Source organism: Sneathiella sp. HT1-7 (assembly GCF_020731145.1).
GTDB lineage: Bacteria > Pseudomonadota > Alphaproteobacteria > Sneathiellales > Sneathiellaceae > Sneathiella.
Genome location: NZ_JAJFZN010000006.1, coordinates 1 through 114,762, shown reverse-complemented (window position 1 = coordinate 114,762; position 114,762 = coordinate 1). Strand labels below are relative to the sequence as shown.

Annotated in this window: 113 protein-coding genes, 1 tRNA gene and 1 other RNA gene (1 of these 115 only partly in view); 47 read left to right on the top strand and 68 right to left on the bottom strand. The window is 51.2% G+C overall.

The features are described from left to right. The 4 genes from msrP to LKE13_RS17975 all read right to left on the bottom strand — a co-directional run. On the bottom strand, positions 1-188 hold the 5' portion of the coding sequence (gene msrP, locus LKE13_RS17990) for a protein-methionine-sulfoxide reductase catalytic subunit MsrP (protein ID WP_227953129.1). Its footprint begins 787 nt before the window's first position; 188 of the gene's 975 nt are visible here — the first part of the coding sequence; the start codon lies at positions 186-188; its stop codon lies beyond the left edge, outside the window. Positions 189-287: 99 nt separating this feature from the next. Continuing rightward, a complete protein-coding gene (locus tag LKE13_RS17985; protein ID WP_227953127.1) occupies positions 288-2,303 on the bottom strand; it encodes an elongation factor G in 2,016 nt (671 codons plus the stop codon). Between the two features lie 191 nt (positions 2,304-2,494). Next, a complete protein-coding gene (locus LKE13_RS17980; RefSeq protein ID WP_227953125.1) occupies positions 2,495-3,697 on the bottom strand; it encodes a pyridoxal phosphate-dependent aminotransferase in 1,203 nt (400 codons plus the stop codon). A gap of 186 nt (positions 3,698-3,883) precedes the next feature. Further along, the gene (locus LKE13_RS17975) at positions 3,884-4,819 is read right to left on the bottom strand and encodes a transcriptional regulator GcvA (RefSeq protein ID WP_227953123.1); all 936 of its coding nucleotides are present in this window, start codon (positions 4,817-4,819) and stop codon (positions 3,884-3,886) included. Positions 4,820-4,969: 150 nt separating this feature from the next. Here LKE13_RS17975 and LKE13_RS17970 point away from each other — a divergent pair, with 150 nt between their 5' ends. After that, positions 4,970-5,200, top strand: a complete 231-nt coding sequence (locus LKE13_RS17970; RefSeq protein WP_227953121.1) for a DUF1127 domain-containing protein — start codon at positions 4,970-4,972, stop codon at positions 5,198-5,200. A 162-nt stretch (positions 5,201-5,362) separates the two neighbouring features. Continuing rightward, positions 5,363-7,537, top strand: coding sequence for an excinuclease ABC subunit UvrB (uvrB, locus tag LKE13_RS17965; protein ID WP_321576154.1), 2,175 nt, complete (start codon positions 5,363-5,365; stop codon positions 7,535-7,537). Here the strand turns inward: uvrB and modA are convergent. Beyond that, the gene (gene modA, locus LKE13_RS17960; RefSeq protein WP_227953119.1) at positions 7,534-8,325 is read right to left on the bottom strand and encodes a molybdate ABC transporter substrate-binding protein; all 792 of its coding nucleotides are present in this window, start codon (positions 8,323-8,325) and stop codon (positions 7,534-7,536) included. The genes uvrB and modA overlap by 4 nt on opposite strands. Before the next feature lie 94 nt (positions 8,326-8,419). Between modA and LKE13_RS17955 the strand changes: the two genes are divergently transcribed. The 10 genes from LKE13_RS17955 (at position 8,420) to LKE13_RS17910 (ending at position 17,183) form a co-directional block, all read left to right on the top strand. After that, entirely contained in the window at positions 8,420-9,349 is a 930-nt protein-coding gene (locus LKE13_RS17955; RefSeq protein WP_227953117.1) for a TraB/GumN family protein, read from the top strand. A gap of 200 nt (positions 9,350-9,549) precedes the next feature. Then, a complete protein-coding gene (locus tag LKE13_RS17950) occupies positions 9,550-10,524 on the top strand; it encodes a calcium/sodium antiporter (RefSeq protein WP_227953115.1) in 975 nt (324 codons plus the stop codon). Between the two features lie 26 nt (positions 10,525-10,550). Further along, positions 10,551-11,309, top strand: a complete 759-nt coding sequence (locus LKE13_RS17945) for an SDR family oxidoreductase (protein WP_227953113.1) — start codon at positions 10,551-10,553, stop codon at positions 11,307-11,309. Further along, positions 11,302-11,715 (top strand): dihydroneopterin aldolase, encoded by a 414-nt coding sequence (folB, locus tag LKE13_RS17940; protein ID WP_227953111.1) that lies wholly within the window; start codon positions 11,302-11,304, stop codon positions 11,713-11,715. The genes LKE13_RS17945 and folB overlap by 8 nt, the downstream gene beginning before the upstream one ends. 423 nt (positions 11,716-12,138) lie before the next feature. Beyond that, positions 12,139-14,052, top strand: a complete 1,914-nt coding sequence (gene uvrC, locus LKE13_RS17935) for an excinuclease ABC subunit UvrC (protein ID WP_227953109.1) — start codon at positions 12,139-12,141, stop codon at positions 14,050-14,052. Positions 14,053-14,124: 72 nt separating this feature from the next. Then, the gene (pgsA, locus tag LKE13_RS17930) at positions 14,125-14,688 is read left to right on the top strand and encodes a CDP-diacylglycerol--glycerol-3-phosphate 3-phosphatidyltransferase (RefSeq protein ID WP_227953108.1); all 564 of its coding nucleotides are present in this window, start codon (positions 14,125-14,127) and stop codon (positions 14,686-14,688) included. Between the two features lie 25 nt (positions 14,689-14,713). Further along, positions 14,714-15,235, top strand: coding sequence for a molybdopterin-guanine dinucleotide biosynthesis protein B (gene mobB / locus LKE13_RS17925; protein WP_227953106.1), 522 nt, complete (start codon positions 14,714-14,716; stop codon positions 15,233-15,235). Further along, positions 15,219-16,475, top strand: a complete 1,257-nt coding sequence (gene glp / locus LKE13_RS17920; RefSeq protein WP_227953104.1) for a gephyrin-like molybdotransferase Glp — start codon at positions 15,219-15,221, stop codon at positions 16,473-16,475. Before mobB ends, glp begins: the two co-directional genes overlap by 17 nt. Beyond that, on the top strand, positions 16,472-16,723 hold the full coding sequence (gene moaD / locus LKE13_RS17915) for a molybdopterin converting factor subunit 1 (RefSeq protein WP_227953102.1): 252 nt from the start codon (positions 16,472-16,474) through the stop codon (positions 16,721-16,723). Before glp ends, moaD begins: the two co-directional genes overlap by 4 nt. Position 16,724: 1 nt before the next feature. After that, positions 16,725-17,183 carry a molybdenum cofactor biosynthesis protein MoaE gene (locus LKE13_RS17910; protein WP_227953101.1) on the top strand — a complete coding sequence of 153 codons (459 nt, stop codon included), beginning with the start codon at positions 16,725-16,727 and terminating at the stop codon, positions 17,181-17,183. 27 nt (positions 17,184-17,210) lie between these two features. Here the strand turns inward: LKE13_RS17910 and LKE13_RS17905 are convergent, their stop codons facing one another. Then, entirely contained in the window at positions 17,211-18,515 is a 1,305-nt protein-coding gene (locus tag LKE13_RS17905) for a hypothetical protein (RefSeq protein WP_227953099.1), read from the bottom strand. A 143-nt stretch (positions 18,516-18,658) separates the two neighbouring features. Further along, positions 18,659-19,543, bottom strand: a complete 885-nt coding sequence (locus tag LKE13_RS17900; protein ID WP_227953097.1) for a branched-chain amino acid aminotransferase — start codon at positions 19,541-19,543, stop codon at positions 18,659-18,661. Positions 19,544-19,648: 105 nt separating this feature from the next. On the opposite strand from LKE13_RS17900, the gene LKE13_RS17895 reads away from it, so the two are divergent. Genes LKE13_RS17895 through LKE13_RS17885 form a run of 3 tightly spaced genes read left to right on the top strand, consistent with a single transcriptional unit; the run spans position 19,649 to position 22,208 of the window. Next, positions 19,649-20,143 (top strand): MarR family winged helix-turn-helix transcriptional regulator, encoded by a 495-nt coding sequence (locus LKE13_RS17895; protein ID WP_227953095.1) that lies wholly within the window; start codon positions 19,649-19,651, stop codon positions 20,141-20,143. A gap of 23 nt (positions 20,144-20,166) precedes the next feature. Further along, positions 20,167-20,853, top strand: coding sequence for a response regulator (locus LKE13_RS17890; protein ID WP_227953093.1), 687 nt, complete (start codon positions 20,167-20,169; stop codon positions 20,851-20,853). Continuing rightward, on the top strand, positions 20,841-22,208 hold the full coding sequence (locus LKE13_RS17885; RefSeq protein WP_227953090.1) for an ATP-binding protein: 1,368 nt from the start codon (positions 20,841-20,843) through the stop codon (positions 22,206-22,208). Before LKE13_RS17890 ends, LKE13_RS17885 begins: the two co-directional genes overlap by 13 nt. 7 nt (positions 22,209-22,215) lie before the next feature. Here the strand turns inward: LKE13_RS17885 and LKE13_RS17880 are convergent, their stop codons facing one another. The 6 genes from LKE13_RS17880 to LKE13_RS17855 form a co-directional block, all read right to left on the bottom strand. Next, complete coding sequence (locus LKE13_RS17880; protein WP_227953088.1) at positions 22,216-22,569, bottom strand: hypothetical protein; 354 nt, start codon at positions 22,567-22,569, stop codon at positions 22,216-22,218. A gap of 21 nt (positions 22,570-22,590) precedes the next feature. Beyond that, positions 22,591-22,932, bottom strand: a complete 342-nt coding sequence (locus LKE13_RS17875) for a tRNA-binding protein (protein WP_227953086.1) — start codon at positions 22,930-22,932, stop codon at positions 22,591-22,593. 52 nt (positions 22,933-22,984) lie between these two features. Next, complete coding sequence (locus LKE13_RS17870; protein ID WP_227953084.1) at positions 22,985-23,470, bottom strand: hypothetical protein; 486 nt, start codon at positions 23,468-23,470, stop codon at positions 22,985-22,987. Positions 23,471-23,551: 81 nt separating this feature from the next. Beyond that, positions 23,552-24,364, bottom strand: a complete 813-nt coding sequence (gene proC / locus LKE13_RS17865) for a pyrroline-5-carboxylate reductase (protein WP_227953082.1) — start codon at positions 24,362-24,364, stop codon at positions 23,552-23,554. Between the two features lie 2 nt (positions 24,365-24,366). After that, positions 24,367-24,873 carry a YbjN domain-containing protein gene (locus LKE13_RS17860; RefSeq protein WP_227953080.1) on the bottom strand — a complete coding sequence of 169 codons (507 nt, stop codon included), beginning with the start codon at positions 24,871-24,873 and terminating at the stop codon, positions 24,367-24,369. Between the two features lie 227 nt (positions 24,874-25,100). Continuing rightward, positions 25,101-25,415, bottom strand: coding sequence for an accessory factor UbiK family protein (locus LKE13_RS17855; protein WP_227953078.1), 315 nt, complete (start codon positions 25,413-25,415; stop codon positions 25,101-25,103). Between the two features lie 112 nt (positions 25,416-25,527). Here LKE13_RS17855 and lgt point away from each other — a divergent pair, with 112 nt between their 5' ends. From lgt to LKE13_RS17790, 13 genes are all read left to right on the top strand, one after another. Further along, complete coding sequence (gene lgt, locus LKE13_RS17850; protein ID WP_227953076.1) at positions 25,528-26,337, top strand: prolipoprotein diacylglyceryl transferase; 810 nt, start codon at positions 25,528-25,530, stop codon at positions 26,335-26,337. After that, entirely contained in the window at positions 26,334-27,398 is a 1,065-nt protein-coding gene (locus LKE13_RS17845) for a class I SAM-dependent methyltransferase (protein WP_227953074.1), read from the top strand. The genes lgt and LKE13_RS17845 overlap by 4 nt, the downstream gene beginning before the upstream one ends. A 1-nt stretch (position 27,399) precedes the next feature. Next, positions 27,400-28,164: a peptidoglycan editing factor PgeF gene (gene pgeF, locus LKE13_RS17840; RefSeq protein WP_227953072.1), complete on the top strand. Its 765-nt coding sequence runs from the start codon at positions 27,400-27,402 to the stop codon at positions 28,162-28,164. A 108-nt stretch (positions 28,165-28,272) separates the two neighbouring features. After that, a complete protein-coding gene (locus tag LKE13_RS17835; RefSeq protein WP_227953070.1) occupies positions 28,273-29,094 on the top strand; it encodes a hypothetical protein in 822 nt (273 codons plus the stop codon). A gap of 158 nt (positions 29,095-29,252) precedes the next feature. Beyond that, positions 29,253-30,188, top strand: a complete 936-nt coding sequence (locus LKE13_RS17830) for a ribose-phosphate pyrophosphokinase (protein WP_227953068.1) — start codon at positions 29,253-29,255, stop codon at positions 30,186-30,188. Positions 30,189-30,284: 96 nt separating this feature from the next. Continuing rightward, positions 30,285-30,944, top strand: a complete 660-nt coding sequence (locus LKE13_RS17825) for a 50S ribosomal protein L25/general stress protein Ctc (protein ID WP_227953066.1) — start codon at positions 30,285-30,287, stop codon at positions 30,942-30,944. 13 nt (positions 30,945-30,957) lie between these two features. Continuing rightward, positions 30,958-31,563, top strand: a complete 606-nt coding sequence (gene pth, locus LKE13_RS17820) for an aminoacyl-tRNA hydrolase (protein ID WP_227953064.1) — start codon at positions 30,958-30,960, stop codon at positions 31,561-31,563. 2 nt (positions 31,564-31,565) lie between these two features. Next, positions 31,566-32,663, top strand: a complete 1,098-nt coding sequence (gene ychF / locus LKE13_RS17815; RefSeq protein ID WP_227953062.1) for a redox-regulated ATPase YchF — start codon at positions 31,566-31,568, stop codon at positions 32,661-32,663. Between the two features lie 70 nt (positions 32,664-32,733). After that, positions 32,734-33,201, top strand: coding sequence for a MaoC family dehydratase (locus LKE13_RS17810; protein WP_227953060.1), 468 nt, complete (start codon positions 32,734-32,736; stop codon positions 33,199-33,201). Beyond that, on the top strand, positions 33,198-33,647 hold the full coding sequence (locus LKE13_RS17805) for a MaoC family dehydratase (protein WP_227953058.1): 450 nt from the start codon (positions 33,198-33,200) through the stop codon (positions 33,645-33,647). The genes LKE13_RS17810 and LKE13_RS17805 overlap by 4 nt, the downstream gene beginning before the upstream one ends. Before the next feature lie 108 nt (positions 33,648-33,755). Beyond that, complete coding sequence (locus tag LKE13_RS17800; RefSeq protein ID WP_227953056.1) at positions 33,756-34,727, top strand: SPFH domain-containing protein; 972 nt, start codon at positions 33,756-33,758, stop codon at positions 34,725-34,727. A gap of 5 nt (positions 34,728-34,732) precedes the next feature. After that, positions 34,733-35,200, top strand: coding sequence for an NfeD family protein (locus tag LKE13_RS17795; protein WP_227953055.1), 468 nt, complete (start codon positions 34,733-34,735; stop codon positions 35,198-35,200). 11 nt (positions 35,201-35,211) lie between these two features. Beyond that, on the top strand, positions 35,212-35,868 hold the full coding sequence (locus LKE13_RS17790) for a dienelactone hydrolase family protein (RefSeq protein ID WP_227953053.1): 657 nt from the start codon (positions 35,212-35,214) through the stop codon (positions 35,866-35,868). Here LKE13_RS17790 and LKE13_RS17785 read toward each other — a convergent pair whose 3' ends face one another. From LKE13_RS17785 to petA, 7 genes are all read right to left on the bottom strand, one after another. Then, complete coding sequence (locus LKE13_RS17785) at positions 35,869-36,729, bottom strand: VOC family protein (protein ID WP_227953051.1); 861 nt, start codon at positions 36,727-36,729, stop codon at positions 35,869-35,871. It abuts the gene before it with no gap. A 41-nt stretch (positions 36,730-36,770) separates the two neighbouring features. Beyond that, positions 36,771-37,394 (bottom strand): LysE family translocator, encoded by a 624-nt coding sequence (locus LKE13_RS17780; protein WP_227953049.1) that lies wholly within the window; start codon positions 37,392-37,394, stop codon positions 36,771-36,773. 91 nt (positions 37,395-37,485) lie between these two features. After that, positions 37,486-38,013, bottom strand: a complete 528-nt coding sequence (locus LKE13_RS17775) for an adenine phosphoribosyltransferase (protein ID WP_227953047.1) — start codon at positions 38,011-38,013, stop codon at positions 37,486-37,488. Between the two features lie 12 nt (positions 38,014-38,025). Then, entirely contained in the window at positions 38,026-38,907 is an 882-nt protein-coding gene (locus LKE13_RS17770; RefSeq protein ID WP_227953045.1) for an S-methyl-5'-thioadenosine phosphorylase, read from the bottom strand. Between the two features lie 105 nt (positions 38,908-39,012). Continuing rightward, complete coding sequence (locus LKE13_RS17765) at positions 39,013-39,780, bottom strand: cytochrome c1 (RefSeq protein WP_227953043.1); 768 nt, start codon at positions 39,778-39,780, stop codon at positions 39,013-39,015. Next, positions 39,773-41,011 carry a cytochrome b gene (locus tag LKE13_RS17760; protein ID WP_227953041.1) on the bottom strand — a complete coding sequence of 413 codons (1,239 nt, stop codon included), beginning with the start codon at positions 41,009-41,011 and terminating at the stop codon, positions 39,773-39,775. Before LKE13_RS17760 ends, LKE13_RS17765 begins: the two co-directional genes overlap by 8 nt. Before the next feature lie 11 nt (positions 41,012-41,022). Next, positions 41,023-41,550: a ubiquinol-cytochrome c reductase iron-sulfur subunit gene (gene petA, locus LKE13_RS17755; protein WP_227953039.1), complete on the bottom strand. Its 528-nt coding sequence runs from the start codon at positions 41,548-41,550 to the stop codon at positions 41,023-41,025. A gap of 148 nt (positions 41,551-41,698) precedes the next feature. On the opposite strand from petA, the gene LKE13_RS17750 reads away from it, so the two are divergent. Both LKE13_RS17750 and hemF read left to right on the top strand, forming a co-directional pair. Beyond that, on the top strand, positions 41,699-42,175 hold the full coding sequence (locus LKE13_RS17750) for a tRNA (cytidine(34)-2'-O)-methyltransferase (RefSeq protein ID WP_227953176.1): 477 nt from the start codon (positions 41,699-41,701) through the stop codon (positions 42,173-42,175). Between the two features lie 4 nt (positions 42,176-42,179). After that, a complete protein-coding gene (gene hemF / locus LKE13_RS17745) occupies positions 42,180-43,031 on the top strand; it encodes an oxygen-dependent coproporphyrinogen oxidase (RefSeq protein ID WP_227953037.1) in 852 nt (283 codons plus the stop codon). Between the two features lie 371 nt (positions 43,032-43,402). On the opposite strand, the gene ftsZ is transcribed toward hemF, so the two are convergent. The 33 genes from ftsZ to LKE13_RS17580 all read right to left on the bottom strand — a co-directional run bounded on the left by ftsZ (position 43,403) and on the right by LKE13_RS17580 (position 81,430). After that, a complete protein-coding gene (ftsZ, locus tag LKE13_RS17740) occupies positions 43,403-45,103 on the bottom strand; it encodes a cell division protein FtsZ (RefSeq protein ID WP_227953035.1) in 1,701 nt (566 codons plus the stop codon). A gap of 108 nt (positions 45,104-45,211) precedes the next feature. Beyond that, complete coding sequence (ftsA, locus tag LKE13_RS17735) at positions 45,212-46,453, bottom strand: cell division protein FtsA (RefSeq protein ID WP_227953033.1); 1,242 nt, start codon at positions 46,451-46,453, stop codon at positions 45,212-45,214. 52 nt (positions 46,454-46,505) lie between these two features. After that, entirely contained in the window at positions 46,506-47,561 is a 1,056-nt protein-coding gene (locus LKE13_RS17730) for a cell division protein FtsQ/DivIB (protein WP_227953031.1), read from the bottom strand. After that, on the bottom strand, positions 47,549-48,460 hold the full coding sequence (locus tag LKE13_RS17725) for a D-alanine--D-alanine ligase (protein WP_415776558.1): 912 nt from the start codon (positions 48,458-48,460) through the stop codon (positions 47,549-47,551). Before LKE13_RS17725 ends, LKE13_RS17730 begins: the two co-directional genes overlap by 13 nt. Beyond that, positions 48,454-49,416, bottom strand: coding sequence for a UDP-N-acetylmuramate dehydrogenase (murB, locus tag LKE13_RS17720; RefSeq protein ID WP_227953027.1), 963 nt, complete (start codon positions 49,414-49,416; stop codon positions 48,454-48,456). The genes LKE13_RS17725 and murB overlap by 7 nt, the downstream gene beginning before the upstream one ends. Further along, positions 49,413-50,837 (bottom strand): UDP-N-acetylmuramate--L-alanine ligase, encoded by a 1,425-nt coding sequence (gene murC, locus LKE13_RS17715; RefSeq protein WP_227953026.1) that lies wholly within the window; start codon positions 50,835-50,837, stop codon positions 49,413-49,415. Before murC ends, murB begins: the two co-directional genes overlap by 4 nt. After that, positions 50,834-51,973: an undecaprenyldiphospho-muramoylpentapeptide beta-N-acetylglucosaminyltransferase gene (gene murG, locus LKE13_RS17710; RefSeq protein ID WP_227953024.1), complete on the bottom strand. Its 1,140-nt coding sequence runs from the start codon at positions 51,971-51,973 to the stop codon at positions 50,834-50,836. Before murG ends, murC begins: the two co-directional genes overlap by 4 nt. Beyond that, complete coding sequence (gene ftsW, locus LKE13_RS17705) at positions 51,970-53,094, bottom strand: putative lipid II flippase FtsW (RefSeq protein WP_227953022.1); 1,125 nt, start codon at positions 53,092-53,094, stop codon at positions 51,970-51,972. Before ftsW ends, murG begins: the two co-directional genes overlap by 4 nt. Further along, positions 53,091-54,479 (bottom strand): UDP-N-acetylmuramoyl-L-alanine--D-glutamate ligase, encoded by a 1,389-nt coding sequence (murD, locus tag LKE13_RS17700; RefSeq protein ID WP_227953020.1) that lies wholly within the window; start codon positions 54,477-54,479, stop codon positions 53,091-53,093. Before murD ends, ftsW begins: the two co-directional genes overlap by 4 nt. Before the next feature lie 4 nt (positions 54,480-54,483). Then, entirely contained in the window at positions 54,484-55,572 is a 1,089-nt protein-coding gene (gene mraY, locus LKE13_RS17695; RefSeq protein ID WP_227953018.1) for a phospho-N-acetylmuramoyl-pentapeptide-transferase, read from the bottom strand. Beyond that, positions 55,572-57,008 carry a UDP-N-acetylmuramoylalanyl-D-glutamyl-2,6-diaminopimelate--D-alanyl-D-alanine ligase gene (locus LKE13_RS17690; protein WP_227953017.1) on the bottom strand — a complete coding sequence of 479 codons (1,437 nt, stop codon included), beginning with the start codon at positions 57,006-57,008 and terminating at the stop codon, positions 55,572-55,574. Before LKE13_RS17690 ends, mraY begins: the two co-directional genes overlap by 1 nt. Further along, the gene (locus tag LKE13_RS17685) at positions 57,001-58,458 is read right to left on the bottom strand and encodes a UDP-N-acetylmuramoyl-L-alanyl-D-glutamate--2,6-diaminopimelate ligase (protein WP_227953015.1); all 1,458 of its coding nucleotides are present in this window, start codon (positions 58,456-58,458) and stop codon (positions 57,001-57,003) included. Before LKE13_RS17685 ends, LKE13_RS17690 begins: the two co-directional genes overlap by 8 nt. Beyond that, positions 58,445-60,241, bottom strand: a complete 1,797-nt coding sequence (locus tag LKE13_RS17680) for a peptidoglycan D,D-transpeptidase FtsI family protein (RefSeq protein WP_227953013.1) — start codon at positions 60,239-60,241, stop codon at positions 58,445-58,447. Before LKE13_RS17680 ends, LKE13_RS17685 begins: the two co-directional genes overlap by 14 nt. Then, complete coding sequence (locus LKE13_RS17675) at positions 60,238-60,642, bottom strand: hypothetical protein (RefSeq protein WP_227953011.1); 405 nt, start codon at positions 60,640-60,642, stop codon at positions 60,238-60,240. The genes LKE13_RS17680 and LKE13_RS17675 overlap by 4 nt, the downstream gene beginning before the upstream one ends. After that, complete coding sequence (gene rsmH / locus LKE13_RS17670; RefSeq protein ID WP_227953009.1) at positions 60,639-61,598, bottom strand: 16S rRNA (cytosine(1402)-N(4))-methyltransferase RsmH; 960 nt, start codon at positions 61,596-61,598, stop codon at positions 60,639-60,641. Before rsmH ends, LKE13_RS17675 begins: the two co-directional genes overlap by 4 nt. Beyond that, positions 61,591-62,055 (bottom strand): division/cell wall cluster transcriptional repressor MraZ, encoded by a 465-nt coding sequence (locus LKE13_RS17665; protein ID WP_227953007.1) that lies wholly within the window; start codon positions 62,053-62,055, stop codon positions 61,591-61,593. The genes rsmH and LKE13_RS17665 overlap by 8 nt, the downstream gene beginning before the upstream one ends. 503 nt (positions 62,056-62,558) lie before the next feature. Then, positions 62,559-64,415 carry a cation:proton antiporter gene (locus tag LKE13_RS17660; RefSeq protein ID WP_227953005.1) on the bottom strand — a complete coding sequence of 619 codons (1,857 nt, stop codon included), beginning with the start codon at positions 64,413-64,415 and terminating at the stop codon, positions 62,559-62,561. A 66-nt stretch (positions 64,416-64,481) separates the two neighbouring features. Continuing rightward, an RNA gene (gene rnpB / locus LKE13_RS17655) (RNase P RNA component class A) lies at positions 64,482-64,860 on the bottom strand. A 27-nt stretch (positions 64,861-64,887) separates the two neighbouring features. Next, a complete protein-coding gene (locus tag LKE13_RS17650) occupies positions 64,888-65,646 on the bottom strand; it encodes an N-acetylmuramoyl-L-alanine amidase (RefSeq protein ID WP_227953003.1) in 759 nt (252 codons plus the stop codon). Beyond that, the gene (locus tag LKE13_RS17645) at positions 65,639-66,511 is read right to left on the bottom strand and encodes a DMT family transporter (RefSeq protein ID WP_227953002.1); all 873 of its coding nucleotides are present in this window, start codon (positions 66,509-66,511) and stop codon (positions 65,639-65,641) included. The genes LKE13_RS17650 and LKE13_RS17645 overlap by 8 nt, the downstream gene beginning before the upstream one ends. A 14-nt stretch (positions 66,512-66,525) precedes the next feature. Next, positions 66,526-67,263, bottom strand: coding sequence for a TerB family tellurite resistance protein (locus tag LKE13_RS17640; protein ID WP_227953000.1), 738 nt, complete (start codon positions 67,261-67,263; stop codon positions 66,526-66,528). 96 nt (positions 67,264-67,359) lie between these two features. After that, positions 67,360-67,515 carry a cbb3-type cytochrome oxidase assembly protein CcoS gene (gene ccoS, locus LKE13_RS17635; RefSeq protein WP_227952998.1) on the bottom strand — a complete coding sequence of 52 codons (156 nt, stop codon included), beginning with the start codon at positions 67,513-67,515 and terminating at the stop codon, positions 67,360-67,362. Then, positions 67,512-69,833: a heavy metal translocating P-type ATPase gene (locus LKE13_RS17630; protein ID WP_227952996.1), complete on the bottom strand. Its 2,322-nt coding sequence runs from the start codon at positions 69,831-69,833 to the stop codon at positions 67,512-67,514. Before LKE13_RS17630 ends, ccoS begins: the two co-directional genes overlap by 4 nt. Further along, positions 69,821-70,318 carry a FixH family protein gene (locus tag LKE13_RS17625; RefSeq protein WP_227952994.1) on the bottom strand — a complete coding sequence of 166 codons (498 nt, stop codon included), beginning with the start codon at positions 70,316-70,318 and terminating at the stop codon, positions 69,821-69,823. Before LKE13_RS17625 ends, LKE13_RS17630 begins: the two co-directional genes overlap by 13 nt. Continuing rightward, a complete protein-coding gene (gene ccoG / locus LKE13_RS17620; protein ID WP_227952993.1) occupies positions 70,315-71,775 on the bottom strand; it encodes a cytochrome c oxidase accessory protein CcoG in 1,461 nt (486 codons plus the stop codon). The genes LKE13_RS17625 and ccoG overlap by 4 nt, the downstream gene beginning before the upstream one ends. A 32-nt stretch (positions 71,776-71,807) precedes the next feature. After that, on the bottom strand, positions 71,808-72,677 hold the full coding sequence (ccoP, locus tag LKE13_RS17615; RefSeq protein ID WP_227952992.1) for a cytochrome-c oxidase, cbb3-type subunit III: 870 nt from the start codon (positions 72,675-72,677) through the stop codon (positions 71,808-71,810). A gap of 1 nt (position 72,678) precedes the next feature. After that, entirely contained in the window at positions 72,679-72,828 is a 150-nt protein-coding gene (locus LKE13_RS17610) for a cbb3-type cytochrome oxidase subunit 3 (RefSeq protein ID WP_227952991.1), read from the bottom strand. Between the two features lie 10 nt (positions 72,829-72,838). Then, positions 72,839-73,564 (bottom strand): cytochrome-c oxidase, cbb3-type subunit II, encoded by a 726-nt coding sequence (gene ccoO, locus LKE13_RS17605; RefSeq protein WP_227952990.1) that lies wholly within the window; start codon positions 73,562-73,564, stop codon positions 72,839-72,841. Between the two features lie 5 nt (positions 73,565-73,569). Then, on the bottom strand, positions 73,570-75,198 hold the full coding sequence (gene ccoN, locus LKE13_RS17600) for a cytochrome-c oxidase, cbb3-type subunit I (RefSeq protein ID WP_227952989.1): 1,629 nt from the start codon (positions 75,196-75,198) through the stop codon (positions 73,570-73,572). A 191-nt stretch (positions 75,199-75,389) separates the two neighbouring features. Further along, complete coding sequence (hemN, locus tag LKE13_RS17595) at positions 75,390-76,739, bottom strand: oxygen-independent coproporphyrinogen III oxidase (protein WP_227952987.1); 1,350 nt, start codon at positions 76,737-76,739, stop codon at positions 75,390-75,392. Beyond that, positions 76,736-77,533, bottom strand: coding sequence for a helix-turn-helix domain-containing protein (locus LKE13_RS17590; protein ID WP_227952986.1), 798 nt, complete (start codon positions 77,531-77,533; stop codon positions 76,736-76,738). The genes hemN and LKE13_RS17590 overlap by 4 nt, the downstream gene beginning before the upstream one ends. Before the next feature lie 275 nt (positions 77,534-77,808). Beyond that, a complete protein-coding gene (locus LKE13_RS17585; RefSeq protein ID WP_227952984.1) occupies positions 77,809-79,596 on the bottom strand; it encodes an acyl-CoA dehydrogenase family protein in 1,788 nt (595 codons plus the stop codon). Positions 79,597-79,642: 46 nt separating this feature from the next. Continuing rightward, positions 79,643-81,430: an acyl-CoA dehydrogenase family protein gene (locus tag LKE13_RS17580; protein WP_227952982.1), complete on the bottom strand. Its 1,788-nt coding sequence runs from the start codon at positions 81,428-81,430 to the stop codon at positions 79,643-79,645. A gap of 134 nt (positions 81,431-81,564) precedes the next feature. Here LKE13_RS17580 and LKE13_RS17575 point away from each other — a divergent pair, with 134 nt between their 5' ends. The 3 genes from LKE13_RS17575 to LKE13_RS17565 all read left to right on the top strand — a co-directional run bounded on the left by LKE13_RS17575 (position 81,565) and on the right by LKE13_RS17565 (position 84,707). Next, the gene (locus tag LKE13_RS17575; RefSeq protein WP_227952980.1) at positions 81,565-82,452 is read left to right on the top strand and encodes a LysR substrate-binding domain-containing protein; all 888 of its coding nucleotides are present in this window, start codon (positions 81,565-81,567) and stop codon (positions 82,450-82,452) included. Positions 82,453-82,514: 62 nt separating this feature from the next. Next, on the top strand, positions 82,515-84,014 hold the full coding sequence (locus LKE13_RS17570) for a helicase HerA-like domain-containing protein (protein ID WP_227952979.1): 1,500 nt from the start codon (positions 82,515-82,517) through the stop codon (positions 84,012-84,014). 48 nt (positions 84,015-84,062) lie between these two features. Next, the gene (locus LKE13_RS17565; protein ID WP_227952977.1) at positions 84,063-84,707 is read left to right on the top strand and encodes an MBL fold metallo-hydrolase; all 645 of its coding nucleotides are present in this window, start codon (positions 84,063-84,065) and stop codon (positions 84,705-84,707) included. Between the two features lies 1 nt (position 84,708). Here LKE13_RS17565 and LKE13_RS17560 read toward each other — a convergent pair whose 3' ends face one another. Further along, complete coding sequence (locus tag LKE13_RS17560) at positions 84,709-85,902, bottom strand: mandelate racemase/muconate lactonizing enzyme family protein (RefSeq protein ID WP_227952975.1); 1,194 nt, start codon at positions 85,900-85,902, stop codon at positions 84,709-84,711. Positions 85,903-85,907: 5 nt separating this feature from the next. After that, entirely contained in the window at positions 85,908-86,990 is a 1,083-nt protein-coding gene (locus LKE13_RS17555) for a Zn-dependent alcohol dehydrogenase (RefSeq protein WP_227952973.1), read from the bottom strand. Between the two features lie 247 nt (positions 86,991-87,237). Here LKE13_RS17555 and LKE13_RS17550 point away from each other — a divergent pair, with 247 nt between their 5' ends. The 3 genes from LKE13_RS17550 to LKE13_RS17540 are packed head-to-tail and all read left to right on the top strand — an operon-like array spanning position 87,238 to position 90,179. Next, the gene (locus LKE13_RS17550) at positions 87,238-88,266 is read left to right on the top strand and encodes a TRAP transporter substrate-binding protein (protein WP_227952971.1); all 1,029 of its coding nucleotides are present in this window, start codon (positions 87,238-87,240) and stop codon (positions 88,264-88,266) included. A gap of 33 nt (positions 88,267-88,299) precedes the next feature. Further along, positions 88,300-88,797 (top strand): TRAP transporter small permease, encoded by a 498-nt coding sequence (locus tag LKE13_RS17545; RefSeq protein ID WP_227952969.1) that lies wholly within the window; start codon positions 88,300-88,302, stop codon positions 88,795-88,797. Next, complete coding sequence (locus tag LKE13_RS17540; protein WP_227952967.1) at positions 88,794-90,179, top strand: TRAP transporter large permease; 1,386 nt, start codon at positions 88,794-88,796, stop codon at positions 90,177-90,179. Before LKE13_RS17545 ends, LKE13_RS17540 begins: the two co-directional genes overlap by 4 nt. Here the strand turns inward: LKE13_RS17540 and LKE13_RS17535 are convergent. The 3 genes from LKE13_RS17535 to LKE13_RS17525 all read right to left on the bottom strand — a co-directional run bounded on the left by LKE13_RS17535 (position 90,176) and on the right by LKE13_RS17525 (position 93,462). Beyond that, positions 90,176-91,570: an adenylate/guanylate cyclase domain-containing protein gene (locus tag LKE13_RS17535; RefSeq protein WP_227952965.1), complete on the bottom strand. Its 1,395-nt coding sequence runs from the start codon at positions 91,568-91,570 to the stop codon at positions 90,176-90,178. The two genes, LKE13_RS17540 and LKE13_RS17535, sit on opposite strands and share 4 nt — an antisense overlap. Positions 91,571-91,709: 139 nt before the next feature. Next, positions 91,710-92,564: a DUF3108 domain-containing protein gene (locus LKE13_RS17530; RefSeq protein WP_227952963.1), complete on the bottom strand. Its 855-nt coding sequence runs from the start codon at positions 92,562-92,564 to the stop codon at positions 91,710-91,712. A 97-nt stretch (positions 92,565-92,661) separates the two neighbouring features. Next, positions 92,662-93,462, bottom strand: a complete 801-nt coding sequence (locus LKE13_RS17525; RefSeq protein WP_227952961.1) for an undecaprenyl-diphosphate phosphatase — start codon at positions 93,460-93,462, stop codon at positions 92,662-92,664. Between the two features lie 169 nt (positions 93,463-93,631). On the opposite strand from LKE13_RS17525, the gene LKE13_RS17520 reads away from it, so the two are divergent. Beyond that, the gene (locus tag LKE13_RS17520) at positions 93,632-94,282 is read left to right on the top strand and encodes a 2-hydroxychromene-2-carboxylate isomerase (RefSeq protein WP_227952959.1); all 651 of its coding nucleotides are present in this window, start codon (positions 93,632-93,634) and stop codon (positions 94,280-94,282) included. A gap of 8 nt (positions 94,283-94,290) precedes the next feature. Here LKE13_RS17520 and LKE13_RS17515 read toward each other — a convergent pair whose 3' ends face one another. From LKE13_RS17515 to LKE13_RS17495, 5 genes are all read right to left on the bottom strand, one after another. Continuing rightward, positions 94,291-94,518: a hypothetical protein gene (locus LKE13_RS17515; RefSeq protein ID WP_227952957.1), complete on the bottom strand. Its 228-nt coding sequence runs from the start codon at positions 94,516-94,518 to the stop codon at positions 94,291-94,293. A gap of 92 nt (positions 94,519-94,610) precedes the next feature. Beyond that, positions 94,611-95,510, bottom strand: coding sequence for an agmatinase (gene speB, locus LKE13_RS17510; protein ID WP_227952955.1), 900 nt, complete (start codon positions 95,508-95,510; stop codon positions 94,611-94,613). A gap of 20 nt (positions 95,511-95,530) precedes the next feature. After that, complete coding sequence (locus LKE13_RS17505) at positions 95,531-96,565, bottom strand: 1,9-bis(guanidino)-5-aza-nonane synthase (protein ID WP_227952953.1); 1,035 nt, start codon at positions 96,563-96,565, stop codon at positions 95,531-95,533. Between the two features lie 36 nt (positions 96,566-96,601). After that, on the bottom strand, positions 96,602-97,798 hold the full coding sequence (locus LKE13_RS17500; protein ID WP_227952951.1) for a type III PLP-dependent enzyme: 1,197 nt from the start codon (positions 97,796-97,798) through the stop codon (positions 96,602-96,604). A 119-nt stretch (positions 97,799-97,917) separates the two neighbouring features. After that, positions 97,918-99,840: an ATP-binding protein gene (locus tag LKE13_RS17495; protein ID WP_227952950.1), complete on the bottom strand. Its 1,923-nt coding sequence runs from the start codon at positions 99,838-99,840 to the stop codon at positions 97,918-97,920. 243 nt (positions 99,841-100,083) lie between these two features. On the opposite strand from LKE13_RS17495, the gene LKE13_RS17490 reads away from it, so the two are divergent. Further along, on the top strand, positions 100,084-101,226 hold the full coding sequence (locus tag LKE13_RS17490; RefSeq protein ID WP_227952948.1) for an FAD-dependent oxidoreductase: 1,143 nt from the start codon (positions 100,084-100,086) through the stop codon (positions 101,224-101,226). A 77-nt stretch (positions 101,227-101,303) separates the two neighbouring features. Here the strand turns inward: LKE13_RS17490 and LKE13_RS17485 are convergent, their stop codons facing one another. Next, entirely contained in the window at positions 101,304-102,773 is a 1,470-nt protein-coding gene (locus LKE13_RS17485) for a catalase (RefSeq protein WP_227952946.1), read from the bottom strand. A 237-nt stretch (positions 102,774-103,010) separates the two neighbouring features. Between LKE13_RS17485 and LKE13_RS17480 the strand changes: the two genes are divergently transcribed. Next, entirely contained in the window at positions 103,011-103,745 is a 735-nt protein-coding gene (locus tag LKE13_RS17480; protein WP_227952944.1) for a DUF1194 domain-containing protein, read from the top strand. Positions 103,746-103,776: 31 nt separating this feature from the next. Here the strand turns inward: LKE13_RS17480 and LKE13_RS17475 are convergent, their stop codons facing one another. Then, the gene (locus tag LKE13_RS17475) at positions 103,777-104,169 is read right to left on the bottom strand and encodes a carboxymuconolactone decarboxylase family protein (RefSeq protein ID WP_227952942.1); all 393 of its coding nucleotides are present in this window, start codon (positions 104,167-104,169) and stop codon (positions 103,777-103,779) included. Positions 104,170-104,581: 412 nt separating this feature from the next. Between LKE13_RS17475 and LKE13_RS17470 the strand changes: the two genes are divergently transcribed. Then, entirely contained in the window at positions 104,582-105,745 is a 1,164-nt protein-coding gene (locus LKE13_RS17470; RefSeq protein WP_227952940.1) for a tyrosine-type recombinase/integrase, read from the top strand. Positions 105,746-105,876: 131 nt separating this feature from the next. Here the strand turns inward: LKE13_RS17470 and LKE13_RS18820 are convergent, their stop codons facing one another. Beyond that, on the bottom strand, positions 105,877-106,122 hold the full coding sequence (locus LKE13_RS18820) for a GDCCVxC domain-containing (seleno)protein (protein ID WP_321576152.1): 246 nt from the start codon (positions 106,120-106,122) through the stop codon (positions 105,877-105,879). After that, positions 106,092-106,304, bottom strand: coding sequence for a mercury resistance system transport protein MerF (gene merF / locus LKE13_RS17465; RefSeq protein WP_227952937.1), 213 nt, complete (start codon positions 106,302-106,304; stop codon positions 106,092-106,094). The genes LKE13_RS18820 and merF overlap by 31 nt, the downstream gene beginning before the upstream one ends. Before the next feature lie 50 nt (positions 106,305-106,354). Here merF and LKE13_RS17460 point away from each other — a divergent pair, with 50 nt between their 5' ends. The 7 genes from LKE13_RS17460 to LKE13_RS17430 all read left to right on the top strand — a co-directional run bounded on the left by LKE13_RS17460 (position 106,355) and on the right by LKE13_RS17430 (position 114,403). After that, entirely contained in the window at positions 106,355-106,759 is a 405-nt protein-coding gene (locus LKE13_RS17460; RefSeq protein ID WP_227952933.1) for a MerR family transcriptional regulator, read from the top strand. 151 nt (positions 106,760-106,910) lie between these two features. Then, entirely contained in the window at positions 106,911-107,789 is an 879-nt protein-coding gene (locus tag LKE13_RS17455; protein WP_227952932.1) for a hypothetical protein, read from the top strand. 187 nt (positions 107,790-107,976) lie between these two features. Beyond that, positions 107,977-108,225: a helix-turn-helix domain-containing protein gene (locus tag LKE13_RS17450; protein WP_227952931.1), complete on the top strand. Its 249-nt coding sequence runs from the start codon at positions 107,977-107,979 to the stop codon at positions 108,223-108,225. A gap of 215 nt (positions 108,226-108,440) precedes the next feature. Next, positions 108,441-109,679, top strand: a complete 1,239-nt coding sequence (locus LKE13_RS17445; RefSeq protein ID WP_227952929.1) for a hypothetical protein — start codon at positions 108,441-108,443, stop codon at positions 109,677-109,679. Positions 109,680-110,271: 592 nt separating this feature from the next. Beyond that, complete coding sequence (locus tag LKE13_RS17440) at positions 110,272-112,407, top strand: Eco57I restriction-modification methylase domain-containing protein (RefSeq protein WP_227953174.1); 2,136 nt, start codon at positions 110,272-110,274, stop codon at positions 112,405-112,407. Further along, complete coding sequence (locus LKE13_RS17435; RefSeq protein WP_265334962.1) at positions 112,343-113,266, top strand: DNA methyltransferase; 924 nt, start codon at positions 112,343-112,345, stop codon at positions 113,264-113,266. The genes LKE13_RS17440 and LKE13_RS17435 overlap by 65 nt, the downstream gene beginning before the upstream one ends. Positions 113,267-113,290: 24 nt before the next feature. Further along, positions 113,291-114,403 (top strand): phospholipase D-like domain-containing protein, encoded by a 1,113-nt coding sequence (locus LKE13_RS17430; RefSeq protein WP_227952927.1) that lies wholly within the window; start codon positions 113,291-113,293, stop codon positions 114,401-114,403. 241 nt (positions 114,404-114,644) lie between these two features. Here LKE13_RS17430 and LKE13_RS17425 read toward each other — a convergent pair. Then, positions 114,645-114,721: transfer RNA gene (locus LKE13_RS17425), tRNA-Met, on the bottom strand. Between the last annotated feature and the right edge of the window lie 41 nt (positions 114,722-114,762).

The window sequence follows — 114,762 nt, the reverse complement described above, 5'->3', positions numbered from 1 at the left end:
TAGAGATCCGCGCTCGGATCGGCGCCATCTGCGGCAAAAGCCTTCCCAATCGCAATGTTTGAGCCTATGGAGGCGATCAATCCAGCACCAGCCATGCCTTTAAGAATAGATCGCCGGTTCAAGTAAGCGTCTTCTGGCGTCGCTTTGGATTCTAGGAGTTCCCAGCCTTTTGGGATTTTAATCAACACGCGCCCAATTCCTTCCGTTATTTACAGATTACAGTAATAATCGGGCGTTGCGGCTTCAACCACAAGTCAACTGTCCGTGAGCTCTTTCCAGACTATGTGTTAGTTCCGGTTTTGGAGTACTTTATCCGCGTTCTGTCCGGTCAGCTCCTGCAAGTGATCAAACTCACTGCGATAGGTTCCAACCCCAAGTGTGGCAGAGCGTAAGTCGACGATCAGGTCATGCACTTCAGATTCCGGGATCATGGCGATAAGAGCGTCCCAGCCCTCCCATCCGTCGCGCGCATCAAAGCCAAGAATCTGCCCTCGCCGACTACTGACGATGCTATTGACCTTTGATGTATATTCCGACGGCATCGAGAGTTCCACCTTGTAAATAGGTTCGAGCAGAACCGGATCGCACTTCGGCATCCCCTCACTCATGGCAATCCTGGCAGCGGAGCGGAACGAATTCTCTGAGCTGTCGACCGAATGGAACTGCCCATCAAACAGGGTAACGGCAACATCAACAACCGGGAACCCGAGCGGCCCTTCGGTGAGATATTCTTTCACACCATGCTCGACAGCCGGGATATACTGCCGAGGGACCGATCCCCCGACAATTTTCTCATTGAAATTAAATCCTGATCCCCGCGGCAATGGCTTGATTTCGATTTGCACATCGCCGAACTGTCCATGGCCACCGCTTTGCTTTTTGTAGCGCGCATGCTGCTTTGCCGTTTTCCGGATGGCCTCTTTATAGGCCACCTTCGGGCGACGTGACTTAACGCTAAGGCTATATTTATTACGCAGCCGATCAATAGCGACGTTGAGATGGATTTCCCCTTGTCCCAGAAGAAGCAATTCCTGTGTCTCCTGCTTATGCTCAACCCTCAGAGATGGGTCTTCCTCAAGGATTTTACTGAGCGCCGCAGAAAGCTTAACTTCATCGTCGCGTTTTTCCGGCACCAGCGCGATACTATAGACGGGCTCCAGAATAGCATCTGTCGGTGAGTTAATTGTTTTATCCGCCATCAATACATCGCCGGTTTGCGCTGCTTCAAGGCGCCCAAAAGCGACAATCTCGCCCGCCTTAGCACTATCCAGTTTATCAGATTTTCCACCTTGCAGCCGAAAGAGACCACCAATCCGGCCCACATCAAAGCTGTCGCCGTCCTTGACATGTCCAGTCCAGATACGGGCAAGAGAGAGCTTGCCGCCTTGTGCTGATATATAGGTCTTGAGTATTTGGGCAACAGCCTCTTCTGAGCTGGCGTCATATCCGGCGCGGGCCGCGGCAATAGAAGCTTCCGGCACTTCATGGCGCAAGGCTTTCAGGAGACGCCGCACACCATTTTCATTCTCCGCTGAGCCGAGAAATACCGGTGTTACCAACCCGTCGCGAAGATCATTCTGCAACAGCGAATATATTTCCTCCCGCTCAGGCTCGATATCCTCAAGCAATTCTTCCATTAAATGATCATCAAAATCCGCAAGTTTTTCGAGCATCTCAAAGCGCGAAGTTCCCTCTTCTTCCGCCATTTCTGGCGGCAAATCTATAATGCGCGATGCGTCGCCCTCCTTATAAACATAAGCCCGTTCGGAGGCGAGGTCGACATAACCGGTGATTATGCTATCCTTGAAAATTGGAACCTGACGCAGGACAAGAGCGCGATCGGACACCGCCTGAAGGGAGCTAAATAAATCATGGACGGAGCCGTAGGCCTTATCTATCTTATTCACAAAGACAAATGTCGGCAGTCCCTTTTCCTGCAAACTTTTTAGCAATGGCGACAGAGTCAGCACGCGGTCACTTTCCGGCTCACACACCACCACGGCGGCATCTACCCCGGCAAGCGCATTCTCTGTTTCCTGAAAAAATTCGATAGAACCGGGGCAATCCAGAATAGTGAACTCGTCGCCAAGATATTTGGCATGGGCGGCGTTTACTTCTACGCTCATTTGCCGCTCCCGCGCTTCCTTGGAACTGTCACCGCATGATGTCCCTGCCGTAACGCTGCCCTTCCTGTCCGTTTCGTTGCAGATATGCAGGATGGCTTCCAGAAGAGTAGTTTTCCCGCTTGAATAGGGGCCTACCAGCGCGATGCTGCGAGGCCCCGTTGGTTTGTCTACGACCATGACGCGCCTCCCTAGTTAGTTAGATAATTCTAATGTTCCTCCTCCATCTCCAATGGTGCAAGAGAAATTTTGTCGGGACGCCGGGAGCGCGCAGAATTGTGGGACCACCGATCTATTTTTCTTCCCTTTGCAGAAGCCATAAAAAAAGGCGGCCGAATCACCGACCGCCTTTCCAGAAATAATTCTGTTGATTAGCTCAAGCTGGAACAGAAACGCTGAATTCGTTCACAGGCTTCTGTCAGGGCCTCCGTTGATGTCGCATAGGAAACGCGGAAATGCGGCGACAGACCAAACGCCTCTCCATGCACCACGGCCACGCCTTCCGTCTCAAGAAGCGCAGATACGAAGTCAAAGTCATTCTCGATCACTTTGCCATCCGGCGTTTTCTTGCCAATGCACCCCTCGCAGGACGGGTAGACATAAAACGCCCCTTCCGGCATCGGGCAGCTCAGGCCTTTGGCCTGGTTGAGCATACTAACCACCAGATCACGCCGCTCTTCAAAAACCTTCGCCCGCTCATCTATAAAATCCTGCGGTCCATTGAGTGCCTCCACAGCCGCATACTGGCTGATAGAGCAAGGGTTTGAAGTGCTTTGCGACTGCACTTTTGCCATTGCCTTGATCAGTTCAACCGGCCCCGCACCATAACCAATACGCCAGCCCGTCATCGCATAAGATTTCGAGACGCCATTCATGGTCAACGTCCGGTCATAAAGCTTAGGCTCTACTTCCGCCGGCGTCGCAAATTTAAAGTCGCCATAGACGAGATGCTCATACATATCATCCGTCAGGATCCAAACCTGCGGATGACGCAGCAACACATCGGTCAGCGCCTTCAACTCATCGTGGCTATACCCCGCGCCAGACGGGTTGGAGGGAGAGTTGAAAATCAGCCATTTTGTTTTTGGCGTGATGGCCGCTTCCAGATCGGCTGGCTGCATCTTGAAACCGGTTGCGGCAGTCGTTGGAACAAACACCGGCTCTCCACCGCCCAGCAGCACCATGTCCGGATAGGACACCCAATAGGGCGCAGGGATCAATACTTCATCGCCCGGGTTCAACGTGGCAACCAAAGCGTTGTAAATTATCTGCTTGCCCCCGGTACCGACCGTAACCTGTGAGGGTTCGTAATCAAGGCCATTGTCACGCTTGAATTTCTCGCAAATTGCCTTTTTCAGCTCCGGAATTCCATCCACAGCCGTGTATTTCGTCTTGCCCTCGTTTATAGCGCGAATTGCCGCTTCCTTGATATTGTCAGGCGTATCGAAATCCGGCTCTCCGGCGCCAAGACCGATCACGTCGCGGCCGGCTGCCTTCAGTTCAGCTGCTTTGGTGGTCACGGCAATAGTAACAGAGGGTTTAATGCGTCCCAGGCTTTCCGCAATAATAGACATAATTCCAATCTCTTTCGGCTAGGGTAAATTCAAGGCGCAGTACGCACCCACAAGCAATTGGTCTATAGCGCTTATTCCGCGTCGAGACCACCCGCTTTTTAATAGCTAAGGCTAATTAATCAATAAACCAGGGACAGCAATCAGTCAGCTTTCGTATCGTTTATAAACCTCGAACCTAATCGCTTCTTATCTGGAAGGTTCAATCGACTGATCGGTACGGGATTTAAACCGCCCGGAACTGACTGAAGCCTCCTCCAGAATCCAGTTTCGAAAAGCAACAATTCTGGGGCGATCCGCCATTTCTTCGGGACTCACGAGATAATAAGCATGATGCGCCTGCAATGGCTGGGTATCGAAAGGTTGTATCAGCCTGCCTTCCATCAGGTCATCCGCGGCGAGCGTACTTCGGCCCAGTGCTACTCCCTGCCCCTCCATCGCAGCAGTGAGCAGCATGGAACTATCGTTAAAACTTGGTCCTTTTTTCGGATCCACATCCATTACCCCGGCCATGGTCAGCCATGCCTGCCAGTCAATCCGCATATCGTCATGCAGCAACGTATGATATTTAAGATCTGCCGGCGTATGCAAAGGGTGTTTTCCTTCAAGAAGGCTCGGACTGCAAACAGGAAACATCACGTCCTCTGTCAGGAGTTTGTCGACACGCAAGCCCGGATAATTGCCATGCCCATACCGGATAACCACATCGACATCCTCCCGGTTGAAATCGGTAAGATGATCTGACGCCGAAAGTCGCACGTCAATATCTGGATGTTCATCCCGAAACCGACTGAGACGTGGCAACAGCCAACGCGCCGCGAAGGATGGCAAAGTGTCGACATGCAGTGCGCCGGATACGTCCTCCTGCATGATTTTTTCGGTTGCCGATCCAATTATCTCCAGACCATTGCGGATATTAACCACATAGTTCTGCCCTTCATTTGTCAGGATAACCGCCCGGTTCAATCGCTTGAACAAAGAAACACCGAGCCATTCTTCCAATGCCTTAACTTGATGGCTGACGGCAGCAGGAGTTACAAATAATTCTTCCGCCGCTTTAGAAAAACTTAAATGCCGCGCGGCAGCCTCAAAACTGCGAAGTGACTTTAAAGGGGGAAGACGCATAACCGGTTTCCATTTCAGATTAGAAAAACTAATTCATTCTATTAGAATTTGTCGTTTGCAATCAAGCCAGAAAATTGACAAATATACGCCATCAGAACAACCGGAGAGGCCCGCAAGCTGGCTGCTCCATGTAAGAGAAGGAGTAGGAAAATGGCAACAAAATCATACGTAAATGGCGGAAACATGCATCTTGCACCTGCCAATGGACTTGTTAGCAGCAACGGGATCATGGGTTCCATCGCCTCAACAATTCTGCAATGGCAGGAACGGGTGTCCATGCGGTACCAGCTTGCCGATCTGGACAAACAATATTTGACCGACATGGGGCTTTCCGCCTCAGAAGTGAAAGCCGAAACTGGCAAAACTTTCTGGCAGTCATAAGTCTTTCAAGCCGCCGCCCGGAACTTTCCCCTTCCCCCTGTCCAAGGACGTCCGGGTGGCACCCTTAAATCACAATATTGCTCGCAACCATCAATCATCAAATTTCCTAAACTTACTCAGATATAGTTGGAAATTTCAAGGCAGGCACCCTATAACCAATCTATGCAGATTGAGAACAAAAATGAAACATCCGGATTGGAAGACGCCTCGGCGCTGTTCATTCCCCATCGCCCTCTCCGGCCCGAAAAATCTGAAGGCGGCATCGCATTTGAAGTTGTTTCGGAATATGAACCCGCTGGCGACCAGCCAGAGGCAATAAAAGACCTTGTCGCGGGCATAAAACAGCATGAAAAAGATCAGGTTCTTCTGGGCGTAACTGGCTCCGGAAAAACCTTCACGATGGCCAAGGTCATTGAGGAAATGCAACGCCCCACCCTCATTCTCGCTCATAACAAAACGCTCGCCGCGCAGCTCTATGGCGAGATGAAAGCGTTCTTCCCCAACAACGCCGTTGAGTATTTTGTCTCTTATTATGACTATTATCAGCCCGAGGCCTATGTTGCCCGGACAGATACTTATATTGAAAAAGACGCCTCGGTGAATGAGCAAATCGATCGTCTTCGCCATTCCGCCACACGCGCCCTTCTTGAACGGGACGATGTGATCATCGTCGCCTCGGTCTCCTGTATTTACGGTATTGGTTCTGTTGAAACCTATAGCGAGATGACCCTGGATCTGAAAGTCGGCAAGGAGTTTGACCGCCAGAACCTTCTCCGTCAGCTGGTGGAAATTCAGTACCGTCGCAATGATGCGAGTTTTACGCGTGGCACTTTCCGCGTACGCGGCGACACCGTTGAGATTTTTCCGGCCCATTTGGAGGATCGCGCCTGGCGCCTCTCGCTTTTCGGCAATGAGCTGGAAAGTATTACGGAGTTTGACCCCCTGACGGGGGAGAAAGCGGGAAGCCTTTCCGAAGTGCGCATTTACGCAAACAGCCATTACGTGACGCCAAAACCAACATTAAAGCAGGCGCAGGAGAAAATTAAGCAGGAGCTTAAATCCCGCCTTGTAGAGTTTGAGGCACAGAACAAGCTGCTTGAAGCGCAACGCCTTGAACAGCGGACCATGTTTGACCTTGAAATGATGGAGGCGACGGGCGCTTGCGCCGGGATCGAGAATTACTCTCGCTATCTTTCCGGCCGCGGTGCGGGGCAACCACCGCCAACCTTGTTTGAATATCTACCAGACAACGCCATGCTGATGGTTGACGAGAGCCATGTTACCGTCAGCCAGATCGGTGCGATGTATAAAGGTGACTTCCGCCGTAAATCAACGCTTTCCGACTATGGCTTCCGCCTGCCATCCTGCATGGATAACCGACCACTCAAGTTCGAGGAATGGGAGGCCATGCGTCCGCAGACGGTTTTTGTTTCTGCAACGCCCGGCCCGTGGGAACTCGAACGAACAGGCGGCGCGTTCGTAGAGCAGGTTATTCGTCCCACCGGCCTGACCGATCCGGACTGCATTATCCGCCCTGTCGATCAACAGGTGGACGACCTGATGCGCGAATGTAAACTCTGCGCAGCAAAGGGGGAGCGCGTACTCGTCACGACACTGACCAAGAAAATGGCGGAAGACCTGACCGAGTATTTTCATGAGAACGGGATTAAGGTTCGGTATCTCCATTCAGACATTGATACGTTGGAACGCATAGAAATTATCCGCGACCTCCGATTAGGCACTTTTGATGTTCTGGTGGGTATCAACCTTCTTCGCGAAGGTCTGGACATCCCCGAATGTGCGCTTGTCGCTATTCTCGATGCAGATAAGGAAGGTTTCCTGCGATCCTCCACCTCATTAATCCAGACAATTGGCCGTGCGGCACGAAATGTGGATGGCCGCGTCATCCTCTATGCGGATAAGATTACCAAAAGCATGCAGTTCGCGCTGGACGAGACCAAACGGCGCAAGGATAAGCAGGAGGCGTTCAACGCAGAACATGGCATTACCCCCGTATCTATTCGAAAGAATATTGGCGACGTCATGCAGAGCGTCTATGAGCAAGATCATTATAACGTCAGTCTGGGTCTCGAAGACGCGAGTCATATGATCGGGCATAATCTTGAAGCCCATATCGAAGACCTTGAGAAGAAAATGCGCACAGCTGCCGGAGATTTGGAATTTGAGGAAGCAGCGCGCCTTCGCGATGAGATCAAAAAGTTGCAAGATCGTGAGCTTGGCATCGGCGGTCCGAATACTGGCCGACCGCAAGGCCGTTCAAGCAAAGGAAGGTCAGGTAGCGGCCATGTGCTTGGCGGCCGGTCCCGTAACGGCTAATTCTCTAGCACGAGGAAGCCATGCCGCCGGAGAATTTCCTGCCCCTCTGCTGATCGCACAAATTTATAAAATAGATCAGTTGAATGGCCGTCATTCCCCTTGATCTTTGCCATTGCATAAGAGATTGCCGGATGGGAACTACGCGGAAATATGGCGGCGAGTTGAATATTTCTGGCAAGCCGCATATCCGTTTCATAGATGATGGCGAACGGTGCTTCCCCTCTTTCCACAAGGGCCAGAACCGCCCGGACATTTGGCAGCATCACCAGATTACCCTCAATCTTCTTCCACAGCCCAAGTGATTCAAGCGCTGCCTTCGCATAAGTGCCCGCAGGCACATGTGCAGGATTGCCGATAGCCAACCGTCCGGATCCGAGAATGGCCGGAAAGTTCTCAAATTTGAAAGGATCGGGAAGCATGGCCTCATTTGGGGCCACGAGGATTAGGTTATTGGACGCAATTGTTATCAGACTCCCCTTCTCGATCAGTGCTGCCTGTTCGAGATAGTCCATCCAAGACAAATTCGCGGAAATGAATATATCTGCCGGCGCGCCTTCCTTGATCTGACGCGCAAGAGTTCCACTTCCGGCGAAGGAGGCAATCACTGGGAATCCAGTTCGCTTTTCGAAGACAGAACCAAGCGCTGAAACAGCCTCAGATGTACTGGCTGCTGCGAAGACAACGACATCCTCTTCCGATGCATGCGCCGTCGAAATAAATAGGTTTAGGAGCAATAGTGACGCCAATATCTGCCTCAAAAGCATCTGACGAGATTTATAAGCCATCATCACTTCGCCCCTTTTCCGGCTACTACATGAAATTATAGAACTTTGTGCTAGTCTAGGATTTATCTGGCGTATTCGCAATCGACGAGGCTTATCAATGACGATGCTAGCGAGGGCATTCTTTACCTCTATTTTTCTGTCCCTGTTTATGGGCCTTTCATCTCCTGCTCTCGCCGAGCCGCTTCCGCCGGAGAATTGCATTGATCGACCTTTCGACGAAGGGCGGCTCTGGAAGCTCTCGCGGGAAGGCGTGCCGCCGAGCTATATTTTTGGCACCATGCATTCACGGGATCCGCGCATTCTATACCTTCCCGGCGTCGTCATGCAGGTTTTCATCGCGTCCAGCACGGCGGTTTTCGAAACTTCCCTGAAGGATGACGAGCTTGCCCGTAATCAGCAGCGGTTACTCCTCCGCCCTGGGGAAAGCCTGCGAGAGAAAATTGGCGCTGAGCGGTTTGACAGCCTTGCCAAACTTGTTACGCCCTACGGCATGTCGCCTGCGACGCTCGACCGGATCAAGGTCTGGGCAGCTGCAACGATTATAAGTCAGCCGCTGCCCGCGAGCGGAAAAACAGGTCGTTCCTTAACCCTGCTCGACAAGGAGCTGGAGAAATCAGCTAGAATAGCCGGAAAACGCGTGGTCGCCCTCGAAAGTAATAAGGAACAATTGGACATTTTTGACACCATGCCGCCAACCGTGCAACTTGAATATCTGGATCAGGCGATGGCCGAACATTCCGAGCTTGATGAAGAACTCGAGAAAATGACAAGCTATTATCTTTCCGGCAATACTGGCTGGATTGCCTGCGATCTTGAGGAAACCCTTGCAGGCGTGAGTTCAGCACTCAATAAAATCATGACAGCGGACCTTATCTATATACGGAACCATCGCATGGTGGAACGGATGCTTCCTGAACTTGCCCGCGGAAATGTATTTGTTGGAGTAGGCGCTCTTCACCTTCCGGGGGACGAGGGAATTCTCTCTCTTCTTGAAGAAAAGGGGTATGTAATCGAGCGAAAATACTGACGTTACGCTCCCGAATATCCCGCAATACCACTGCCGTATCCTCTCCTAAAAGCAACGGTCTACCTTAAATGACGCGAAATTAGTGCCTTTTGCTCTTTTACTGGTACCTAGCCATGTCTATATAACAACCAATCGTCTTCTTGGAACAGTGGTGACTGGATGAGTGTAACGGGAAATCAGTCCCGGGGTGTATGCCCTTTATGATGTACCTACAAGTAGCTGCTGGTCTGGTAATTCTTCTGGTTTGCGGTGAACTCCTCGTCCGGGGCTCGGTTGCCCTTGCCGAGCAATTAGGCGTGTCCAAACTGGTTATTGGATTTACGATAATCGCCTTTGGTACCTCGGCGCCAGAACTGGTGGTATGTATACAGGCCGCACTAGATGGTGCCCCGGGGATAGCTTTCGGTAATGTGATTGGTAGCAATATTGCCAATATTTTGCTGGTCATAGGTGTCCCTGCTCTGATTTATCCGCTTGTCTGCGACACACGCTCCGCACTGCGCGACTGCCTCATCATGGTTTCCGGCTCCATCCTCTTCATGGTTTTGGCTTGGAATGGGACGATCCAAATCTGGCAAGGCGCTCTGCTAGTTGCATTCCTTGCCGCTGTCGTGCTCCGGTCCTACTATCGCGCCCGAAAAGAAGGGGACGAAGGTGCGGAAGAGGCCTTGGAGGAGTATGAGCAGAATATGCCGAAAAATCTCTTCATCAGCATATTCTTCGTTCTGATGGGCCTGCTCGGCCTGGTACTTGGCGCCCATTTGCTTGTGCAGGGCGCAGAAACCATCGCGCGGATCGCTGGTGTTTCTGATGAAATCATCGGCTTGACGCTCGTCGCACTCGGAACCTCCCTCCCTGAACTCGCCACATCTATTATCGCCGCATTTCGCCGCCATGGGGATGTTGCGATCGGGAATGTGCTCGGCTCCAACCTGTTCAATATCACGGGTATTATTGGCGCAACCGCAATTGTCGAACCAATGCAAGCCCCCCTGCAGGTCTTACATTTCGATCTCTGGATCATGCTCTTTGTCTCACTCCTCATGATACCGATTTTTATTTCTAAAAGGCCCATCGGCAGGATTCTGGGCGGAGCCTTTTGTGTTGCTTATGTCGCCTATGTCGCTGCACAGTTTTATGGTATGTCTGGCGTCTATGCTGCACCGGTGCATTAATAAAATAAAATCGGAACATCGCGTGAATGCCAAATAATGTCCTCATTACAGGAGCAGGCCAACGTATCGGCCGCGCCATTGCCAAAGCCTTTGCCAATAATGGATGGGGCATTGCGCTGCACTATCATCAATCAACATCGCAGGCCGAAGCCTTAAAAGATGATCTTACTGCATCGGGCGTACCAGTCGCATTGATCCAAGCCGATCTGTCGGACGCCGTGGAGGTCGCAAAAATTATTCAAGCGGCAACTGATGCCCTTGGTCCGCTCAACTGCCTTGTGAACAATGCCGCCGTATTCGAAATGGATACAATTTCCGATGTGACCGCGGAGAGCTTCCATAAGCATCTCGACACCAACCTTCTGGCGCCGATGCTACTCACTCAAGGGTTTGCCAGGCAGGTCCCTAAGGGACTGCAGGGTAATATTGTCAATATTGCTGATCAGCGGGTTTTTAACCTGCGGCCAGAGTTTATGTCCTACACATTGAGCAAAACAGGACTCTGGACATTAACGCAAACAACCGCAATGGCCCTTGCCCCTCATATCCGGGTCAATGCCATTGGCCCCGGACCGACGTTGGCCAATACAAGACAGACGGCGGCGCAATTCAAACAGCAGCAAAAATCAGTTCCCTTAGGGTACGGCCCTACACCTGAGGAAATTGCTGGCGCGGTCCAGTTTATCCTGACCGCGAAATCCATGACAGGTGAGTTTGTTTCACTTGATGGTGGCCAGCATCTACCAACATATCAAAGCGAGGCGAAAGAAGGTGTGCATGAATAAGTCGACGACCGCCAATGTTCTTTATCCTGGGCAAATGACCCGACCGACCTCATCACATAAGGTTTTCATCAACGATCTTATGGTGGACATGCTGATCGGTGTTTACGCACATGAAAAATCCACGCCACAGCCCGTTCGCTTCAACATTGAGATGACGGTCGATGATTCTCTTTCCCCTCTCGCCGATAACTACAAGAATGTCGTTTGCTACGAGACGATCTCGAATCACATCACCAATATGGCCAAAAGCGAGCATGTTAACCTCGTCGAAACGCTCGCCGAGAAAGCCGCCGCTATCTGCCTCGACAATGATAGAGTTAGCCTCGTGACGGTGAAAGTTGAGAAACTGAATGCCATCAAAAACACCACAAGTGTTGGCGTTGAAATTATTCGCGGAAAGTCTTAAGTCCGCCGAAGAAAACACAAAAATCGTAAAATTTAACGAAATCTCGGCAATAGTTGTGCACATTCCGGCGGAAAGCCTTCAGTTCACTTGCGCCACCCTAAAAAAATTACAATTTTCCAGCAGCCTCTGGCTTGACTTTTAAATATGATATATAATTCAAATGGTTACAAAATTGCCTAAAAATTAAGCAGAGTCGTCAAAGGCTAGGTTTACCATGACTTGTAGCGGCATGTCAGAGGCTTATTCACAAAGTTTTCCACAGATTTCGTGGATAGTGTAAAAAAACTGTAACAACTAAAATTGGAGGCAATTTTTTTGATCTCTAATGTCTCTTACGAATAAGGGAGTTAGAGTGTTTTACTGAAAATCGTTTTAAGTCCACCTACTAAACTATCGCTCCTTTTCGCGACCTGATAAACAGTAATGATGCAGCAAAGCTCAGAATCGACAGAGGACAATAGCGAATCACCTTTCCGCCGCGGCGCCAAGGTGATTGAACGCTTCCTAAAGAACCTGCCCACCTCTCCAGGTGTTTATCGCATGATAGATGCGGCGGGTCAGATTCTCTATGTCGGGAAAGCCAAAAATCTGAAAAACCGGGTCAGCTCCTATGTGAAGATGACCGGCCAGTCGACGCGCATTATGCGCATGGTTTCACTCACCCGTTCCATGGAATTTGTCTCGACCCACACTGAGGTGGAGGCGCTGCTCCTCGAAGCCAACCTGATCAAGAACCTGAAGCCGCGCTATAATATCATCCTGCGGGACGACAAATCCTTCCCCTATATTCTGATTACCGGCGATCACGAATGGCCGCAAATTACAAAGCATCGCGGCGCGAGATCACGTAAAGGCGAATATTATGGTCCCTTCGCATCCGCCGGTGCCGTGAATGAAACACTTGCGACTTTTCAGCGACTGTTTCCCTTACGCTCTTGCTCGGACTCAGAGTTTCAAAACCGCACCCGCCCCTGCCTGCAATATCAGATCAAGCGCTGCTCCGGCCCATGCGTCGGGCTCATCAGCCGTGAAGATTATCTCGATGTCGTCGATGAAGCACGAAGCTTCCTCTCAGGCAAGAGCCACATGTTGCAGGAAAAGCTTGCAGTTCGAATGCAGGTAGCGAGTGATGCGCTTGATTTCGAGCAGGCCGCCGTTCAGCGTGACCGGCTTAAAGCGATGGCGCATATCCAGTCGAAGCAGACGATTAACCTGCCTGGTGTCGAGGAGGTTGATGTCATCGCAGCGTTTCAAGAAGGTGGCCAGACCTGTGTTCAGGTCTTTTTCCTTCGTTCCGGGCAGAATTTCGGCAACCGTGCCCATTACCCAAGCCACAATAAGGAAGACGATCCGGCCGATGTTCTGAGTGCCTTTATTGGACAGTTTTATGATGGACGAAGTGCGCCCCGGCGTATCTGGACAAGCCATGAACTCATGGATGCTGACTTAATCGGGGAAGCTCTGTCCATCGCATCCGAACGCGTGGTCAAAATTGAAACGCCAAAACGGGGCGCAAAGCGGGAAATGGTCGAGCATGCCCTCTTGAACGCGAAAGGCGCCTTGGCGCGGCGCATGGCGGAAAATGCCAGCCAACGTAGACATCTTGAAGGTGTTGCTGCGGCGTTCGGGCTTACGGAATCGCCCACCCGCATAGAAGTTTATGATAACAGCCATATTTCCGGCACCCATTCTGTCGGCGCGATGGTAGTCGCCGGACCAGAGGGGTTTGAGAAAAAGGCCTATCGCAAGTTCAATATCAAAAATACGGCGCTCGCGCCCGGTGACGATTACGGCATGATGCGCGAAGTTCTGACACGGCGTTTTTCTCGTCTGAAGAAGGAGGATCCAAACAAAGCAGGTCCGGCTGTTTCCGGATCACGGGAGCAATGGCCCGACCTGATCCTGATTGATGGGGGCCAGGGACAGCTGAGCGTCGTGCAAGAGGTTTTGGACGAACTTGAGGTCAACGACGTCGCTCTTGTTGGTATTGCTAAGGGACCAGACCGTAACGCTGGACGAGAGCGGTTCTTTATGACCGGAAAAGCTCCTTTTTCACTCCCTGAAAAGGATCCCACGCTCTACTTCCTGCAAAGACTTCGGGACGAGGTGCATCACTTCGCCATTTCAACACACCGGGCAAAACGGTCCCGCGCGATCGGACGCTCGCCGCTTGATGAAATTCCAGGCATCGGCGCCAAACGCAAGAAGGCACTTCTCAACCGGTTTGGGTCCGCTAAAGGGGTCGAACAAGCCGCGCTTAGCGATCTGCAGGCGGTAGAAGGCATATCCCGTGCAACTGCCGAAACCATCTATCAGTTTTTCCACGAAGAAAGCTGATTTCTGCTCTTTAATTCACCCAGTCGCGTGCCTATACTGTTTTTTTAATCAGCCGTTGGCGTCACATAACTCATGCTATCAAGCTTACCTAATTTACTGACACTTTCTCGTATCGTTGTCATTCCTCTTCTGCTGGCGGCCCTGTTTCTACCCGGTAATTTGGGAAGCTGGGTGCCGCTTGGCCTTTTTATTGCCGCCGGGATAACAGATTTTCTCGACGGATATTTCGCACGACGCTATCGGCAAACATCAAATCTCGGACGGTTTATGGATCCCGTCGCTGATAAGTTGCTTGTTGCCTCGGTTCTGTTCGTTCTCGTTGGCATCGGTCGGATTGGGGAATGGGATCTTATCCCCGCCACAATTATTCTCTGCCGTGAAATAATGGTATCCGGATTGCGTGAATATCTCGCAGAACTACGGATTGGCATGCCGGTCAGTAAACTTGCCAAATGGAAGACCGCCGCGCAGATATTTGCCCTTTGCTTCCTGTTGGGAGGGCCCGCTGTTGAAGGCCAGTTCGACGCCATTCTGATCGGTCAAATATTGCTCTGGATGGCCGGCTTGCTTACAGTCTGGACTGGATATGACTATTTACGCCTCGGCCTCAAGCATATGATGGAAGAAGGGTCATAGTCGCACGGATATGGGCAATTGACGCATGGAAATAATCGGCATCTCAGGCTGGAGCGGAAACGGCAAAACGACTCTGTTGACGCGATTGATCCCAGCGCTGATCAAACGCGGCATCAAGGTTTCTACAATCAAGCACGCGCATCACAAATTCGATATTGATACGCCGGGCAAGGATTCCTATCGACATCGGGAGGCCGGAGCCGAGGAAGTACTGATTTCATCATCAAGCCGCTGGGCCCTGATGCATGAAAACCATGGCAGCGGTGAGGCGCGTCTTGAATATCTGATCGCCAAGATGACCCCCGTTGATATTCTCCTGGTCGAAGGATTCAAGTCTGAAGATTTCCCAAAAATTGAGGTATGGCGGCGGGAAAGCGGCACAGAACCAAGGGTTACCTCGGATAGCAATATTATCGCACTGGCAACCCCCGATCTGTCCTACTCTGCACCTGTCCCGGTTCTTGATTTGAATGATGAAAACGCCATCGCGGAGTTTATCGTTCAGTTTTTCAAGCTGGAGGAGACCACCCATGGCACGGCTGGCTAACGATTGCTTTGCAAATCCGCCGGAAATGATCAGCGCGACAGAAGCACTTGAAAAAATATCTGCCGCCGCAGCTCCCGTTGTCGCCACCGAGAGTATATCCCTGTTCGAGGCGGGCGGCCGCATCGTCGCAGAAGATATCATCGCCCCGAGAAATGTGCCGCCTTCGGATAATTCCGCCGTTGATGGATACGCCTTTCGGTTTTCAGACTATGAAAAGGATCCCGATAGACCATACAGCATTGCAGGGCAAAGCAAGGCAGGCCACCCCTGGAAAGGCACATCAACACCCAATACTATGGTCAAGATACTGACCGGGGCGATCATGCCGGATGGCTTTGATACAATTGCCATGGTCGAAGATATCTCATTGCAGGACAATCAAGTCATCCTGCCAACCGGACTGAAGGCCGGCGCCAACTGCCGCAAGACGGGTGAGGATATTCGCAAGGGCGAGGTCCTGCTGAGAAAAGGTACACGCCTTCGCCCACAGGAACTTGGATATCTTGCCTCTGTCGGACTGGGAACGGTTCATGTTTTCAAGCGCCTCAAGGTCGCTCTTTTCTCCACAGGAGATGAATTAATCAACCCCGGGGAGGCTGCTTCCACAACAAGCATCTACGACAGCAATCGGTTGATCCTAGCTGGCCTACTCAACAATCTTGGATGCTCAGTCACTGACCTTGACATCTTGAAAGACCGACTTCCCATCGTCCGGGCAGCCCTGAATGAAGCCGCAAAAGATCATGATCTGGTTCTTACCTCCGGCGGTGTTTCCATGGGGGATGAGGATCATGTCAGAACTGCACTCAGCGATATTGGCCATTTGCATTTCTGGCGAATTGCGATCAAGCCGGGGCGCCCACTTGCCCTCGGTCAAATCGGCAATACTGCCTTTGTCGGCTTGCCAGGAAACCCGATCGCGGCTCTTGTCTGCACGTTGCTGTTTGTCCGGCCACTGATCAAAACCTTAAGCGGTGCAGCCATAGAACCGCCCCTGTCTTTCCGCGCGGCAGCAGAGTTCAGCATGAAGAAAAAATCCGGACGGACTGAATGGCTACGCGGTCGATATTCTGTCTCAAAAGACGGCTCCGGAAGAGCCGAAAAATACCCGACGGAAGGCTCCGGTATTCTGTCGTCCGCCATCTGGGCAAACGGATTAATCGAAATCGGGGACGACGTCACCTATATAAACAAAGGGGATATGGTCACTTTTCTCCCCTTTTCGGAGTTGATGAGTTGAAAATTCTCTATTTTGCCTGGCTGAAAACCAAATTACAGATGACTGAGGAAACCATCCCTTGGTCGGAAGAATGTCCCGATACCGATAGCCTTGTCCGTTGGATGAAAACGCGCGGACCTACATTCGCGGAGGTTTTCAGTGATCTTGAGGTCGTCAGGGTTGCGGTTAATCAGGAATATATCACTGGCAATACGGCCCTTAAAAATGAAGATGAAGTTGCCTTTTTCCCGCCCGTGACAGGAGGGTAGAATGATCCGCGTCCAGCGCGACATATTCGATATTGGCAAGGAAATTGAGACATTGACGAACGGGCGCACCGACATTGGTGCCGTTGTCAGTTTCACCGGCCTTGTCCGCGATTTTAACGATGGAACTAAAGTCACCGGCCTCAGTCTGGAGCATTATCCCGGCATGACCGAACGGGAGCTTTCAAAAATTGAAGATGACGCAAGGGAACGCTGGAACCTGCAGGATTGCCTGATCATACACCGCTATGGGGATATGGCACTTGGGGAGCCAATTGTACTGGTTATTACGGCCTCACCGCATCGACAAGACGCGTTTGAGGCTGCGCATTTCCTGATGGACTGGCTTAAAACCAAGGCCCCCTTCTGGAAACAGGAAATGAATGCAAGTGGTGAAACGAACTGGGTGAAGGAGCGTGAAAGCGATCTCAAAGCCGCGAAACGCTGGAACTCAGATTCTTAGACAACGCGGAACACTTATCCTGCTTGATTAAAGCTCTTTCTGCTGTTCAATCAGCCACTCACCGGCAAGCCGGTTTGCTTCCGCGATTTGTACTGAAGACATTTTGGACATCAGTACCTTGTTCATTTTTGGAGCAGCGTTATCACCCTTCGCGCCGGAAATAAGTGACCATTTCAACGCCTCAATCCGCACCAGCGATTTCTCGATTTCAGATTGCGCCTCAGAATTATTCAGATCGGCAATCTTCGCTTGTTCGAATATTTCCTCAACCGCGTCTTTATCCAACCCATCGAGCGATTTAAATGCCGCGAGGGCCTCTGTTTTAGATTTCGTCAGAGGAGGATTTGTCACCTCTTGCGAACCTTGGCTCTTTACCGGATCGGAAGTTGTTGCAAGAGCTACTTTTTGCGGCGCGGCAACCGCGTCTTTCGTCGTCGACGGCGTGGGGGCACTTTCAATTTCGGTTTCAAGGGCTGCCGCTTTCACGGTTGGCTTTTTACTAATAGTAGCCACTTCCTGCGACGTTTCCGAAACTTTCGGCTCAATCTTTGCCTCCGCCACTGGCTTGGAGGCTGACGACGCGGTCGATACCGCGCCACCTTGTTGCTTGGCCATCAAGTCTGCAAGACGTGCTTTTGCCGCGGCAAGGCTGGACTGGCTTTGCTGGGCATCCTTCTGGGCAATCGCGCGTCGCTGCTCCTCAATTTTCTGCTCTCTGAGTTCGGCCTGGCGCTTGGCTTTTTCGGCAGCCTGCTGTGCGGCCAGAATTGCAGCATGACGGCTATCTTCAAGTGCTTTTTCTTTTGCCTCTGCATCTGCTTTACGCTGTGCGATCAACTCACGCTGTGCGGCGGCCCGTTGCTCGGCGAGTGAACTCTCGGTAACAGGAGCGGATTGCCCTTGCGGCACAGCCAGCGTTGCTTTTGCCTCCTGAAAAGCGGCTTCATCCTGCCCTGTGAAATCACGATACCAGAATCCCAACGCCGCAAAGGAGCGCTCTTGTGCCGCGCGGAGATCATCCGTAGACATTAAATCGCGAAGCCGATCAATTGCAGTGCTTGCTTCCTCAAAATCCTGAGCAGCAGCTAACTTGAACCAAGCATAGGCCTCAACCAAATCCGCATCAACGCCATCTGCTCCGTTCTCGAGAATTTGGCCGAGCGCATATTGAGCCCGGGCATCACCGCGCTTTGCTACCGGTCGCAATTCTTCAATAGCTGTGGAGGCATCATTTCGATCCAGAGCCTCCTGCCCTTTTTCAAAACTTGCCTGAACAAACTGTGTACTCAGAAAAACCAGCCCCAAAGCCAGAGAAAAACGCCTTGCTTTCATAATGATCCAGTGTCCCGATTAGTCTACGGCTTAATCAATTCCTTATATATATAGGCGCTATTTTAAATGAAATTACACAAAAATCAAAATACCCGTCTCAACATGGTTAAGACGGGTATGAAATATAGCCTATTTTAGCAGTTTTATGCGGCAATCTTTCTGCGGACGCAGTTTTCATAGTCCTTGATAAGCTGTGCGCAAATATCACCGGGCGTAAACTGATAAGTATCGATACTGCTGACTGGCGTTACTTCTGCTGCAGTCCCCGTCAGGAAGCATTCATCAAAGTCAGCCATTTCTTCGGGCATGATCGCGCGCTCTACAACTTCGATCCCACGCGCTTTTGCAAGATCAATCACCGTCCGCCGCGTAATACCATCCAGGAAACAATCCGGTGTTGGCGTATGGAGGACGCCGCCTTTGGTAAAGAAGATATTCGCCCCTGTCGACTCAGCTACACGACCGCGATAGTCCAACATCAACGCATCATCAAAGCCTTCGGCCTCAGCGTCATGCTTGCTCAGTGTACAGATCATGTAAAGACCCGCGGCTTTGGACTGGGTCGGGATTGTTTCAGGAGAGGGCCGCTTCCACTTAGAAAGTTTCAACCGAATGCCCTTCATGCGGGCCTCGGGTGAGAAATAGCTCGGCCAAACCCAGGCGGCGATGCCTAAATTGATACGATTGTTTTGCGCCGAGACGCCCATCATCTCCGAGCCGCGCCACGCAATCGGGCGGACATAGCCATCAACGATTTTGTTCGCCAAGACGGTCTGGCGTGATGCTTCATTTATTTCTTCTGCGGTCTGCTCAAGCGTGAAGCCAAGAATTCGTGCAGATTCGATCAACCGATCCGTATGTTCTTCAAGCTTGAAAATTTCACCGTCATAGACCCGTTCCCCTTCAAACACACTGCTGGCATAATGCAATCCATGTGTAAGGACATGGATGTTTGCATCGCGCCATGGTACGAGTTTACCATTCAACCAGATAAAGCCATCACGTTCGGCAAAAGAGGAGGTATCCATTTTGAAGCACCTTGCGTTATTATAATATCGTATATTCCCAAAAATAAGTTCGATTATGTCGAACCGAACGATGATTTTGTAACATTATAAGAAATATATGTCAACATGACTGACGTAAAATCCATAAATAATCCCCTCTTCCTGCGCGAAGAAGAACTGCGTCAGGCAATAGAACTCCTGTTTTTTGCCTATCGCGACTTCACCGCCGGTCCAGATGAGATCCTGAAAGACTATAAATTTGGCCGGGCACATCATCGGGTGATTCACTTTGTCGGACGCAATGAAGGCATGACCGTGTCGGAACTACTCGATATTTTACGAATCACAAAACAAAGCCTGAACCGGGTTCTCAGCAACCTTATCCAGCGAGGATTTGTCGAGCAGCGGCAAGGAGAAGAAGACCGACGGCAACGCTGCCTCTATCTGACAGAAGAAGGCCGCCATCTAGAGCAAAAAGTGAGCCGTGTGCAGCGGGAGCTTGTCGCCAACGCCTTTCGAGAAGCTGGCGGAGAAGCGGTTGCGGGCTATCGGAAGGTTCTCACGGGCCTGATCGACGAGACAAATCGCGACACCGTTCTGAGCCGGATCCTGAAAACATGACAACGAAGCGCAACGGATAGCCAATGGTGATGGATAACGCCCCTCATATTTTGGTTGTGGATGACGATACGCGGTTGTTATCCCTCTTGAAGAAATTTCTTATGGATAACGGGTACCGCGTTTCCACAGCACCCAGCGCGGAAACTGCTGAAGACAAGATGGTTGGCTTCTTCTTTGACCTGATTGTACTGGATCGGATGATGCCGGGGGGAGATGGGATCGATCTGGTGCGTCGAATGCGGCGCGGGCCCGGGATGAGCCGGGAAATGCCTATCTTGATGCTAACCGCGATGGGAGATGCCGAAGATCGCATTCTTGGGCTTGAGGTCGGCGTGGATGATTACCTCAGTAAACCTTTTGAACCACGAGAACTATTGCTGCGTATTGACGCAATTCTGCGACGATCCAAGACGGAAAAGCTGAAAGAGCTGCAATTCGGTGCCTTCACCTTCAACCTGGAGCGCGGCGAGCTGTTAAAGGACGGAACGATTATCAATCTGACTTCGGGTGAATCGATTCTACTAAAATCTCTCGCCGCCATGCCCGGTGTTCCCATTAGTCGTGAGGATCTTTCTCTGTCGAGCGGTAGCCAGGGCCGCGCCGTTGATGTGCAAATCACGCGCCTCAGACGCAAGATTGAAGAGGACCCAAAATCACCCCGACATCTTCAAACTGTTCGGGGTGAAGGATATGTTCTATGGGCGGACTAGCCATAATTCGGAAAATATACCACCAGATCACGGCGGGTTTTATTAAGAACATGATGCCCCGGACGCTGTTCGGGAGATCAATCCTAATTGTGGTACTTCCCATCCTGCTGCTGCAAATTCTCGTAACCTACATTTTTTATGAACGTCATTGGGATGACGTCGCCCGGCGTCTTGCGCAAGGGGTTGCTGGCGATGTAGCCGCCGTCATTTCTCTTCGCGATCGATTTCCCGGCGAAACGGCAGAAGCGGACATCCTCAACATCGCACGGGGACAAATGCGCCTCGCTGTCAGCATCGATCCACAAGCACGGCTCCCCGAGGGTAGTGACAAGCAGCAAAACTACGGCTTTTTGGAGAGCCATCTGGTGAACGCATTGAAGGAGAGCCTACCCGCTCGGTCTTTCAATATCTCAACCAACAAAAAACTCGAATCCGTTATCCTACTGATCCAACTTCCCGACGGTGTGTTGCAAGTCATTGTCCGTGACAAGCGGCTCTTTTCCACGACGACCTATATTTTCGTCATGTGGATGGTCGCCATCTCTCTTGTCCTATTAGGTGTTGCACTTCTTTTTCTGCGCAATCAGATGCGCCCTATCCGCCAACTCGCGACTGCAGCAGAACAATTTGGCAAGGGCCAGTTCGTTGATGATTTCAAACCGAGCGGCGCACAGGAAATCCGATCTGCCTCTCGTGCCTTTCACGTAATGAAGCATCGCATTCTTCGCCAAATCACCCAAAGGACGGAAATGCTGGCCGGGGTCAGTCATGATCTTCGCACACCGCTGACTCGCATGAAGCTGCAGCTTGCGATGATGCCGGGGGACGATGAAAGCAAGGCCAGTCTTGAGGGTGACGTGGCCGACATGGAAAAGATGGTTGAGGGATATCTCGCCTTTGCCCGCGGACAGGAGGCGGAGACGGTCGAGGAAACGGACGTCACAGAGCTTTTCCAGGACATCGTTATGAATGCACGCCGTCAAGGCACAGCGGTTTCATTGGAAACACCGAAGAGCCTTCATGCTGAAATAAGGCCCAGCAGTTTCAAACGCTGTATTACGAATCTGATCAACAATGCAGCACGCTATGCAAAAGAGATATGGATCACTGTCAAGGCGACCAATTCAGAGATAGTTATTCTTATTGATGATGATGGTCCCGGCATACCGAAGAATAAGCGAAAGGATGTATTTCGTCCGTTTTTCCGTTTGGATCCTTCTCGTAACACGGAAACGGGCGGCAGTGGCCTTGGGATGACAATCGCACGCGACGTCATTCACGGGCACGGCGGACAGATTTCACTTGGAGAGGCGCCAGCAGGCGGCTTGCGGATCGAAATCCGCCTGCCGCTCTAGAGCTGAATTATTTACCAAACGGGGCAAATGCCTGCTGAATTTCACTGACAGCCTTCTGGTCAGTGACCGGCACTTTTGCAAACGCGGTATTAGCAAGAGCGAGAACCGGCGGAATGGTCGCCATGGCCAACTGCGGTGTTTTTGCCGCCTTGGCCATCATAAAAACTTCATTGACTTCGCTATTCAGGCTTTGCGTCAGACTGGCGACATCTGAATCCCGGGTTTTGAACACGGAAAAAGCCTGACTTGCCTTTTCGCAGGCATCATTTATCTGCTGGGTTTGTTTCTGAAACAGCGACGTAAGGTCCGGCGGCACAGGCATATCATTATCATTGTTGTCATCATTGGCATCGGCCATCATTCTACTCTCCTCCTTTTCAGATTAGTGAAGGCGGCCACCTATCGGCACATCATGATCCGGTCTCGCAAGGGAGATATTCCCCTCCGCATCGCTGAAGCCCAGCACCAAGACTTCTGACATAAACGGTCCGATCTGCCGTGGTGGAAAATTCACTATTGCCATCACGCGCCGCCCCACAAGCTCTTCCGGCTTATAAAGTACTGTAATTTGAGCAGAACTTTTGCGAATGCCAAAATCACCCCCAAAATCTATCTTCAGCTTGTAGGCGGGTTTGCGGGCTTCGGGAAACTCAACCGCTTCCACCACCATTCCAACGCGAATATCCACCTTCAAAAAATCATCAAATGTAATTTGTTCTGTCATATCTTTCGCATCTCCTTAGTTTCGAAGATGCTATTGCAAAATGATACGAAAATCATCCGCCAGAAGAAAATTTCTCCGCAACCTGCTCAATCGTGGCCAGCGATTGCTCCATTGATTTGTTAATGGCGTCAAAAGACTTGCTGGTCGACGCCGTTAGCGTGTCCGCCGCCTTGCTCAGGTTGTCGACGGTAAGGTTCAAGTTATCGATCTCCGACTGGATATCAGGGGTTGCCCCCTCACCTGCTTTTGCCGTTCCGACTGAGCTGTTGAGTGACGTCTGCAAATTGCCAACCGTCTGCTGCAAAGTCGAGCGCTGCGCAGCAACGATATCTTGCAGGCCTTTCGACGCGGCCTGTACCGCCGCCGTCATCTTCTGCATATTATCATTCTGCATTGTTGTGATAGCGCTGAGATCGGGAATCATCAGCCCGCCTGCAACGATCGGCGCGCCGCCACTACTGGACGCGGCACTCCCATCGTCACTTGTAGACGCCGATGTTGTGTTCGTAGGTGTCTTCGGGTCAGTTTTATCACTCATTACTCTATCCTCACCATGAGCATAAAGAGTATATAGATATTTTTGCACACCTTTAAAGAGAATATCGTAGAGTTTATTTACTTAACCCAGTTCTTTGGATCTAGCAGTAGCGGCCGCGACAGTCTTTTCCATCAAAGGGCCAAGGCCATTCTTCTCGTTCATCAGCACATCAAGCCCTGCGGCGGTCGTACCGTTCGGGCTTGTGACGTTTTTTCGAAGCTGTGCTGCTGTCTCCTCAGATTGACGGGCAAGGGCCCCTGCCCCGGCAACGGTTTCCTGCGCAAGCTGCACGGCCAGGTCTTCAGGCAATCCGGCTTTTAAACCGGCAGCTGTCATCGCTTCAATCATATAAAAAACATAGGCGGGGCCTGAGCCGGACAACCCGGTTACCGCATCCATAAAACCTTCTTCTTCAATCCAGGCAACTGATCCAATAGCCAACATAAGGCGGTCACAATAATCCTTCTGACCGGAAGAAACATGTCCATTGGGACAGCAGACAATCATTCCCTGATGAATGGCGGCGGGGGTATTAGGCATCGCCCGAACAATGGCGGAGGCCTTACCAAACGCCGTTTCGAACGTTTCAATTCTCGTGCCCGCAGCAATCGAAATAACAAGGCTTCCCTTCTCAGCAAAAGCCCGAAACATCGGCAGGACATCACCAATAACCTGCGGCTTGACGGCGAGGACAATCACATCCGGTTGAAAATCACTTGGGATTTCAGATGCGGAACTTAGGCCCAGACAACCCAGCTTCAGGGCAACGTCAAGGTTATCAGAATTGGGATCGATGACAACAATATTGGCCGGATCGATATCATGATCGATCCAACCACCGAGCATTGCCTGCCCCATCTTGCCGCAACCGACAAGCAGCAGGGAAAGGTTCATTCCTATGCCTCACCCATCGTTTCAAACATAGCCGCCTCAATAGCGTCTTCAGGGGTTTTACCACCCCAGAGGCAAAATTGAATTGCCGGATAGAATTTTTCGAGTTCACTCATACCGATCTCGACTAACGTCTGGATCTGTTCATTGGTGACAACGCAGGCGCCGCTCAGCAACAGTGAATGACGGAACAGGATCATTCCTTCTTCCCGCCAAGTGTCAAAATGACCAACCGGCATGCGCTCGTTGACACGCGCCAGCAACTCATAAACGGAGCCATACTGCCGTTCCGGAATCTTAACGTCATATGCACAAGAAAAATGTAGGGCCCGAAGATCAGACCGCCAGGAAAACCAGAGATGATATTGGCACCAACTCCCTTCAACACCGACAGTGAGCTCATTGTTACCCTGACGATCAAACGACCAGTCGTTATCGGCAATAATGCTCTCTATAAGATCGAGGGGGTTGGATTCTTCGAGTTCTTCGCGCGTGAGGTACAAGGACGTCATGGAGGCATTCCTTTCAGAACCATCCCGTCGGCTGGCGCTCTGCTACTGACCTCAACGCTCAGCCGGTAAGGAAATCTACTACAGGCCATATATGGTGCTACAATTTTCGCAACACCATAAATCTAGCGTAATCCGCCTTGAGTTGCGGCGCAACAAAGAATATGGCCCATAGCTATATTTCTTGTGGATAAATATGCGTCAGTCGCAAACTCTTGTTGCCAGGGTATCTATTTTTTCGGGGTGGTAGATTTAGCCTTCGCCGGAGCCGCCTTGCGCGGTCGTGGCGTTTTGGAGAGAGCCTCGATTTTTTCTTCCAACACAGTAAGACGTTCTTTCAGCGCATCATTTTCCTCCCGCGCGAGAGTTGCCATAGCCTTGACGGCATCAAACTCTTCCCGCGGGACAAGATCCATCTCGCTGATAAAGCGCTCCAACCGCTGATGAAAAAGATTTTCCCACTCCGTTTTCACACCCTGCGCCGTCCCGAGGGCGCCTGTGGCAAGGCGGGCCAGATCATCAAAAAGCCGTGAGTTTGTCTGCATCGCGTTGGGTCCTCAAAATTTCCCGTTCATAATGGCGACAGCGGCAAGCGAAAGCAACCTCTTTGCCCTGATTTGCTTGCGATTATTTTCAAGAGCTTTATATAGTACCCCGATGATATTATCGACCCTTTTCACGGCGATCGCGTTTCCAGAAATCGACCCCGTCATTTTTCAGATTGGGCCCTTTGCCATACGCTGGTATGCCCTCGCCTATGTTGCTGGACTGATCATTGGCTGGCGCCTAATGATGCGGCTTGCCGGATCGGAAAGCTCGAACATCTCCGCAAAGCAGGTTGATGAGTTCCTGATCTGGGCAACGCTTGGCGTCATTCTTGGCGGACGTCTCGGCTATGTCCTGTTCTATAAGCCAGACCATTATCTGAGCAATCCCTCGGAAATATTCATGGTTTGGCAAGGTGGTATGTCCTTCCATGGAGGCTTCCTCGGCGTTGTAATTGCAACAATCCTCTATTGCCGTTTTCAGAAGATTGTCATTCTGGAGTTCGGCGATTTATTGGCAACGGTTGTACCGGTCGGGCTCTTCTTTGGGCGGATCGCCAATTTTATCAATGGCGAGCTTTACGGGAGAGCAACGGACGTTCCCTGGGGCGTGCTTTTCCCGGGTGGGGGCGACTTACCCCGACACCCAAGCCAACTCTATGAAGCACTTCTCGAAGGCGCTGTGCTGTTTGTGATCCTGCTCATTTTCCGAAAAACCCGCTTTGCAGAGAAGCCAGGGTTCATAATGGGCCTCTTTTTTGCGGGATATGCCGTCGCCCGCGTCATTGTCGAGTTTTTCCGTGAACCGGATGCTTATCTCGGATTTCTCGCCGGCGGTTTGACAATGGGTCAGCTTCTCTCCCTGCCGATGCTGATAGTCGGCCTTTATTTCATGTTCCGTCCCACCCGTAAGACCGCATGAATGAACTTGGCAAGATCCTGGCGGCAGAGATAGAGAAGAACGGCCCGATTTCACTATATAAATTTATGAAAGCCTCGCTTGGACATCCGGAGTATGGGTATTATTCCCGGCAAGAGCCCTTCGGCGAACAGGGTGATTTTATCACCGCGCCGGAAATCAGCCAGATGTTTGGCGAACTTATTGGGCTATGGGCGGTTGATGTCTGGTTCAAACTGGGCAGTCCGTCAAAATTCCATTTGATTGAACTTGGTCCGGGCAACGGCACTTTAATGACAGATGCCTTAAGGGGCGCCCGTGTCGCGCCAGAATTTTTGGCGGCGGCACAAATTCACCTTGTTGAAAACAGTCCTCGTTTAAAAGCCAAGCAAGCAACTGCTCTGGTCGGTTACGACATTTCCTGGCATGATGCCCTCCCTGACATTGATGGCGCGCCGGTTATTCTGATTGCCAACGAATTTTTTGATGCCCTTCCTATCCATCAATACTGTTATAGAGAGAGTGAATGGTATGAGCGCCTAGTGACAACGACCGAGAGCGAATTCGTCTTTACCTTGGCGCCGGAACCAACCTCCTTTGATCAAATACCGGCTGGCGCAGATGATGATATTTTCGAGACCTGCCCGGACGGAGAGGAAATCATTAGCCGGATCAGCGAACTTCTTTTCGTAAACAACGGCGCCGCGCTGATTATCGATTATGGTGCATCTGATACTCTGCTTGGCGATAGCTTTCAGGCGGTAAAGGGCCATGGACATGTTGACCCCTTAAACGATCCCGGAGAATCCGATCTAACCGCCCATGTTAAATTTGCGACACACAAGAATATCGCGTCTGCCCGTGACATTTCCGTTCAAGGTCCGACGTCGCAGGGACGTTTTCTGGAACGTCTCGGTATAGAGGCACGCCATCACATGCTTAGCCAGAAGGCAAATGAGACGCAAAAGAAAAAGCTCGACGCGCAGCTTCGCCGATTAACAAGCACTTCCGAAATGGGAACCCTTTTCAAAGTCATGGCTTTATCTCATAATATGCCCACCGCCACGGAAGGGTTCGGGAGTTAGGATGCTGAAAAGTCGTATATTTGAAAGTGATGCCCTTGCACATGGCTTCTTTACGCGTGATGGCGGTGTGTCAGATGGACTTTACAGGGGCCTCAATTGCGGACCCGGCTCAAAAGATGATCCGGCATGCGTAACAGAAAACCGATCTCGTGCCATGGCCATGATCGGACAATCGGCCGATGCTCTTCGGACTGTTTACCAGATCCACAGCACCGAGGTTCTTGTTCTTAATGATACGAAGCGCTTGGACCCGCGGCCAAAGGCGGATGCCATGGTAACAACTGTTCCAGGAATAGCGCTCGGTATTCTGACGGCTGATTGCGTTCCGGTCTTGTTTGCGGATGTAGAAAACGGTGTGATTGGCGCAGCCCATTCCGGATGGAAAGGTGCTCTCGGCAATATCAGTGCCGGTGTCGTTGAGGAAATGACCAAACTCGGCGCTAGAAAGCAAAATATCAAAGCGGCCATCGGTCCGGCTATTGCCCAGAAATCATATGAAGTCGGCCCGGAATTCCCGACACCTTTTCTCAACCACGATCCCGCCGCAGAGAAATTCTTTATCCCCTCGGATAACCCAGATCGCTATATGTTCGATTTAACCGGTTATGTGAGGGAAGCACTTGAAAAGGCGGGGATCGGCGGCATTGATCATCTAGAGAATGACACATGCGCTGAAGAGGATCAGTTTTTCAGCTACCGACGTATGGTAAAAAGAGGGGAATCTGATTACGGTCGACAGCTGTCCGCTATCGCCCTTAACGGCTAACACACTTGTGAAAGAGGGGTAAAATGCCGTATATGGTCATCTTTATCGTGATTTGTCTTCTGGGAGTGCTTGCAACCTGTGCGATGTAGTTTTGTCATAAAGGCATTAATGGCGGTACTGGCTATCGCTCTCGTCAGCTGTCAGCCACTGGAACGCCCCTTTCAGCCGGAAGCCAAAGCTTCCTGGCGCGCCGCGCCTGGGCCCCGCGCAGCACTGTATGTGGAACCCTTAAAGGACGGTCCCGCAGGCCTTGAAAAGGCCATCGCCACAAAACTTCAGGGTCTTGGAATTGCAGCCTTCTCCGGCGCTGCTGCACCAAACCGCTATTACGTGCGAGGCAATATTATTGACAAGGATGGCGGGCGCTATCTCAATTGGGCAATTTTCGACCCACAGAACCGCGATACAGGACTCTACGCACTCGAAAAACTCAACGGCGCAGAAAGCCCTGCAGAAATATCCCCGGAAACGATCGAGGCTCTGGCTGTCAAATCCGCCAGCGATATCGATAAACTGCTTGGTGGCGATGGCATAAATTTCGCGGTAATTAATAAACCCATTATTTTCGTTCCTATTGTCGAAGGTGCCCCAGGTGATGGCTCGGAGAGTCTCGCTGCGGCTATTCAGGATGAGCTGGTTCGACTAGGTCTTGATGTTTTGCCAACCGAAGCGGGCGCGAATTTTATTGTCCGCGGACATGCAGAAATTACGCCGCCGAAACTTGAAACCCAGGTGATTGAACTCGTCTGGAGTTTGGAACGCCGGAATGGCGAACAAGTCGGTGAGATCAGGCAACGCAACAGAATCAGGTCTGGCTCGCTAAACGGTGCATGGGGCAATGTTGCCCGCCTGGCGGCTCGCGGAGGCGCCGGCGGCGTCTATGATCTTCTGAAAAAAAGTGAGCCGGACTATTTTAAGTCAAAATCTTGATGTTATTTTACAATTTCCATTAAAAAAGGGCGTTAATGCGTTTACAGGGCTTGAGTGCCTTGGTAAGTTCCGCCCGCCAACGCCAACTCGTTCATTTTCGCGCGAGGGGCAGTGTGTTTTAACTGGAAAAACCCTCTACTGACTAAAGGAACGTTCCTATGAAAGTGCTTTCGGGAAATGGCAACCGACCGTTGGCGGAAGCCATCACCAACTATCTCAAACTTCCTTTGACAGATGCGGATGTCCGTCGCTTCTCGGACATGGAGGTTTTCGTTGAAATTCACGAAAATGTGCGCGGCGAGGACCTTTTCGTTGTCCAGCCAACCTCATTTCCCGCAAATGACCATTTGATGGAACTTCTGGTTTGCATTGATGCGCTGAAACGATCATCGGCATCAAGAATCACGGCGGTTCTTCCGTATTTCGGGTATGCCCGTCAGGATCGGAAACCGGGGCCCAGAACACCCATCTCCGCAAAACTGGTCGCGAACCTTATTACCACCGCAGGTGCGGACCGGGTTTTGACCATGGATCTTCATGCTGGACAGATCCAGGGATTTTTCGATATCCCCACCGACAATCTGTTCTCCGCCCCGGTTATTGTTCCCGATATTGAGGCGCATTACGGTAAGGGCGGCGACATTACTATTGTCTCCCCCGACGTAGGCGGCGTTGTCCGCGCCCGTGCCTACGCCAAAAGACTTGACGCCGACCTTGCAATCGTGGATAAGCGCCGGGAAAAAGCCGGTGTTTCAGAAGTGATGAATATTATCGGTGACGTCAAGGATCAGCGTTGCATCTTGGTCGATGATATCGTGGATAGCGCCGGTACATTATGTAATGCCGCCAAAGCTTTGATGGACAAAGGTGCGAAAAGTGTTTCGGGCTACGTGACTCACGGAGTGCTGTCAGGGGGCGCGATTGCGCGTATTAATGACTCTGCGCTCGACGAGATGGTTACAACCGATAGCATCATGGCAACGGACGCATTCCGTGCCTCTAGCAAGATGCGACAAATTTCAGTCGCTCCGCTGATTGGCGAGGCGATGTATAGAATTTCGAAGGAAACCTCGGTTTCCAGCCTGTTCGACTAATCGCACAGGCAATAGGCGGCGCGGGCACCCCTGGAGGCACGCGCCATTTTGGCACCGGGTTCGTCCCGGTGTTGCTCGTTACTTAGGAGATATACAATGAGCGAAAATGCAGTATTAATTGCAGAAACGCGTGACCGGGTCGGAAAGGGGACCTCCCGTGCATTGCGTCGTGACGGCCGGACTCCCGCCGTCATCTATGGTGACAAAAAAGACCCCATTTCCATTTCACTGGAAACCAAAGAGCTTGTGAAAACCGTCAATCAAGGCGCTTTCCTGTCAACGGTCTTCACAGTTGAAGTTGGATCGACCAAGCACAACGTACTGCCCCGTGACATGCAGTTGCACCCGATTAATGATTTGCCGGTACATGTGGACTTCCTCCGCGTTTCTGCTAAATCACAGATTGCGGTTATGGTTGCCGTTCACTTCCTCAATGAAGAAGAATGTGTTGGCCTGAAACGCGGCGGTATGCTGAATGTTGTCCGTCATGAAGTTGAAATGATGGTCCCCGCCGGCAATATCCCGGAATCGCTTGAAATCGACCTCCTGAACTTTGACATTGGGGATAGTGTTCATATTTCTGAGGTAGCCCTGCCTGAAGGTGCACAGCCGACGATTACGGATCGCGACTTTACGATTGCAACAATTGCGGCACCGACCGTCGAGCCAGATCCTGAAGATGAGGAAGCAGCACAAAGCGCAGAAGGCGCTGACGCCGAGGATACAGGCGCAGAAGCTGAAGAATCCGAAGACTAATCGGGATGGAAAGATGATTTTGCTGGTTGGCCTTGGAAATCCCGGCAAGGGGTATGCAGGCAACCGGCATAATTTTGGATATATGGCGGTGGATGAAATTATCCGCCGCCATTCCTTTATGCCGGAACGCGTTCGATTTCAGGGGCTCGTCGCTGAGGGAAATGTCGGCGGAACGAAAGTTCTTGCGCTAAAGCCTACTACTTACATGAACCTGTCCGGGCAATCCGTTGGCGAAGCGGCCCGGTTTTACAAAATACCTATCGGCAATATCATTGTCCTCCATGATGAGCTGGATTTACCACTCGGCAAGGTGCGTGTGAAGACAGGCGGTGGGCATGGCGGAAATAATGGAGTCCGATCCATCATCGATCATATCGGCGCAGATTTTTGCCGGATCCGACTAGGCGTTGGCCATCCGGGAGAAAAACACCTTGTTTCCGGGCATGTTCTGAAAGATTTTGCAAAAGCAGAAATGTCTATGGTCGAAAATATCGTCGACAGCGTGGCCCGTCATGCTGAGCTTATCGTTGCTGGAGACGCCTCAAGTTTTATGAATAAAATTGCCATCGACATTGCACCGCCGAAAAAAGATCGTGCGGTTAAGAAAGAAGGAAACTGAGTATGGGGTTTAAATGTGGAATTGTTGGTCTTCCCAATGTCGGCAAGTCAACTCTGTTCAACGCCCTGACGGAAACAGCGCAGGCAGCGGCAGAAAACTACCCTTTCTGCACGATCGAACCGAACTTGGGTCAGGTTCCCGTCCCTGACGAACGAATGATAAAGCTAACAGAGCTTGCCCATTCGAAGGAACTCATCCCGACACAGCTGACATTTGTTGACATTGCTGGCCTCGTGCGCGGCGCAGCAAGCGGTGAAGGTCTCGGAAACAAGTTCCTCGCGCATATCCGCGAGGTAGACGCCATTATTCAGGTTGTCCGCTGTTTCGACGACGACGATATCACCCATGTGGATGGCAAAATCGATCCGCTTTCGGATATAGAGACGATTGAGACCGAACTGATGCTGGCGGATCTCGAAAGCCTTGAAAAACGAACCGAAGCGCTGGTCAAGAAAATCCGTGGCGGTGACAAGGACGCCAAGAAGCAGTCGGAGCTGATAGACCGCGCCCTTGTGGCATTGCGCGACGGTAAGCCCGCCCGCATGGTCGATCTCGCCGATGATGAAATAAAACCTTTCCGCAATTTGCAACTCCTGACCCAAAAGCCGGTTCTCTATGTTTGCAATGTCAATGAAGGAAACGCCGCGACTGGCAATGCCTATTCGGATAAGGTCGTAGAAAAGGCATCTGCTGAACATGCGGGAACTGTTGTAATTTCAGCGGCCATTGAAGCGGAAGTCGCGCAGCTTGATGCGGAAGAACGCGCCGAATTTCTCTCCGATCTCGGGCTGAGTGAAACCGGGCTTGGCCGTATTATTCGCGCAGGTTATGACTTACTCGACCTGATTACCTATTTCACGGTTGGCCCGAAGGAATGTCGTGCATGGACCGTTACCAAAGGCACGAAAGCGCCGCAAGCGGCAGGTGTCATTCACACAGATTTTGAAAAAGGCTTTATTCGGGCCGAAACAATCGCTTATTCTGCCTATGTAGAGCATGGCGGCGAAGCCGGCGCGAAGGATGCCGGTCTCATGCGACTAGAGGGGAAGGAATATGTCGTCGAGGATGGTGACGTTCTGCATTTCAGGTTTGCCAACTGAGGCCCTGCCCCAAACCTTGAAGAAGCAATAAATGCGTGAGTGATCGCAACAAGATCAAAAGGTGAAGAAAATGCGCTATTGGGAAGATTTTACCGTCGGAATGGTGATGGAATTCGGCGGATATGAAGTAACGGAAGAAGAAGTGATTGAATTCGCGACCGCGTTCGATCCGCAGCCTTTCCATATCGACAAAGACGCCGCAAAAGAGCATTTCTTCGGCGGCATTATTGCAAGCGGCTGGCACACAGGCTCGATGTGCATGAAAATGATGGTCGATAATTACCTGATTGATTCAGCCTCCATGGGCTCACCCGGGATTGAACAGCTTCGCTGGAAACAGCCTGTGCGCCCCGGTGAAGTCCTTCATGTAAAGGCGGAAGTCCTTGATCGCAGTTTGCCAAAAAGCCGCCCTGAACTCGGCTTCGTTAAATTTTCTCATACAGTCCTTAACCAGAAGGACGAGGTCAAAATGACCATGATTTCAAGCGGTATGTTCCTCCGTTGCCCAGAGAATTCTGAAACGGAGGCCTCACGATGAACAAGATATATTTCGAGGATATCGCCGTCGGAGATAAAACGACCTCTGAAAGCAGGATCGTCACGAAAAAGGAAATTCTTGATTTCGCACGCAAATATGATCCGCAGTCCTTTCATATTGACGAAGAAGCCGCGAAGAAGAGCATCTACGGAGGCCTGATTGCATCTGGATGGCATACGGCATCGACCCTGATGCGGCTCCTCGTCGATAGCATGACAAATAGTCGCGCGGGCCTGGGCTCTCCAGGGTTTGATGATCTGCGCTGGATCCTGCCGGTTCGGCCCGACGATAGTTTGCGGTATGAATCAACCGTTATAGAGACCAGAAAGTCCTCATCCCGGCCCGACATGGGAATTGTGCGCGCTGAAATAAATCTCTTTAATCAGAAGAACGAAATTGTTCTCAGCATGAAATCCATCGGCATGGTAAAAACCCGCCCCGAATAACGCTGTCCAAATTTCAAAATCCGTTGGATTTTTAACTTAGGTCTAACGACTTTACATTATATAGTCCGACAAGCCTGTTATTTATCCAGCAATTCTAGGGGTAGTGAAATGGATTTTTTCTTGTCTGGCTTCGCGATTTTCGTCGTCGTCCTAGTCATTTTTGCAATTGTCATTGTCTTTATGGGCGTGACGATTGTTCCACAAGGATATCAATTTACAATCGAGCGCTTCGGCAGATATACGCGTAGCCTGCACCCTGGCCTTGGTCTGATCGTACCATTCATTGATCGTATCGGCGGTAGGATCAACATGATGGAACAGGTGTTGGATATTCCAACACAGGAAGTCATCAGCCGTGATAATGCCATGGTACAGGTCGATGGCGTTCTTTTCTTTCAGGTTCTCGATGCCGCCAAATCCGCATATGAGGTGCGAGACCTGGAACGGGCCATTCAAAATCTCGCACAGACGAACCTTCGTACTGTTCTTGGCTCCATGGACCTTGACGAAGCGCTTAGCCAGCGCGATGCCATCAATGTCCGCTTGTTGACCGTGATTGATCAGGCGTCCACCCCCTGGGGTTTGAAAGTAACCCGTGTCGAAATCAAGGATATCACCCCCCCTCTCGATCTTGTTGAGGCAATGGGCAGGCAGATGAAAGCGGAACGGTTAAAACGGGCGGTCATTCTGGAAGCGGAGGGTGTTCGGCAATCTGAAATCCTGAAAGCAGAAGGCGAAAAGAAATCTATGATTCTGGAGGCAGAAGGTCGCCGCGAAGCCGCTTTCCGCGATGCGGAAGCGCGCGAACGTGCCGCCGAAGCCGAAGCCAAGGCGACCCACGATGTATCTGAGGCCATTGCGGCGGGCGATATTCAGTCTATCAACTATTTTATCGCCCAGAAATATACCGAAGCGATGAAGGAAATCGGCATGGCCCGTAATTCGAAGGTTGTCCTCATGCCGATGGAGGCGAGTGCTCTCGTCGGATCACTTGCTGGTATCGGATCTATCGCCAAGGAAGTTTTTGGCAAAGATGAAGACAAGCGCCGGTCGAGCGGCTCTGTCCCAACGGTTGAGTGACGGTGATGCTTGATCAAATTATTACATGGTTCGCCAGCCTCGAATTCTGGTCATGGTGGATTCTCGGGCTTATCTTGGTGATCCTGGAAGTTTTCGCACCTAGTACCATCTTTCTCTGGCTCGGGATATCCGCTGGCATTGTGGGCGTTATCGCCTGGATAGCCCCCGACATGCGATGGGAATATCAATGGATATTATTTGCGGTCATCGCTATTGGCAGCATTGCTCTCTCGCGCCTGTTCCTGAAAAAGCACCCGGGCGTCGAAGACAACACAACCTTGAACCAGCGTGGTGTCCAGTATGTTGGTCGTCATTTTACACTGACGGAACCCATCATGAATGGCCGCGGTAAGATTCATGTGGACGATACCCAATGGGCTGTTGAAGGCCCAGATTTGGAGGCCGGCGCGGTCGTGAATGTTACTGGAGTGGATGGGACCTTACTCATCGTTGAACCTGTTGCAAAAAACTAGAAGAGGTAGTCATGGGAGAATTAATTGAGCTGACGGCAGAGGATGGTCACAAGCTTTCCGCTTACAAAGCCTTTCCCGTAGGCAAACCCAAAGGTGGTGTTGTCATCCTGCAGGAGATTTTCGGCGTCAACATCCATATCAAGGAAGTCTGCGACGGATACGCCCAGCAAGGTTATATCGCCATAGCCCCTGCCCTGTTTGACCGGGTTGACCCAAATATTACGCTTAACTACGAACAGACGGATATCCAAACGGGTCTTGGATATATGAAACAGATAGCCGCGGATGACGCGCTGAAAGATACGGATGCAGCTGCGAAAGAGTTAGCGGACGCAGGAGACATCACCGTAATCGGCTATTGCTGGGGCGGCAGCCTTGCCTATCTTGCAGCCTGTCGGCTTTCTTCCATCAGCAAGGCGGTTGGGTATTACGGTGGAATGATCCCTCAGAACCTAGGGGAAGAGCCGAAGGTACCGATTATATTGCACTTCGGCGATCAAGACGCCTCAATCCCGATGTCTGCTGTTGAAGAAGTCAAAGCGAAGCGGCCGGATATTCCTGTTTATATCTATTCCGCCGGGCATGGTTTTAATTGCGATCACCGCGGGAGCTATGATGCAGAGAGCGCCAAACTCGCGCTCGACCGCACCCTCGACTTCATGGCGTAATTAGCCAGTTGTAAATTCCAAGAGCAAGCCACAGGCATCCGCCGGATCAACCCGGAGGGTGCCATTCGCAATTTTTTGCGGCGCGCCCCCGTTTTCCTTAAGAAGTTTCTCTGTCTGTTCGAGATTTTCGACCGCGATTGTCATCGCAATCAAATGTGGAAGAGCCAGCATTTCATCTGAAATAGTCAAACCTGGGAACAAGAGGTCAATATCCCGATCGTTGACGAAAATCAGGCTACCGCGCCCAAAATGCACCGTGAGCGTATTATCCGTCAAGGTGACATTGATGGAGCCACACAGCCGCTGATAATAGGACGCGAGCACAGCGGGATCTTCCACCACTACAACAATTGAATTGATATATTTTGCACCGTTTGGATGCTCTAGCCAGTCAGGCTGGCGTACAAGTTCCGGCGTCATATGATGACAGATAAAGAGGTTTTTGGCTGTCAACCCCGCCGAAGACGTAAGCCGGATCAGCTTGAACTCTGGCAGGACATCTCCTTCAGGAAGCTCCAGCTTGCGCTTCAGCGCTAACAGCGCAGACGGCTCCAACCCATCGTCAACAAGAGATTGATGAGTGGCTTCGGGATCATCACTCGCAAGCGCGACACCAAGTAAACCTTCTCCTCGCTCGGCAAGGGCACTATCAAGGCCATTTGTCTCTAATGACGGGTCCACGATGCCGAGGAGTTCGATATAGTTCTCCTCGAACATAATGCAGTAATTTGCCGTTCCCCAACCAATGTGCGATCCGCGCGGCGTCGGCGTAAATCCCAGTTTTTCGTAAATAGATCGCGCATCTTCAAGATCTTCAACCCCGATCAGGGCATGATCAATTCCGGTTATATTATGTAGCATTCCCTACTCCGATTTTTATAGATGATCGGTTATTAGATAACTCACGCTGTGCGGCGGACAAACGCCGTCAGCATTCCTGCTCCAATCAGGAAACTCGCGCCGACGCGATTAATGATTTTCAAAACCCGCGGATTTTTGAACCTTTCCCTCAGATTTCCAATCAGGAACGCCCAGATTGCAACATTTATGGCCGCCAGCACAAGGAATGTCGCCTCTAAAATCACAAACTGCATAAAGACAGGCGCATTTACATTCACAAATTGCGGAACAAACGCGACAAAAAAGACAATGCTTTTCGGGTTAAGGGCGGTGACGATGTAGGAGGCACGAAACATTGCCGTCTTTGATTTTTCTTTTGGTGAATGAACGGAGCCCATGCCACCCTCGGCCCGCCAGAGCTTGATTCCGAGCCAAACCAGATAGATAGCGCCCAGAATTTTCAACACGGTGAAAAGCGTTGCTGAAGTAGCGAGGATGGCGCCCGCCCCTAACAATGAAGCCGTCATCGCCGTAAAATCACCGAGCGCGACACCCGGGACTGTCGCCCAAGCCGTACTCCTCCCCTGGCCAAGCGCATAGCTTATAACAATCATGACCGTGGGCCCTGGAATAGCAAGAAGGGCCGCGCTCGCAATAAAGAACGATATCCAGATTTCTAGTGACATACCCATATCCTCATCTCATGTCCTTTAATTAGCAAAGACATAGGCAGGAGAAAATGACAAGTCCCATATTACAATCTGGTGGCCGTCCGATTTAATCCCCTTCAAACTCACACAGCGTACGAACACTGACACCCATCGCAGCTATTTTTTTTGCGCCGCCGATATCTGGGAGATCAATCACAAAGGCGGCCCCGATAACGGTTCCGCCTGCATGACGGATGAGGTTGATGGCCGCAGCCGCTGTACCACCCGTCGCGATTAGATCATCAACGAGAAGAATATTCTCTCCTTCTTTTATGGCATCCTGATGAACTTCAACCGTGTCGGTCCCATACTCAAGATCATATTCTTCGCTATGCACTGGTCCGGGTAACTTCCCTTTTTTGCGAACGGGAATAAATCCAACACTAAGCTGATGGGCAATGGCTCCGCCAAGAACAAACCCCCGTGCTTCAATTCCCGCTACTTTGTCGATCCTGACACCGGCGTAAGGCCAGACCAACTGATCGACGACATGGCGAAAGCCACCTGCGTCTTGCCAGAGCGTTGTGATGTCGCGGAACAAGATCCCCTTTTTCGGGTAATCAGGAATGGTCCGAATAACAGATTTTATATCCATAATAACTCCTGGCTAAAGTACGCGGCCTGCTACCGCGTCCAGCTTTTCCATGATTTTGGGGTCGCGTGCGTCCGGCGCGGTGATAAGGGCATTATCAAGTGCATGATGGCATCCAATATCACAAGAAGACTGGCGGGCGCTTAACGTGGGCACCACTGACTTCACGAGATGCCGTGCGTTGTCTGCGTTTTTCATCAACACTTCTATAATCGTCGTTACCTCAACCGCGTCATGCTCCGGATGCCAGCAATCATAATCCGTTACCATTGCCACGGTCGCGTAACACATTTCCGCTTCACGAGCGAGTTTGGCTTCAGGCATATTTGTCATACCGATTACCTGACATCCCCAACTCCGGTACAACTCTGATTCGGCGAGACTGGAAAATTGTGGCCCTTCCATCGCGAGATAAGTACCGCCTCTATGCACAGGAATACCGGTTTCCTTCGCGGCAACTTCCAACGCATCTCCAAGGCGGGAACACACAGGATGTGCCATACTTATATGAGCGACTAAGCCTGTGCCGAAAAAACTTTCCTTACGGTCGATCGTCCGGTCAATGAATTGATCTACGATCACAAATGTGCCGGGCGCGAGTTCTTCTTCGAACGAACCGCAGGCACTCACCGAGATAATCTCCGTCACCCCGGCGCGCTTCAATGCATCGATATTCGCCCTGTAATTCACTTCAGCTGGCGGGATGCGATGTCCCCTCCCGTGGCGGGGCAGAAACACCATCTGAGTGCCATCGAGTGTCCCAAACAGCAATTCATCCGACGGTTCCCCAAACGAGCTCTCCACCGCTTTCCAGTGAGTGTCCGTCAGCCCGTCAAGCTCATACACCCCACTTCCACCGATCACACCGATAACCGGCCTATCGCTTGATGAACTCATTCCGTCCTCCCAAATTGTATCGGCCGAAATTTAGCCTTGAAATAGATGACATGCCATAAAAAAAGGGCGCTATAAAAAGCGCCCTTTTGATTTAACAATTATCTTTTAGTGAAGGTCTGACCAGACTTTACGTTTCACAGCGTAGAAGACAGCCGCGAGAATAAGCAGGAACAGGATTACCCGAAGACCAACACTTTTACGTTGCTCCAGTTTCGGTTCCGCCGCCCATGCCAGAAAGACAGTCACGTCTTTTGCCATCTGATCAACAGTTGCTGGTGTGCCATCCGAATATTCGACCGCATCCTCAGAAAGCGGAGGCGGCATGGCAATCTGGTGGCCCGCAAAGTACGCGTTGTAGTTCATCCCCTCAGCGAGGTTGAAATCAGCAGGCGCATCGCCATAGCCGGTCAAAAGTGAATACAGATAGTTATCACCATTCGGACGAGCCTTGCTCATCAGAGAAAGATCCGGAGGATAGGCACCGCCGTTAGACGCACGTGCCGCCTGTTCGTTCGGGAAAGGAGCCGGGAATTTATCTGATGGCTTGCCCGGCCGATCAAACATTTCACCTTCGCCGTCAGGACCGTCAACATATTCAGATTCAGCCGCAATCGCCTTGATTTCCTCTTCACTGAAACCGAGGTCGGAAAGTGTGCGGAAGGCCACCAGACCAAGGCCATGACAACCGGCGCAAACTTCACGATACACTTGAAGGCCCCGCTGAGCAGCGGCACGATCATATGTTCCGAAAATCCCGCCATGCTTCCATGCAACGGATTTCATTTCCACCGCATCTCCGGCAGCATGGGCTGTGCCCAAGCTGCTGAAAGAAACAAGAGCCGCAATCCCCAGAGACGTCAATAATTTACGCATTGGCCGCCTCCTCGCTCGCGGGCTTCTTCGACAAAACATCCTCCGATATACTCGCCGGAAGCGGTTTTGGCTTTTCAAACAAGCCGACCAGCGGCAACAGGATCAATATATGCACGAAATAGTAAACCGTAGCAATCCGACCCCAGATAATGTAGGCCCCTTCCGCCGGCTTGCCACCGATATAGGTAAGCAGAATACAATCCAGAACAAACACCCAGAAAAGCTGCTTATAGATTGGGCGGAAACGCGCCGAACGGATCCGACTCTTATCTAGCCAAGGAAGCGCAAACAAAACTGCAATCGCACCAAACATCAGCAGAACGCCGCCGAGCTTGTCCGGTACCGCACGCAGGATCGCATAGAATGGCAGGAAGTACCATTCAGGCACGATATGCGCCGGGGTAACCAGCGGGTTGGCCGGGATATAGTTGTCCGGATGCCCCATATAGTTCGGAGCATAAAACAGGAAGGCCGAGAAGAAAATCAGGAAGATCGCCAATCCATACAGGTCCTTGACGGTGTAGTAAGGATGGAAAGGAATGCTGTCCTGCTTGTCTTTTAGTTCCACACCTGTCGGATTGTTGGACCCGTTGGTATGCAGCGCCCAGATGTGCAGAATAACGATTCCGACAATCACGAACGGCAGCAGATAATGCAGGCTGAAGAACCGGTTCAGCGTTGGATTATCAACCGCAAAACCACCCCAGAGCCATGTGACGATACTGTCACCGACAACTGGAATAGCACCGAACAAGTTAGTGATAACCGTCGCGCCCCAGAAGCTCATCTGGCCCCATGGAAGCACATAGCCCATAAAGGCGGTTGCCATCATCAACAGGAAGATTACCAGCCCAAGCCACCACAGAAGCTCCCGCGGAGCCTTGTAGGAGCCGTAGTACATACCCCGGAAGATATGTAGGTAAACGACGATGAAGAACATTGAGGCGCCGTTGGCATGCATATACCGGAGCAACCAGCCATAATTCACATCGCGCATGATATGTTCAACGCTGGTAAAGGCCATGTCGACATGCGGCGTGTAATGCATCGCGAGTACAATACCAGTAACAATCTGCACGACCAGCATAACGCCAGCCAGAGAGCCGAATGTCCACCAGTAGCTTAGATTCTTTGGCGTCGGGTACTCATAGAGGGCATGATGAAGCATCCCCGTGATCGGCAAGCGATCCTCTACCCATTTGACGACAGGATTTTTTGGTTCAAAAGACATCTTGGGGCCCCCTACCCGATCTTGATATTATTATCGTCTAGGAACTCGTAAGGCGGAATGACCAGATTTAATGGTGCCGGCCCCTTACGGATACGTCCTGACGTATCATAATGCGATCCATGACAGGGACAGAACCATCCCCCGTAATCACCCTGCCCTTTAAGCGGGACGCAACCCAGATGGGTGCAGATACCGACCATAATCAGCCATTCAGGTTTGATCACCCGATCAGCATCAGGTTGCGGATCAGGTAAATCCGCAAGATCAACATCTTCCGCTCTCTCGATGTCCTCTTCCGTCCGATGCCTTACGAAAACCGGCTTGCCCTGCCATACGACAGTGACCTCAGATCCGGTTTCAATGCCTTCAAGGTCAACTTCGGTCGTTGACAGCGCAAGAACATCCGCAGATGGGTTCATTTGCGAGATAAAGGGCCAGATGGCCGCTGCCGTCCCCACGGCGCCAAGGCCGCCCGCAGCAATATAAAGAAAATCACGGCGCTTTACGCCGTTTTCTTCCTCAGGGGTGGTTGTCGTCATTTACTTTCCCCAAAGCCTAAAAAAATAATTTACCGCGCCCGCTTTTTGTCATCATAATGCCCACATGTCCAGTCCGAACGTGACGAATGCGACAATAAAGCGCGCAATTTTCCTGTATTTGTTACAACACTCCCATTACAACAGCAAGATGCGACTTGCACTTTACCAACCAGATATAGCCCCTAATGTCGGAACTATGCTCAGATTGGGCGCCTGTCTAAGCGTTCCGGTCGACATAATTGAGCCTTGCGGCTTTCCTTTCGGCGCGAAGGACCTCAAAAGAGCCGTAATGGACTATGCCGACGCGGCAGATGTCACACGTCATGTTTCCTGGCAGGAATTCATGAAGCGTAAAAGTGATAAACGGCTCGTTTTACTGACAACAAAGGCTGATATCGCTTATACGGATTTTACATTCACAGAATCGGATATTCTTCTTTTAGGCCGAGAGAGCGCGGGCGTACCTGAAGAAATCCATGACGCCGCGGATCATCGCGTACTGATCCCTATGGCCGAGGGGATGCGGTCGATCAATATCGCGCTTTCCGCCGCCATGGTACTCGGGGAAGCACTGCGGCAAACGGCCAGCTTTCCAAACCCTCAACTTCTTTCGACAATACGGTAGATTCATGACAGATAACTCAACAGGGTCACAAGAAAACCAAGTAGTAAACTGGTTCCGGACATTACGCGATCAGATACGCGAGAGTTTCGAGACACTGGAACAGGAGCTAACCGGGCAACTCAGTGATCGGGAGCCGGGACGTTTCGAGGTTACGAAATGGGATCGGCCCGGCGGCGGTGGCGGCGAGATGTCCGTGATGAAGGGTCGCGTGTTTGAAAAGGTAGGCGTCAATATTTCAACTGTCCATGGTCAATTCTCGGAAGAATTCCGGAAATCCATTCCGGGAACCGACACCGATGGCACTTTCTGGGCAAGCGGAATCTCCCTTGTTGCCCATATGCAGTCTCCCCTCGTCCCGGCAGTGCATATGAACACCCGTCATATCGTGACCGCTAATCGCTGGTTTGGCGGTGGGGCTGATCTAACCCCCATGTATCCGGATACGCAAGACACAAGCGATTTTCATGCTGCGTTGAAAACGGCCTGTGATCGTCATGATCCGGACTATTATCCAAGATTCAAGAAATGGTGTGACGAATATTTCTTTCTGCCCCATCGCGATGAACCACGCGGCGTGGGCGGCATTTTCTATGATCGCCTGGAGACCGACTGGAAGAACGATTTTGCCTTTACACAGGATATTGGTAGAGCATTTCGCGATATCTACCCGGAAATCATCCGTCGCCATATGAACAAAGAATGGACGGCAGAGCAACGTGAACATCAGCTCATCCGCCGCGGACGCTATGTCGAATTCAACCTCTTATATGATAGGGGAACGACGTTTGGCCTAAAAACAGGGGGCAATACGGAAGCTATTCTGATGTCCCTACCCCCTGAAGTGAAGTGGCCCTAGCAAAACCAGAACACAACCAATTGTGTTAGGCTGTGACGTCGCGCACACCTCTTTCGCTTGGGGAATACACATAGACTATGTAATATACTCCTTGTGATCGCGACTTTAAGAGGAGTGGGACGATGGTCAGATACAGATATAGCATCTTGGTTTTGTTAGCAGACGCACTGAGAAATTTACGTGCACATATGGCAAGCTCAACAATGGGTGTGAAACCTTGTCACGGCTGTGACTGTCTCTAAGTCGGAAACCTCTTTTCCCCTCGACACAGATTAAAATACAGACCTAATTGCGCGGGGCACCGCCGCTTACAAAAAAGGCGCGAAACCTAACTAGTTTCGCGCCTTTTTTGTGTATGTAAGCTTAGCGGATCAATTCGCCTGCCGACGGAGGAAGGCCGGAATATCGAGAAGGTCTTCATCTTCTTGCTTCTGGTCAATTTTTACAGAAGACGTTACTTCCTTGCGAACCGTCGGCGCCTGCGGTGCCGCCGGAGCGGGTGCCGCTGGTGCCGGAGCCACCCGGTTACTTGTCGGCTCTTTACGAACCGGCGCCGGTGTTTCTTCGCGCGCGGCTTCCTTTCGGAAGTTGCGACTAACTCCGGTCATCCGTTCAAACAGGCTCGGTCCGCGTTTTTTCGACTTCGGATCTGCCGCTCCGGCCACCGCCTCTTGCGCGTCCGGATTAACAAGCTTTTCAGGGCTCTTGTCGACCTTCATCGCCGGCGGAGCCTTGAAAGGACTATCCTTCCCCTCTACTGTGGAGAATTCCTGATCGCTTTCTTCCATCTCTTCGTCAATGTCAGACAGAAGATCGCGATCCTGATCAACAGCCAGATTTCCGCTCATATAACCCGCCTCCGTAGAGGTGGAGCCCATTTCAATATTTTCCGATCCGGACGCAGCATCTCCAGCCTGAGCCACTGGCTGACCAGAGAAATTGCCGCCTGGCATAGTCGCGCCAAAACCAGATGCGGATATGTCCGCCGCCGCTGGCACCATAGGTGCCCCGTCTGATGTTCCCGACGTTGAGAGAGACGGCGCCTTGCCTTCACCCCTTAGAGACCTGAGAGATGTGACATTAGGAGAGTTGGCCTTTTGAGCCTCCAGCGCGTCGATGCCCGTTGCAACAACGGAAACCCGCATGCTGCCTTCCATCTCTGTATCAAAGGTTGAGCCGACGATAATGTTCGCCTCCGGATCAACTTCGCTGCGGATCCGATTTGCGGCCTCATCCAGTTCATACAAGGTGAGATCCATACCGCCTGTGATATTGATAAGTACGCCCCGCGCACCCTTCATGGAGACATCATCAAGCAACGGATTGGAGATCGCAGCCTCTGCGGCTTCAATGGCGCGGTTTTCACCGCTCGCCTCGCCGGTGCCCATCATTGCCTTGCCCATTTCGTTCATGACCGTGTTCACATCAGCAAAGTCAAGATTGATCAGGCCGGGCATAACCATGAGGTCAGTAACACCCCGCACGCCGGAATGAAGCACTTCATCAGCCATATTAAACGCGTCGGCGAAGGTGGTTTTTTCGTTGGCTATGCGGAAGAGATTCTGGTTCGGGATAATGATCAGCGTATCGACATAACGCTGCAATTCCTCGATACCATCCTCGGCGATCCGCATCCGGTGATTACCTTCAAACTGGAAGGGCTTCGTGACGACGCCAACGGTGAGAATCCCTTTTTCGCGGGCCGCCCGCGCCACAACCGGCGCCGCGCCAGTTCCTGTACCGCCACCCATACCGGCCGTGATAAAACACATATGGACACCTTCAAGATGACCAACAATTTCGTCAAGCGCCTCTTCTGCTGCCCCAGCGCCGATATGCGGCTTTGATCCAGCACCCAGGCCTTCAGTCAACTCAGCTCCAAGTTGAATACGACGCTCGGCCAAACTCTGCTTCAAGGCCTGCGCATCGGTGTTAGCGACAACGAACTCCACCCCTTGGAGCTCCGAGCTAATCATGTTATTCACCGCGTTACCGCCAGCCCCTCCAACGCCTAATACCAGAATTTTCGGTTTCAGCTCTGCTTGCTCCGGCACTGACAAATTGATACTCACGGCACTCTCCTCCTCTACTACGCTGACTAACAGCTAATTAATACCAAATATTGTGGTTAATGAAACCCTACTTCTCACTATATTGACAATTTTTATGCATTTTTTTGCTCAAAAATTCTCCTTGAACCAGTTTCCAACGCGCAAAAACCGGTTTTTCGGCGGCTTTTCAGCCAACGACATCTTGATACCCTCATCAAATCTTTCGCGCACTGCATAAGACAATAATCCGGCAACAGTGGTAAATGCGGGCCCGTCCGTCGCATCGGCGAGCCCCTTAACACGGATAGGTTTACCCATGCGCACCTGTTTATCGAGAACGCGGGCCGTAAGTTCCTGCACCCCGGCAAGCTGGGCCGCACCTCCACAGAGAACTGCCCGACGTCCCGCCACCTTATTAAACCCGGACGCAGTTAAACGGTCATTAACCAGCTCCAGGATTTCCTCAAGACGGGGTTTGATAATCCCGACAAGCATGGAACGTGGCACATGATTAGCGACGTCATGATCCATTTCGCCGATCAATGGGACATCGATTATTTCCTTTTCATCAGCCGGGCTGGCAAGAGCGTTTCCATAAAGCGTTTTCATCCGCTCCGCATTGGCGAGCGTTGTCGATAATCCGCGCGCAATATCATTGCTGACATGGCCACCGCCAACCGGGATCACCTCGTTAAAAACCATTTCCCCATCATAAAAGACCGCGAAGGACGTGGAGCCGCCCCCCATATCGATCACAGTCACACCGAGGTCCATTTCATCTTCCACGAGGCAGGCAAGCCCGGAGGCGTATGGTGCGGACACCATGCCTGCCACACCCAGATGGCAGCGCTCGACACAATTGGCGAGGTTACGCATATGACTGTTTTGCAAAGAAACCATATGCATGCTGACACCGAGACTTTCGCCGTACATCCCTCGTGGATCGCGAATGCCGCGATTGCCGTCCACCGTGTATCCGACGGGAAGCGCATGAACGACTGTGCGGCCTTCCGGCTGATAGCTGGCGCGTGCTTCCTTCAAGGTACGCTGCAAATCTTTTTCGGTTATTTCCTGCCCACCAATCGACATTTCGACATCCACCGTCTGGGAGGCCTGCTTACCGGCGGAAACGCCGAGGTAAACCTCTCGCACAGTTTCCCCTGCCATGCGTTCAGCGGCATCAACAGCAGATCGAATGGCTTCTTCTGCCATTTCCATATTGGTAATACCGCCTGCCCGCAATCCGCGGGAGACTTGATGACCGATCCCGGTGATGCGAAGACGTCCTGCCTCTTCTGTAGCGACGAAGCAACATACTTTCGTTGAACCGACATCCAGTGCCGCCAAAGGTCCATTACGTCCAGCTGCCATTACCTTTTCACTCGCTTCATCTTTCCTTCAAACCGGCTTGCCCGACTTTTGATCATGTATCGTTCCCCGCAAGACGACGCAGTTTCGCGGCCTCTTCCTTCAACCGCACATACATGCGGTCCTTCCCGCGCATGTCGATCGCAATTACGTCCTTGTCGAGAATCTTCTGCTCATTCTGTATCTGGTTAAGCTGCTTCCAGGCCTTTGACGCCTCTTTTTCGGGAAGCAGAACCGTTACGTCGTTCTTGAACTGCAGGTTCCAACGACGGTCGCGGACACGCACGGCACTTTCAAGACGGGTGAACAACTCCGGCGTTTGCGCCAACATGTCAAATAGTTCCGCGGCATGGCCATTTGCGCCAGGTCCAACTACCTTCGGAAGATACCGGAACGCCGCCTCATCCTTTCTGGAAACCAGGGCACCGGTCCGATCAATCACGCCGGTTTTTCCATCGATCTGCCAGCGGGCATAGGGACGCCGCTCTGTGATTTCTACAAATATCTCATCTGGATAGCGGCGCATCACTGAGGCACTCTCAATCCATCCAAGAGTTTCAAGTCGCTCGCGTGCCGCCTTGGGATCAATACCTAGAATACTGTCTCCGCGATCAACATCGAGAACACGCAGAATGTCATTTCCAGAAGTCTTGTCCCGGCCAACTACGCTAATTTGCTGCACGGTGAGGCCGAAGACTTCCGCGAGGGCCTGCTGCTGTTCATCAATCCAGGTCGCGCTTTTTTCCAGCAATTCAGCCCGAACGATGAAATTTGTGAACCCGCCAATAGTAACCGCCGCAAGTAATACACCGCCGCAAATAATGGCGGGCTTGCGCCACGCGGGGGTGGGCTTGCGGCGTCCACCCCGACGGGGTTTTTCCGACCTGAAAGGCGAACTGATCCGATCGGTAATTTCTACCGTCATACTGCCAAGTCTGGAAAATGCGGCGCCAGTAGAGAATCCAGGTTCCGACTTCCTTTTTGCCGCCTTTTTCTTTTTACCGCTACCGCGCAGGCTTTTAGTTAGCCCGCCATTCTTTGACGTGGTCTTACGCGACCGTGCCGTCGACGGTACAACGCGGTCATCCTTGTCAATGGTTATCGGTCGCATGATGCATCCTCCACTATCCAGCTGACGAGATCTTCAAATGAAATGCCGGAATGAGCCGCAATCTCCGGAACAAGGCTGAGCGACGTCATGCCCGGCTGTGTATTTGTTTCCAGCATATAGAATTTGCCTGACCCGTTGCCTGTATCATCGAAACGAAGATCGCTCCGGCTTACGCCACGGCACCCCAGTGTCTGATGGGCAAGCAAAGCCAACCGCAACGCTTCTTCATAGTCTTTAGGATCAAGCGGCGCTGGCATCAGATGTTCCGCTTTTCCAGCGGTGTATTTAGCCTCATAATCATAGAAACGACCGAGTGGCCTTATCTCAACCGCACCAAGGGCCGCGTTCCCCATAACAGCAACCTGAATCTCACGTCCCGGAATAAAGCTTTCGATCAGGACTTTTTCTCCAAATGTCCAAGGCAGATCCTGAAGGCTCATATTCTCATCATCCATGATGATCGTCACGCCAACGCTGGACCCCTCATTAAAGGGCTTAACGACAAATGGCTTTGGATAGCTGGCACCCTCTTGAATTTCCTGACGCGTGAAAATTTTTCCATCGGCGATAGGGATACCAACCTCCGCAAAGAGCGTTTTGGCAACGGGCTTATCCATCGCGAGGGCCGACGCGAGAACGCCGGAATGGGTATAGGGAATGCCAATGATTTCAAGCAATCCCTGAATGTAGCCATCCTCCCCATAGCGGCCATGCAGCGCATTAAAGCACACATCGGGTTTCACCTCGCTGAGGGTTTCGGCGATATTGCGGCCGACATCGACCGGCGTCACCTTGTATCCACATGATTTCAACGCCTCGCTACAGGCAAGTCCGCTATTCATGGACACTTCCCGCTCGGCGGACCAGCCTCCCATTAAGACGGCAACATGTTTCATGATCCGGCCCCTTCCGTTGGCTCGCCAGTCTCCCCAAGGCGCACTATTTCCCAGCGCAACAACGTGTCATGTTTGGCAAAGACGCGACGGCGCAGTTCTTCGCCGAGCGCTTCAAGATCAGCCGCCCGGGCGGCACCCTTGTTGATCAGGAAATTGCAGTGTTTTTCCGATACCATGGCATCACCAATGGTAAAGCCTCGACCTTTGACATCGTCGATCAGCTCCCACGCCTTTTTCCCCGGCGGATTGGCAAAAGTAGATCCGCCTGTCCGACTACGCACCGGCTGGCTCTCTTCCCGATTACGCGAAATATCTGCCATTCGATCCAGTATTTCCTGCCGATCACCCGGCGTGAGACGGAAGGTCGCTTGCGTGAATATCCAATCCTTCGGGATATCCGTATGACGATAGGAAAACCCCATCTCCTTGAGGCTGAGCTCGTGGCGCTCGCCGTTCCGGTCATAGGCAACCGCAGACAGGAAAATATCGGAAATATCGGCGCCATAAGCTCCGGCGTTCATCCTTAGCGCACCGCCGATCCCGCCTGGAATACCACTCAGGAATTCTGCGCCTTCCAGCCCCGCATCCGCAGCAAAACGAGCCACATGCCCGTCCAACGCACCGGCCCCAACGGTCAGCATATCACTATCACAGTTCATTTTCGTAAAATGCCGGCCGAGTCGGATGACAACACCGCGTACCCCTGCATCCCGCACAAGAAGGTTCGACCCAACCCCGATGACATATACCGGAATATCCTTTGAAAGATTTTTCAGGAAATCCGCAAGATCCTTATCATCCTCAGGCTTGAAAAGAACATCTGCGGGACCGCCCACCTGAAACCAGGTCACCTTGCCAAGATCAGCATTCTCACGCAGCCGACCGCGAACTGACGGCATGCGATCAATCAGCTTCTCATGGGTCGAATTTTGCGGCTCCATAGGAGTCATCTCATTCATCCTATCTTTTCCTCGCTCGACAATTTGTCAAGCTCCGCCGGCAACGCATTGGCCCATGCTGAAATGGAACCCGCGCCGAGGCAAACGACGACATCACCGGGATGGCTGTTTTCCTTGATCAACGCGGCCAGAGCCTCAGGCCCTTCAAGGGGCAAGACATGACGATGACCTCGTGCACGAAGAGCTTCGGCAAAATGCTCCTTGTCAATTCCCGGAATTGGCGCTTCACCTGCTTCATAGATATCCGCGACAATGACGGTATCCGCATCGTTAAAACAGGTGCAAAATTCCTCGAACAGATCATGAAGCCGTGAGTAACGATGCGGCTGCACGACGGCAATCACCTTTTCATCATAGGCCTGACGTGCGGCAGAAAGGACTGAGGCTATTTCCACAGGATGATGACCATAGTCGTCAATAATGGTGACACCGTTCACTTCGCCTGTTTTTGTGAAGCGGCGTTTCACTCCTCCGAAATTGCGAAGGCCTTTTTTAAGATCTTCTTCCGAGAAACCCATTTCCTTGCCGACTGAAATCGCCGCGAGGGCATTCATGACGTTATGTGTTCCCGGCATGGGAAGTTCGAAGCCGGTTATTTCGCGCGCATCCCCTTCGACACGATCACTCATCTCCACATTGAAATGTGCATGTCCGTCTGCAAATCGAATATCCGTTGCCCGATAATCGGCCTGCGGGGAGCGACCGTAAGAGACAAGTCGCCGATCCGAAATACGGCCAATCAGAGCCTGAACCTCGGGGTGATCGATACAAACCGCTGCGAATCCATAGAAAGGTATATTCTGAACAAATGTCTGAAAAGCATCGCGCACGCCGTCAAAATCGCCGTAGAAATCAAGGTGTTCCGGATCGATGTTCGTTACCACGGCGATAGTCGCGGGCAATTTCGTGAAACTGCCATCGGACTCATCAGCCTCAACCACCATCCATTCGCCATTGCCAAGGCGCGCATTGGTGCCATAGGCATTAATAATGCCACCATTTATGACCGTTGGCTCTAACCCGGCCGCATCCAACAGGCTCGCCAGCATAGATGTCGTTGTGGTCTTTCCATGAGTGCCACCAACGGCAATCGCCGATTTCAATCGCATCAGTTCCGCCAGCATTTCAGCCCGGCGGACAACCGGTATCAGGTGGCTTCTTGCTTCTCGCACTTCGGGATTGTCCGGCTTCACCGCGGAGGAAATCACAACGACCTGGGCTTCCCCAAGATTTTTCGCGTCATGGCCCACATGCACCGTAATGCCGAGGCCGCGCAGACGTTCCACGTTGGCATTGGCGGCAAGGTCCGATCCCTGCACCTGATAGCCCAAAGTATGCATCACTTCCGCGATACCGCTCATCCCGATCCCGCCGATACCGACGAAATGAACAAGACCCATATCAAGAGGGAGCTTTCTCATGCAGCTACCTTTCCATTATTCTTGTTGTCGTTATTATTGCGCTTGAACCGGTCGACCAAATCAGCGAGCTTTTCCGCCGCATGAATTTCACCAAGGCTCGTCGCGGCATTGGCCATAACGGACAGACAGTCCGGGTGACGCAAGAGGTCCGTCAATTGGCGGCTGACTTCTTCTACCGTGAAATCATCCTGCAGAATGAGCCGCGCCGCGCCGCGAGCCACCGCATTTTCACCGTTTTTTCGCTGGTGATCGTCCATGGCATGTTTGTAAGGAACGAGAAGTGATGGCCGTCCCGCCACGGTCAATTCTGAAAGGGTAGACGCACCGGAGCGCGTAATCGCCAGATGACATGCCTCAAGCAGTTCCGCCACGTTGTCAAAAAAGCAGGCCAGATTTGCCTCTACCTCGCTTTCCTGATAAATCGCCCGAACCTTTTCGATATCCTCTGCGCGGCATTGCTGCGTTACACGCAGGCGCGTTTTCAGATCATCCGGAAGAGCAGAAAGCGCCACTGGAACGACCTCAGAGAGGATTGTCGCACCTTGACTTCCACCGAGGACAAGCAAGTTGATAGGACCATTTGTCACCGGGCTTTTGTATCCCTTGCCAAACAAGGGGAGAATTGCGCGGCGGACCGGATTGCCTGTGTAGATCATCTTATTCGCCGTCTCGTTATCGGCGCTTTCCGTGTTGTCGAAAGAGGTCGCGATGACTTTGGCATATCCCGCCAGCAACTTGTTCACCCGACCCAGTACGGCATTCTGCTCATGCAACACCAAAGGGATCCCAAGGCTCGCTGCCGCGGCCGTAGGCGGCATGGAGGGGTAGCCCCCGAACCCGACAACGGCTAGCGGACTGATCCGTCTCAGGATTTTGCGTGACTGCAAAAAGCCGGCGATAAGCGCGCCGACAGCCTTTACTTTTCCAATAAACCCGCCGATAGACGGAGAACCGGACTTGACCTGCAGAATAGTAACACCGGGGAAAAGTTCATCATATTTCTCACCGCGCATATCGGTCATAAGCGTTACCTCAAACCCTCGCGCTGTCAGTTCCTCCGCAAGTGCGCGAGCGGGGAAAATATGCCCACCTGTGCCGCCACTCGCCAAGACAATCTGGTTTTTCCCTGCTGTCATCGCAATTCACCTGTTCCCGCGCGACGGCGACTAAGCGCGAGCAACATGCCCATCAATAGCGCGAGCGCGAACATAGAGGAACCACCATAGGAGATGAAGGGCAGCGTCATTCCCTTAGTCGGCATCAGCCGGAGGTTAACGCCGATATTAATCACGGCCTGCAAACCGAATTGAATGAGCAACCCGGCGGCGGCCAGCACGACAAAGAAGTTTTTTTCTTCCAATAGGCGGCTGAAACCCCGCAGCACAATGAATGCAAAAAGAGCAACCACGAAAAGGCAGATAACGACGCCAAACTCCTCACCAAGTACGGCGAAAATAAAATCCGTATGCGCATCGGGAAGCTGGCGTTTCACTGAACCATCTCCTGGCCCGACTCCAAAGAAGCCACCTGTTTGAAAAGCCTCCATCGCACGTTCAATCTGATAGTTTCCGCCGCCCGACGGATCCATGAAGCGGTCAACACGACTCGCCACATGGGGAAACAGACTATAGGCCGCGGCGGCGCTCACAATGCCGACGACGACGAACATGACAACCCAGATAATCGGCAAGCCTGCCAGGAAAAACTGGGCGAACCAGACGGCAGAGACAACCAGCGTCATACCGACATCCGGCTGTAAGAGTAGTAAGGAAACTACGAAAACAAACAATGCAATCGAGATCAAATTGCCCGGAATTTCATCACTACGGCGCTGTTCAGCAAACATCCATGCGGCAACCACCGCGAAGGACGGCTTTAGGAATTCGGTCGGCTGCAGCGTAAAGCTGCCAAACTGCAACCATCTATGCGCGCCTTTTACTTCCGGCCCGACCAGAAGGGTAGCGATCGTCAGAATGGAGAAAAATCCAAAACTGACCACTGCGAGACGCCTCACCCAAAGAGGAGAGAGCAATGAAATGGCGAAAATTGCCATCACGGCCATCGGCAGATACATGAACTGACGCCGAACGAAATGGAAGCTGTCAAGATGAAGCCGCGCCGCAATAGCCGGGCTTGCTGCCAGCACCATTACTCCACCCATCGCGACAAGCAGGCCAACCGCGACAAGAGTCCAACGATCAACAGTCCACCACCAACTGCCTACAACAGATCGATCAAGACGGGTAAAAGTTGTCATAACGTTTTCTCCGTAATCCATTGCCGGACGGCAGCACGAAACGCCTCGCCGCGAGCTTCAAAGCTGTCGAATTGGTCAAAACTCGCGGCAGCAGGCGACAACAGCACAACCGACGGCTTATGACCGGATTGCAACGCGGTCTCTGCTGCCTTTTTGACGGCATCGTTTATGTCTATACACTTTTGATGTGCCGCTTTTTTGTCTAGAGTTGCTGCGAATTGATCTGCAGCCTCACCGATCAGGAATGCCCCCTGAATTCTGTTAAAATGAGTGGCAAGTGAGGCTATTCCCCCGGCTTTTTGACGCCCACCGGCAATCCAGAAGATATTATCAAAGCTGGTCAGCGCCTTTTCCGCGGCCTCCGCATTGGTTGCTTTGGAATCATTTATGAATAGGACATTTTCATACCGCCCCACTTCCTCCATGCGATGCGCAAGACCACCAAAGGATTTAAGCCCATCGCGAATTTCATCCGGCGTCAATCCAACACTTCGTACCGCAGCAACAGCGGCGGCAGCATTCTGCCAGTTATGACGGCCGCGCAAGGAACCAATCTTTGAAATATCCATCGTCCAAGATTGATCGTCAGCGGATCGGTCCTCTAGGCGGCCATCAATAACACTCACCCCGCCGTCAACTGGCGTCGTCGTTGAGATGGGGATCAGCTTTCCGTCACCATAAATGGCTAGGCATGTTGCGATATGCTCACAGAACGGATCATCTATATTGATGATTGCAACACCGGTTTTATTCTGGTTCTGGAAAATGCGTTTCTTAACCGCAGCATATCCTTCCATATCACCATGACGGTCCAGGTGATCGGGTGTGATATTTAGAAGGATGGCCACATCCGCGCACCAGGAAGGGGTTAAATCAAGTTGGTAAGAAGAAAGCTCAAGCACATAACTGCCGTCAGACTCAAGCTCAGGCAAATCCATAACGGGCGTGCCAATATTACCGCCTAACGCCGAGGATTTTCCGGCCGACGTCAAAAGGTGATGTATCAACGCCGCGGTTGTCGACTTCCCGTTCGTTCCCGTAACACCGATAACGCGCCCGGCTTCTTTCTCTTGCAGGAAAACCTCAATATCACCGATAACCACCGCGCCCGCTTTTTTGGCAAGATCCACTACCGGATGCGGCATGGGATGAGTTAGCGGTATGCCGGGGCTCAGGACCAATGCCTCCGCTTCTGGCCAGCTATTTTCCGTCAGATCCTGCACAATCAAACCCGCCTCGAGTGCGGCGGTGCGACGAGCCTCATTATCATCCCAGACAAAAACATGCGCCGCGCCGAGATGAAGCTGTCGCGCCGTTGCCATCCCGCTCTTGCCGAGACCGAAGACGGCGATGTTCTTATGCTGATATGAATGGCTCTGCATCATTCCCTCACCTCAACTTCAACGATGCAAGGCCAACAAGGGCGAGAATGACGGCAATAATCCAGAACCGGATCACGATTGTCGGCTCCGCCCAGCCTTTTTGTTCATAATGATGATGCAAGGGGGCCATACGGAACACGCGCTTGCCCGTAAGTTTGAACGATGCCACCTGAACAATAACAGATACGGTTTCCAGCACAAAGAGCCCACCAATGATCGCCAGCACAATCTCATGCCGCGCAACGAGACTGACAGAGCCAAGCGCGCCGCCCATGGCAAGCGAACCTGTATCGCCCATAAATACCATCGCCGGCGGTGCATTGAACCAGAGAAAGCCAAGGCTTGCACCGATAAGCGCGCCACAGAAGACGGTCAGCTCACCTGAACCCGGAACGTACTGAACCTGCAGATAATTAGAGAAGACAGCATTCCCCACCAGATAGGCTATCAACGCGAAAGAGGCCGCCGCGATCATAACCGGGACAATGGCAAGACCATCAAGTCCATCGGTTAGATTGACCGCGTTCCCCGCCCCGACTGTTACCAGAATGGCAAAGGGAATATAGAACCAACCGAGATTGATGATAGCGTTCTTGAAAAAGGGAATGGTAAGCATCCCGGAAATATCCGCAGGCGAGCTTGCCATAATGACATAGCCGGCAGATCCCGCGATCAACAGCTCCAACAACAGTTTAAGCTTGCCGGGAAGTCCTTTGGTGTTATGGCGACTAACCTTGAGGTAATCATCGGCAAAACCAATAGCGCCGAATCCAAGCGTGACCAGCAGAACCACCCAAACATAGATATTTTTCAAATCCGCCCAAAGCAAGGTACTGACCCCAAGCGCGAGCAGGATCAGGAATCCCCCCATTGTTGGCGTGCCCTGCTTGGCGATAATATGCGATTGCGGTCCGTCGTCACGGATCGGTTGCCCGCGATGCTGTTTGCTTTTTAGCCAACGAATAACAGCAGGACCGCATATGAAGCTGATCAGCAACGCCGTCATCACCGCACCACCTGTCCGGAAGGTAAGGTAACGGAACAAATTAAACAGACTGAAGTCATCTGCAAGCGGGAATAAAAGATTATAGAGCATCAGCGCCCCCTCTGTTCGGCGGCCGCCATAACGGCCGGTCGGCGCTCTAGCAAGGCTTCTAGCGGAATACGCATTTTGCTGCCCAGCGAGCCTTTGATTAAAACAATGTCACCAGCGCCGATCGTCTCCAGCAGGGGCGCAATCAGCTTTTCCGATGTCTCTTCATGATGAGTAATAATTTTACTTGGCATGGAGGCTGCCAATTGCGCCATGTTAGGCCCGCAGGTGAAAAGCAGATCAACGTCCGCCGCACAGACATCCGCTTTCAGGCTCCGGTGAATGTCGGCAGACTTCTCTCCCAACTCCAGCATATCGCCAAGCACAGCAACGCGCCGCCCCTTGCCATCCGGGTAAAGATTTTGGAGCACTTCCAGTGACGCCCGCATGGAAGCCGGGCTCGCGTTATAACTTTCGTCAACAACCATGTAGTTGCCGCCGATACAGGGTATCATATGACGTGCGCCCCGCCCCTTCGGAGATTGCAAGTCACCAAGTGCTTCCGCTGCTTTTTCGATATCAGCACCAAGCTCGCTTACTGCGCCTAAGACACCAAGGATATTACTGATCCAATGGCGTCCCGGCACACCAAGACGGAAAAACACTTCATGAGAGGAGATCTTAACCGCTACATCGCTATGATCGGGATAAAGCGTAAAATCCGTTAGACGGATATCCGCTTCCGACTTTTCACCGAATGTCAGGATGCGCGTAATACCGTTGTTTGCCGCTATGCTTTTAAGTAAGCCGCCATAGCTGTTATCACCGTTGAGGATAACCGATCCGCTTGACGTTAGCCCTTCAAAAATTTCCGCTTTCGCGCGGGCGATGGCTTCAACATCAGAGAAAAACTCCAGATGTACTGCTTCAATCGTTGTGATCAACGCGACATGCGGGCGCACCATTTTCGATAGAGGACCAAGCTCCCCCGGATGGTTCATGCCAAGCTCGAATATCGCGAACTTCGTATCTTCAGGCATCCGTGAAAGCGACAACGGCACGCCCCAGTGATTATTGAAGCTACCGATACTGGCATGGGTTTTTCCTTGCCGCGACAACATGTGCAACAACGACTCCTTGGAGCCTGTTTTGCCAACACTTCCGGTGACCGCAACCACTTGCGCATTTGTCCGCGCCCGGGCAGCGCAACCAAGATCTTCCAGCGCCTTCAGGGTATCGTCGACAAGTATAACATTCGCGTCTGCCGGCAGATCTTCGGGGCGTCGGCTCAACAGCAACGCCGATGCACCATTTTCAAACGCAACACGAGCGAAGTCATGACCGTCATGCACCGGCCCGACAATCGCGACGAACAGGTCATCCTTTTCAAGAGACCGACTGTCGATCGAGACACCCGTCGCGACCCAATCTTCCCGATCGGCCTTTCCGCCAACGGCTGCGATAATGGCGGCTCCCTTCCAGAGCGGTGTGTCAGACATTTTCGCCCCCTAACGCCGAGACGATCTGCTGAACGGCCATTTTGTCATTGAAGGAGATAGTTTCCGTACCAACAACCTGACCTTCCTCATGCCCTTTTCCAGCCACAACCAGAATATCTTCTGGTTCAAGCGCCTTGATCGCCGTCTCAATCGCGGAAAAACGATCCCCGATATTCAGGGCATCAGGACAGGCAACAATGATTTCAGAACGAATTTGAACAGGGTCCTCCGTGCGCGGGTTATCGTCTGTCACAATCGCCCGATCCGCATAAAGACCTGCAATCCGCCCCATTTCCGCGCGCTTGCCCTTATCCCTGTCACCGCCACATCCGAAAACCACGTGAATTTTGCCCTTTGCATGGCCTCTAACGGCCTCAAGCACGGTTTCCAGCGCGTCAGGCGAGTGAGCGTAATCGACATAAATCGCGGCGTTATTCGTGAGTTTAGAAACCAACTCAAGCCGACCTGGAACATTGGTCACCTTGGAGAGAGCTTTGCTTGCCGCCGCGGCGTCACCGCCCGCACCGATCACGAGACCGAGGGCGCAGAGGGCGTTCATGACCTGAAACTCACCGGCCAGCGGCAGCATAACTTCCTGACGATTACCGAAAATTTCCAAAGTAACCATCTGCCCTGCACTTTCCGGTGCGAGATTGATAAGCCTGAGTTCATCCGCCATCCGACCATAGGAGATTATCTTCACACCGCGGTCCTTGGCCGCCCGTAGAAAGGCTGGATATACTCCCGAATCCGCATTGAGAACCGCTGTTCCCGCCTTGTCGAGAACACGAGAGATCAAGCCAAGCTTTGCATTCAGATAGTCTTCAGATGACGAGTGATAATCAAGATGGTCACGCGTCAGATTGGTAAACGCGGCCGATTTTATACGCGCACCATCAAGGCGATACTGATCAAGCCCATGACTAGACGCCTCGATAACCGCGTGCTGCATTCCGTGACCGACGAGATAGGTAAGCGTTTTATGCAGGAGGACAGGCTCAGGAGTCGTGTAGCCGAGGGGCAGTGTCTGGTCGGGCATCATTACCCCAAGAGTGCCAATACTTGCTGCGGGTAATCCCATCGCCTGCCAGATAGCACGCGTAAAATAAGCGACTGACGTCTTGCCGTTTGTTCCGGTGACAGCCGTAATCGTTTCAGGCTCCGCCCCATAGAAGCGAGATGCGAGGCGTGCCAGAACAAGACGCGGATTTTCTTCCCTAAAGCAGGGCAGGTCGCAGTCGGCGGGCTCATATGATGTATCCGTCAGGATAGCAGAAGCACCCCGCTTTACGGCATCAACTATATATTCTCTGCCATCTGCCGCGGTCCCGGACAGCGCAGCAAACAGGAACCCTGGCTCAACATGACGGCTATCGGCAGTTAACCCCTTGATATGAGTATCATGCATGGCCGAAACGTTCCGGCCTTTCATCAATTCAGAAAGACGCAAGCTTCTTCTCCCTTGAATTAATGGGGATAAACATAGCTTTCTGGATAGCCTCGCTTTCTTCGTCTAGCGGCTGGATCGACAGGATAGGGCCTATCCGGGAAATCAGCCGTCCGACGATCGGAGCAGCTGTCCAGCCTGCACTCCTGAAGCCGTGTGTCTGGGCATTGCCTTTTGGTTCGTCCAGCATTGCAAAGACAACATAACGCGGGTCGTTCATCGGAAAGGCGCTGACGAAAGATGCAATCAAGGCATCGCGTTTATACCGGCCACCAACCGCCTTTTCAGCAGTTCCGGTTTTCCCGCCGACCAGATAACCTGGTGCCGCCGCCTTACCGCCCGTCCCTTTTTCGACCACAAGCCGCATGAGCCGCCGCATAATGTCGGAGGTCTTGGCCGAGATCACTTGACGAACCGCAGTTCTTTTTTCAGAGTCCCGCCGGACCACTGTCGGTTTGATATAGTTGCCGCCATTGACAATCGCCGCTATTCCCGTGCTGAGCTGAAGGGGGCTGACAGACAGTCCATGGCCAAATGAAATTGTCATGGTTTCAAGGCTATTCCATCTTGGCGGCAAAATTGGGGCGCCGATCTCGGGAATTTCGAGAGACGGCTTCTCAAGAAGACCGAGTTTTGCCAGAAACGCCTTGTGCCTCTTAGGGCCCACCTCATCTGCCATTTTTGCAGCGCCAATGTTGGATGAGTACATATATATTTCAGGAACAGACAGCCAGCGCTTCTTCGGATGGTCATCCCGAATGCGAAACCCTCCCTTGCGGATCGGTTCCGTTGCATCATAACCACCGTTCAGCCCAACTGTACCCGTATCAAGACCCATGGCTGTTGTGAAAGTCTTGAAAGTCGAGCCCATTTCATAAACGCCGAGGGATATTCGGTTAAATTTGGCGTCGCCGGAGAAATCGCCCGGGCGGTTCGGATCAAAATCCGGCAAGGAAACCATTCCCAATATTTCACCGGTTTTGATATCCATAACCATTCCCGCCGCCCCGATGGCACGGAAAATTGACATGTGGCGCGACAGCTCATCCCGTAAAGCATGCTGTATGCGCACATCGAGAGAAAGGATTAATTCCTGAGAAGCTCTTTCCCCGGAACCATTGAGTTGCTCATCAAAATGCTTTTCGACTCCGGCGATACCGTGGTTGTCCACATCGGTAAAGCCCATCACGTGAGAGACGAGCGGCCCCATCGGATAGAACCGTTTCTCTTCTTCCCGAAAATAAAGGCCCGGAATACCCAGTGAATTCACCTGATACTGCTGGGACGGCGTTAAATTCCGCTTGAGCCAGATAAAGTTCTTGGCCGAGGCCAGCTTACTCAAAATCGTTGCTTCATTCAAATCACCAAGGACGGTTGTCAGCTTCGCCGCGGCTTCCTTGGGGTCCAACACTTTCTTTGGATCAGCAAACAACGACGCTGTGGTCAATGTGGTCGCGAGCAGAACCCCGTTTCGATCCCTGATTTCTGCGCGTTTGCTTTCAGTTGTAGCGACTGGTGGCGGTGCATCGGCTTCCGACGCGATTACCTCTTCGTCTCCGATCCCGCTTATTGCAAGCCCGATGAGCCGACTGGCAAGAGCAATAAAGCAAATGGCGAAGATAACGCCCGCCATGACGAGCCGATTGCGGCCCTGCTCCAGCGTTTCTTTTGCGCTGCCTTCGAGCCTCAACGCCATATGGTTATCATCCGGAAGATTTTGGGCAAGTGACGGCGTCAGCGTGATGCGTGGGCGAGGTGACTTAGTGGACCAAGTCAGTTCGCTCATTGCATATTTCCTTCATATGTGAAGGTAGCAAGTTGGATCGGCCCTTTCGGCAATGGCGTCGCAGGCGAATAGTCCCGGCGCGGATTATGGCGCGGCACAGGAACAGAATACTGCTCAGGATCGACTTGCGGATACGGCACTTCGCCAACCGATGCCACTTGATAGGGAGCAATCAGGAGCAGAGGCAGATGCTTACTTGAAAGCGCCTGCAAGACATCCGGACGGTTCTGATAAGTCCATTCCGCTTTCAGGATGCGAACACTCTCCTTATTCTCGGATATGCCTTTATTGAGGCCCTTCAGGTCTTTTTCCAGTTCCTGCACTTCATAAGAAAGTTGGTAGAGACCGAAGGATACGGCAGCAACAAGAACCAGGGAAATAACTGTTAGATTTAACTTCATGCTGCCTCCGTCCAGGCGGGGGCGCCAGTCCTGATCGCTCCACGCAGACGAGCAGAACGAGATCGCGGATTAATGGCCAATTCGTCGGGGCGGGCCTTAAAAGTTCCCCGTTTGATGAGCTTGAAAGTGGGAGCTGGCCCCTCGTCCGAGACAGGAACATGACGAGACGGCTTGGCGCGCCCTTCAGACCTTGCTGACAGGAAGTTTTTCACGCGTCGGTCTTCAAGACTATGGAAAGACACAACCGCAAGACGACCACCGGGAGTAAGCAGTCGCTCGGATGCGGCCAAGCCCTTGACCAGCTGCCCAAGTTCATCATTTACTACTATACGCAACGCTTGGAAGGTACGCGTCGCCGGATGAATGCCCTTTCCTGTTGGACGAACAACCGACGCAACCACTTCCGCTAACTCAACTGTACTCTTGAAAGGCGCCAACTCGCGTCTTTCGGCTACTGCACGCGCAATTGCACGTGATCTTCGCTCCTCGCCATACACAAAAATAATCCTGGCGAGTTCTGCTTCAGATTCTTCATTAACAACTTCTGCCGCTGTCCGGCCCTTGCCGGACATGCGCATATCGAGTGGACCTTCCCTCATGAAGGAAAAACCGCGCTCCGCTTCATCGATCTGCATGGAGGAAACACCGATATCGAGTGCGATCCCGTCGACCGCGTCTACTCCCAATCCCGAGAGTCCCTCCTCCATATCCGCAAAGCATCCCTCAACCATAACCAGGCGACCATGGAACTCTTCGGCCATCTTACGACCCATCGCAATTGCCGATGGATCGCGATCAATCCCATATACATGACAGTCCGCAGCCTCTAGAATGGCACGAGAGTAACCACCGGCCCCAAAGGTTCCGTCGACATAAATACCGCCATCCTTAGGGCTGAGAATTTCCAGAACCTCGCGAAGCAGAACAGAAATATGTGGTGCATCTTGCCTAGACATCAGCGCCCCCGTCACTTTCCGAACTGGCGGCACGTTTCTTTGCAGCGCGAGCGCGAGCCTGTTTCTTGCGTACCTCAAAGGCCTCCGGCTGCCAAATCTGGAAACTATCCCCCCGTCCGACAAAGGCGCATTGCCCGTCAATACCAGCAGCCTCCAACATATTTAGAGGCACCATAATGCGCCCATCGCCATCAACCGGGAGCTCAATAGCGTCACTCATCAATGCATCGGCAAAGCTTTCCCGATCTTCTGATAAAGGGTCAAAGCCGCCGATCTTTTCAAGCAGGCCTTCCATTACATCCATGCCACAGGCATCAATGGCGTCACCATTGATTGTCGGCAGCAATACAACGCTGTCGAAGCCCTTGGCCGCAAGAACTGCGCGGAAACGCGCCGGGACCGACACGCGCCCCTTCTTGTCGACTTTGTTGACATATGTGGACAGAAACAGGGCCATACAGCCAAAAATCCCCCTACTTTTCCATTCCCCGAGAGCCCAGATAATTTCGCATGAAAGTCAGACACAGACCGATAAAGACGAGAACTTCTGGGATAAAACGGATAAATTCGGGATATCATGGGATTTTCTGGAAGTCAACGGAAAACACCCCCAAATACTGGGGGTTACAGGAGAAAACTCAGACGAATTTAAGTAAAATTTTGACCGATATTAGAGTGTTACTCGACAACAAAATCTGCTTATGGATTTATTGAAAGTAATGAGGAATTTTTTATACGTTCTTTTTTTGTTCTTATTTATTTGTTGCCATTAATCGGCAGTGATGCAACGCAAACAGGCTGCATAAAGACGGAAAAGCATCACTTTTATGCTATAGCTGAGAAAATAAAAATTTGATGTCCGGGAATAATACTGCCTGAATTCAGGAGCCTGGAAAAAGTGATTCGTATTTTTCTGATATAAGCCGGAACTATGGCAAATTTTGCGCCTAAAATCGGCTCCTATTTAAGGATTTCCGCCCGTTCGTGGTGCCGACCATGCAACTCTTCTTCGTCCCGACGGAAGTCCTCAAGCGAGCCTTCCATAGTTCGGGTGATAATGTCTTCCAATGCGCGTGCTGTATTGATCCGCCCCATATAGACATAATCGGCACCGCACGCATAAACTTCCTGCGCGGACGCGAGTTCCTCTGCATTAGCGATTACAATTGCTTTCTCGTTTATCCGCCGAACCACCTTTACCAATTCCTTGTTATTGGTACCCCGCAAGATGTCATCAGGAATGGTGGCAACCACAACTTTCGCTTTCCCAACGCCCGCATGAAGAAGAATTTCATCATTCGACAAATCGCCATAGCGGACCGCCGCACCCAGCTTGCGGATTGCGGGGTGAAGCTGAACGTTGAAATCAATCACCAGGATACGCGGCAACAGCTCCGGCTTGTTCTTGGCAATATCATGCAGCAGCGATGACGCGACACGATGAAACCCGAGAAGGACCAGGTCATATTCCTGCTCCGTATCGAGGGCTCCCTCATCAGGCTCCCGAAACCTCATTGCCTGAAGTAACGGCGCCATCCAGCGATGAATATTATACGCATGCTTGTAAAGCGCCGGGGTCAGAAGCGCTGTAATAATAAACGCGAAGATGATCGCACTCGCAAACTCTCCGGAGATATGGCCGTACTGGGTTCCCAGATAAGAGATAACGAGGCCGAATTCCGAAATCTGCGCAAGCCGGATAGAGGCGACTTCCGCATGACGCTGATCACCACCAGTAAAATAGAGTAACGGAAAGAAAATCAGCTGGCGACTCAGCAGAGCAAAGAAAGCGAGTGCGACTGCAATCAGCATAACGCCTATCCCGTCAATCGGTGGCACGCTCATTCCGAGGCCGACAAAAAACAAGGTAATAAAGAAATCACGGACAATCCCGACCTTGGCAACAATTTCCCTGCTGTAGGGAAGCGTTGCGATTGTCAAACCGGCGATCAGGGCGCTCATTCCGGTGGCTACAGACATATGGGAGCCTTCACCGAAAACAAAATCGCCCACATATTCGAAACCATAACCGATAAAAACAATGGCGAAACACCAGCCAAGCGCGCCGACCAGCATCATCTGCGGCTCCTTGGATAGCCAGCGGAACACCACCGGCACCAAACTCTTGGCCAGAGAATAGGATACAATAGCCAAAAGCCCGATCCCCAGCATGGTATATAGCACCGGCATAATTTTCGGCGCTGCAAAGGAGGGCTGCAGGATGATCACGATAATGGCCCAGAAATCCTGAAACACCAGAAGACCAAGCGCTATACGCCCGGGCTCTGTATCCAGTTCATACTTTTCCTGGAAAAGCTTGATGACCAAAAGTGTGGAGGAACCGGCAATAAACAGACCAAAGTACAAGGCGTCATAGTTGCCGCCAACTGTTGACAGTCCGATCCATGCCAGCCCTTTAGCCGCCAAAATGCCAAACAAAACAGTCAATGGGTATTGCAGCAAACCGGATACGATGATCATCTTGCCGCTGCGGAGCATCCGACGCAGATCAATTTCCATCCCGATCATAAATAGAAGCAGAATGAAGCCCAGCTCCGAAATCGTCTCAATATTTTCGGGTTGAGTAATAAGCTTGACCCCGACCGGCCCTATCAGGATGCCACAAACGAGAAAGGCTGCAATGCTCGGGATTTTGATCCGCACGAAAACAATTGCAAGGATACTGGCGACAAATAAACTAATACCGATATCATAGACGAGCGATGGCATGTCCGTCGCCGCAGCATAAACAGGTGATGCAAAAAATGGGAGAAAAGCTGCCGCCGCTCCAAGACCCGTTGTTCGCAAGAACCCCATATTATTTCCTACTGCGAAAAGACGCCCTAGCCAAAAACTCATTATACCGCAGATCACGGTAGAAAATAAGGCAGATGGCCTATAAGCCGGGTTCTGTCCCTGAAATCAGGGGATGATCATTCATCTAGGATGCCTGTTGCCAGACACCTCAAGCAACCAACCCGGATGGTAGCCCGAAAAACCAGCTTGCGCACAGGTTGCCCTTGCGCAGACCATCCCTATTTGGTTTTGCTCCCGATGGGGTTTACCATGCCGCCGCTGTTGCCAGAAGCGCGGTGCGCTCTTACCGCACCCTTTCACCCTTACCCGGAAGCCGGGCGGTTTACTTTCTGTGGCACTTTCCCTGGGGTCACCCCCGCCGGCCATTAACCGGCATCGTATTTCCGTGGAGCCCGGACTTTCCTCCCCTCCCCTTTCGGTGAGCGGCGATCATCCAGCCATCTGTCTGCTTGTAACTAAGCTTGCAAAATCATCAAGTCAAGCGGCGAACTTCTTCAAGCAACGCGTAAATGATTTCTTGCGTCTGTTCATCTGCTACCCCGTCCACTTTTGAGGGACGCCAATGACGCTGAAAGGCGCAGATTACGCCCGCCAACTCCGCACCGTAATGCCCATCCTGCGGGAGGTCATAGCCAAATTCCTTCAACGCCCCCTGCAAGTCGGAGACAGCGCTCCCCTTATCATTAGACGCCAGTGGCGCAATTTTGTGATGGGAAGATGACTTTCCTCGCACCCAAAGCCCAACACCACATCGCGCAAGTTCCTGCCAATCAAAGAGTTCGCCTGGATCTTCCTTTCGATGCGGTGCCACGTCGGAGTGACCGACAACATTTCGCGCCGGAATGGGGTGACGCGCCACAATATGGGCCGCCAGCGCTGTGACAGCATCCATTTGCACCTTAGGAAAAGCGCGGTAACCGAATTCATGACCGGGATTAACAATCTCTATCCCGATTGATCGGGCATTGATATTTTGCGAGCCGCGCCAACTGGACACTCCCGCATGCCAGGCACGCATTTCTTCTTTTACCAAGGCAAAAATTCGGCCGTCTTCCTCAACAACGTAATGGGCACTAACCTTCGCATCCGGATCACGTAGACGCTCAATGGCTTCAGCGCCCGTTTTCATTCCTGTATAGTGCAGGATAAGCATATCAACCGGTGTATCAGTATCACGCTCATCAAAATTTGGCGACGGATGCCAAATGATATTTTCAATCGCTTTAGACATGTTTTGCTGGCTTCTTTTTTGCCGACCGGAAAGTAATGATCGTAACCCCGCTCATCACCATCGCACCACCGATCATCAGCTCCACCGTAATAACGTCGCCCCAGAAAATAATACCAAGCGCAACGGCGAAGACGGGCACCAGAAGATAATATGGTGCAATTGTACTGACAGGATAATGCTTGACCAGATAATTGCCAAGGCCGTGACCGACAACTGTCGCCCCCAAGGCAGAGAAGGCAACCGCGCTCCACTCTTCCCAATTGGCGGCTTGTATCGCAGCCCATTGGCCATCCTCAAACAGGTAAGAGAAAAAATAGAGCGGAAGCGTCCCGATCGCCGCTGTCCAGAAGGTCAGGTTGAGGGCGCTAACCCCCGGCATTGTCCGAACAATCACCATATTAAGGGAGACCAGAAAGGAGGCGATGATGACAAGCGTCGGCGACAGCCAGTTCGCAAAGATTACCGGATCAAACCCGATCACCATAACCCCGGCGAATGCCATAATGATCGCGCCCCAACGCCGCCAGCCGATCTTTTCTTTCAAGAAAATCATGGCAAGCAGAGCGGAAAAAGGCACGAAGGTTTGATTGATAATCGCCACGGACGAGATATCAGGCGAAAGCGACAAACCCCAAAACATCAGGGAGAAATGTAAAACGCCCATCAAAATGCCGATGATCAGAATCTTGCGCCAATTGCCATGTGGAAGTGAAACAAAGGGCAGCATCACGACAATGACGAGCGAGAAACGAAGCGCCGTGAAGAGAAGTGGCGTGAACACTTCCATGCCGATCTTCGCCGCCAGGAAATTTGACGCCCACAGCATGTTGACCAGCAGCAACAGGGCTAGATCTCTGTTTTTCAATTTTTATTCCGATTCTACAGGCTGCGGATTTTTTCAATCTGATCGTAGGCGGCATTAATTTTGGCAAGCTTGGCATTGGCTACATCCACAAATTCCTGCGGTAAGCCATCGGCGATAACCTTGTCCGGATGGTTCTCACGTATGAGTTGTCGATATGCTTTTTTCAAATCCTGATCGGAAATATCGGCAGAAACACCAAGAATCTGATATGGATCACCCTCCCCGTCCTTTGCATGATAGCTGCGTATACGGGCATACGCAGCCTCATTAAACCCGAAGATCGCCGCGACATTCTGAAGGTAAATATCTTCATCCGGATGCAAAACGCCATCTGCCATGGCGATGGCGAACAGACCGTGAAGTAGATCTTCCATCATCCGGGGCGTATCGTGAAACATTCGCGCTACCTGGGCCGCATATTCTTCATATCCTGCGGTATCCTGACGCGCCATGTTAAAGACACGGCCGACATTTTTCTCTTCATTTGGCGGAATACGAAAGACCCGTTTGAAGACGTCTATCTCCTCCCGAGTAACGACGCCATCCGCCTTCGCCATTTTTGCACCAAGTGCGATGACCGCAATCGTAAAGGCGACTTGCTTGACATGATGTTGACCGATTTCTTCATCGCCCGACGTCGTTTCGCGATATTTATCGACTGCATGGCCTGCAAGCCCGCCAACAAGAGCGCCGAGAGGACCTCCGACAAGAAGCCCGGCCGCACCGCCCAGAATTTTTCCCCAAATTGCCATGATGAGTTATGCCGCCAGAAACTAGTAAAATCAGGAGTACAATATCAGGAGAGTTTCAAAACTGCTAGCTTTGTGCAGCATTAGATACCTGACGCGTCAGGTGATTTCGTCATTTTCGTCATCGATAAGGATGCGATTTGCGGCACCATCCAGATCTTCATACTGGCCGCTTTTCAAGCTCCAGAGGAAGGCGGCAAGCCCGAGCCCCCCTAAAAACAATGCCACCGGAATAAGGTAAAGAAGCACATTCATTGCATCACGCCCTTCCTTTCCATCCGCAGTCGGAGGGAGTTGAGGCAAACAACAAGAGATGATGCGGACATGGCGACTGCTGCAATCAGAGGGGTCACGATCCCGGCAACGGCCAACGGAACGGCAATAGCATTATAAAGAAAGGCGAGAGAGAAATTCTGGAAGATCAAACGCCTGGACATACGGGCAACCTTGATCGTTTCCGCAACGGCTGATAGATCCCTACCCTGAAAAACAAAATCGGCCGCAGTTTGGCTGATATCCGCTGCACTCGCCGGGGAGAGAGAGACATGTGCAGAGGCCAGTGCCGGCGCATCATTAAGGCCATCTCCGACCATCAATACTTTATGCCCAGCCGCTTCCAAAGATTTAAGATGCGCAACCTTATCCTCAGGCTTTTTCTGGGCATACCAATTCTCAATACCAAGCGTGTCGGCAAGACCCTCTACCACAGCCTCCCGATCCCCCGACAAAAGATCAATCTTGAAGCCTTGCGCCTTCAAATTTTCAATTACAACGCGGGCACCGGGACGCAACCGATCCCGGAAACGAAACTGTATAGCTTTCTCATTTTCAATTTTCAGCCATAGTTCGGGACCGGGTGCCTCGTTAGAGCCTGCATCACCGCTCACATGACAGAAAGTACGATTTCCAAGGCGTATTGCTGTTCCGTTCAACACCGCTTTCAGGCCTTCGCCGGGGCATTCCTCAACGTCAAGATATTCCCCTGCGCCATTGCCCGCGCGGGCGACAGCGCGAGCAAGCGGATGACGACTATTGCGGGCAATCCGGGCGGCAAGATCAAGATGTGCGGATGTAATTTCTTCACGATTAACGAGATCAAGACGGCCTTCAGTCAGGGTTCCCGTTTTATCAAAAACAATGGTATCCACCTCAGCGAGGCGTTCAAGACCATCTGCGGCCTTGACCAGAATTCCCTTCACCAGGAGCCGTCCGCTCGCCACCACCTGGACAACAGGTACAGCAAGGCCGAGCGCGCAAGGACAGGTAATTATCAATACGGCCACGGCCTGCATGAGTGCATTTTGCCAGCTACCAGCCAAAATCCACCAGCCTATGAATGTCACCGCCGCCAAAATATGAACTGCGGGCGCATAGAACCCTGCAATCCGGTCGGCAAGGCGAACATATTTCGCACGACCCTGCTCTGCCGCCTCCATCAACCGGACAATGTCACCGAGCAAGGTATTGTCCCCTGTCTTTGTGGCCTCAATCTCAAGCGGCGCGCTCAAATTCAGCGTCCCGGCAAACACATTATCGCCGGCACTAACAACGCTTGGCAGACTTTCTCCGGTTATCAAACTTACATCGAGGTCCGACCGGCCTTTAGCGACCACCCCATCGACGGGCAGTCTGTCCCCGACCATAATTTTGACATGGGTTCCCGGCGTGACGGTTTCGACCGATACTGTTTTACAACTTCCGTCGGGGAGAACGATCGTCGCGGCCACCGCCTTCAGAAGCAACAAACGCTCCGCCGCGGAGCGCGCCTTGCTGCGGGCGGCATTATCAAGGTAACGCCCGATCAAAAGGAAGAAGAGCAAGGTTACCGAAGCATCAAAATAGACATGATTTCCGCCCTGAACAGTTTCGGCAAGACTCATTCCCGCCGCTAAAATAACCGCAAGTGATATGGGAACATCCATATTGAGACGTCCCGCACGAAGGGCGGCCAACGCAGATTTGAAGAAAGGCTGACCCGCGTAAGCGACAGCCGGGAGCGCGACCATAGCAGAAATCCAGTGCAGAAAATCTCGGGTCGCGGGGCCCATATCCTCAGAAAATAATCCTGCCCAAACTGAAACAGAGAGCAGCATCACATTCGCCGCAGCAAATCCCGCAACGGCCAGCGCCCGAAGGAGTCGCGCATTTTCCTCCGCAGCGGCCGATACTATCATCGCAGGGTTATAGGGTGTGAGAGGATAGCCAAGTGCGATAATCGGTTTCACAAGTTCACCGACATCTACGTCGTCAGGGAGCCAACGCAGAAAGAGACGCCGAGTTGAAAAATTGACCCGCGCATCCAATACTGCCGGATTGGATTTTAACGTCTGCTCAATTGTCTTAATGCAATTGGCGCAATGCATATTTTCAACAAGGGTATGCAGTATGGCATTGCCGTCCTGATCAGTTTCAACAAAAGCTGTAGGGTCGGCACTCACAAAGTCATCAAAATCAGCTGCCGGCGATGTCGCATCTTTAAGAGCAATGGCTCCGCTGGAACAACAATCACCACCCAGATCGTACGAACGTCCAGCGGTAAGGTTTTCCTGGTTTTTAAGGGCTATTTGACCCATATCCTCTTATCCAGCCGGTAAGGCTCCTCATAACCGCCGCCATGCGCAAGAATGGAAACATCCCACTGGCCAGACCCCATAAGTGTAATACCCGCCGTGTAATTTTCCTCATTATATATCAACGGGACGCTTTGATCAGTCCCATCAATTACCGGGCGACGAATGGTCGCAACGACGTCAAGGTCCTCAATATTTCTACCATCAGGGTCCAGTATACTGAGGGCTATCGTACCTTCTGCCGCAGCTGTCTGCTCGAATGACAAGGCGGGCTGCCACCCGCGCGCAAGCTGCCGTGCACGGTGATCAATTTCCTCGTTATAACTAAGTCCCCGTTTATAGGCATCATTTTCACTAAGCCCCGAAAAACTACCGAGTGCAAAATACACGAAGGCACCATTGACAGCGAACATCAATCCAAAAAATGCCGCCAGCATGAGTGCAACATGCCGTCCAGTGAGGGGTTTGCCGTTAATGCTAGCACTCATTTCTCCGGCCCCTTGAAGCTGGTTTCCTGAATATCACGTTCATTACTCTTAAAGTCAGTGACGACAACATCGATATCCAACGTCTTACTCGGCAGGTTTTCAGCAGGCGCAGATATAAACAGCTTATAACTGGAAAGGGCATCTGCCGGAACTGTCACGATCATCGGCAACCCAACCGGTGGACCGCTTTCAATCCAGGCCTGAGCATTTTTCAGCCCCTCCACCTCAATCTGAAACTGGCGGGTCTCATGAATTTTATTAAGAATTTTGACCGTGTAGCCATTTCGGATGGATCCATCCGACAAAGTCACAAACAGCGGGTTACGATCACGGATGACATTTACATCGAGAACCGACCGGTTGAGCAAAGTAAAGAGCATCACCGCGCCAACAAGCGCCAGGATCAACCCATAAGCAATCGTCCGTGACCGAATAAAGCGAATATCGAGCTTGCGCTCCGGGTTGCTGTCGAACTGTCCGGCATGCGTATCATACCCGATGAGACCGCGCGGCAAGTCGACCTTGTCCATCACGTCATTGCAGGCATCGATACACAGCGCGCAGGTAATACATTCAAGCTGGAGTCCATCCCGAATATCAATACCCATCGGGCAAACCGCAACGCATTGGTTGCAGTCGATGCAATGCCCGCGATCTGTCCAGGGCTCCCCCTTTTTATGCGGGCCGCGCGGCTCCCCTCTGCCACTATGGTAAGTGACGGTCAGCGTATCTTCATCCACCATTGCGCCCTGTATTCGGGGCCATGGGCACATATAAGTGCAAACCTGTTCCCGCATCAAACCGCCGAACACATAGGTCGTCGCTGTCAGGACGGCCACACTTGAATAAGCGATAATAGGTGCCTCAAATGTGAACAGATCCCGGAGTAACGTGGGGGCATCGGCAAAGTAGAAAATCCACGCGCCACCGGTCAGCACTCCAATGATAATCCAGATTGAATGCTTCGCTATCCGCTTAACCAGCTTGGAGACCGACATCGGCGCCTTATCCAGCCTTAGGCGGGCATTCCGATCCCCCTCTATCATCCTTTCGACAAAGATAAAAAGATCTGTCCAGACTGTTTGAGGGCAGGAATAGCCACACCAGGCGCGCCCAAAAAGAGACGTCACGAGAAACAGGGAAATTGCCGCCAGAATGAGCAGTCCGGTGATGTAGTAGACTTCCTGTGGCCAAAGCTCGATAAAAAAGAAATAGAACCGCTCCCGTGCGAGATCGATTAGCACTGCTTGATCCGGCCCGCTGTCTCCGCGATCCCAGCGAATCCAAGGCGTGATGTAATAGATCGCCAAGGTTACGCCCATGATAATCCATTTCAAACGACGGAAGTTTCCGCGCGCTTTCTTCGGCTGGATTTTCTCGCGTTTTTTGAAAAGCGCCCGGTTTTCTTTCTTGTTAACCGGACGGACATCGATGTTCTCTACGGAGCTGTTAGCCACAACCCTTACTCCAAAATGGAAAGGTTAAACGATTACTCCCCGCCCCCTAGGGAGTGCACATACAGAGCCAACTGGCGAATGGTTGCGTCATCCAGCCGGTCTACCCAAGCTGGCATCACATTATTACGCCCGCGGGAGATAGTTCTGAGAATGATATCTTTGTCTTTCCCGTAGAACCAGATTGCATCGGTCAGGTTTGGCGCGCCGAAGTCCCGGCCACCTTTCGCCTTATCCCCATGACATGATGCACAGTTTTCCATAAACACTTCCTGACCACGATCAACAGCGGCTGTATCCTCTCTCTCTGCCGAAAGGGAAAGAACATACTCCGCCACATCGTTGATTTGCTCCTTAGTGAGCATTTCATCGGTGAGGAAGGCCGGCATTTCACCAATCCGCGTATCGTCATGATCAGAGCGAATGCCATATTTAATGGTTTCGTAAATCGCGTCCACGTCACCGCCCCAGAGCCAATCATCGTCATTCAGATTCGGAAATCCGGGCGCCCCTTGCGCTCCAGATCCATGGCACTGGGAACAATTCACCGCAAAGGCCGATTTACCGCCTCGCAACGCGAATTGATAAAGCTGGCTATTGTTCTTGACGGCGCTAAGCTCCATCGTGACTAGCGCATTCCGATCCTCTGCATGGGCTGCTGTCGCATCTGCCAGTTCCTGTTCCAGCGATCCGCGAGAGGAATAACCGAGAAAACCGGCAGTATGGCTACTAATCAGGGGCCAGGCAGGCATGACAATCCAATAACCAATCGCCCAGATAATGGAGGCGTACATCGTCCATAGCCACCACCGCGGCATGGGCGTATCCAGTTCCTTGATACCATCCCATTCATGCCCCGTTGTATCGGTGCCTGAAAATTCGTCTTTTTCAACCTTGTTGGACATTTTAATCTTCCTCAAGCGGGATATGGGCTGCCTTGTCGAACTTTTCCTTATTTCGTGGCCACAGCGCATACGCCAGCACCGCAATAAACAGGCCAAACAGGTAAAGCAGTCCGTAACTCTGTGCGAAGGTAGAAACGCTATGATAATCCATTATTCCCCTCCTACCGTTTATTGGCATCCACGTCATAGGACGTGAAGTCAACCAGGGTTCCCATCATCTGAAGATAGGCAATCAACGCATCCAACTCTGACAACATCGCTGGATTACCATCGAAGTCCCGAACCTGGGCCTTAGGATAGCGTTCCATAAAGGCATCAATCTCATCCGCATCCGGATTTGTCTGTATCGCCAGATCCAGTTTCGCATTTTCGATCATGTCGTCCGTATAGGGCACGCCGACAATCTTGTTGGTTTTCAGATTATCCGCAATATTCGGCACTTGGAGTGACGTTTTCCCAAGGAACGGATACCCCGGCATCACAGATTCCGGCACCACATCGCGGGGGTTATTCAAATGGGTGACATGCCATTCATCAGAATAGCGTCCCCCGACCCGCGCGAGGTCCGGCCCAGTCCGTTTGGAGCCCCACTGAAAAGGATGGTCATACATGCTTTCCGCCGCCAGGGAGTAATGGCCGTAACGTTCCGCCTCATCCCGGAGCGGCCGCACCATCTGACTGTGACAGTTGTAGCAACCTTCACGGATATAGATGTCCCGTCCCGCTAGCTCCAGCGGACTATAGGGGCGCATCCCTTTCACTTTCTCAATCGTGCTTTCCAGATAAAAAAGCGGGGCAATCTCGATAAGTCCACCGATGGAAACCACGATCAGGACAAGGACTAGCATCAGGATCGAGTTTTTTTCAATTTTCTTGTGACTGAACATGTTACTTACCTCGCTCCTGCAAATTCCATATTCGGTACAAGTGAGCCTGCTTCCTTCGCACGCACATCCCCCCGAACCGTTCGCCAGAGATTATATACCATGATAAGGGCGCCGATCAGGAAGAGGGCACCGCCGCCAGCCCGGATCACATAGAACGGATGCATCGCCTCAACTGTCTCACTGAAAGAATATTCCAAGAAACCAAAGGCATCATAAGCACGCCACATCAGCCCCTGAAGGATACCGGAAACCCACATCGCGGTGATATAGAGCAGAATACCCACCGTCGATATCCAGAAATGCAGATTAACGAGCGCATCTGAATAAAGCGATTTGCGTTTCCAAACGACAGGCGTCAGGAAGTAAAGCGCGCCGAAGCTGATATAGGCTACCCATCCAAGCGCGCCAGAATGAACATGACCGATAGTCCAATCCGTGTAATGGCTCAGCGCGTTCACGGCCTTAATCGACATAAGCGGACCTTCAAAGGTGCTCATCCCGTAAAAAGCAACCGACGTCACCAAAAAGCGAACAACCGGGTCTGTCCGGAGTTTGTCCCACGCCCCAGAGAGCGTCATCAAGCCGTTGATCATGCCACCCCATGAGGGCATCCAGAGCATGATGGAAAAGGTCATGCCGAGAGTCTGCGCCCAGTCCGGCAAAGCCGTGTAGTGCAGATGATGTGGTCCGGCCCAGATATAGAGGAAAATCAGCGACCAGAAATGAATGATCGACAGGCGATAGGAGTAAACCGGCCGGTTCACCCTTTTGGGTATGAAATAATACATAATCCCGAGGAAGCCCGCTGTCAGGAAGAAGCCAACGGCATTGTGTCCGTACCACCATTGGGTCAGCGCACTCTGTACACCGGCAAACAAGGAATAGCTCTTCACGCCCGTAAGACTGACCGGGACGGAGAGATTATTCACAATATGCAGCATTGCGATTGTTACAATAAAGGCGAGATAGAACCAGTTAGCAACATAGATATGCTTTTCCTGCCGCTTCCAGATCGTTGCAAGGAAAACCAGCAGATAAACTACCCAAACCAACGTCAACCAGATATCCACATACCATTCAGGCTCAGCATATTCCTTGGACTGAGTAACGCCCAGCACATACCCCGTCGCCGCAAGTACGATAAAGAGCTGATAGCCCCAGAAGACAAACCAGGGCGCGATATCGCCTGCTAGCCGGGCACGGCAGGTCCGCTGCACCACATGAAATGATGTCATAATCAGGATATTGCCGCCGAAGGCGAAAATAACCGCAGAGGTATGAAGAGGACGAAGACGACCGAAATTTGTCCAGGGAAGATCGAAATTCAGAACCGGGAAGGCAAGCTGCAAAGCAATTACAAGGCCGACAGAAAATCCTACCACGCCCCAGAAAGTCGAGGCAATAATCCCCGCCTTAATGATCTCTGTATTGTAATTAACACTGCCATTGGCATCCGCCAGGCTGGGGGTGCTGATATTACGATAATTCCTCGCAATAAGAGCAAAGGCGCTCAGCACGGCGGCAATTGAAAATACCATGCCGTGCAGCATCATTGTGGGGTCGACCGCCTTTGCGGACAATATAACGCCTAACAGGACGCCGACGATCGTAAAAGCGAGCCATAACAGATTCATACCCAAGTTCCGTCTGTTGCTATTATCTACGGGAGTATTTGAAGAGCCTTGCAAAACTCTTCAGTATGGCAACAACCAACACTCCCCCTCAATCTGCAAACTAGGACAAGTCGATTTTTCTTCATTGATCTAAATCAACTTAGAAAAAACTTCCTGCCTTGATGCGTCAATTTATGTATCAATTGGAATAGTTAAACAGCTTTTGAATGCCGCGCCAAGCCTTGGTTAAAATAAATATCAAAAATTGCACAGACGGCGCGCACCAACAAGCGACCCGCAGGTTGAATGATAATCTGGCTGCCGTTAATTGATATAATCCCTTCATTTGCAAAGTGTCGCAGATTATTTATCTCATCTGAAAAATAGGAAATATCCACTCCAAATTTCCGAACGGCCGCATCCAGATCAACTTCCAGGTTACACATAAGACGCTCAATTACATATCCGCGCAATCGATCATCATCACTTACACGAACACCCTTAGCGATGGGAAAGTGCCCTTTAAGCACTTCATCTTCATAGGTTTTCATTGCCACAACATTCTGAAGATAACCTTGTGGCAGTCGGCCAATAGATGACGCGCCAACCCCTAGCAACACGTCGGCATTATCCGTGGTATAACCTTGAAAGTTCCGGTTCAGCGTCCCCTCTGTGAGGGCGATGGCCATCGTATCATCGGTCTTCGCGAAATGATCAAGGCCGATCTGATGATAACCAAGCTCAAGCAAGCGGTCCGACGCGGCAACCGTCTGCTCTAACCGCGCGTCACTATCTGGCAGTTCTTCATCCCGGATCATCTTCATATGGTTTTTCATCCAGGGAACATGCGCATACCCAAAGAGAGCAATCCGGGCCGGCCGCAGCCTATGTGAAAGATCGACGGTATTTAGGACATCGTCCACTGTTTGTTGCGGAAGGCCATACATCAGGTCGAAATTGATATTCTCAATACCAGCATTGCGGAAATTTTCCGTTACTTCCTTTGTAAGATCATAAGACTGAATCCGGTTAATCGCCGCCTGAACTTTCGGATTAAAGTCCTGAATTCCAAAGCTGGCACGGTTAATGCCGGAGGCGGCAAGCGCCTCAGTTTTTTGTTTATCGACCGTTCTCGGATCAATTTCCACCGCAAGTTCAGCTCCCTCTGTAATCAGAAAGAGATCCCTTATAAGATCCATGGTTTCTAAAAAATCTTCAGCAGAAAGCATTGTCGGCGTCCCGCCGCCCCAATGGATATGCGATACCTTAAACTTACCCGGCAGCGCATCCGCAAGCATCTTTAGCTCCGCACGCAACGCCATTGCATATTTGCGGACCGGATCATATCGGGCAACAATCTTGGTATGACAGCCGCAATACCAACACATCTTTTGGCAAAAGGGCACATGGAGATAAAGCGATAGCGGCTTTTGCGGATCTAACTCCTTTAGCCAGCTTGTATATACATGCCCGGTTACGTTGGGACTGAAATGCGGCGCGGTCGGATAACTGGTGTAACGGGGGACGGACTTACTGATTAACTTCCCCAGTGTTGTCGTCATTTCTCACCTTCCGCCAGATTTTCGAGCCACTCCAGATCTTTGATCAGGATTAAGTGGTTCGATGGCACGTCCAAAACGCCCATTTTCCTGAGTTTCGTAATTGTCCGGCTGACAGTCTCTATTGTAAGCCCAAGAAAATCCGCAATATCATTCCGGCCCATTGTCAGCTTAACTTCAACTTTATTTCCTGTATCATCGCCAATTTTTCTAGCCCGATCGACTAGAAATGTCGCAATTTTCTCAATCGGTGTTTTACGGCCCAATAGAATAGCGTGATGACGAAGCTCGTGGAGTTCATCCAGAACCTTTTCCGACAAAGCCGACTGGATGGATGGCATTTCCTTATGATATTTATCGAGAGCTTTGATCGGGATCTGGCAGACTACCGTATCGCAGACGGCCTCTGCATCTGACTGGTAATACCCCTTTTTCTGCTCACCGATGACTTCGCCAGCGGACTTGAAGGAAGTTATCTGGCGACGCCCATCATCCAGCAAGTTGGCAAGCCGGATCTCGCCCGAGACGACACTGTAGACATACTTCGCTTCTTCAAACTCCCGATAGACGGATTGGCCTGTCTTCACCAGCCTTGTCCTGATATTGCGGGCAAACTCGGCCATTTCATGATCTTTCAGGCCGGAACAGATTGCCTGATTATGGGCACTACAAGTAGCACATGGCCCCTCCGAGATGCTTTTTGGCTTTGCTTTCGGATTTTTCTCTAACGGTTCAAGGCGAATATCTACCTCCGACTTAGCCAATGACGAAATACGCGTGTCCAAGGTTTTTAACATATCACGTATTCTCCCCTATCCAGTTTGAATGCCAATCAATTATGAAACTGTCTCTAAAGCCTATATTTTAAACTTTTCTCGTATCCTTCCATGTGGTGAGATGACGCAGGTTTAAAATTCACACAAGAAATCGGTAAAATAGACGTTACGAGCGAGATTTTTTCGCAGTTTTAATGAGGCTTAGGCAAAAAAATCCCCGACAGCGACATAATGCCACAGCCGGGGAGCTTTGTCGATTTCGCGTCCGTTTTTATTATTATTTTTTGCTAATCGACTTAAATGCGCAGCAGATCAGCCGCGACATCAAGCGGGACCGCCGCATCTTGGAGCAAGTAATTTCCTGCCTCAATTTCGAACTGATTATCTCCATTACTAAGTGGGTCATGAGGACGCAATCGCGTATCCATCACTAACCGGGAAAGAAGCATCCGGCGCGCATCGCCGCCAGCCTTGCCAAGGGTCGCCCCTTCTGTTGCAAGCAAGGTTGCGGTCGTAACGTGATAAAGCGCATCTGAAGCTTGCCGGGCCTGTGTTTCATTTCCGGATTTCGCAATATCTTCTGCAAATTTCTTGGCTCGATCAACGAGGCCGGAAAGCTCGCCGGCAAATTGCCCAGGTAGACCATTCGCGCCTTGCAACCGGCCTTTCAAATCATCTGCAAGATCTTCATGCGCGCCGGTTTTGGCCACTGCGCGGGTTGTAATATCCAGCGCATTAATATTCGAGGTCCCCTCCCACAGCAACCCCGTATGCGCATCGCGGACAAGACGGGAATTAACCCAATCCTCTATCAGACCATTTCCACCCCGAATTTCAAGCGCGCCAGTTGCCACCGGCACATTATCACGGCAAGCCCTGAACTTAACGAGTGGCGTCAGAATTCGATTTAGACGCGCCGCGGACTCATCCCCACCTTCGGCTTTATGCAATATGGATGAAACATGCATAATCATCGATAGAACCTGCTCCGTCGGAACCATCAATTTCAATAATTGTCGCCGCAAAAGCGGCTTGTTGATAATCGGCTCGCCAAACACATCTCTGGTTTGGGCCGTCACCATTGCCTCATTCAGACAACGGCGCATCATACCGGCGGCCCTTACGCCATGGGAGAGGCGAGACATGCTGACCTGATCCATCATCTGGCGCAGACCCGGATTGGGTTTCGCACCGACGTCGCCGAATGCATATCCGACAGCGCCATTGAAAATAATTTCACCCGACGCCATGGATTTCGTCCCCATCTTGTCCTTCAGGCGGACAATCCGGTAGCCGTTTCGCTCCCCGTTATCCAATGTGCGCGGCACCGCAAAAATCGCAAGACCGGAATTCCCCTCAGGCGCACCTTCAGGACGGGCAAGGACAAGACTTACTTCCGCATCGGCACTGGAGCAGAACCATTTATCGCCATAGAGCCGCCATTCGCCATTTTCCTGACGCGCCGTCACTGCGAGATTGGCAACCTCAGAGCCACCTATTTTCTCGGTCATGAATTGTGCGCCGCGGAATAACTCATCCATATCCTGACTGCGCATCTTGTCGAGGAATTTGTCCTTGGCATCGTCCGGGCCGTAACGCTCCAGCAGCATAGAAGACGTATCTGTCAGGGAAATCGGGCACATCAACCCGAATTCAGATTGCGTAAACAGATACTGGAACACATATTTGGCCATCGGCGGAACTTTTGTCGGCCAGCCATGCACGCCCTCTTTTCTCGACATACAATGAATACCGAAGTCACCATATCCAATCTTTTCCATTTCGCGGAAAGCGGGATGATATTCGATCCAGTCACGATTGCGACCCCGAGCATCGCGCGGGTGAAGAACTGGCATGTGAGTTTCGCAAATCCGCGCCAGCTCATCGAGACGGTTCCCCGCGACTTCGCCGAGTTGACGGTAAATGGGAGTCATATGTTCTCTAAGATCATCCGGCAGATAAATCGTCAGCAGATCCTGAAGGCTTTTATCAATCTCGAAGAAATTGAGACCGTGACAATCCGCAGCAACCCAGTCTTCAAGCTCCCGCTCGTCACGGTTTTTGATTTTAACTTCCATATTCATGATATCTCTTCCTGATCATCCTTTTTTGGTCGGTTAATGCCGTTCCTTATAGTGTAAGGATACGGCTTACTTCTTCAAGATTGAGCGGTGTATCGTTAAGAAGCGCATCCGTCGCGGCGGCATCGAAGGCATCCGCCTCGATTGATAATGGGTTAGCCGCGCCAAGCTTGTGATCGATTACCATGCGCGACAGAAGCAGCCGACGGGCGTCTTTGCCAGCGGCGCCCAGTTCCGCGCCTTCGTTCGCCATCAAGGTTGCCGTCGTAACATGATAGAGCGCACTCGCAGCTTTGCGAGCATGCGTTTCCTTCCCCTGCCGCGCAACGTCTTCAGCAAATTTCACAGACTGATCCACCAGGCCCTTAAGTTGACCGGCATACTGTCCAGGCATCGCGGTATTGGCATCGATTTGCTTGGTAAGATCCTCGGCCAGATCCTCCTGCGCGCCCATCCGGGCAATCGCCCGTGTTGTCACGTCAAGAGAGTTGATATTGGATGTCCCTTCCCACAACACACCAAGATGCGCATCCCGCACGAGGCGTGGATTGACCCAGTCCTCGATATAACCGTTACCGCCGCGCACTTCCATGGCACCGGTCGCAACACGGATATTATCCCGCGCAGTCCGATACTTAAGCAGCGGGGTCAGAATACGGGTCCGTCTCGCGGCGGCCTCGTCACCCTTTTCACCCTGCTCAAGATTAACGGCAACATACATAAACATGGACAGCGCCTGCTCTGTAGGGACCATCAGCTTCATAAGCTGACGGCGCAACAACGGTTTGTCGATAATCGTCTCCCCAAATGCCTTGCGATAATTGGCCACCGTCAACGCCTCGTTCAGGCAACGGCGCATCATCGCCGCGCCGCGCACACCATGCGACAGACGGGAGAAATTCACCTGATCCATCATCATTTTAAGGCCTTTGTTCGGATGCGCGCCAACCTCACCGAGCGGATAGGCCGATGCCCCTTCAAAGATAATCTCGCCGGAGGCCATGGACTTGGTGCCGAGTTTATCCTTCAGCCGGACAATTCGATACGGATTGCGACTGCCGTCTTCGCGGTGGCGCGGCATGGCAAAAAGTGCGAGGCCGCTGTTTCCTTTGGGTGCACCTTCGGGGCGGGCCAGCAACAACGCAATGTCACCGTCTGCACAGGAACAGAACCATTTTTCACCGTAAAGCTTCCATTCCCCATCTTCGAGGCGCGCCTCAAGCGCGATCTGAGAAACATCCGATCCGCCCGTCTTCTCTGTCATGAACTGGGCACCTTTCAGGATCTTGTCCATATCCTGGCTATACATACGATCGAGAAGCTTCTCTTTGGTTGCCTCATCCGCATAACGCTCAATCAACATCGCCGACGTGTCGGTCGCCGAAATCGGGCAGAGCTGGCCGAATTCGGACTGACCGAAGAGATACTGGAAAACATATTTTCCAATGGGCGGGACTTTTTCCTGCCAGCCCAGCACACCTGCCCGGTGGGACATCCGGTGGAAGCCGAAATCCTTGAAGGCGACATCTTCCATTTTGCGATAGGACGGGTGAAACTCGATCCAGTCCTCGTTCCGGCCGCGGGCGTCACGGGCATGGAGAATGGGGCCGCGCTTGTCTGCGTCCCGTGACCAATCGTCAAGCTGGTTGCCAGATATTTCACCAAGGCGATTAAAATGCGGCTCCATATGCTGGCGCAAATCGTCCGGCATATAAATATGCAGCAAGTCGCGCAGACCGTTATCAACTTCAAAGAAGTTAAGGCCATGGCAATCCGGTGCGATATAGTCAGAAAGTTCCTGAGGGCTAAATTCCTGTTTTTTATGTAAAAAAGTCATAATCTATCCCGTTTTTTTAGTTGGCCGTCGATGGTTCATATTTCAGGGCATATAATGGGTAAATCGATAATCATGGACAATCGATAATTCAGCATAGTATAATTGAAAAAAACTCACGCAAGGGATGTCCCTATATGCTTCATATTCCCTCTACGTCTGGGCTTCGGGCATTCGAAGCTGCCTGCCGCTATTTGAGCTTCAATCAAGCTGCGGAGGAGTTAGGCGTCACCCCGGGGGCGGTCAGCAGACAGATTCAGACATTAGAGCAATATCTGGGAAAAACACTCTTTCATCGTCACCACAAGCGCATAGAACTGACCGCAGTCGGCCGACAATATCTAGCTGAAATCACCTTGCCATTAGAGAAGATCGCGGCAGCATCGGCACGCCTGCGCAGCGAGACACGACGAAATGCCGTTTCCATATGTGCCTATCCGACTTTTGCACTACGCTGGTTGATCCCAAGATGGGCGGACCTTTATGAACGCCATTCGGATATAGATGTACAATTGATCACTTCTCTCAATCCCGCGGATTTTGAACGGGACGACTTTGATCTCTCCATTCAGGTTCTACCCGATGGAACTGGTCTTACGGGCATGAGGATCGACAAGCTACTCGAAGTGGTCACCTATCCAGTTTGCAGTCCGGAGATGGCCAAAAAATTCTCCCGGCCGGAGGATTTACGCGACGCGGTTTTCCTCCATGACAGTCCGCGCCCGACAGACTGGCTCCGCTGGCTTGAAGAGGCCGACGTTCACAACGTCAACACTAACAAGGGGCTGCATTTTGAAAGCACAAATATGGCGCTGCATGCCGCAGAAAATGGGCTCGGCGTTACCATCGGCATAGATGCGCTGGTTCAGGAATCCGTCGCATCGGGAAGACTGGTGAGGTTGTTCAACATAGAGCGTCGATCCAACCACTCCTTTCATCTTGTGTCGTCGGCGCGCAAAGCCACTCGACCGAAGCTTGCCGCTGTACGCGAATGGATGCTTGAGGCCGCCGGACAACCTGTATAAATTCAAGGCTAACGTTTTTTATGTTAGCCGACCCGATCTTAAGTTTGAGGAAATTATTGACCATGACCTGTTTACAAAGTGACGGCATATTTATTGGCAAGAGCGATGATGGAGCCGGCAGCAATCAATATCTTCCGCTTAAATGGGGAAACCGGCACGGCTTGATTGCGGGGGCGACCGGGACCGGGAAGACAGTCACCCTGCAAGTTCTCACGGAAGGGTTTTCCAGCGCAGGCGTCCCGGTATTTCTCGCCGATGCAAAAGGCGACCTCTCTGGTCTGTGCCACACTTCGGATATGCAGGGTTTCCTGACAAAGCGGGCCGACAAGATCGGATTTTCGGAAGAGTATAAAGGCGCGGCCTATCCCGCTGTTTTCTGGGATTTGTTCGGCAAGCAGGGCCATCCTGTCCGGACGACGATTTCCGAAATCGGCCCTCTCTTGCTTTCTCGTATGCTGGAGCTTAACGACACGCAGGAAGGCGTCATGAATATTACCTTCCGGGTCGCGGATGAGCAGGGTCTGCTGTTACTGGACCTGAAAGACCTGCGCGCTCTTCTCGGTGTCGTGAATGAGCAGAGAAAAGAAATTTCCGCGATATACGGAAACGTCTCGCCGCAATCGATCGGCGCCATACAGCGCGCATTGCTGCGCCTTGAGGATCAGGGAGCGGACAAATTCTTTGGGGAGCCAGCGCTTGATCTTCGCGACTTCATGCGCACCGATCACGAAGGACGCGGCATGGTCAATATTCTCGCCGCCGACAAGCTGATGAATTCACCGCGGCTTTATGGCACGTTTCTATTGTGGATGCTGTCCGAGCTGTTCGAGGAGCTGCCCGAAGCTGGCGATTCTGACCGGCCCAAATTGGTTTTCTTTTTCGATGAAGCACATCTGCTATTTAATGATGCTCCAAAGGCTCTGCTTGAAAAGGTGGAGCAGGTGGTTCGCCTGATCCGGTCAAAAGGCGTTGGCGTATTTTTCGTCACGCAAAGCCCGGACGATATTCCGGATTCTGTGCTGGGACAGTTGGGCAACAGAGTGCAGCATGCGCTGCGCGCCTTTACCCCGAAGCAGCAAAAAGCAATTCGCCTCGCCGCCCAGACCTATCGCCCCAACCCCGCTTTCGAGGTTGAGGACGTGATCACTACTCTCGGTGTGGGAGAGGCTCTGGTTTCCACATTGGAGAATAAAGGCGAACCGTCGATTGTTGAGCGGACGTTGATCCGCCCCCCTTCCTCCAAACTTGGGCCGGTGAGTCGGGCAGAACGTAAACATGTGTTGAACGACAGCACGCTTGCCGACAAATATGATGAGACGGTTGACAATGAATCGGCCTATGAAATTTTGCAGGAGCGAGCCGAGAAGGCAGCAAAGGCTGCGGAAAAAGCAAAAGCCGAAGCGGAAACAGTTGAGACAAAAAAGGCGCCTGCGCGCCGGTCAAACCGGCAAAGTGTTGGGGAGGCTGCAATCAAGTCTCTCACCCGCGCCGTCAGTTCCTCGTTTGGGCGCAGCATTGCCAAGGCCCTCCTTCGTGGTATTCTCGGCGCCCTTAAAAGATAAACTAATACTAACTAACAAAGGACGGAGCATTTCACGCTCCGGTATTGTATGAAAGCCGTCATCATTCCCGTTACCCCTTTCGCCCAGAACTGCAGCCTGATCTGGTGTGAGGAAACCATGAAAGGCGCCGTTGTCGACCCAGGTGGCGATCTGGACCAAATTCTTGAAGCTGCTGAAAAGCAGGGGGTGACAATCGAGAAAATCCTGATCACCCATGGCCATCTCGATCATGCGGGCGGCACGAAAGAACTTCACGAAAAACTTGGCGTTCCGATTGAAGGCCCCCACAAGGATGACAAATTCTGGATTGATCAACTTCCAGCGCAATGCGCAAGATACGGCTTTCCGGAATCTTTTGCTTTCACGCCGGATCGCTGGCTGGAAGATGGTGACAAAGTCACCGTCGGGAATGAAGAATTCACCGTCGTGCATTGCCCCGGCCATACACCAGGCCATGTTGTCTTCGTCAATCTGAAAGAACGGGTCGCCATTGTCGGCGATGTGTTATTTCAGGGGTCCATCGGTCGGACAGATTTTCCGCGTGGCAACCATGAAGACCTGATCCATTCCATTCGTGAAAAACTCTGGCCGCTCGGTGATGACATTACTTTCATTCCAGGGCATGGAAACCTCTCCACCTTCGGTCAGGAGCGGGAAACTAATCCCTTTGTGGCCGATATGAACTTCGGCTGAGTTATTCAAAGACCACCGGATCATCGACCATTTCCAGATGAAGCTGATCGCCTGTGAAGGGATGGCTGGCGATGACTTCTTCATCCAGCTCAATCCCGAGCCCCGGTTTCGTCGGCGGAATAATATACCCCTCTTCCCACTGGATCGGCTCCTTCAGAATTTCCGCATGGAAATCACCCATGGTGTTGATGCTTTCCTGAATGAGAAAGTTCGGCGTGCAGGTGCTGAGCTGAATATCCGCCATCGCTGACACGGGACCGCAATACATATGCGGTGCGATCTGGGCGTAATAAACCTCCGCCATGCTGGCGATCTTCTTGCCCTCCAATATTCCGCCGACACGGCCGAGCGCCATTTGCAGGATTGAGGCCGCGCCACTTTCCAGCACGCGATGAAACTCATATTTCGTACAAAGTCGCTCCCCGGTCGCGATCGGGATCGTTGTCTGGCGCGAGAGCTTGCCCATTTCATTTGCATTTTCCGGCGGTGTCGGCTCCTCAAACCAGAGCGGATCATATTTCTCCAGGCGGCGCGCAAGACGAATGGCGCCCGAGGTTGTCAACTGGCCGTGGGTGCCAAACAGCAAGTCCGCTTTATCTCCGACGGCTTCGCGTACCCGGTCGACTAGCTTTTCCGACAGATCCATTCGGCCAAGCGATGGTTGGCGCGGATCGAAAGCCGAGTACGGCCCCACCGGATCGAACTTTACGCCAGTAAATCCGAGCGCGACATTTTCCGCTGCCCGCTCCGCCGCTAGGTCGGGGTCACTATAAACATCAGTCGTGTCCCCCTCTTTTGGGTAGAGATAGGTGTAGGTCCGGAGCTTTTCACGAACCTTACCTCCTAACAACTCATAAACCGGTTTATTTGTTTCTTTCCCGTTAATATCCCAGCATGCCATTTCAAGCGCACTCAGCACCGCCATCATGGTCGAGTCTGGCCGCTGTGTGTATCCGCTGGAATAAACCCGCCGCCAGATCCGCTCGATATGAAAGGGATCCATCCCGAGCAGACGCCGCTCAAATACATCCTCAATCATCTTGACCGTCACATCGGGATGAAACGGCGCAGCATAGGCTTCCCCTATTCCAGTCACGCCGCTGTCGGTTGTCAGCTTGACGAAAACCCAGAACTGCCCGCCCCAATGAGGGGGAGGCGTACCGACAACGAAGGTTTCAAGATCGGTTAGTTTCATGGCATCTACTCAAATATTATTACGTTTCTGAGGGCCTTGTCCGCCCGAACTTCATCAATTGCCTCGTTGATCTGGTCAAGCGGATATCGCCCTGTAATCAACTCGTCCAGTTTCAAGTTACCTGCCTCATACAGCGCGACCAGTTTCGGGATATCGATACGCAACCGGGTCGACCCCATTTTGCTGCCAAGAATTTTCTGACCTGACCCGGCGATGTTACCGGCCTCCACCTCTATTTTCTGTCCTGTTGGCGGCATCCCAACAATCACCAGCGTCCCGGACGGCGCGAGAAGGTCCAGCCCCTGCTCGAATGCCTTGGGGCTACCCGCCGCGACAAAAACATAATCGGCTCCGCGTCCGTGGGTTAGCGCACGGACCTGCTTCGCCGTATCATTCGCAAGGGGGTTTATCGTATGCGTTGCCCCAAAGACACGCGCCGCAACTAGTTTCTCTTCCACCAGATCAAGAGCAATAATCGGCGCCGCATTCACCAGCGCCGCCCCCTGGACTGCGTTAAGGCCGACGCCACCACATCCGATCACTACAACGGAAGAGCCATATTCCACCTCGGCCGTATTGACGACCGCACCAAGTCCTGTGATAACCCCGCAGGAAAGAAGAGATGCCGCATCCAACGGGAAGTCCTTGGGAAGGACTACCAACTGTGATTGATCGACAACAACCTCTTCGGCAAAGGCACCGGTATGGAGTCCCGGCCCTACCTTTTCACCTTTTTCCGACGTTAGGCGACTGTCCTCGTCGATCGGAAAGGGAGTGGCGCAAATATATGGCTGCCCATTTTCGCAATCCGCGCAGTGACCACAGGATCGAATTAGTGTGACGAGAACAGGGTCACCCACCTGAATATTCCGAACCCTCGCACCAGTTTCCATGACGATCCCAGCGGCTTCATGGCCCAGCACCATGGGCAGCGTCCCGCCCCAGCCGCCATCCATATAGGTAATGTCCGAATGGCATATAGCACAGGCCGCCAGCTTGACTCGCACTTCCCCCTCTTGTGGCGGTGCGATTCTGATATTCTCGATTTGTAGCGGCTTGTTAAACTCCCGGCAGACAGCAGCTTTCATGTATCTCTCCCTGATTTCCTGTTAATTACAACTCTTCATGAACCCCGGTCGGAAAGTCAATCATAGCCTTTTCGCATTGGATATTTTTTCGCCAGTTTGTTGACGGTTACAAAATTACAATCCATTCGTTTTACGAATAGCACGAAGCATAAACTTATTTTACGCCCGATCTATTATCGCTAATGTCAACATCATCGCCGCATATCGATTGTCAAAGAACAAGTGTGGCGAAACTGGGAGGTTACATATGAAAAAGCTATTAGGTTTAACTTTGGCAACTGCAATGGCGGTTACCGGTGCGATTTCGGCACATGCAGCCGAGATCACTTTAACTCTGCATCATTTTCTGAGTCCGAAAGCGCCAGCGCATACAAAAATGCTGCAGCCTTGGGCTGATAAAATTGCGAAAGACTCAAACGGCAGGATCGAAATCAAGATTTTTCCGTCAATGGCACTCGGCGGTAAGCCGCCGGAGCTTTATCAGCAAGTCCGCGATGGTGTTGTAGATATGGTCTGGACTGTGCCCGGCTACACTCCCGGTGTTTTCCCGCGCATAGAAGTATTTGAATTGCCAACGGTTCATAAGGGAGATGCCAAGGCGACAAATGCCGCCATTCAGGAAATTTTTCCGATGATTGCCGACGATTTTTCGGATGTGAAACCCCTTCTCGTCCATGTGCATGCGGGCAATGCCTTGCACACGACATCAAAAAAGGTCACATCGCTTGATGACGTGAAAGGTATGAAAATCCGCACACCATCCCGGAGTGGCGGCTGGATGATCGAAGCCTGGGGTGCCGATCCGGTTGGCATGCCACTCCCCGACTTGCCGCAGTCCCTTTCCAAAGGCGTTGTTGAAGGCGGTCTCGTTCCCTTCGAGATTTTCCCGCCGTTCAAGCTGGCAGAACTCACCAATTACTCATTGGTTGGTGGAGATAATGAGCGGTTCGGCACGGCGACTTTCCTCTTCGCGATGAACAAGGACAGCTATAACAACTTGCCGGATGACCTTAAAAAAGTGATCGATGATAACATCGGACCCGCTTTTTCAGAGGAAATGGGCGTTGTCTGGAACAATGTCGAAAAGCCCGGAATGGGCATGCAGGAAAAGTCAGGAGGCCAGATTGTTGAGCTTGATGCGGCTGCCAAAGGCACCTTCGATGAAGTTGGCGACAAAGTTGTGGCGCGATGGGTCAGTGAAGTAAACGGCCGTGGCATCGACGGCCAGAAACTTGTCGATGAAGCGCGTAAAGCTATCGCCAAGCATTCCAACTAACGAAACGTAAACTGACAGATTGAAGAGGTAAGTATGCCTAGAAAACTGGACTGGATAGTATCCGGCTGGGCCTTGTTGGCGGGCATCCTTACCCTTCTGATTGTTATCGTCACGACAATAAATACAGCCGCCTTCGGGGCGGACAAGGTTGCGCGACTCTTTGACCTAAATATCGCTGGTCTGGCGGGATATGAAGATTTTGTCCGGCTGGCAATCAGTGCCGCCGCTCTGATGTTTTTCCCCTATTGTCAGAAGCAGAAAGGGCATGTCGCGGTTGATCTGTTTGCGGAACATTTTTCCATTCGAACCCAGCTAATTCTAGAAAAAATAACCCTGACCCTTACGATCATTCTGGCCTTGTTTCTGGCCTATTGGATGAGTCTGGGGATGTTTTCCGCATTTGAGGATTTTGCGTCCTCTCCTATACTCGGTTGGCCGAATTGGCCGTTCTATGTTCCGGGAATCCTGTCCTTGATCCTCTGGGCTCTGGTTGCGGCAATGCAGCTTAACGAAAAAAGGACAAACGGGTGAGCGGTGAATTTATTGGCATCTTCGGTCTCAGTGTCCTTTTTATTCTTCTGGCGCTTCGGATTCCGGTGGGCCTGGCTATGGTTCTGGTGGGGATCGGCGGCAATTTCGCATTAAGCCTTGCCCTGCCCTACATCCGGTTTGAACCCTATCTATACCAATTCAAGAGCCTGCTATGGAACTCAGTCGCCAATTACGATCTTTCCGTTGTTCCACTGTTTATCCTGATGGGGTATCTCGCCTCCAATGCCAATCTAAGCCGCGATCTTTTTCAAGGCGTCAACGCCTTCGCCGGGAAATACCGGGGCGGTGTCGCGATGTCTGCAATCGGAGCCTGCGCAGGATTTGGCGCAGTGTGCGGCTCCTCTCTCGCCACAGCCTCAACAATGGGGCGGGTCGCCCTGCCTGAGCTTAGGCGGCTCAATTACGCACCGGGCTTTGCAACCGGCGTACTGGCGGCTGGCGGCACACTCGGGATTCTCATCCCCCCGTCTGTGGCCCTCGTGATTTATGCGATTATCGTCGAAGCCTCCATCCTCGAGATGTTCCAGGCGGCGATCATTCCCGGCCTCATCGCGGTGCTCTTCTTCATCTTCGCAATCGCTGTAATGGTGCGGATCAAGCCTTCCCTCGCGCCGGAGGCACGCCCGATGGCCAAAGATGAACGGCGCGTTGCCATCCGCCGCCTTATCCCAGTTGTGGTTATCTTTGGCGCCATCATCTTAGGTCTTGGCCTTGGTCTCTTCACGCCCACACCTGCGGCCGGGATCGGCGTCTTTCTAATTCTTGTATATGGTCTTTATCTTCGCCGTTTTGGAGAAGGATTGAGCCTGGCAGGTATCAAGGAGGCCCTTTTGGCCACCGCCGTTACAAGCGGGATGATTTATTTCATCCTGTTCGGGGCAGAGGTATTGAAAGGCTTCTTCACCCGTGCTGGACTCCCGGAAGCCTTGGCGAGCTGGGCAGGCGCAAGTAGCCTTGATCCGCTGTCGATCATCGTCGTCATGTTGATTGCGTTGATCATTCTCGGCTGTTTTATGGATTCTCTTTCCATGATCCTCGTTGTCGTTCCCTTTTTATGGCCCGTCCTTGTTGAGATCAATGGCGGTGACTACGCGACTGCGGAATCCGCCGCTTTCGGTATGGACGCGAATGAACTGAAAATCTGGTTTGGCATCCTTGCGCTCATTGTTATTGAGCTTGGGCTGATAACGCCACCTGTGGGCCTCAATGTCTTTATCATCAGCGCCCTTGCAGGGGATGTTAAAATGGCGGACACTTTCAAAGGGGGCATGCCTTTTTTCGGGATTGAAATAGTGCGCATTGCGCTGATCCTCCTCTTCCCGGCAATCGCCCTGTTCATCCCACGCCTTCTCTCCGGTTAAGTCGGAGTGAGTGCCAAGGGCTGAAGCCAGGTCTTCACCGTTTCATCGCGACCGCGAATTGCCTGAGTACCATTTTCGATGAAATTCAAATCCTTGGCGATTGCCGCCCCGCCTGCGGCCTCTATAAGTTTGTCGCTGACGACCGTGTGTGCATTCAGTTCACGGGTTAATGCCTCCAGCCGGCTGGCGACATTAACGACATCGCCAAGCACCGCATATTCAAGCCTGCGTTCAGACCCGATATCTCCAAGGACTACCGTGCCGTAATGAATGCCGACGGATAATCGAATAGGAGACAATCCTTCTTTGGCCCGTTTCTCGTTCCAGATATTCATTTCCCGGTGCATGGCCGCCGCGCATCGCAGGGCATTCTTCGCATCTTCCTCTGTTATCTCCGGCGTACCAAAAGTTGCCATCAGGCCGTCACCGAGGAACTTGTCCAATGTCCCGTGATTGTCAAATACGCAAGCTTCCATCCGGGTGTGAAACTGCCTCAGCACCGCAACAATTCGTTCTGGTGTTTCCGCTTCCGCCATTTTCGTAAAACCAACAATATCTGCAAATAGCACCGCCACCTTCTGGGACCTGACATCACCAAGCGGTTGATCACTTTCAGCAAGGGTATCGACGATATTAGGCGGAAAATGCCGGGAAAGATTTGCGCGTTCACGCGCGACACCGGCCTGCCTGACCAACAACCGACGGGACCGCCAACCGTTAAGTCCGAGCAATCCGGCAACAATACAGAAGACCAGAACCTCCTGAATGCGTTGCTCTAACGAAATAAAATCCGGGTCAACGAATTCAAGAACATGTGGATATCCGGCAAGCGCCAACTTCACCTTCTCAGACAGATCCGCGATGTCCGATGGTTGAGCGACCGCCCAAAAATAGCCCCCCATCCAAAGAACAGTCGTAAAGGCAGCGACCGGCAGCAAGGTCCGCCAGGAATATGCAAGGGCCGCGCCCGCCAATAGAATATAGAAATAGGGAAAATTCCCGAATTTGAATTGCATGGCCGCAGACCAGGGGCGTTGATCCCAAGGATTAGGAACGATCAGGACAATTGTCATCAGCGCGAGATCCAGAAGGATCAGGAACAACTCCGCGCGCGATCGTTCTACCCGGCCGACTTTAACTTGCAACCAGCCGATCAACAAAAAACCGGCAATCAGCACTTCGTAATAAATGACCGACCAGTCCGGATTGAGGTAAATCAGAAAAACACCAATGATTGCAAGGGAAATAGTTCGGGCCCGAACCGCCAGCATCAGTCCCTCGCGCTTATTTTGGTCCAACGCCTCATAAAGATATTTGTTATTCTCGATATCCGGAAGATCGTCCCTGCGCCGCCTCTGACGTAACCCGCTAATCAAACCTGACCCTGCCATTGCGTTTTCCCCTCGACACGGATTAATTCGCTTCTTATGAACGACCCAGGCTACCTATAGAAGAATAATTAGTCATAGACCAACCTTCTTTAGTCTATTCGCGGAACTATTGCCATACTTCCCATATGCAAACTGGTGCCTATTTCGAATTGTTACTCACCAGCTGCATGGGACCTTCTCGATATCGGTCGAGATGCATTTCCATCATGCCAAACTGAGTTTCCATTCGCAGGCGGACCGGGACAACATGACCATTCTCGATGGGTGCGCCGACCCACACGATTACCTCCTGATTGGCATTGGGGTCGCGGTCATAGTTCCGCTTTACTGGGAAGCCACCTTTTCTGACGATATCGATTTTGCATCCAATCGCATTTCCCTCGAAAACGGAGTAGCGAGAGGGCTTAAAATAACGTGCCGGCTTTTCCGAAAGCATTATGTCATATCGACGATGCCCATCGAAAATCGGGAGTTCAGCTTTGCAGCCCTCGCCCTTTTCCAAACGGTTAGTCATCGTCAAAATGGCGGTCATCGGATCAAGTGTATTCGTCAGGCTCGCAGGATCAATTGGTGTCAGTTTGCTTGACGGACCTTCACGCGTATCCGTTTTCTGCACTTGAACCTCGCCTGCATTGGTATAATCCATCGAAACTACACGGACGTTGTCGTTCCAGGTGCTTTTGTGTTGATGCTGTTGCGGAAAAAATTTGTCGAGGCTGACTAGGCCCTCGGTTTCACCCTTCGCAAACCAGTTCAGGACCCACTTAAACGTCGCATTGGTGCGGGCAGCACTTTGAATCTTGTAGTTGCTTTTACCTTGCCGGACCTCTGTCTCGATACTGCCAAGATATAATCCGCCCAGATACACGGAATAGTGTAAATCCGTTTCATTCTCCGATGCGGAAACAGGTGATGAGAGAAGAAACAGGGCAAAGAAAATCCCCACTCCGATAAGCGGCAAGGTACTCAAGTCTTTTTTTCGCAGTGTAATCATGCGCAGTCTGCCCCGTTCACCTTTTAGAAGAAATGGTGTGTCAGGCAGGAATAATCAAGCATTTTGATTGCGCACCACTCTGGAGTAGAAAGGCAACCTACGTCGCAAAATAAAGAGCGAGAAGCAACACACCCAAGATTAGCCGGTAGATGATAAAGGGCGTAAAGCCAATTTTCTCGATCCAGCGCATCAGAAGGCTGATAACAAGGAAGGCCACGAGACAGGAGATAACCCCGGCAAGAACGGCGTCCAAACCGACATCAGTATCTCCCATCTTAATCAGATGATAAGCCGCAAGTGTCCCCGCGCCGAGAATTGTCGGAATAGAGAGCAACATAGAGAAATGTGCGCCATCGCTCCGGCTTAGTCCGCGCATGCGGGCGGCGGACATTGTTATTCCTGATCGGCTGGTCCCCGGTAGAAGTGAGAGAACCTGAAAAAGCCCAATCACAAAGGAATCCAATACAGATATCGTGCCTATCTTCTTCGTCACCGGAAAATTTTTGTCTGCCCAACCAAGGAACAATCCAAAGATAATGGTCGTCCCTGCGACCAGCAGGATAGACCGGAGTTCACCCTGAATAAAGTAGTACATAGCCCCCCCCGCGATCACGACGGGAATGCTGGCGATGAGGATATGCCAACCAAGTCGCCGACCCTCTACACGGGAACTATCCGTCGGGCGCAGGAACGCCAATACTATTTCCTGAACATCTTTTCTGAAGTAAGCTACCACGGCCACAAGTGTCCCGACATGGACGGCAATATCAATCGTTTGCCCCTGATCCGCCCAGCCTGTAATCGTCGGGATTACCAGAAGATGTCCGCTGGACGAAATTGGCAGAAACTCTGTAATTCCCTGAATAGCCGCAAGCACTAAAATATGAAAAAATGGCATGTTATCTCTTAAACTGTACTTCAGGGTGCGACACTAAACTGGCCATAGTTTTCATAGAAAACCGTCGAACTTCACATAACCCGCTATAGCGACATAGAAAACTACTTGGCTGCGGGCACTATAACCATTTATTGTGAACAAAAAGTAACAAATAACAATGGAGAAAACCATGCCCCATAGCGTTGATCTTTTCTGGTCGTTCAGAAGTCCCTACTCATATCTGGCTACGCGCCGGATCGTAGAAATGAGAAAGGAGTATGCACTTCAGGTCAATGTCCGTCCGGTTTATCCCATCGCAATTCGTACGCCCGAATTCTTCAAGGATGTGCATCCACTCTGGATCGACTACCTCCTGACTGACATTCAGAGGGTGGGTGATATGAACGGCATCCCCATTTCCTGGCCGAGGCCCGACCCCGTTAAAATGAACAGGCAGACAAAAGAAGTTCCGGCGGAACAACCTTTCATTCATCGGCTAACGCATCTCGGTATTGCTGCGGCGGAAACAGGTGACGGGCTTGATTTTATCGATAATATTTCCCGTCTTTTGTGGAATGGTGAGGTGCGCGGCTGGCATGAAGGTGATCACCTTGCCAATGCGGCAAAAAATGCCGGATTTGACCTTGCATATCTTGATAACCTCGTCGAGAAGGATTTCGACGGTTATGCTGCCAAGGTCGAGGACAATCAGGTTGCCCTCGAAAAATCGGGTCATTGGGGCGTCCCTACCCTTGCCTACAAGAACGAAGCTTTCTTCGGGCAGGATAGGGTGGAAGCATGTCTTTGGCGCATGAAACAGGATGGGTTGGCCGCACGGTAGTGGTTTCCCTAATGGACGGATGAGCTTGTCTCAGAAGGAATCTTTTTGAGGTATGCCACCTGAGCCTGCGCCTTTTCCGTGGTTGTTTCGGACGCCATAGCGATGTTCATAACAATCGCCAGCCCCAAAAACGCTGTGACGGTAACAAGGCTGATTTGCGACCGATAAGATTTAGCCACCGAACTTAGTCGGGTGATCACATTGCTCCGATTACCCATAGAATGCGTATTCCTCATTTCCTGCCCTCCTGCTAGAACTAGCAATATGGCCGGGAAATAAGGCAAATTTTATCCAAAAAAGAGGAAAAACCTTGCTGTTTTCAAGGCGGTCAGCGCGAAAAAGAATAGGAAAGGATTTTATAGGCTAACTTTGCCGCCAGAAAATTTGGTGCGTGAAAACCACTAATTGGCGCCAGTTCATTGATATCGGCCCCCACAATTTTCCCGGCTTTTGACGCAGCCTTGATGATGTTAATCGCATCATTCCAGAAGAGGCCACCCGGTTCAGGGGTCCCGGTCGCAGGCATAACAGAGCCATCAAATCCATCGAGATCGAATGTCAGGTAAATGGGACGATCTTTCAGCGGTGCAACGATGTCTTCAATCCGCCAGATTTCACGGTCTTTTCCCCAATGGATCGTAATGCGATGCCGGTTTGCCTCCAGAAAAGGAATTTCCTCTGCCGAAATATTTCGTATCCCGATCGAGACGATCGGCACCGTGGGATGATCGAGCACACGTCGTATGGCCGCAGCGTGGGAGTAATGCTCCCCCTCATAACCATCCCTCAAATCGGCGTGGGCGTCGAAATGCAGGATGATCAGATCATCATATTTTTCAAGGAACGGCCGTATCGCGCCGGGTGTAATGGAATGTTCCCCGCCGAATACGAGAGGGAATTTTTGATCCGATAATACAGAACCCGTCAATCCCGCCAGATTTTCAACCGCCTTCTTGATGTCGCTGCCGTCGACAGGAATCTCCCGCATAGTAACGACGCCAAAGTCGCGAAACGGTTCGCACCACAGATCTTCATCGAAAAGCTCCACCTGATGGCTCGCCTCGATCATCGCCGCAGGCCCCTTAGCGGTCCCGCCTCCATAGCTGACGGAACCTTCAAGACCAAAAGGGATGATTACCGCTTTGGCCGCTGCGTAATCAACGGCCTCTTCGGCCGGCAATCCCAGAAATCCCTCTTCCGAGGGAAAAATATCAAATGGTGCCTTCATGGCGTTAATCCAACAATCTGCTACTGAAACAGTTTTGAGAATCTTTTGGACTTACGGTCCTTCCATCCACCACGGTGATAGGCGTCTGACGCCAGAAGAGGAATCACGGAAGAGGCTTCCGCAAAAACCATCTGTTCCAGACTTGTGCTGACTTTTCCCCAGCTCGCCGCTTCTTTCAGGGTTGAGGAGGAGCAGGCACCATCACGCACATCAGCGACCGAAATTTGCACGGCGTATTTATGCACATCAACTTCTTTGCCAAGGATTTCTGCACAAACAACTGTGTCCTGCACAAAGTTTTTCGGAACACCCCCCCCCACCATCAGCAGACCGGTGGTCCCCGCAGCTATCTTGATTTCTGTGAGTTCGCGGAAATCCTTCACGCTGTCGATGCTGAGGTGTGCATCCGGATTTTCCACTTGATGCTTGACCAAACCAAACCCGGCCGAGCAATCGGAAAAAGCTGGCACAAAAATTGGTACATCGTGATCGTAGCAGGTTTCAATCAGAGAATTTTTCTTAACCGCATTGGTCTTAAGCCAACGGCCCATTTCTTGAATAAATTCACGGGAGGAATAAGCGCGCCGCTCCAAACCATCTGCGATCATCTTGATCGTTTCATCGCAATTCTGCAGCTCTTCCTCGTCGATATAGGTATCGTAAATACGATCTATATAGAGCGCCCGCAGATCATTATCATCGACTGCGCTGTCAGCCTGATAATGGCGGAAGCCGAGTGCCTCGAAAAAATCCATATCAACGATAGACGCCCCAGTGGATACGATCGCGTCCACCATGCCCAGTTCCACTAAATCCCGGTAGACATGCATGCAGCCACCGGCGGAGGTTGAACCCGCCAAGGTCAGGATAACGGCGCAATCCGGATCTTCCACGGCCATGTTGAAAATTTCCGTCGCCCGTGCGAGATCGCGCGAGGTGAAAGACATCTTCCCCATGGCATCAATGATCGGACGGGCATCAAAACTTTTTATATCGATATGTTCGACGGTCTTCGAAAGGAGAGCCGCCTTATCGTTACTTTGAGAGGTTTTCATAATTGTTACCTCAATACCTTATATTGAATTGTTGCGTTACACGAACCCGGCGGCGTTTTCTATCGCTACGACGGTTTCGGAATAGAATCCATTAAACTTGGTTTGCATGGCATAACCATAGGCCCCCAAATGATGGAATATAAGCCAATCCCCTTCGCAAACATCGTCGGGAATCGACAATCTGTCCTGCATCTTGTCGATGCTATCGCAGGTCGGCCCATAGAGTTGGAAAAGAGACATTTCCGACGGAACTTCCAGCCTTCCGGCGCGGTAAATCTCGATCGGGTATGACCAGCCTAGCTGACCCGCATCAAAAAGCGATCCATAGGTCCCATCATTCAGGTAGAGCGACTGCCCACGGCGAAGCTCCACACGCACCGCAACCGAACCGCCTGCCGCAACCATGGCCCTACCAGGCTCACAGAAAATCTCGAGATCTTCAAAGCCGCATTCCATAAGAGCCTTGGCGATGGCATCGAAGTAATCCTGCAAAGGTACTGGCTCCATATCCGGATATGAAATCGGAAACCCACCGCCGACATCAATCATATCGATCTTGACGCCGCAACCTTCGAGCATATTGGCGATATTGTAGATGGCATTGACGTAGGCTTCGACCTCAAGACATTGCGATCCGACATGGAACGTCACGCCGACTTTCTCCGCGATCTGGCGGGCATGCGTTAACAGAAGTGGTGCTTCCATCAATGTCGCGCCAAATTTATTGTCCAACGGATAGGCAGCCCCAACCTGCGAGACGCTGAGCCGTAGCATCAGAGAGAGGTCTTCGGCATGGCCGGTTTCCTGCTTTATCTTGCGAAGTTCCTCCAGGCTGTCAAAAGCAAAGTGACGTACGCCAAGCGCATAGGCGCGGGCGATCGCCTGCCGACTTTTGACCGGATGCATAAAATAGAGCTGCGCAAGCGGAAAGTCCCGCCGCAGATTCTCAATCTCCCGGATCGACGCGACTTCAAAGTGACGAATACCCGCCGCCCACAGCAGACGCAGAAGCGCCGGATGCGGATTAGCTTTCGCCGCATAAAGACATGTACCTGGAAATCCGGAAAGAAAGGTGTTGGCCGCCTCTGCAATCTTGTCGATATACAGAAAGTGGACAGCATCGTTTGACTGCTCGATTTCAAGAGCTGTCGCTTCGTTTTCATATCGCCGCAAACCGGCTAGGGCTTGCTCGCGATCAGCGACATAGCCCTCACAATCCTGGAGCAGTTGCAATTCTAATGTTCCACCTGTTTAGTTGTTGAAATCCAATTTTTTCGGTGAAGCTCATTAGCAGATAAAATACGACTACGCTACATAAAGATTCACATGCAAGCGAAGGATTTGGGCCCCGTTCAAGGCCGGGCAATCAGGTTCAGGGGAGGAGCATCCTGCTGCAGGCCACCGATCCGAGATTTCGGAAGACGTATCTCGATTGTGGTGCCCTGAGTATTACCATTACTGCTAATTTTCAATATGCCGCCATGCAATTCAATGATGGATTTTGCAAGCGGTAAACCAAGGCCGGTTCCTTCAATCGATTTAGAAATAGAATGATGCGTGCGACCAAACGGGCGCATCACATTTTTGATTTCCTCTTTGCTGATGCCATAGCCGTTATCAATGACATATAAAGATATGAAGTCATCCGAATCCGCGGACAAGTCCAACTCAATATGTCCATTTTCTGGCGTGAATTTTATGGCATTATTAACAAGATTAATAAGTACTTGCTTAAATTTTCTTTCATCAGCACGTATTGCAATATCAAGGCTTCCTGAAATAGAGAAGCCAATCGATTTTTCCGCTGCCTTGGCTGCCAGCATTGTTTTTGTTGATTCTATGACCTTCAGGAGATTGAATTCTGTTTCCTGAAGCTCGATTGAATCAGATTCCAATCGCGAGTATTCAAGAATATCATCGATTAGCGACAGCAGATGCCTGCCGGAGGATTGGATATTATCTGCGTATTCACGATAGCGGTCATTTGCCAAAGGTCCAAAAATTTCCTTTGCCAGGACTTCGGAAAAGCCGATTACGGCGTTTAGCGGTGTTCTGAGTTCATGGCTCATATTCGCAAGAAACAGGGATTTCGAACGCGTTCCCTCTTCTGCTTCCAGTTTCGCCTGTATCAATTCGCGCTCGAATTGATGCTGCGCAGTAATATCTTGCACCGTTCCAGTGGCACCGGTGAGGGTGCCGTTCTCATCAGCAGTCAAACGCCCTAGTAGCCGGAGATAAACTATCTTGCCGTCATCATGCACCACTCGGAATTCCGTTTCGAATGGATGACAATTTTTAATGCTGCTTTCAAAAGTTGAACGAAGCCGCTCAACATCGTTTTTATGAACTCGCGGTATGAAATTGGCATAGCATTGTTCAACTTCGCCGACTTCATACCCGAGAATGCGGAAAACTTCATCAGACCATTCATGCTTTTTGGCGACAGCATCATGATTCCAGCTTCCGATTTGTGCAATGGACTGGGCTTCCTCAAGTTTTGCGCGGTTTTCTTTTAGGGCCTGCTCACGGATGCGGATATCCGAAATATCCGTTCGAATGGAAACGGTGCCTCCGGCTTTTGTCTTAGTCTCGGACAACCGGTAAACCCGCCCATCGTGGAACTCCTGCTCTACCGGATCGCCAGGATTCTGATGTTCCTTGATCCGTGCAGCGATATATTCCTCTTCTCGTCCGACGGCCTCCGCCACGCGGCCAAGTGCGACCATCTTTTGGACAAGGTCATTAAAATGTATGCCGGGCTTAACCTCGTCCAGTATGTCTTTATATCGTTCCCGGTAGGGATTGTTGCATACATATAGTCTGTCATTCGTATCAAAGATTGCCACGGCTTCAGGCATCGATTCAATGGCGTCAAGAAGTGTATTTTCCGCCATCTCAGCCCGGATGATGGTCTGCTGCAGACGTTTATTTTGTTCCCGCTGTTTTTCTTCAGAAACTATTCTGGCCTTAATTTCCTCGTTTAGACGCTCGATAGCTGGAAACATGCGCATCATGCCCACGGCAACAAGCACGAGACCCGGCAGATAAGCAACAACTCGCCAGATTTCCAACGAGCTTTCATTACTAAAGCCAATGTCGTACGCGGAGCCATCACCAACAAACAATACATCAATGAGAGACGAGAAGACCACTATCAGCAAGCCGTAGCTTATCAGATCTCGTCCTAATTTGACGTGAGTGAGCCGATTTTTTCGCCGCCAAAACACGGCGAGCATAACAGTCAAGCAGATGAGAATGGCTAATTCACTTAACATGAGCCATACCCCCTGCGCTGTTTGGTACGCAAGCTATTGCGAAATTTAGCCAAATAATTTTCCCGGTTGGAACAATTCGGATTTATTTAGTATTAACCCGAAAGTGTTGACCATCCGTTAACCAACTAGCGGAATAGGAGTTCTGACAGACTGCCCTAACAACCGTCTTTGATTTAGCCGAGAATAATTATATGATCCGGCTGTATTGTATAATGGCGTGACGACTATAAGGAACATACCGGTTTGACATCGAAAATTCTGATCGTAGGTGCCGGGATTGCAGGCTTGTCCGTTGCTCAATGGCTTACAAGGTTTGGGATTGACTTCGAGATTGTTGAAAAACGGTCATCGGAAGCAATCACACATACTGGCTTGGTTCTTCCTTTTAATGCCGTCAGAGAGCTTAAAGCCCTTGATGTATTGGAACGTCTGGAAGGCAGATACTTCGAAGCCTCGACAATAACTTACAGCAAAGTAACCGGCAAAGTTATCAAGACAGCAAGCTTGACGGAGCCACCATTCGAGAATGACCAGTTCATAGCGCTCAATCGAGAAGATCTTGATACTGCCATGCTGGAGGGGCTTGAAAGAAAAGTCCGCTACAACACGGAAATACTGACCGTTGAGCATGGTGACGATGCGGTCAACATCACCTGCACCAACGAACTTCTTAATGGTTCTTACGACCTACTGATCGCGGCGGATGGAATTAGCTCTCTTGTGCGGCAGAAAAATTTCGAGGGACAGGAAATGCTCCTTGATCACAACGTCATCGGATGGCGATTTGTCAGCCCCTTCCCCGAACATAGCTTGCAACCGCTACATATGGTCGGACAGACGGACCTCTTCACGGTCTACCCCATCAGTGACGACATGCTTTATTGCTATGGTCATGTATATGAGGATCTGAATGACATCGTTCTGGGCGAAAATGCACATGAAAATATTAAAAAGATTTTCTCAGGTTACGGCGGCCCTGTCCCATATATTTTGTCACAGATTGATGACATCGAAATTCTGACGAACCGGCTAAAATCTGTTGTTAAACCCTGTTTCTTTGACCGACGTGTTGTTTTTGTCGGTGACGCCGCCAACGGATGCTCCCCTTTGATACAGCAAGGCGTCGCGATGGCGCTTGCCGACAGTCGCTGCCTCGCTGATGCACTGGCGATGCAAAATGTCGATCAAGCGCTGATAACCTATCAGGAAAAAAGAGAGCGAAAAGTCGAGCGAACCATCCATTTTGCCGACGCCCCGCTCAGTCATTTGCAAAATATGCAAAGTTGGCTTGGCAGGGGTCTGCGCGATCTGAAGATCAGGGCCGCGGGGCCACCGGATGTCAATGCCTGGAAAAAGATCGCGACGGATCGACTGTTTCTATCCTGAGTTTATGTGTTCGGTATTCAGACATAAGAAAAGCCCCCTGAAAGAAACATTCAAGGGGCTTTCCGCTTGGGATTCAATTAGACGGCTTTAATACTCTCTGAGATAGTCGTTCCAAGCTTAGCGGCGACGCCTTCCGCATAGGCAGGATCAGCTTTATAAAAATGGCCGAGCTGTCGCTGAACTATTTCCTCTGGCACCCCTTGCATTGCGGCGGCAATATTGGAGAAGAGCCGATCTTTCTCCCCCGCATCAAACAGGTTAAAGAGCGCCCGCGGTTGGGCATAATCATCATTACCTTCCCTGTGATTATACCGATCCGCATCACCTGAAATTCGATATGGTGGTTCGCGATAGCTCTCATCTTCTACCGGCCCATTCATTGAGTTTGGTTCATAATAGGCATCGGGATTACCAGTATCATTCCGGAAAAACCGCATCGCACCGTCCTTGTGATAATGATGCACTTCGGATTTCGGCGCATTGATCGGCAATGCTTCATAATGTGTACCCAGACGATGACGATGCGCATCCGCATAAGAGAAAATACGGGCCTGCAGCATTTTGTCAGGGCTGAAACCTATTCCCGGCACAACATTGGACGGACTGAAAGCGGCCTGCTCTATTTCCGCGAAATAGTTATCCGCATTACGATTAAGTTCCATTTCACCAACCTCAATCAAAGGATAGTCACCATGTGGCCAGACCTTGGTCAGATCGAAGGGGTTGTAGGGAGTATTCTCAGCATCCATTTCAGGCATCACCTGAACATTTACCGACCATTTCGGAAACTCACCACGCTCGATAGTGCCGAACAGCTCTTCTTGATAGGATTCACGGGATTCGCCAACAATTTTTGTGGCCTCTTCATTAGTATAATGTTTATGCCCTTGTTTCGTCTTGAAATGGAACTTGATCCAGAAACGCTCTCCATCTTCATTCCAGAAGCTATATGTATGTGATCCATACCCATTCATATACATCGGTGCCACGGGCAGACCGCGATCTGACATCAGGATGGTTACCTGATGCAGGCTTTCAGGCGACAGGGACCAGAAGTCCCACATTGCAGTTGGGGATCGCAGGTTAGTACGCGGATGGCGTTTTTGTGTATGAATAAAATCCGGGAATTTCAGTGCATCCCGCACGAAGAAGACTGGCGTATTATTGCCAACCAGATCCCAGTTACCTTCTTCCGTGTAAAATTTGAGGGCGAAGCCGCGCACATCCCGTTCGGCATCTGCGGCACCCTTCTCACCGGCAACGGTTGAGAATCTGGCAATCATTGGCGTCTTCTTACCCACTTCGGAAAAAATATTTGCACGCGTATATTTGCTGATATCGTGGGTGACCGTGAATGTACCATGTGCCCCCCAGCCCTTAGCATGCACTACACGTTCGGCGATACGTTCCCGGTTCTGATGGGCGAGTTTTTCAAGCAGTTGATAGTCCTGCATCAGGAGAGGTCCACGCGGCCCTGCTGTAAGGGAGTTTTGATTGTCACTGATCGGCGCTCCGGCCGTTGTCGTCATAGTTTTGCGCTTTGACATGGGTTTCTCTCTCCAAAGAATTCTTTTGCGTGAAGTTTACAAGGTACAAAGTAAGTTAGAATTATTCTAAACAATGTCAAGGTTCTGCAAATTATTTTTATTTCCAGATCGTTTTCTATAGACCGCTTGCAATGGCAAAGCGTAGGCACCAATAAAATGTGCTGACTTTGACTACTTGACCCTTTGCCAAAATTACCAAATTATACTTTTCTTATATTATCGGCGTGGGAGCGAGAAATGTTCCACCATAAACTAGGTGCAAGCCTGTTCCTACTGATGACCTTCTGGAGCTTGTCAAGTGTGGCACAGGAAGAAACGAAAGTTGGACTTGAACTCGTACTGCTGGCTGACGCAACCGGCTCCATTGACGATGCTGAAATCTTGTTTCAGCGGGAAGGCTATGCCAAGGCCATTACCGATCCAAGTGTAATTTCCGCTATTCAAACAACAATTTATGAAAGAATTGCTGTCACTTACGTAGAATGGGGAGATTCTAACTCGCAGGATATAGTGGTGGGATGGCAAATTATCCACAGCTTGGAAAGCGCCCAACAATTTGCGAAGGAATTACTACGACAGCCCAGAAAGGCTCAAGGCTTTAACGCTATTGGGACGGCGCTACTGTTCGGAAAAAACCTTATAGAGAATAATAGTTTCTGGGGTTTTCGGCGCGTTATCGATATTTCCGCAGATAGCGCCAATAATTGGGATGGGCTACCAATTGAACTGGCACGGCAGGAAGTTATTGCTGCTGGTATCACAATCAATGGTCTTGCGATTCTTTGCCGCTATTGTTCCGGTCGACCCAACAACTATGACCTTGAACTCGCATTCAAAGAACAAATCATCGGTGGCAATGGGGCCTTTGTTATCACCGCGGATAATACTGATACATTCGCCAATGCCGTTCGAAAGAAGCTTATTCTTGAAATTGCCGATACCTCAAACGATGGCCGACCGAAAATTGAGTAACGTTGCCCTTCTTCCACAGTCGTTTTCCTGCTTACTCTTCCATCACCTTGATGTTTATTCCCTTTTCTCTGAACACTTCCTGCAGGATCGCGGCCGCATTCAGGGCTTTCGGCATGCCTGCATAAATGGCTGTAATATAGACGATCTCCACCAGTTCTTCAGGCTTCACACCGATATTGAGCGCACCAGCAAAATGAATCTTTAATTGGGGAGCGAGCATGCCTTGCGACGCTAAGGACGACACAGTGGCCAATTGACGTATTTTAGGATCAAGGACATCTCTCGAGAGGACCTCACCATAGGCAAAATCAACAACCCCCTCAGCTAGAACCGGAAATTCCTTTAGCCGTCTCAAAATCCCGGTCCCATCAGAGTCCGTCAATTCCCCAAGCACTTTCAGCCCGATCTCACGACGTGTTTTCATTATTATTCTCCTTGGGCAGTAACAGGGTGCTAGAGGAACGGGCGCTGGAATATTGACCAACGCACTATCATACTGGCACTTTTAGCCCCATTGAATACTATCTTGAAGTCAGTATGTAAATTCAAGCCGCCCTAAGCTTTTCATCCTGGCCCTTGCCACCGAACAAAAAAGGGTCCCTGAAGGGACCCTTTTTAATTTGGTTGCGGGGGTAGGATTTGAACCTACGACCTTCAGGTTATGAGTTAGTTTATGTGGGTTATCATAGATTACCATATAGCCGCATGGTTAGACATATAGCGTTGTTAAAATTATGATATTCTACGTAACTGTTACTCTTGCCTTCTCATAAATATCTTGATTATCGCTGTCACTTGCTTCCATTATGCTTCCAGATTGGGAGATGGAAGCGAATATGAGACTGAACAAGCGTACCATTGACGGCCTTTTGGTGAAAGAGAAAGACTATTTTGTCTGGGATGAAACCCTGCCCGGATATGGGCTGCGGGTATTGCCGTCCGGGCGAAAGACTTTCCTCATTCAGTATCGCGACGGCGGCGGACGCACCCGGCGGAAAGGGCTGGGCCGGTTTGGCACGGTAACCGCCGAGAAAGCCAAGGACAAGGCCCGTGAGCTGCTTGGGGGCGTTGCCCATGGGTCAAACCCTGCCGAGGAGGCCAAGCGCAAGCGCGGGGCGGCTCTGGTGTCAGAACTTTGCGAGCGGTTTATGTCGGATTATGTGCCGTCTCACTGCCGGGAAAGCACGGCGAAGGAATACCGGCGCTGCATGGACCTCTTTATCAAGCCCGCCTTTGGCGTGGTGCAGGTGGAGGACGTGCAGCGAAGCGATATCGCCGATCTGCATCACAAGCACCGGGACACGCCCTATCAGGCGAACCGGACCTTGGGCGTTCTCTCTGTCATGTTCAATCAAGCGGAAGTCTGGGGCTTGCGTCCCGATAACTCGAACCCCTGCCGCCATGTCAAGAAATATGAAGAAAAGAAGCGCGAACGGTATTTGAGCGGCGAAGAGCTTTCCCGGCTGGGCCAGACGCTGATTGATCTGGAAAAAGAAGGCATTGAATCACAATCGGCGATTAACTGCATTCGCCTGTTGATCCTGACCGGTTGCCGCCTTGGCGAGATACAAACCCTTAAATGGGAATTCATCAAGGCCAGTTCCGCCTTTCTGCCGGAATCAAAGACCGGCGCGAAACGGGTTTATCTTGGACCGGCGGCCTTAGAGGTTCTTTCCGGGATCGAGCGTATCGAGAATAACCCCTATGTGATCACCGGCAAGCTGCCCGGCTCCCATATCACCGATATGCAGAAGCCATGGCAGCGGATACGTAAAGCCGCCAAGCTGGAAGATGTGCGGCTCCATGATCTTCGCCATTCCTTTGCGTCAACAGCCGTCGGCACGGGCGAGAGCCTGCCGATGATTGGCAAGCTGCTCGGGCACAACCAAGTGCAGACCACCGCCCGCTATGCCCATCTCGCCGATGATCCCATGCAGAATGCCGCCGAACGGGTATCGAGTGAGCTGGCGAGGCTCCTGAAGGGCGGCGCAATCGCATAATTTTTACGTATTGTTTGGTATGGCGCGGAATCGAAAAGATACGTATCGTAACGTATAGGGAAAATGATTTTCCCAATAACTGCTTTGGCAGGGATTAAACCGGTGCCTAATGGCCGGACTGAACGTCAGCTTTAATCCGCGTCACCCCCATCGGCTCCGCAACAGTTACCGCCCTGTTGTATCGGTGGACAAGGAACCGTCCCATAGGAGCAATAGACACAGCAATCCCCTGCCTTGGGCTTCAGAAGAAGGCCGCAGCCCTTGCATTCATAAAACCACTGACAGGCATCCGTCGGCATGGTTTCCGTTTCGCTGTGCCCGCATTCCGGACAGGTAAGGGTCGAGGTCAATTCGATGTTTTGTACTTGAGTTTCCATAGGGCGTAACCCGTAATTCCTATAAATATCGCGAGCGCGGGCAGTAACACAATGTCAAGCACTCCCAAAATTGCCGAAAGGCCAACGGCACTGGCAAGAATGACGAGCAGCGGCGTAAAGCAACAGAGCGCCGCTATTATCGTCCCAACTATCCCGATTTTAAGCAGGTTCTTATCTTGCATCCCCGTATGCTACAATCTGTAGTCGCTACAGGTACAAGGGAATTCTGACAATGAGCATAAAAAACTTTGGCATCGGCGCTCTGTCCCGGGAAACCGGCTGCAATATCGAAACGATACGATATTACGAACGTATTGGACTGATCCCGGAGCCGCCGCGAAGCAATGGCGGGCATCGGAGCTATTCGCATGATCATTTGAGGCAGCTGGCCTTTATCATGCGGTCACGGGCACTCGGGTTTTCAATCAGCGAAATACGCCAGCTCTTATCCTTGATCGGCAATGATAAAACATGCGAACAAGTGCAGTCCGTCACCGTCAGGCATCTGAAAGAAATCAACAGGAAGATTGAAGAGTTGATCCGGCTGCGCTCCGTGCTTGAAAGCGCCGCCGATAAATGCGCGGGCGGAATCGCGACGGACTGCCCGGTTATCGATATTCTTTACGAGAATGCCTGATCATGCCCATGAAATAGATAGATGCCCCTCTACGTAACGATACGAACCGTTTCCAAGGAATTATCTCCCAATCTATGCGCTCCTTGACTCAAACTCGTATGGGAACGTTTCACATTATCCCGTAAGGGAATTGACACGCTGGGATGCGCCAGTGGTTTATTTTTCCGCCTCTTTCCCTTATGGGTTATTCCCTCTCAATTACGTTGTTTATCCAGAAGGGTTTAATCCCATGCCGCTCAAATTCGATCTCGATAACCATTATTTCCTCTTGCAGGCATTCGATCGGCTCGGGCGTCATTTGTATCGAAACGATTGGACGGGCATGGAAGCTTTCGCTTCGCCGTCCGATGATCCGGACTTTCTGAAAACCCGGCATAGCGAACTGGATGACCAGCTCGATACGATAGGGCTTGAAAAGACGGCGCTTTTTCAGAAGGGCGGCAGACTGGAAAGGGGACCGGAGAAACAGCAGATTGACCAGCGACTGTTCGAGCTCCAAAAACAGGAGCAGGAGCTTTTCAACCGCAAAAGCGCCCTGCCCTCCTACCGGGAAACCCTGATTGCCGATTATGAGCAATATCAGCGCGGGCAGCAGACCCGGGAAATTCTGTTCTCTGGCTTTGCCGATAAAAAGATAAAGGCGCTGTTCGGGCTGGACCAGATCATCGACTGGAAGCTCTGGCGCGGCTATGAGAGTTTTGAAACTTCCGTATCTCTTTCCCTTGCCACCGCACCGCCCGAATACAGCACGCGCGGGGATGCTCCTGTCTTTGTTTCGAAAACATCCTTTGAGCAATGGCTGATAACGCTTCAGCCTCTTGTTGAAAGTGAGCCGGAAATCCTGACAATAAAGGAACAGGCCATCCGACTTATTACGAAGCTAACGGAAACACATAAGAGAATAAAAAAGGATGATTGCTGGCAGGCAATGAATACCGAAATTCCTGATCTCACTCGCAATATGTTCGATGACGTCTGGAAAGATCATGCACCTTCCCATTGGAAGAAACAGGGGCGGCCGGGAAATTAAACCCCGGACTTTTACCTTTTCATAGTCTGGGGTTTAATTTTCTTGAATCTCAAGCCCTTGTTTTTAAAAGAAATTAAACCCAAGGCTCAAAGCCTAGGGTTTATTTAAAACAGTTGGGGAGTTTTATCAAAAGACGGCGTTAGCGATATTCAGGTCATTCGATAACATGTACGAAGGATTTGATACCATGAACGTTAATACTATCCCGAATGATCGTCCCGAAAGTCAGGCTTATTACGACAGCCTGATTAATGAAACCGAAGCCGCGAAGTTTCTGGGCTACACCGTCCGGGCTTTGCAGAACTGGCGGGTACGCGGGGGCGGCCCGGATTTTGTCAAAGTCTCCTCCCGTTCCATCCGCTACCGCCGCCGCGATCTCATTTCCTGGGCAGAGTCTTTGCTGGTCGCCAACACGTCACAGTTTGCCGGGAGCTAACCCGCTTTATCCGCAGACTTGGTAAGTTGAGGCTGTGAGGGGCTGCGGCGCAAGCAGCACCCCCTCGCCCCGCCCCAAAACCCCTAAAAGCTTCCCCGGCGCGGAGCGCGCCAAACCACTAAACAGATAATCACAAACCAACGGAACAGTTCCGTTAAAGGGGGGTCTTTGTAACACCCCCCTCTAGAATTACTTAAACGTAAAGGAGCGTAACCATGAAGATCAAACAACTCTATGCAGGTTTCGACACCATCGAAGTCGCCTTTCTGGGAGCCTTGCCAATTGAGGTTTTGGAAGTCTTTCGCGAAGCCAAGCAGGAAGCGGCGAAACAGCAGGAGCGGCAATTGGTGACAATCGGCCCCGGTAACGTCGCAGGACATATTGCGTCCCACGGCCTGACCGGCGGTTATGCGTTCCTGTTCGATACTGGACCTACGGGGGATATATGGAACTTCAAGGACACTGCTGATCCTAGCAAATGGAATATTGCCGTCAAACCCCATGCAAGCGCCCTCGCCTGCTATAGCTATCAGGAAACCAAGGAACGGTTTTTACACACACTAAAAGATATGGGATGCCGGTTTGGGATAGAGAGTATCCGGCGTGTGGATTTCGCCATGGATTTTCTCATGCCGGAAACCTTCGAACTCAATCATATGCAATTCGTCACGCATCATCGCTCCAAGGTCAAGCCTTATTTTGACCCGAAAGAAGAACCGGACCCCAATACCCCGTCGCTCGTCTTTCAGGGGCGACGTATCGGGGCTGTGACCGTTGGCAAGATGCCGGGGCGGCAGGCGATCGTTTATAACAAGCGAAAAGCCGCCATTGAGCAGCGAACCTACTACTGGTTCAAGGTTTGGGAAATAGACCCCAAGGATACGACGAAAAATATCTGGCGGGTTGAACTGAGAGCCGGAAAGAAGGAGCTCAAGGACAAATGGAACATCCGGACCTTTACCGATCTCGAAAACTCGATTGGAGATGTGTTCAATGATGCCGTTGAGAAAGTGCGTTATCTCGATGACTTCCAGACAGACGGCAATGTCACGCGGCAGCGTATGCATCCATTATGGTTATCCGCAATGGAATGTCTTTCAAAGAAGCTCACCGATTATCGCTCAGGGCTTGTTCCCGGACAAGTCCGGGAAGTATTCCGGGAACAGCAGGCCGAAACTTACATGCAACAGATTACCGGCAATGCCGCTGGGCTAGCGGTTGTGCTGGAACTAGAAGAGGAAGAAATTAGGGAAACATTGGGCAGGGATATTGGGCAAACCATATCGAATATAATCAACACCCCTGATACTCGCTTCTTTGAAAGCAGAGATAGGGCGCAAAATAGGCTAATTTTTAAAACTCAACACCAAACGGGTAACCGGGTCAAATCAGACATTCCTCCAAGGAAAGCTCATCCAAAACCTATTCCGGGAAGAGAAAGAGTGCGGCTCTAAATGATAATGAATCAGTCGTGTTTAAATTAGTGACTTCCCTTTTTTGATCTAAAGCATACATTCGCTGAAGCTATAAAATAATATTTCTAAAAAATGGCGACATGGGCTTTGGCGGCCGACTACTCTAAGTGATGTAGCGTTGGGCTGGCAACTTTCTCTTATGCATTCTTGCCACAAGAACGACAGTGGATTTGAACTTGCCTGAGAATCTACGTCTCTTCATCGTTTGCGTGTCCAAACTCCATATCGAGACACAACTTGTTACTCTGCCCGACTTACAGGATCATTTTAGCAGCCTAGTCAAAGTACGTTTCTCCCAGAATATAGCCCTTATTTGGTAGGCCATCTCATTTTTGATACAAAATGTTGTTGCGATTTGCATCGATCTGAAGCAAAGTCAGCCATGATTCATATCATGCAAATTATACCAAAAATGAGGAAGCGCTAAATACAAACGTCGTACAATTGTGATGTTAGAAAGACGAGAAATATCGGAACCCGAATCAATCTTAATGAACCAATGGGTGTCTTTGGCATGAGCAATTCGTGCTGCAGTATTGGCTTAACCTCTCAGGAGAAAAAGCTGTTGAGTATGGAAAAACAACCCCTTCAACAAATTGAGTTAGTTGCCAGAATGGAGTCGGCAGCCGCAGGCAAGCAATGCTTCCATGGCGAGCCTCGGCGTGGGTACGTCCTTTCGACAGCTGTCGAAGAAGTTGCTAAAAATGGGCGCCGTATAGTCACGTCGCTGAGCGAGGCTTTTGCAGCTCATCCCACTATGATAAATCGCGGCATTCCAGTTCAAATGAAGCATGAATACAAGAGAGTAGCGTGGTTATCTTTCTCCATTTGGCTTGTTGCTCTTGCAGGGAAGTGCATAAAGGCGAAAGATCGACTATCCCATTCTGAGGCATGGTCCTTGGGCAGGCCATTAAGCTCTGCAGAATACTCCTTTTGGTGTTTAATGGACAATACTCTGAGTCAAGAACTTGAAGCAATTTCTCGATGTTCCGGTATTAGGGAGCTTTTACCTTATATATTGGAATCGCACGGACCGGGGTCCCGATTAAGTGTTAAACGAAACCCAAGCACCCAGAAATCACGAACCAAAAAGAAAAATGAAGGAGTGTTTTACACGCCACTGGATGTAGCAAACTTTATGGCAAGATCGGCCATGGAGAGATTTGAAGGCTTTCAACACCCAAAGGTGCTCGATCCCGCAGTCGGAACTGGTGTCTTTTTACGAGCTGTGCTCGCAGTACAGAAAAAAAACAACCCAAGCATAAATGCTTTTAAACTTGCATCCGAAACACTTTTTGGCTGTGATATTGATCCTTTGGCGCTGGATGGGGCCGCGAGCGTTCTATTACTCGATACTATAGAGAGTGCCGTAGAGGTAATGCCATCACCAATGGCGGCTTGGACAATGCTCCGTCGCAACCTCAAAAATTGTGATGCGCTATTAATCGACAAAGAAGCTGAGTTTGGAGAGCAGGAAGGTCGGATCCTCTTAAATGATATTTTTCCTGCTGCAAAAGACGGTTTTGATTTAGTTATTGGGAATCCTCCTTATGCTGGCATAGGTATTCGGGATGACGTAACCGAGTTGGCTAATCGGTTTCGCTCAATCGCTGCGAAACCGAAACCGACTGCCGATTTATATCCAGTATTTATAGAACAAATGGTTAGACTGTGTGCTTCAGAAGGGGTTGGGGCGATGGTCGTACCTCTTTCGATTGCATATAATTCTGGTACTCAATTCGCTGCATGTAGAGCCTTTATTCAGGAAAAAAGCGGGACATGGAAATTCTCATTTTTTGATCGACAGCCTCATGCTCTCTTCGGTGAGGATGTAAAAACAAGAAACGCTATTCTGCTTTGGCAAAATCAAAGGCAATCGAAAAAGATATTTTCGGGCCCACTTCGCAAATGGAGAGGATATGATCGGCAAAAAATGCTCCAGAACATTTGCTATACGCGTATCCGGGGAGATATTCGAGCAGGCATCCCAAAAATTCACGGTACTATCCATGCTGAGCTCTTCGAGCAAGTATCGAACGAACCCGTTCGATTGGGTCACTTAGTACCACAATGGGACAGAACGACCTTGGATACAGTGCCGTTCGGTAGTATGACCAATGTATTTGTATCACCCACTGCATACAATTTCTTGGGGATTGGGAGGGTCTGTGTATTGACGACCAACGAGAATGAAGCTCTGTCAACCAATCCTCTAATACGTCTAACTTGTGGATCGAGCAAAGATGCGGATGCGGCTTTCGCTATCCTTTCCGGAAATTTTGCTTATTGGTGGTGGCACGTTTGGGGCGATGGTTTCCATGTAAATCGTGCCACGCTGGTCAATTTACCGATCGGGCGCCTAACAATGTCGGAAACAAATATTGACCAACTCGCGAGACTTGGCCGTGAAATATGGAATTTAGCAGTCAAGAACCCCGTTCGAAGCCTGAACCGGGGGCGGGTTTCTTATACTTTTTCGGCAGCTGCGGCACCCGATCTAAGACGCAGAGTTGACAACATTGTACTTGCCTCGCTAAACCAGCCGAGGTTGCTTTCAAACGAGCTCGAACGCTTCACCAAAACAATAACGTCCGCTGAACTATTTATGCCGAACCAAGAAATTCAAGAGGAAAGAATCCAGAATGACCAAAAAAATCTCGCCGGAGATAAAGGAGAAGAGCAAGCTTACGAAAGAGGAATGGCGTGAATATACAAAAACCGTTTGGGCAATAGCGAATAAGGCTCACAAGGGCCACCCTGCTGCTTTTCCGATTGAGATACCGCATCGACTTACTAAACTCTTCAGCTTCTATGGTGAAACAGTACTTGATCCGTTCGCTGGTGCAGGGACAACTGCAAAGGCAGCTATACCGCTTGGTCGAAGTACTATCTGCATCGAACAAAATCCTGAATATGTCAAAATCATAGAGAGGGAATGCAAACACCTGCGTAATGGGCATGCTGATAATTTTGTACCACTGACTACCATTGAAGGCGACAGCAGGAATATGAATTCAGTAGCCAATGACAGCGTTGGTCTCGTGATAACTAGCCCACCTTATTGGGACAAAGCCGACTACGGTGACGGCGAAAGCAACCTCGGTAATATACCAAACTATAGAGAATTTCTAAATGGAATCCGGCCGGTATTTGAAGAATGCTATCGTGTATTAGCACCCGGACGTAAAATGTGTGTCGTTACTGCAAACGTAAACCAACAAACTAATCATGGTCTTCTTACTTTCCCTTTGGCGACAGACTTTGCTGTACTTTTACGGAGCCTAGGATTTGTTATGATCAATGAAATCATTTGGTCGAAAGATGGAACCGGTGGGAAATGGGGATCTTTTGGGGCACAAAGACCAATTTTTGGCAGCTATCCATACCCGCCTAATTTCTTATTCAAGAACGTCCATGAATATATTCTAATATTTTCCAAGCCGAGCCATAAGAAGACGACTGGTGCTAAGGTGAAGCCATACAGCGAGTTGATGGATGGAATTGAGAACGTGGTGCCCTACTTGCCGATAGAAGAAGCAGACGACAAAAATCTGCCATTAGTCTAATTTTGTGCAAAAATCGAGGGGAAAATGTTTTACAATCAGCCACTTTCGATCCGTTTTGGCACAGAATTGCTGAAGCATATCGACGAAAGAAAAGGCATTGAACCATTCTGGGATTTTCTTGACATAGCTGTCGCTTGGGTGCGTGCTTCCGGCGTCAACTATCTGGAAGACAGCTTTACTCGCTTCCTTGCCCATGGAGGCCAACTGTCATTTATCGTTGGCATAGACCTCCTTAACACTACGAAAGAAGGTCTTCAGGCGCTCCTTGATCTCGAGAAGCATGGAACTTGTGCAACATATGTCTATCACAATGAGGGGGGAAGCATATTCCATCCCAAGATTTACTTATTTCGAAACGTCGAAGAGGCTAGATTGATTGTAGGCTCAAATAATTTAACGGAGTCAGGACTTTTCTCTAATGTTGAAGCTGGCTTACAACTTGATACCGAGCTAACCAATGACGTTATCGAGAGCGCGGCGGATGCGATTACATCATGGTGCGATACATCCAGCAAATTGGTTATTCGTCTCGATGAGACTACCTTAGATAAGCTTCACGATAATGGATACATTAAGGAAGAAGCAGAAGTTAGAATACCACATAGAAAATCAAAAAAACGGTCGGACGGATCAGAATCTGAGAAGCTTTTTGGGACACGGACCTATTCACCACCTGGGCGAAAGAAAAAAGCCGACGAATCCGGCAAACTACCGGCGTCCTCTGATTCAATGGCTGCTGATAGCGTAGAGGCCGATCCAACCGGAACAGCTATCTTGATGCGGCTGCGTAAGGCCAGAGGTACCCAAACACAAATTCCGTTTCGCGTGTCGGAGAAGTTCTTCAAAGGTATTGATAACGTTGTGAGCGTACAATCTGGAGCCATTCATGGCCTTAATCCGGCTCAAGCTCACGGAAATAAGAATACAATCAAACTAGAAATACCTGAGCTGAAGGACTTCGATGACCCCTATGCACGATTTGAGAAGACTCCCACTGGCGTGATTTACGAAGTCCACGATAACGGAAGTTCAAAAGGAAATCTGATTAAGAAGAGTCTCGAGGAGGGGATGCTTACAGGATCAACCCAAACCAGCATCAGTGATGTATCCCGCGCCACTTGGTGGCGCTACATTTAAGGTTTCAAAATCTATAAATTTGCCATTTCTTTCTAGCTCATTGCGGATATTCAGTGCAAGTACGTTCTGTTGAACAGATTTTATGATGTAATATGGGGCCTCTTTGAAGGCTTCACGCGCTACACCTGTACGCTACTTTTTCAGCTTTCCCCTGCTTCCAAATAGCTTCCGTTAATGATTTATTTGCTTTCTCCGTTAACGCAAAAACCCACCTAACTGATTGATATAGCGGCGTTTTATTTGGTTGCGGGGGTAGGATTTGAACCTACGACCTTCAGGTTATGAGCCTGACGAGCTACCGGGCTGCTCCACCCCGCGGTAATTTTGTTTTTCTGGAAGGGGTTTGATGTCCTTCCGGT

Bases quoted from the DNA above. Each gene is read 5' to 3' on its own strand.
- LKE13_RS17985 (WP_227953127.1), bottom strand. From the start codon at position 2,303: ATGGTCGTAGACAAACCAACGGGGCCTCGCAGCATCGCGCTGGTAGGC.
- LKE13_RS17980 (WP_227953125.1), bottom strand. From the start codon at position 3,697: ATGTCTATTATTGCGGAAAGCCTGGGACGCATTAAACCCTCTGTTACT.
- LKE13_RS17975 (WP_227953123.1), bottom strand. From the start codon at position 4,819: ATGCGTCTTCCCCCTTTAAAGTCACTTCGCAGTTTTGAGGCTGCCGCG.
- LKE13_RS17970 (WP_227953121.1), top strand. From the start codon at position 4,970: ATGGCAACAAAATCATACGTAAATGGCGGAAACATGCATCTTGCACCT.
- uvrB (WP_321576154.1), top strand. From the start codon at position 5,363: ATGCAGATTGAGAACAAAAATGAAACATCCGGATTGGAAGACGCCTCG.
- modA (WP_227953119.1), bottom strand. From the start codon at position 8,325: ATGATGGCTTATAAATCTCGTCAGATGCTTTTGAGGCAGATATTGGCG.
- LKE13_RS17955 (WP_227953117.1), top strand. From the start codon at position 8,420: ATGACGATGCTAGCGAGGGCATTCTTTACCTCTATTTTTCTGTCCCTG.
- LKE13_RS17950 (WP_227953115.1), top strand. From the start codon at position 9,550: ATGATGTACCTACAAGTAGCTGCTGGTCTGGTAATTCTTCTGGTTTGC.
- LKE13_RS17945 (WP_227953113.1), top strand. From the start codon at position 10,551: ATGCCAAATAATGTCCTCATTACAGGAGCAGGCCAACGTATCGGCCGC.
- folB (WP_227953111.1), top strand. From the start codon at position 11,302: ATGAATAAGTCGACGACCGCCAATGTTCTTTATCCTGGGCAAATGACC.
- uvrC (WP_227953109.1), top strand. From the start codon at position 12,139: ATGATGCAGCAAAGCTCAGAATCGACAGAGGACAATAGCGAATCACCT.
- pgsA (WP_227953108.1), top strand. From the start codon at position 14,125: ATGCTATCAAGCTTACCTAATTTACTGACACTTTCTCGTATCGTTGTC.
- mobB (WP_227953106.1), top strand. From the start codon at position 14,714: ATGGAAATAATCGGCATCTCAGGCTGGAGCGGAAACGGCAAAACGACT.
- glp (WP_227953104.1), top strand. From the start codon at position 15,219: ATGGCACGGCTGGCTAACGATTGCTTTGCAAATCCGCCGGAAATGATC.
- LKE13_RS17910 (WP_227953101.1), top strand. From the start codon at position 16,725: ATGATCCGCGTCCAGCGCGACATATTCGATATTGGCAAGGAAATTGAG.
- LKE13_RS17905 (WP_227953099.1), bottom strand. From the start codon at position 18,515: ATGAAAGCAAGGCGTTTTTCTCTGGCTTTGGGGCTGGTTTTTCTGAGT.
- LKE13_RS17900 (WP_227953097.1), bottom strand. From the start codon at position 19,543: ATGGATACCTCCTCTTTTGCCGAACGTGATGGCTTTATCTGGTTGAAT.
- LKE13_RS17895 (WP_227953095.1), top strand. From the start codon at position 19,649: ATGACTGACGTAAAATCCATAAATAATCCCCTCTTCCTGCGCGAAGAA.
- LKE13_RS17890 (WP_227953093.1), top strand. From the start codon at position 20,167: ATGGTGATGGATAACGCCCCTCATATTTTGGTTGTGGATGACGATACG.
- LKE13_RS17885 (WP_227953090.1), top strand. From the start codon at position 20,841: ATGGGCGGACTAGCCATAATTCGGAAAATATACCACCAGATCACGGCG.
- LKE13_RS17880 (WP_227953088.1), bottom strand. From the start codon at position 22,569: ATGATGGCCGATGCCAATGATGACAACAATGATAATGATATGCCTGTG.
- LKE13_RS17875 (WP_227953086.1), bottom strand. From the start codon at position 22,932: ATGACAGAACAAATTACATTTGATGATTTTTTGAAGGTGGATATTCGC.
- LKE13_RS17870 (WP_227953084.1), bottom strand. From the start codon at position 23,470: ATGAGTGATAAAACTGACCCGAAGACACCTACGAACACAACATCGGCG.
- proC (WP_227953082.1), bottom strand. From the start codon at position 24,364: ATGAACCTTTCCCTGCTGCTTGTCGGTTGCGGCAAGATGGGGCAGGCA.
- LKE13_RS17860 (WP_227953080.1), bottom strand. From the start codon at position 24,873: ATGACGTCCTTGTACCTCACGCGCGAAGAACTCGAAGAATCCAACCCC.
- LKE13_RS17855 (WP_227953078.1), bottom strand. From the start codon at position 25,415: ATGCAGACAAACTCACGGCTTTTTGATGATCTGGCCCGCCTTGCCACA.
- lgt (WP_227953076.1), top strand. From the start codon at position 25,528: ATGATATTATCGACCCTTTTCACGGCGATCGCGTTTCCAGAAATCGAC.
- LKE13_RS17845 (WP_227953074.1), top strand. From the start codon at position 26,334: ATGAATGAACTTGGCAAGATCCTGGCGGCAGAGATAGAGAAGAACGGC.
- pgeF (WP_227953072.1), top strand. From the start codon at position 27,400: ATGCTGAAAAGTCGTATATTTGAAAGTGATGCCCTTGCACATGGCTTC.
- LKE13_RS17835 (WP_227953070.1), top strand. From the start codon at position 28,273: ATGGCGGTACTGGCTATCGCTCTCGTCAGCTGTCAGCCACTGGAACGC.
- LKE13_RS17830 (WP_227953068.1), top strand. From the start codon at position 29,253: ATGAAAGTGCTTTCGGGAAATGGCAACCGACCGTTGGCGGAAGCCATC.
- LKE13_RS17825 (WP_227953066.1), top strand. From the start codon at position 30,285: ATGAGCGAAAATGCAGTATTAATTGCAGAAACGCGTGACCGGGTCGGA.
- pth (WP_227953064.1), top strand. From the start codon at position 30,958: ATGATTTTGCTGGTTGGCCTTGGAAATCCCGGCAAGGGGTATGCAGGC.
- ychF (WP_227953062.1), top strand. From the start codon at position 31,566: ATGGGGTTTAAATGTGGAATTGTTGGTCTTCCCAATGTCGGCAAGTCA.
- LKE13_RS17810 (WP_227953060.1), top strand. From the start codon at position 32,734: ATGCGCTATTGGGAAGATTTTACCGTCGGAATGGTGATGGAATTCGGC.
- LKE13_RS17805 (WP_227953058.1), top strand. From the start codon at position 33,198: ATGAACAAGATATATTTCGAGGATATCGCCGTCGGAGATAAAACGACC.
- LKE13_RS17800 (WP_227953056.1), top strand. From the start codon at position 33,756: ATGGATTTTTTCTTGTCTGGCTTCGCGATTTTCGTCGTCGTCCTAGTC.
- LKE13_RS17795 (WP_227953055.1), top strand. From the start codon at position 34,733: ATGCTTGATCAAATTATTACATGGTTCGCCAGCCTCGAATTCTGGTCA.
- LKE13_RS17790 (WP_227953053.1), top strand. From the start codon at position 35,212: ATGGGAGAATTAATTGAGCTGACGGCAGAGGATGGTCACAAGCTTTCC.
- LKE13_RS17785 (WP_227953051.1), bottom strand. From the start codon at position 36,729: ATGCTACATAATATAACCGGAATTGATCATGCCCTGATCGGGGTTGAA.
- LKE13_RS17780 (WP_227953049.1), bottom strand. From the start codon at position 37,394: ATGTCACTAGAAATCTGGATATCGTTCTTTATTGCGAGCGCGGCCCTT.
- LKE13_RS17775 (WP_227953047.1), bottom strand. From the start codon at position 38,013: ATGGATATAAAATCTGTTATTCGGACCATTCCTGATTACCCGAAAAAG.
- LKE13_RS17770 (WP_227953045.1), bottom strand. From the start codon at position 38,907: ATGAGTTCATCAAGCGATAGGCCGGTTATCGGTGTGATCGGTGGAAGT.
- LKE13_RS17765 (WP_227953043.1), bottom strand. From the start codon at position 39,780: ATGCGTAAATTATTGACGTCTCTGGGGATTGCGGCTCTTGTTTCTTTC.
- LKE13_RS17760 (WP_227953041.1), bottom strand. From the start codon at position 41,011: ATGTCTTTTGAACCAAAAAATCCTGTCGTCAAATGGGTAGAGGATCGC.
- petA (WP_227953039.1), bottom strand. From the start codon at position 41,550: ATGACGACAACCACCCCTGAGGAAGAAAACGGCGTAAAGCGCCGTGAT.
- LKE13_RS17750 (WP_227953176.1), top strand. From the start codon at position 41,699: ATGCGACTTGCACTTTACCAACCAGATATAGCCCCTAATGTCGGAACT.
- hemF (WP_227953037.1), top strand. From the start codon at position 42,180: ATGACAGATAACTCAACAGGGTCACAAGAAAACCAAGTAGTAAACTGG.
- ftsA (WP_227953033.1), bottom strand. From the start codon at position 46,453: ATGGCAGCTGGACGTAATGGACCTTTGGCGGCACTGGATGTCGGTTCA.
- LKE13_RS17730 (WP_227953031.1), bottom strand. From the start codon at position 47,561: ATGCGACCGATAACCATTGACAAGGATGACCGCGTTGTACCGTCGACG.
- murB (WP_227953027.1), bottom strand. From the start codon at position 49,416: ATGAATGAGATGACTCCTATGGAGCCGCAAAATTCGACCCATGAGAAG.
- murC (WP_227953026.1), bottom strand. From the start codon at position 50,837: ATGAGAAAGCTCCCTCTTGATATGGGTCTTGTTCATTTCGTCGGTATC.
- murG (WP_227953024.1), bottom strand. From the start codon at position 51,973: ATGACAGCAGGGAAAAACCAGATTGTCTTGGCGAGTGGCGGCACAGGT.
- ftsW (WP_227953022.1), bottom strand. From the start codon at position 53,094: ATGACAACTTTTACCCGTCTTGATCGATCTGTTGTAGGCAGTTGGTGG.
- murD (WP_227953020.1), bottom strand. From the start codon at position 54,479: ATGATGCAGAGCCATTCATATCAGCATAAGAACATCGCCGTCTTCGGT.
- mraY (WP_227953018.1), bottom strand. From the start codon at position 55,572: ATGCTCTATAATCTTTTATTCCCGCTTGCAGATGACTTCAGTCTGTTT.
- LKE13_RS17690 (WP_227953017.1), bottom strand. From the start codon at position 57,008: ATGTCTGACACACCGCTCTGGAAGGGAGCCGCCATTATCGCAGCCGTT.
- LKE13_RS17680 (WP_227953013.1), bottom strand. From the start codon at position 60,241: ATGAGCGAACTGACTTGGTCCACTAAGTCACCTCGCCCACGCATCACG.
- LKE13_RS17675 (WP_227953011.1), bottom strand. From the start codon at position 60,642: ATGAAGTTAAATCTAACAGTTATTTCCCTGGTTCTTGTTGCTGCCGTA.
- rsmH (WP_227953009.1), bottom strand. From the start codon at position 61,598: ATGTCTAGGCAAGATGCACCACATATTTCTGTTCTGCTTCGCGAGGTT.
- LKE13_RS17665 (WP_227953007.1), bottom strand. From the start codon at position 62,055: ATGGCCCTGTTTCTGTCCACATATGTCAACAAAGTCGACAAGAAGGGG.
- LKE13_RS17660 (WP_227953005.1), bottom strand. From the start codon at position 64,415: ATGGGGTTCTTGCGAACAACGGGTCTTGGAGCGGCGGCAGCTTTTCTC.
- LKE13_RS17650 (WP_227953003.1), bottom strand. From the start codon at position 65,646: ATGTCTAAAGCGATTGAAAATATCATTTGGCATCCGTCGCCAAATTTT.
- LKE13_RS17640 (WP_227953000.1), bottom strand. From the start codon at position 67,263: ATGGCAATTTGGGGAAAAATTCTGGGCGGTGCGGCCGGGCTTCTTGTC.
- ccoS (WP_227952998.1), bottom strand. From the start codon at position 67,515: ATGAATGTGCTTCTTTACCTTATTCCGGTGGCATTGTTTTTAGGGGGG.
- LKE13_RS17630 (WP_227952996.1), bottom strand. From the start codon at position 69,833: ATGGGTCAAATAGCCCTTAAAAACCAGGAAAACCTTACCGCTGGACGT.
- LKE13_RS17625 (WP_227952994.1), bottom strand. From the start codon at position 70,318: ATGAGTGCTAGCATTAACGGCAAACCCCTCACTGGACGGCATGTTGCA.
- ccoP (WP_227952992.1), bottom strand. From the start codon at position 72,677: ATGTCCAACAAGGTTGAAAAAGACGAATTTTCAGGCACCGATACAACG.
- LKE13_RS17610 (WP_227952991.1), bottom strand. From the start codon at position 72,828: ATGGATTATCATAGCGTTTCTACCTTCGCACAGAGTTACGGACTGCTT.
- ccoO (WP_227952990.1), bottom strand. From the start codon at position 73,564: ATGTTCAGTCACAAGAAAATTGAAAAAAACTCGATCCTGATGCTAGTC.
- ccoN (WP_227952989.1), bottom strand. From the start codon at position 75,198: ATGAATCTGTTATGGCTCGCTTTTACGATCGTCGGCGTCCTGTTAGGC.
- hemN (WP_227952987.1), bottom strand. From the start codon at position 76,739: ATGACGACAACACTGGGGAAGTTAATCAGTAAGTCCGTCCCCCGTTAC.
- LKE13_RS17590 (WP_227952986.1), bottom strand. From the start codon at position 77,533: ATGTTAAAAACCTTGGACACGCGTATTTCGTCATTGGCTAAGTCGGAG.
- LKE13_RS17585 (WP_227952984.1), bottom strand. From the start codon at position 79,596: ATGAATATGGAAGTTAAAATCAAAAACCGTGACGAGCGGGAGCTTGAA.
- LKE13_RS17580 (WP_227952982.1), bottom strand. From the start codon at position 81,430: ATGACTTTTTTACATAAAAAACAGGAATTTAGCCCTCAGGAACTTTCT.
- LKE13_RS17575 (WP_227952980.1), top strand. From the start codon at position 81,565: ATGCTTCATATTCCCTCTACGTCTGGGCTTCGGGCATTCGAAGCTGCC.
- LKE13_RS17570 (WP_227952979.1), top strand. From the start codon at position 82,515: ATGACCTGTTTACAAAGTGACGGCATATTTATTGGCAAGAGCGATGAT.
- LKE13_RS17565 (WP_227952977.1), top strand. From the start codon at position 84,063: ATGAAAGCCGTCATCATTCCCGTTACCCCTTTCGCCCAGAACTGCAGC.
- LKE13_RS17560 (WP_227952975.1), bottom strand. From the start codon at position 85,902: ATGAAACTAACCGATCTTGAAACCTTCGTTGTCGGTACGCCTCCCCCT.
- LKE13_RS17555 (WP_227952973.1), bottom strand. From the start codon at position 86,990: ATGAAAGCTGCTGTCTGCCGGGAGTTTAACAAGCCGCTACAAATCGAG.
- LKE13_RS17550 (WP_227952971.1), top strand. From the start codon at position 87,238: ATGAAAAAGCTATTAGGTTTAACTTTGGCAACTGCAATGGCGGTTACC.
- LKE13_RS17545 (WP_227952969.1), top strand. From the start codon at position 88,300: ATGCCTAGAAAACTGGACTGGATAGTATCCGGCTGGGCCTTGTTGGCG.
- LKE13_RS17535 (WP_227952965.1), bottom strand. From the start codon at position 91,570: ATGGCAGGGTCAGGTTTGATTAGCGGGTTACGTCAGAGGCGGCGCAGG.
- LKE13_RS17530 (WP_227952963.1), bottom strand. From the start codon at position 92,564: ATGATTACACTGCGAAAAAAAGACTTGAGTACCTTGCCGCTTATCGGA.
- LKE13_RS17525 (WP_227952961.1), bottom strand. From the start codon at position 93,462: ATGCCATTTTTTCATATTTTAGTGCTTGCGGCTATTCAGGGAATTACA.
- LKE13_RS17520 (WP_227952959.1), top strand. From the start codon at position 93,632: ATGCCCCATAGCGTTGATCTTTTCTGGTCGTTCAGAAGTCCCTACTCA.
- LKE13_RS17515 (WP_227952957.1), bottom strand. From the start codon at position 94,518: ATGAGGAATACGCATTCTATGGGTAATCGGAGCAATGTGATCACCCGA.
- speB (WP_227952955.1), bottom strand. From the start codon at position 95,510: ATGAAGGCACCATTTGATATTTTTCCCTCGGAAGAGGGATTTCTGGGA.
- LKE13_RS17505 (WP_227952953.1), bottom strand. From the start codon at position 96,565: ATGAAAACCTCTCAAAGTAACGATAAGGCGGCTCTCCTTTCGAAGACC.
- LKE13_RS17495 (WP_227952950.1), bottom strand. From the start codon at position 99,840: ATGTTAAGTGAATTAGCCATTCTCATCTGCTTGACTGTTATGCTCGCC.
- LKE13_RS17485 (WP_227952946.1), bottom strand. From the start codon at position 102,773: ATGTCAAAGCGCAAAACTATGACGACAACGGCCGGAGCGCCGATCAGT.
- LKE13_RS17480 (WP_227952944.1), top strand. From the start codon at position 103,011: ATGTTCCACCATAAACTAGGTGCAAGCCTGTTCCTACTGATGACCTTC.
- LKE13_RS17475 (WP_227952942.1), bottom strand. From the start codon at position 104,169: ATGAAAACACGTCGTGAGATCGGGCTGAAAGTGCTTGGGGAATTGACG.
- LKE13_RS17470 (WP_227952940.1), top strand. From the start codon at position 104,582: ATGAGACTGAACAAGCGTACCATTGACGGCCTTTTGGTGAAAGAGAAA.
- LKE13_RS18820 (WP_321576152.1), bottom strand. From the start codon at position 106,122: ATGGAAACTCAAGTACAAAACATCGAATTGACCTCGACCCTTACCTGT.
- merF (WP_227952937.1), bottom strand. From the start codon at position 106,304: ATGCAAGATAAGAACCTGCTTAAAATCGGGATAGTTGGGACGATAATA.
- LKE13_RS17460 (WP_227952933.1), top strand. From the start codon at position 106,355: ATGAGCATAAAAAACTTTGGCATCGGCGCTCTGTCCCGGGAAACCGGC.
- LKE13_RS17450 (WP_227952931.1), top strand. From the start codon at position 107,977: ATGAACGTTAATACTATCCCGAATGATCGTCCCGAAAGTCAGGCTTAT.
- LKE13_RS17445 (WP_227952929.1), top strand. From the start codon at position 108,441: ATGAAGATCAAACAACTCTATGCAGGTTTCGACACCATCGAAGTCGCC.
- LKE13_RS17440 (WP_227953174.1), top strand. From the start codon at position 110,272: ATGGAAAAACAACCCCTTCAACAAATTGAGTTAGTTGCCAGAATGGAG.
- LKE13_RS17435 (WP_265334962.1), top strand. From the start codon at position 112,343: ATGACCAAAAAAATCTCGCCGGAGATAAAGGAGAAGAGCAAGCTTACG.
- LKE13_RS17430 (WP_227952927.1), top strand. From the start codon at position 113,291: ATGTTTTACAATCAGCCACTTTCGATCCGTTTTGGCACAGAATTGCTG.